The 101748-nt window shown below is 43.5% G+C and carries 86 protein-coding genes and 1 pseudogene; 44 read left to right on the top strand and 43 right to left on the bottom strand.

All coding sequences use genetic code 11. From position 1 onward, the window contains the following. Positions 1 to 103: 103 nt before the first annotated feature. On the bottom strand, positions 104 to 673 hold the full coding sequence (locus R8O11_RS10440) for an SPOR domain-containing protein (RefSeq protein ID WP_005390018.1): 570 nt from the start codon (positions 671 to 673) through the stop codon (positions 104 to 106). Between the two features lie 236 nt (positions 674 to 909). On the opposite strand from R8O11_RS10440, the gene R8O11_RS10445 reads away from it, so the two are divergent. Further along, positions 910 to 3543: a bifunctional acetate--CoA ligase family protein/GNAT family N-acetyltransferase gene (locus R8O11_RS10445; protein WP_085569030.1), complete on the top strand. Its 2634-nt coding sequence runs from the start codon at positions 910 to 912 to the stop codon at positions 3541 to 3543. Positions 3544 to 3620: 77 nt separating this feature from the next. On the opposite strand, the gene R8O11_RS10450 is transcribed toward R8O11_RS10445, so the two are convergent. After that, positions 3621 to 4508, bottom strand: a complete 888-nt coding sequence (locus tag R8O11_RS10450; RefSeq protein WP_017634152.1) for a LysR family transcriptional regulator — start codon at positions 4506 to 4508, stop codon at positions 3621 to 3623. 231 nt (positions 4509 to 4739) lie between these two features. On the opposite strand from R8O11_RS10450, the gene R8O11_RS10455 reads away from it, so the two are divergent. After that, entirely contained in the window at positions 4740 to 6878 is a 2139-nt protein-coding gene (locus tag R8O11_RS10455) for a TonB-dependent hemoglobin/transferrin/lactoferrin family receptor (protein WP_053303617.1), read from the top strand. Positions 6879 to 7212: 334 nt separating this feature from the next. Here the strand turns inward: R8O11_RS10455 and galE are convergent, their stop codons facing one another. Then, positions 7213 to 8229: a UDP-glucose 4-epimerase GalE gene (gene galE / locus R8O11_RS10460; RefSeq protein ID WP_005386320.1), complete on the bottom strand. Its 1017-nt coding sequence runs from the start codon at positions 8227 to 8229 to the stop codon at positions 7213 to 7215. A 54-nt stretch (positions 8230 to 8283) separates the two neighbouring features. After that, the gene (locus R8O11_RS10465; RefSeq protein WP_186585309.1) at positions 8284 to 10242 is read right to left on the bottom strand and encodes a diguanylate cyclase domain-containing protein; all 1959 of its coding nucleotides are present in this window, start codon (positions 10240 to 10242) and stop codon (positions 8284 to 8286) included. 319 nt (positions 10243 to 10561) lie between these two features. Here R8O11_RS10465 and R8O11_RS10470 point away from each other — a divergent pair, with 319 nt between their 5' ends. From R8O11_RS10470 to R8O11_RS10480, 3 genes are read left to right on the top strand one after another with little or no spacing between them, the layout of a single operon-like run. Beyond that, entirely contained in the window at positions 10562 to 11317 is a 756-nt protein-coding gene (locus R8O11_RS10470) for a 5-oxoprolinase subunit PxpA (RefSeq protein ID WP_318194131.1), read from the top strand. After that, the gene (locus R8O11_RS10475) at positions 11317 to 12000 is read left to right on the top strand and encodes a 5-oxoprolinase subunit B family protein (protein WP_005386313.1); all 684 of its coding nucleotides are present in this window, start codon (positions 11317 to 11319) and stop codon (positions 11998 to 12000) included. Before R8O11_RS10470 ends, R8O11_RS10475 begins: the two co-directional genes overlap by 1 nt. Further along, the gene (locus R8O11_RS10480) at positions 11997 to 12932 is read left to right on the top strand and encodes a biotin-dependent carboxyltransferase family protein (protein WP_186585311.1); all 936 of its coding nucleotides are present in this window, start codon (positions 11997 to 11999) and stop codon (positions 12930 to 12932) included. The genes R8O11_RS10475 and R8O11_RS10480 overlap by 4 nt, the downstream gene beginning before the upstream one ends. Before the next feature lie 28 nt (positions 12933 to 12960). Here R8O11_RS10480 and R8O11_RS10485 read toward each other — a convergent pair whose 3' ends face one another. The 3 genes from R8O11_RS10485 to R8O11_RS10495 all read right to left on the bottom strand — a co-directional run bounded on the left by R8O11_RS10485 (position 12961) and on the right by R8O11_RS10495 (position 17901). Then, positions 12961 to 14400, bottom strand: a complete 1440-nt coding sequence (locus tag R8O11_RS10485) for an FAD-dependent oxidoreductase (RefSeq protein WP_186585312.1) — start codon at positions 14398 to 14400, stop codon at positions 12961 to 12963. A 352-nt stretch (positions 14401 to 14752) separates the two neighbouring features. Next, positions 14753 to 17209 (bottom strand): ABC transporter permease, encoded by a 2457-nt coding sequence (locus R8O11_RS10490; protein WP_186585313.1) that lies wholly within the window; start codon positions 17207 to 17209, stop codon positions 14753 to 14755. Then, complete coding sequence (locus R8O11_RS10495; RefSeq protein WP_005376323.1) at positions 17209 to 17901, bottom strand: ABC transporter ATP-binding protein; 693 nt, start codon at positions 17899 to 17901, stop codon at positions 17209 to 17211. Before R8O11_RS10495 ends, R8O11_RS10490 begins: the two co-directional genes overlap by 1 nt. Here R8O11_RS10495 and tesA point away from each other — a divergent pair. From tesA to R8O11_RS10515, 4 genes are all read left to right on the top strand, one after another. Next, on the top strand, positions 17900 to 18502 hold the full coding sequence (gene tesA, locus R8O11_RS10500) for a multifunctional acyl-CoA thioesterase I/protease I/lysophospholipase L1 (protein ID WP_005376324.1): 603 nt from the start codon (positions 17900 to 17902) through the stop codon (positions 18500 to 18502). The genes R8O11_RS10495 and tesA overlap by 2 nt on opposite strands. An 82-nt stretch (positions 18503 to 18584) precedes the next feature. Beyond that, complete coding sequence (gene fabV, locus R8O11_RS10505) at positions 18585 to 19784, top strand: enoyl-ACP reductase FabV (protein ID WP_186585314.1); 1200 nt, start codon at positions 18585 to 18587, stop codon at positions 19782 to 19784. Positions 19785 to 19965: 181 nt separating this feature from the next. Continuing rightward, positions 19966 to 21879 (top strand): sensor domain-containing phosphodiesterase, encoded by a 1914-nt coding sequence (locus R8O11_RS10510; RefSeq protein WP_017821934.1) that lies wholly within the window; start codon positions 19966 to 19968, stop codon positions 21877 to 21879. Between the two features lie 71 nt (positions 21880 to 21950). Then, on the top strand, positions 21951 to 23606 hold the full coding sequence (locus tag R8O11_RS10515; protein WP_017821933.1) for an ABC-ATPase domain-containing protein: 1656 nt from the start codon (positions 21951 to 21953) through the stop codon (positions 23604 to 23606). A 79-nt stretch (positions 23607 to 23685) separates the two neighbouring features. Here R8O11_RS10515 and R8O11_RS10520 read toward each other — a convergent pair whose 3' ends face one another. Together R8O11_RS10520 and R8O11_RS10525 are read right to left on the bottom strand one after the other, a co-directional pair. Continuing rightward, the gene (locus tag R8O11_RS10520; protein WP_005376328.1) at positions 23686 to 24306 is read right to left on the bottom strand and encodes a DNA-J related domain-containing protein; all 621 of its coding nucleotides are present in this window, start codon (positions 24304 to 24306) and stop codon (positions 23686 to 23688) included. 128 nt (positions 24307 to 24434) lie between these two features. Further along, positions 24435 to 25274 (bottom strand): isopenicillin N synthase family dioxygenase, encoded by an 840-nt coding sequence (locus R8O11_RS10525; RefSeq protein WP_005386285.1) that lies wholly within the window; start codon positions 25272 to 25274, stop codon positions 24435 to 24437. A 242-nt stretch (positions 25275 to 25516) separates the two neighbouring features. On the opposite strand from R8O11_RS10525, the gene R8O11_RS10530 reads away from it, so the two are divergent. Beyond that, positions 25517 to 26113: a DUF2238 domain-containing protein gene (locus tag R8O11_RS10530; protein WP_005376330.1), complete on the top strand. Its 597-nt coding sequence runs from the start codon at positions 25517 to 25519 to the stop codon at positions 26111 to 26113. Here R8O11_RS10530 and cutA read toward each other — a convergent pair. The 5 genes from cutA to R8O11_RS10555 form a co-directional block, all read right to left on the bottom strand. Then, a complete protein-coding gene (cutA, locus tag R8O11_RS10535) occupies positions 26075 to 26407 on the bottom strand; it encodes a divalent-cation tolerance protein CutA (RefSeq protein WP_005376332.1) in 333 nt (110 codons plus the stop codon). The genes R8O11_RS10530 and cutA overlap by 39 nt on opposite strands. A gap of 14 nt (positions 26408 to 26421) precedes the next feature. Continuing rightward, positions 26422 to 26673 (bottom strand): hypothetical protein, encoded by a 252-nt coding sequence (locus R8O11_RS10540; RefSeq protein ID WP_005376334.1) that lies wholly within the window; start codon positions 26671 to 26673, stop codon positions 26422 to 26424. After that, complete coding sequence (locus R8O11_RS10545) at positions 26657 to 28366, bottom strand: SgrR family transcriptional regulator (protein ID WP_053307684.1); 1710 nt, start codon at positions 28364 to 28366, stop codon at positions 26657 to 26659. Before R8O11_RS10545 ends, R8O11_RS10540 begins: the two co-directional genes overlap by 17 nt. A gap of 79 nt (positions 28367 to 28445) precedes the next feature. Further along, on the bottom strand, positions 28446 to 28679 hold the full coding sequence (locus tag R8O11_RS10550; protein ID WP_005376338.1) for a DUF3389 domain-containing protein: 234 nt from the start codon (positions 28677 to 28679) through the stop codon (positions 28446 to 28448). Positions 28680 to 28685: 6 nt separating this feature from the next. Next, positions 28686 to 29120: a hotdog fold thioesterase gene (locus R8O11_RS10555; protein WP_005376340.1), complete on the bottom strand. Its 435-nt coding sequence runs from the start codon at positions 29118 to 29120 to the stop codon at positions 28686 to 28688. A 201-nt stretch (positions 29121 to 29321) separates the two neighbouring features. Between R8O11_RS10555 and R8O11_RS10560 the strand changes: the two genes are divergently transcribed. Further along, positions 29322 to 30110 carry a M48 family metallopeptidase gene (locus R8O11_RS10560; RefSeq protein ID WP_017634168.1) on the top strand — a complete coding sequence of 263 codons (789 nt, stop codon included), beginning with the start codon at positions 29322 to 29324 and terminating at the stop codon, positions 30108 to 30110. Positions 30111 to 30184: 74 nt separating this feature from the next. On the opposite strand, the gene R8O11_RS10565 is transcribed toward R8O11_RS10560, so the two are convergent. Beyond that, entirely contained in the window at positions 30185 to 31213 is a 1029-nt protein-coding gene (locus tag R8O11_RS10565) for a site-2 protease family protein (RefSeq protein ID WP_225477855.1), read from the bottom strand. A 422-nt stretch (positions 31214 to 31635) separates the two neighbouring features. Here R8O11_RS10565 and R8O11_RS10570 point away from each other — a divergent pair, with 422 nt between their 5' ends. The 4 genes from R8O11_RS10570 (at position 31636) to R8O11_RS10585 (ending at position 36493) form a co-directional block, all read left to right on the top strand. Beyond that, positions 31636 to 32871: an outer membrane protein transport protein gene (locus R8O11_RS10570; protein ID WP_005376347.1), complete on the top strand. Its 1236-nt coding sequence runs from the start codon at positions 31636 to 31638 to the stop codon at positions 32869 to 32871. Positions 32872 to 32891: 20 nt separating this feature from the next. Further along, positions 32892 to 35300, top strand: coding sequence for a VolA/Pla-1 family phospholipase (locus tag R8O11_RS10575; RefSeq protein ID WP_213869806.1), 2409 nt, complete (start codon positions 32892 to 32894; stop codon positions 35298 to 35300). 136 nt (positions 35301 to 35436) lie between these two features. Then, a complete protein-coding gene (locus tag R8O11_RS10580) occupies positions 35437 to 35646 on the top strand; it encodes a YgdI/YgdR family lipoprotein (protein WP_017634171.1) in 210 nt (69 codons plus the stop codon). Positions 35647 to 35935: 289 nt separating this feature from the next. Next, on the top strand, positions 35936 to 36493 hold the full coding sequence (locus R8O11_RS10585) for a PhnA domain-containing protein (RefSeq protein ID WP_005376350.1): 558 nt from the start codon (positions 35936 to 35938) through the stop codon (positions 36491 to 36493). Between the two features lie 185 nt (positions 36494 to 36678). On the opposite strand, the gene R8O11_RS10590 is transcribed toward R8O11_RS10585, so the two are convergent. The 3 genes from R8O11_RS10590 to R8O11_RS10600 all read right to left on the bottom strand — a co-directional run bounded on the left by R8O11_RS10590 (position 36679) and on the right by R8O11_RS10600 (position 40534). After that, complete coding sequence (locus R8O11_RS10590) at positions 36679 to 36870, bottom strand: hypothetical protein (protein WP_005376351.1); 192 nt, start codon at positions 36868 to 36870, stop codon at positions 36679 to 36681. Positions 36871 to 37149: 279 nt separating this feature from the next. Next, positions 37150 to 38169: a TerC/Alx family metal homeostasis membrane protein gene (locus R8O11_RS10595; RefSeq protein ID WP_033907086.1), complete on the bottom strand. Its 1020-nt coding sequence runs from the start codon at positions 38167 to 38169 to the stop codon at positions 37150 to 37152. Positions 38170 to 38791: 622 nt separating this feature from the next. Next, positions 38792 to 40534, bottom strand: a complete 1743-nt coding sequence (locus R8O11_RS10600) for a bifunctional metallophosphatase/5'-nucleotidase (RefSeq protein ID WP_005376363.1) — start codon at positions 40532 to 40534, stop codon at positions 38792 to 38794. Positions 40535 to 40802: 268 nt separating this feature from the next. Here R8O11_RS10600 and R8O11_RS10605 point away from each other — a divergent pair, with 268 nt between their 5' ends. Continuing rightward, complete coding sequence (locus R8O11_RS10605; protein WP_047103581.1) at positions 40803 to 42437, top strand: ATP-dependent endonuclease; 1635 nt, start codon at positions 40803 to 40805, stop codon at positions 42435 to 42437. 153 nt (positions 42438 to 42590) lie between these two features. Here R8O11_RS10605 and R8O11_RS10610 read toward each other — a convergent pair whose 3' ends face one another. Continuing rightward, complete coding sequence (locus R8O11_RS10610; RefSeq protein ID WP_171344619.1) at positions 42591 to 43076, bottom strand: DUF1097 domain-containing protein; 486 nt, start codon at positions 43074 to 43076, stop codon at positions 42591 to 42593. 228 nt (positions 43077 to 43304) lie between these two features. Then, a complete protein-coding gene (locus R8O11_RS10615; RefSeq protein WP_005376369.1) occupies positions 43305 to 44210 on the bottom strand; it encodes a LysR substrate-binding domain-containing protein in 906 nt (301 codons plus the stop codon). Positions 44211 to 44511: 301 nt separating this feature from the next. On the opposite strand from R8O11_RS10615, the gene focA reads away from it, so the two are divergent. Further along, entirely contained in the window at positions 44512 to 45963 is a 1452-nt protein-coding gene (focA, locus tag R8O11_RS10620; RefSeq protein WP_213869808.1) for a formate transporter FocA, read from the top strand. A 137-nt stretch (positions 45964 to 46100) separates the two neighbouring features. Here the strand turns inward: focA and R8O11_RS10625 are convergent, their stop codons facing one another. From R8O11_RS10625 to R8O11_RS10635, 3 genes are all read right to left on the bottom strand, one after another. Then, positions 46101 to 46670 (bottom strand): YceI family protein, encoded by a 570-nt coding sequence (locus tag R8O11_RS10625; RefSeq protein WP_017634178.1) that lies wholly within the window; start codon positions 46668 to 46670, stop codon positions 46101 to 46103. Continuing rightward, complete coding sequence (locus tag R8O11_RS10630) at positions 46667 to 47206, bottom strand: cytochrome b (protein WP_047103577.1); 540 nt, start codon at positions 47204 to 47206, stop codon at positions 46667 to 46669. The genes R8O11_RS10625 and R8O11_RS10630 overlap by 4 nt, the downstream gene beginning before the upstream one ends. A gap of 174 nt (positions 47207 to 47380) precedes the next feature. Further along, positions 47381 to 47623, bottom strand: a complete 243-nt coding sequence (locus R8O11_RS10635) for a DUF2164 domain-containing protein (protein ID WP_042520836.1) — start codon at positions 47621 to 47623, stop codon at positions 47381 to 47383. A 183-nt stretch (positions 47624 to 47806) separates the two neighbouring features. Here R8O11_RS10635 and R8O11_RS10640 point away from each other — a divergent pair, with 183 nt between their 5' ends. Next, positions 47807 to 48439, top strand: a complete 633-nt coding sequence (locus R8O11_RS10640) for a hypothetical protein (protein WP_047103576.1) — start codon at positions 47807 to 47809, stop codon at positions 48437 to 48439. Positions 48440 to 48626: 187 nt separating this feature from the next. Then, a complete protein-coding gene (locus R8O11_RS10645) occupies positions 48627 to 49415 on the top strand; it encodes an EAL domain-containing protein (protein ID WP_213971517.1) in 789 nt (262 codons plus the stop codon). A gap of 27 nt (positions 49416 to 49442) precedes the next feature. Here R8O11_RS10645 and R8O11_RS10650 read toward each other — a convergent pair whose 3' ends face one another. From R8O11_RS10650 to R8O11_RS10660, 3 genes are all read right to left on the bottom strand, one after another. Next, positions 49443 to 50702, bottom strand: coding sequence for a DEAD/DEAH box helicase (locus R8O11_RS10650; protein WP_005376383.1), 1260 nt, complete (start codon positions 50700 to 50702; stop codon positions 49443 to 49445). Between the two features lie 67 nt (positions 50703 to 50769). Beyond that, positions 50770 to 51372 carry an ACP phosphodiesterase gene (locus R8O11_RS10655; RefSeq protein ID WP_033906543.1) on the bottom strand — a complete coding sequence of 201 codons (603 nt, stop codon included), beginning with the start codon at positions 51370 to 51372 and terminating at the stop codon, positions 50770 to 50772. A gap of 81 nt (positions 51373 to 51453) precedes the next feature. After that, a complete protein-coding gene (locus R8O11_RS10660; RefSeq protein WP_162488831.1) occupies positions 51454 to 51627 on the bottom strand; it encodes a hypothetical protein in 174 nt (57 codons plus the stop codon). Positions 51628 to 51941: 314 nt separating this feature from the next. Between R8O11_RS10660 and R8O11_RS10665 the strand changes: the two genes are divergently transcribed. Beyond that, positions 51942 to 53372, top strand: a complete 1431-nt coding sequence (locus R8O11_RS10665; protein ID WP_005376380.1) for a methyl-accepting chemotaxis protein — start codon at positions 51942 to 51944, stop codon at positions 53370 to 53372. A 430-nt stretch (positions 53373 to 53802) separates the two neighbouring features. Here R8O11_RS10665 and R8O11_RS10670 read toward each other — a convergent pair whose 3' ends face one another. Beyond that, entirely contained in the window at positions 53803 to 54471 is a 669-nt protein-coding gene (locus R8O11_RS10670) for an HAD-IA family hydrolase (RefSeq protein WP_017820949.1), read from the bottom strand. Between the two features lie 195 nt (positions 54472 to 54666). Further along, positions 54667 to 55176, bottom strand: a complete 510-nt coding sequence (locus R8O11_RS10675; protein WP_005376378.1) for a hypothetical protein — start codon at positions 55174 to 55176, stop codon at positions 54667 to 54669. Positions 55177 to 55321: 145 nt separating this feature from the next. On the opposite strand from R8O11_RS10675, the gene R8O11_RS10680 reads away from it, so the two are divergent. The 4 genes from R8O11_RS10680 to glgC all read left to right on the top strand — a co-directional run bounded on the left by R8O11_RS10680 (position 55322) and on the right by glgC (position 61071). Further along, complete coding sequence (locus R8O11_RS10680) at positions 55322 to 55792, top strand: CreA family protein (RefSeq protein ID WP_005397614.1); 471 nt, start codon at positions 55322 to 55324, stop codon at positions 55790 to 55792. 233 nt (positions 55793 to 56025) lie between these two features. Then, a complete protein-coding gene (locus tag R8O11_RS10685; protein ID WP_213971518.1) occupies positions 56026 to 57330 on the top strand; it encodes an inosine/guanosine kinase in 1305 nt (434 codons plus the stop codon). Positions 57331 to 57566: 236 nt separating this feature from the next. After that, positions 57567 to 59315, top strand: coding sequence for a formate--tetrahydrofolate ligase (locus R8O11_RS10690; RefSeq protein WP_213971519.1), 1749 nt, complete (start codon positions 57567 to 57569; stop codon positions 59313 to 59315). 538 nt (positions 59316 to 59853) lie between these two features. Continuing rightward, entirely contained in the window at positions 59854 to 61071 is a 1218-nt protein-coding gene (gene glgC / locus R8O11_RS10695) for a glucose-1-phosphate adenylyltransferase (protein WP_258510412.1), read from the top strand. 97 nt (positions 61072 to 61168) lie between these two features. Here the strand turns inward: glgC and R8O11_RS10700 are convergent, their stop codons facing one another. Then, positions 61169 to 64330, bottom strand: coding sequence for a chitinase C-terminal domain-containing protein (locus R8O11_RS10700; protein ID WP_318194132.1), 3162 nt, complete (start codon positions 64328 to 64330; stop codon positions 61169 to 61171). 277 nt (positions 64331 to 64607) lie between these two features. Continuing rightward, positions 64608 to 65489: an AraC family transcriptional regulator gene (locus tag R8O11_RS10705; protein ID WP_005376392.1), complete on the bottom strand. Its 882-nt coding sequence runs from the start codon at positions 65487 to 65489 to the stop codon at positions 64608 to 64610. A gap of 206 nt (positions 65490 to 65695) precedes the next feature. On the opposite strand from R8O11_RS10705, the gene R8O11_RS10710 reads away from it, so the two are divergent. The 7 genes from R8O11_RS10710 to R8O11_RS10740 all read left to right on the top strand — a co-directional run bounded on the left by R8O11_RS10710 (position 65696) and on the right by R8O11_RS10740 (position 72237). Then, positions 65696 to 66844 carry an iron-containing alcohol dehydrogenase gene (locus R8O11_RS10710; RefSeq protein WP_005376393.1) on the top strand — a complete coding sequence of 383 codons (1149 nt, stop codon included), beginning with the start codon at positions 65696 to 65698 and terminating at the stop codon, positions 66842 to 66844. A 294-nt stretch (positions 66845 to 67138) separates the two neighbouring features. After that, a complete protein-coding gene (locus R8O11_RS10715) occupies positions 67139 to 67795 on the top strand; it encodes a lysoplasmalogenase (protein WP_005376394.1) in 657 nt (218 codons plus the stop codon). A gap of 169 nt (positions 67796 to 67964) precedes the next feature. Beyond that, positions 67965 to 68699, top strand: coding sequence for an amino acid ABC transporter ATP-binding protein (locus R8O11_RS10720; RefSeq protein ID WP_258664798.1), 735 nt, complete (start codon positions 67965 to 67967; stop codon positions 68697 to 68699). Next, a complete protein-coding gene (locus tag R8O11_RS10725; RefSeq protein WP_005376396.1) occupies positions 68699 to 69496 on the top strand; it encodes an amino acid ABC transporter permease in 798 nt (265 codons plus the stop codon). Before R8O11_RS10720 ends, R8O11_RS10725 begins: the two co-directional genes overlap by 1 nt. 9 nt (positions 69497 to 69505) lie before the next feature. After that, positions 69506 to 70324, top strand: coding sequence for a transporter substrate-binding domain-containing protein (locus tag R8O11_RS10730; RefSeq protein WP_318194133.1), 819 nt, complete (start codon positions 69506 to 69508; stop codon positions 70322 to 70324). Between the two features lie 81 nt (positions 70325 to 70405). Continuing rightward, complete coding sequence (locus R8O11_RS10735) at positions 70406 to 71326, top strand: amino acid ABC transporter permease (RefSeq protein WP_318194134.1); 921 nt, start codon at positions 70406 to 70408, stop codon at positions 71324 to 71326. A 92-nt stretch (positions 71327 to 71418) separates the two neighbouring features. Next, positions 71419 to 72237 carry an EAL domain-containing protein gene (locus R8O11_RS10740; protein WP_005386068.1) on the top strand — a complete coding sequence of 273 codons (819 nt, stop codon included), beginning with the start codon at positions 71419 to 71421 and terminating at the stop codon, positions 72235 to 72237. 106 nt (positions 72238 to 72343) lie between these two features. On the opposite strand, the gene R8O11_RS10745 is transcribed toward R8O11_RS10740, so the two are convergent. Next, positions 72344 to 72877, bottom strand: coding sequence for an RNA-binding S4 domain-containing protein (locus R8O11_RS10745; RefSeq protein WP_053303581.1), 534 nt, complete (start codon positions 72875 to 72877; stop codon positions 72344 to 72346). Positions 72878 to 73103: 226 nt separating this feature from the next. On the opposite strand from R8O11_RS10745, the gene R8O11_RS10750 reads away from it, so the two are divergent. Next, entirely contained in the window at positions 73104 to 74057 is a 954-nt protein-coding gene (locus R8O11_RS10750; RefSeq protein WP_053303578.1) for an endonuclease/exonuclease/phosphatase family protein, read from the top strand. A gap of 17 nt (positions 74058 to 74074) precedes the next feature. Here the strand turns inward: R8O11_RS10750 and cra are convergent, their stop codons facing one another. Then, complete coding sequence (cra, locus tag R8O11_RS10755; protein WP_005386066.1) at positions 74075 to 75055, bottom strand: catabolite repressor/activator; 981 nt, start codon at positions 75053 to 75055, stop codon at positions 74075 to 74077. Between the two features lie 373 nt (positions 75056 to 75428). On the opposite strand from cra, the gene fruB reads away from it, so the two are divergent. The 3 genes from fruB to fruA are packed head-to-tail and all read left to right on the top strand — an operon-like array spanning position 75429 to position 79301. Further along, the gene (fruB, locus tag R8O11_RS10760; RefSeq protein ID WP_318084920.1) at positions 75429 to 76562 is read left to right on the top strand and encodes a fused PTS fructose transporter subunit IIA/HPr protein; all 1134 of its coding nucleotides are present in this window, start codon (positions 75429 to 75431) and stop codon (positions 76560 to 76562) included. A gap of 9 nt (positions 76563 to 76571) precedes the next feature. Continuing rightward, positions 76572 to 77543 (top strand): 1-phosphofructokinase, encoded by a 972-nt coding sequence (gene pfkB / locus R8O11_RS10765; protein ID WP_225466253.1) that lies wholly within the window; start codon positions 76572 to 76574, stop codon positions 77541 to 77543. Positions 77544 to 77561: 18 nt separating this feature from the next. Then, on the top strand, positions 77562 to 79301 hold the full coding sequence (fruA, locus tag R8O11_RS10770; protein WP_033906530.1) for a PTS fructose transporter subunit IIBC: 1740 nt from the start codon (positions 77562 to 77564) through the stop codon (positions 79299 to 79301). 82 nt (positions 79302 to 79383) lie between these two features. On the opposite strand, the gene R8O11_RS10775 is transcribed toward fruA, so the two are convergent. The 4 genes from R8O11_RS10775 to R8O11_RS10790 all read right to left on the bottom strand — a co-directional run bounded on the left by R8O11_RS10775 (position 79384) and on the right by R8O11_RS10790 (position 85463). Beyond that, positions 79384 to 80094, bottom strand: a complete 711-nt coding sequence (locus R8O11_RS10775) for a hypothetical protein (RefSeq protein WP_064354754.1) — start codon at positions 80092 to 80094, stop codon at positions 79384 to 79386. A 175-nt stretch (positions 80095 to 80269) separates the two neighbouring features. Next, on the bottom strand, positions 80270 to 83329 hold the full coding sequence (locus R8O11_RS10780; RefSeq protein ID WP_318194135.1) for an efflux RND transporter permease subunit: 3060 nt from the start codon (positions 83327 to 83329) through the stop codon (positions 80270 to 80272). Beyond that, positions 83329 to 84390 (bottom strand): efflux RND transporter periplasmic adaptor subunit, encoded by a 1062-nt coding sequence (locus R8O11_RS10785; protein WP_062730998.1) that lies wholly within the window; start codon positions 84388 to 84390, stop codon positions 83329 to 83331. The genes R8O11_RS10780 and R8O11_RS10785 overlap by 1 nt, the downstream gene beginning before the upstream one ends. Further along, on the bottom strand, positions 84390 to 85463 hold the full coding sequence (locus tag R8O11_RS10790; RefSeq protein ID WP_064377088.1) for an efflux RND transporter periplasmic adaptor subunit: 1074 nt from the start codon (positions 85461 to 85463) through the stop codon (positions 84390 to 84392). The genes R8O11_RS10785 and R8O11_RS10790 overlap by 1 nt, the downstream gene beginning before the upstream one ends. 160 nt (positions 85464 to 85623) lie before the next feature. On the opposite strand from R8O11_RS10790, the gene vdeR reads away from it, so the two are divergent. Next, on the top strand, positions 85624 to 86352 hold the full coding sequence (vdeR, locus tag R8O11_RS10795) for an efflux transporter transcriptional repressor VdeR (protein ID WP_005376423.1): 729 nt from the start codon (positions 85624 to 85626) through the stop codon (positions 86350 to 86352). A gap of 71 nt (positions 86353 to 86423) precedes the next feature. Here vdeR and gcvT read toward each other — a convergent pair whose 3' ends face one another. Together gcvT and R8O11_RS10805 are read right to left on the bottom strand one after the other, a co-directional pair. Then, complete coding sequence (gene gcvT, locus R8O11_RS10800; protein ID WP_017820967.1) at positions 86424 to 87542, bottom strand: glycine cleavage system aminomethyltransferase GcvT; 1119 nt, start codon at positions 87540 to 87542, stop codon at positions 86424 to 86426. 260 nt (positions 87543 to 87802) lie between these two features. Continuing rightward, the gene (locus R8O11_RS10805; protein WP_005376429.1) at positions 87803 to 88426 is read right to left on the bottom strand and encodes a helix-turn-helix domain-containing protein; all 624 of its coding nucleotides are present in this window, start codon (positions 88424 to 88426) and stop codon (positions 87803 to 87805) included. A gap of 379 nt (positions 88427 to 88805) precedes the next feature. On the opposite strand from R8O11_RS10805, the gene R8O11_RS10810 reads away from it, so the two are divergent. From R8O11_RS10810 to gcvP, 3 genes are all read left to right on the top strand, one after another. Then, positions 88806 to 90101, top strand: a complete 1296-nt coding sequence (locus tag R8O11_RS10810; protein ID WP_005376430.1) for a serine hydroxymethyltransferase — start codon at positions 88806 to 88808, stop codon at positions 90099 to 90101. Between the two features lie 53 nt (positions 90102 to 90154). Next, the gene (gene gcvH / locus R8O11_RS10815; RefSeq protein WP_005376432.1) at positions 90155 to 90535 is read left to right on the top strand and encodes a glycine cleavage system protein GcvH; all 381 of its coding nucleotides are present in this window, start codon (positions 90155 to 90157) and stop codon (positions 90533 to 90535) included. 126 nt (positions 90536 to 90661) lie between these two features. Further along, a complete protein-coding gene (gcvP, locus tag R8O11_RS10820) occupies positions 90662 to 93526 on the top strand; it encodes an aminomethyl-transferring glycine dehydrogenase (protein ID WP_042520777.1) in 2865 nt (954 codons plus the stop codon). A gap of 241 nt (positions 93527 to 93767) precedes the next feature. On the opposite strand, the gene R8O11_RS10825 is transcribed toward gcvP, so the two are convergent. The 3 genes from R8O11_RS10825 to R8O11_RS10835 form a co-directional block, all read right to left on the bottom strand. Further along, positions 93768 to 94169, bottom strand: a complete 402-nt coding sequence (locus tag R8O11_RS10825) for a VOC family protein (protein WP_005388788.1) — start codon at positions 94167 to 94169, stop codon at positions 93768 to 93770. 250 nt (positions 94170 to 94419) lie between these two features. Further along, entirely contained in the window at positions 94420 to 95247 is an 828-nt protein-coding gene (locus tag R8O11_RS10830; protein ID WP_225452537.1) for an MBL fold metallo-hydrolase, read from the bottom strand. Positions 95248 to 95513: 266 nt separating this feature from the next. After that, entirely contained in the window at positions 95514 to 96419 is a 906-nt protein-coding gene (locus R8O11_RS10835) for a LysR family transcriptional regulator (RefSeq protein ID WP_033906526.1), read from the bottom strand. A gap of 93 nt (positions 96420 to 96512) precedes the next feature. Between R8O11_RS10835 and R8O11_RS10840 the strand changes: the two genes are divergently transcribed. From R8O11_RS10840 to R8O11_RS10850, 3 genes are all read left to right on the top strand, one after another. After that, positions 96513 to 97424: a DMT family transporter gene (locus R8O11_RS10840; RefSeq protein ID WP_047104114.1), complete on the top strand. Its 912-nt coding sequence runs from the start codon at positions 96513 to 96515 to the stop codon at positions 97422 to 97424. A 196-nt stretch (positions 97425 to 97620) separates the two neighbouring features. Next, the gene (locus R8O11_RS10845; RefSeq protein WP_047104117.1) at positions 97621 to 98082 is read left to right on the top strand and encodes a carboxymuconolactone decarboxylase family protein; all 462 of its coding nucleotides are present in this window, start codon (positions 97621 to 97623) and stop codon (positions 98080 to 98082) included. 104 nt (positions 98083 to 98186) lie between these two features. Next, positions 98187 to 98927, top strand: a complete 741-nt coding sequence (locus R8O11_RS10850) for a helix-turn-helix domain-containing protein (protein ID WP_196363361.1) — start codon at positions 98187 to 98189, stop codon at positions 98925 to 98927. Positions 98928 to 99046: 119 nt separating this feature from the next. Here R8O11_RS10850 and R8O11_RS10855 read toward each other — a convergent pair. Together R8O11_RS10855 and R8O11_RS31805 are read right to left on the bottom strand one after the other, a co-directional pair. Beyond that, positions 99047 to 99199: pseudogene (locus R8O11_RS10855) on the bottom strand (YcxB family protein); the annotation flags it as partial. Between the two features lie 234 nt (positions 99200 to 99433). Continuing rightward, positions 99434 to 99631: a transposase gene (locus R8O11_RS31805; protein WP_033906523.1), complete on the bottom strand. Its 198-nt coding sequence runs from the start codon at positions 99629 to 99631 to the stop codon at positions 99434 to 99436. Positions 99632 to 99983: 352 nt separating this feature from the next. Between R8O11_RS31805 and R8O11_RS10860 the strand changes: the two genes are divergently transcribed. Both R8O11_RS10860 and R8O11_RS10865 read left to right on the top strand, forming a co-directional pair. Further along, complete coding sequence (locus R8O11_RS10860) at positions 99984 to 100532, top strand: DUF6795 domain-containing protein (protein WP_033906564.1); 549 nt, start codon at positions 99984 to 99986, stop codon at positions 100530 to 100532. Next, a complete protein-coding gene (locus R8O11_RS10865; protein ID WP_318194136.1) occupies positions 100532 to 101689 on the top strand; it encodes a lipase family protein in 1158 nt (385 codons plus the stop codon). The genes R8O11_RS10860 and R8O11_RS10865 overlap by 1 nt, the downstream gene beginning before the upstream one ends. The last annotated feature ends 59 nt before the right edge of the window (positions 101690 to 101748 follow it).

Here is a 101748-nt window from a genome sequence, read left to right on the forward strand (position 1 = left end):
AACCTTTGAAGTGTGACGTACAGTAATTTTAATGTGAGGAATGTTGTTCGAATAGGATTTGAGCAAATAAATAAGGGAGCTATTCGCTCCCTTATTTTATGTGTTAATTTAATTTGTTAAGCGTTGGGTAAGCTGAGTTTTTGATTGCATCAATGCTTTTAACAAATGGTCTTAACTGCTGAAATTGAGCTGGCAAAGTCGAAATCGCTTGCTTGGCTTCTGCGCTTGTTGCGTAGTCTCCGTATAAAACTGAGAACCACTTAGTACCGTTTACAACTTTGTAGTTTTCCCAAATTGGCTGACCGTTCTGTGGCAGCTTATTTGCAAACTGATCGACTTTAGCTTGGCTACCCACAGCTGCGACTTGAATGGTATAGCCGAATCGTTGAATGCCAGCTTGCTTTTTACTTGGTGGTACGATCTTAACTGGCTTCGCCTGCTCTTTTGGCGTTAGCTTGACTACTTTCTTTTCTTCAGGCTTTGCCGTCATTTTCACAACAGTTGGTTGTACGTCTTTTTCTACTACAGCGTTTTCAGACGCCATAATTGGTTTAGAGATACGATCTGATTTGTAGTCCTCTCGGTAACTTTCTGAGGTCACATCCGTGATGTAAGTTTCAGATGCACAAGCAGAAAGCAGAACTGACAAGCCGATGATTGCGATTTTTTTCATGAAGTAACAAATGCTCTGGATAAATATTACGATAAATCATGCCGATAGCAGGGCCGTTTATCAAGCATCAAATACAATAATCTGTGATTTTGATGTGATGAATAACACAAACTCCATAAGCATCGTACACATTTTCTGCAATGTCTGGTCTGAAGATGTTTTATCAGTAAATTATTCGTTTATGATTGATATGAAACCGAGAAGCCAACGTGACTTACAAACGGCCAGGAGTCAGCATGAATAAACTACATAAACTCTTTAAACCCAACTCTGTGGCCGTTATTGGGGCATCTCAAAAAGCATTGCGAGCAGGACATGTTGTGATGCGCAACCTTCTACAAAGTGGATTTGGTGGCGCGATTATGCCAGTAACGCCGCGATATAAAGCCGTATCTGGCGTGATCGCTTACCCTGATGTAGCTTCCCTGCCCTATACGCCAGATATTGCAATTTTGTGTACGAACGTTTCACGTAACGAGCAATTGCTTAAAGAGCTAGATGAGAGAGGCACACCGTTTGCGATTGTTATCTCTGATGACCCTAATCCTTTAGATATCTCATCATTGAACATTCGAGTCTTAGGCCCAAACAGCTTAGGTATCATCCTTCCTTGGCACAATTTTAACTGCACGTTTTCCCCTGTTGCAGCTAAACCCGGAAAAATTGCTTTCATCTCACAATCCGCGGCGGTTTGTACCACGGTTTTAGACTGGGCAAATGATAAGAACATTGGCTTTTCTTCGTTCATTTCGATTGGGCGCGGACAAGATATCGATTTTGCAGATTTGCTCGACTATTTGAGTATGGATGGAAACACTGAAGCTATTCTGCTTTATGTTGATAATATCCAAGACGCTCGCCGATTTATGTCTGCTGCGCGCGCCGCTTCACGTAACCGACGTATATTGGTGCTAAAAGCGGGCCGCTCTAAAGAGATGAATACTTTTGAGCAGCAAGACGGAGATACACTTGACGTAATTTACGATTCTGCTATTCGCAGAACTGGTATGTTACGAGTCAGCAATACGCATGAGCTTTTTGCCGCGGTAGAAACACTCACGCATTCTGTGCCACTTCGTGGAGAGCGTTTAGCGATCATCACCAATGGCGGCGGCCCTGCTGTTATGTCCGTTGATACTTTGATTGAACGTGGTGGCCAACTCGCAACACTTGATGACGCTTCCATTGAGCAATTACAAGCAGTACTTCCATCCAACTGGCGTGCTCGAAATCCAATTGATCTGTCTGGTGACGCAACCCAAAAACGCTATATTGATACCATTAACGCACTGATGAATAACGACTGTGCAGATGCGATATTGATTATGCATAGTCCTTCTGCTGTTTCTGATCCTCTTGAAACTGCTCAAGTCGTTATTAATGCCATCAAATCTCACCCTCGGCATAAGCATTTTAATATCTTGACCAACTGGTCAGGAGAACAAACGTCGAGAGAAGCGCGACTGGCCTTTACTCAAGCAGGCATTCCAACCTATAGAACACCTGAAAGTGCGGTTGTAGCATACATGCACTTGGTCGAATACAGACGAAACCAGAAACAACTAATGGAAACGCCAACGACGGCAGAGCCATTACATTCTGGAAGTGTGAGTTCAGCAAAAGAATGGGTAAACGAACGACTACTGGATAAAAACACAGTCACCTTGGATACGCATCAAACCAGCCCATTATTTAAGCTGTTCGGGTTTAACGTTTTGCCTACGTGGATTGCATCTGACGACATTGAAGCCGTTCATATGGCAGAAAATATTGGATATCCTGTTGCGGTTAAATTGCGTTCTCCAGACATTCCTCATAAATCGGATGTTCACGGTGTCGCTCTAAATTTAAGAAACAGTCGAGAAGTTTCCAACGCAGCGCTATCCATTTTAGATACCGTAAAGCTCAGCTACCCTTCCGCCAATGTACATGGGCTGTTGGTACAAGGGATGGCAAAGCTCGGCAGCGCTGAAGAGCTACGGATTAGTATTGCAGTAGATAAAGTCTTTGGACCAGTGATCTTGCTTGGTCAAGGCGGCTCTGAGTGGAATATCGCCCAAGATGCCGTCGCTGCACTTCCTCCTTTGAACATGACGCTTGCGCGCTACCTTGTCGTTGTTGCCCTAAAGTCTGGAAAGATTCGCCTGCAGAAACACAAAGATGCGCTCGATATTACTGAGTTGTCGAAGTTCTTGGTTCGTATCTCCCAAATGGCAGTTGAGTTACCAGAAATACAAAAACTGGATATCCATCCAGTACTGGTGTCCGGAAGCGATTTAACTATCCTTGATGCAGATGTCACACTGTGCAAGTACGAAGGAGACGCCCAAAAACGGCTAGCGATTCGCCCTTTCCCGGCAGAGTTTGTCGAAACTGTAACGCTTCGAGATGGCCAACCTATCCTGCTTCGCCCTATCTTGCCTGAGGATGAGCCGCTGCATGCTCAATTCATTAATAGCGTATCGAAAGAAGATCTCTATAAGCGATTCTTTTCTGAAGTTGGAGAGTTCAACCATGAGGCTTTGGCAAACTTTACTCAAATAGACTACGACCGCGAAATGGCGTTTGTTGCGGTAGCGTTTAATACTGACGGACCGTCTATCATAGGGGTAGCCCGCGCATTGATTACACCAGACAATAGTGACGCTGAGTTTGCTATTTTGGTTCGTTCAGATTTGAAAGGAAAAGGTTTAGGCAAAGTGCTGATGCAGAAAATAATCAGCTATTGCAAAATTAAAGGCACAAAGCAAATGTCTGGAATGACCATGCCAACAAACAGAGGAATGTTGATGTTGGCTCAGAACTTGGGGTTTGAGATCGATGTCCAGTTTGCAGACGGTACGGCAGATATGGTGCTCCCTTTAAATTGAAAAGCGCAGCATTAGCGATGACTTTTACTTCTTACATTCGATAATCAATGGGAATCTAAGAAGTAAAAGTTACGTTGTTACTTTAGTTTCCAATTCTTTTTTAAGTACTGAATACACCAGGATTTTGCCTCACCCATAGTGTTCCGGCGCCATGCCAAAATAATATCCATCGGCTGTTCTTCAGTGCCTTCGATTCGTTTCAATACACCACTATCAATAAGAGGTTGTGCAATTTGGCTTGGTAATGTACCAATGCCTAAACCTGCAGTTAGCGCTTCTACTTTTGCCGTAAAGTTGGTGACGGTCAAGCGAGGCTGTTTTTGAATGATATTAATTGAGAGCGCTGGTTGCTCACGTGCGGTATCTGCAATAGCAATAATCCGATACTTTTCTCGCGCTGCTTCATCAAACTTACCACTACGCTTGTGAACATAGTGATCAGCGGAAGCTACCCAATACATACTCATTTTACCAATTTTTTCTGACTTAACTTCTTGAGGAAGCGTATCCAGTGATGGGCAAATCAGTAAATCAGCTCTCCCCGTATTCAACGACTCCCAGCTACCAGCCAGAATCTCCTCTTGCAGCCTGACTCGAGTTGAGCTGACCTCGGCCAGCGCATCAACCATCGGGAAAAAGTTGGATATAGGAATAATGCCATCGAAGGCAATGGTAATATCCAGTTCCCAGCCATTCGCCAATAACGTTGCATCGTTCACTAACTTTTCACTGGCTTGTAAAATGGCTCTTCCTCTTTCAAGAATAAGCTTACCTGCTTCAGTAAAATGGGCTTTGTGACCAGAGCGATCGAAGATAATAATGTCTAAGTCTTGCTCGAGTTTCTGGATTTGATAGCTCAGCGATGACGGGGCTCTGTCTAACTCATTCGCAGCAGCAGCAAAACTCCCTCTTCGATCAATAGCATCTAGAATATGGAGTGCTTCTAACGTAATTGGACTCTGCACATGGCCTCTCTTAATGTGATATCCATCACATTCGTTGTATTTGGATGAACTTATCAAGAACTAACGACAAATAATATAACATATTGATAACTAAAGACTAGGAATGCTCATAGCCTAAGAAGAAGATTCAATACAAATCAATAAATGACAATGGTAATGATAGTAATTACCATTTAGATCCATTAATATCCGCGTGTTGTTACCTATTATGGATCTAAGGTATTGAAGCCAATGTATAAAAAATCAATTTTGTCAGCCTCCATTTTAGTTGCCCTTTCCCATACTGCTTATGCGGAAGAAGCTTCTAAGTTTGAAGAAGTCGTTGTGTCGGCCACCCGTACCAACCAAACCATAAACACTGTTGCTGCTTCTGTTGCTGTTGTATCAGAGAAAGACATCGAAGAAAACATGGTAAAGGACTTGAATGATCTATTCGAGTATACGCCAGGTGTTACTGTTAATGGCACTCAACGCCAAGGCGTCCAAAGTATTAACATTCGCGGGATGGAAGGTAAACGAGTTAAAATCTTAGTAGACGGTGCATCTCAACCAGGTGTATTCAGCGGTGGACCATATTCGTTTATCAATTCTAGTGCCGTTACTGTCGACCCCGATATGCTAAAGAGTGTCGAAATTGTTAAAGGAGCAGCTTCTAGCCTACATGGTAGTGATGCAATTGGCGGTGTTGTCGCATTCGAAACAAAAGATCCGAAGGATTTCCTCAAAGATGGTAAAGACTTTGGTGGTCAAGCTAAACTCTCTTATTCATCGGAAGATAACTCTTTTAGTGAGCATGTAGCTTTAGCAAAGCGTTTCGGTAATACAGAAGCACTTATAGCCTTTACACGCCGTGATGGTGCAGAGCTACAAAATTTCTCTAAGGCGCCTTACGATAACTATTCTGTGGACAACCAAGATTATTACAAAAACGATCTATTGGTAAAACTTCAATCTCAATTGAATGACGCTCATCGCTTGGAGTTCTTGGGAGAAGTTATTTACAACGAGACTGACTCAGAGATCGCACATAAAAGTTACAAAAACTTCAACGCTGAAGACACAACCAAGCAAAATCGCATTGGGCTCAAGCACATTTGGTTTGCAGATGCAGCTATCTCGGATACGATCACGTCCAAGCTTACATGGATTGGTAAAGAAGAAAACGGCGTGTCTAATCGCTTTATCGAAGCCAGCCCAGGTTACCCACCTTACGTACCGCCTAGTGGTGACAACCAACAGAAAAAAGATTACGAATATACTGAAGACAAATTTGAATTCGAAACTCAGTTAGATAAAGAGATTCAAAATCACTATATTGTTTACGGAATATCGTACAAACATAGTGACATCAGTAATACCAATCGCGAGTTTAATTCCGATCCTGGCACGCCAGATACTGTTTACGTTTACACACCGGATGCAAAAGAAGAAAGCTTTGGTTTATTCTTGCAAGATGAAATTTCGCTTCTTAATGACAAGCTAATTCTGACTCCAGGTGTGCGTTACGATTACTTCTCTACTAATCCTTCAAATACTTCTGAAGAGTCATTCGAGAAGTTTAGCGACTCTGCATTAACTGGTCGTTTAGGAGCAACTTACTCTGTATCGCAACCTGGCACGATCTTCGCGCAAGTGAGCCAAGGGTTCCGAGCGCCATCGTTCGACGAGCTTTACTACACCTACGATAATCCGGCTCATGGCTATACCAACCGCCCTAACCCAAATTTGGGATCTGAAAAGAGTTTGTCTTATGAACTTGGTTACCGTCATAACACTGCAGCGTCTGCAACTGAAGTAGCGTTCTACTACAGTGATTACAGTGACTTTATTGAGCAAACGTCATCAAACAATGGTGGTTTAACTGAATTCACAAATATCAATATTAGTGAAGCAAACATTAAAGGGGTTGAGCTCTCTAACCGTCTTGATTGGCATGCCATTGCTGGTCTTCCATCAGGCGTGACAACTCGCTTTGTTGCAGCATACACAGAAGGTGAAGATGGTGATGGTAATCCTTTGAACAGTGTAAACCCATGGAATGCCGTAGCTGCTGTAAATTACGATTCACCAAATGCACTTTGGGGGACAAGCCTAAAAGTAAACTACACGGCTAAGAAATCGAACAGTGATATCAACTCTGATGGTGATAAAGGCGGAATCAAAGACCAAGTTGCTTTGCCGTCTGCGACAGTCGTTGACTTAACGGCGTACTACAAACCAATGAAAGATATAACCATTCGTGCTGGTGTTATGAATCTAACGAATGAAGAATACCATCTTTGGAACGATGTTCGCGGTAAGACTGAGTTAAGTCGAGACAAAACGCAAGCTGAGCGTAATTACAACATTAGTGTTAAATACGAGTTCTAAACCTTAAAAACACAAAAGCCAGCGTAATGCTGGCTTTTTTATGGCTTTCATTTCAAAAATGTAAAGAAAAGTATGAAAAATGAAAGTTTACTGTTTTGCCATCTCTTTTTTCACCATTACTGCTGCTGCAATGATGAAAGTGATGATCAGACCGAGTTCCATGAACTACCCCAATAGCTACGAGAAAATTTATAACCCAAATTAAGAGTCGGGCATAGTTTAACAGCTCTATATATACTTGCTACCTTTTAACCAGTAATTTACGATTTTTTCCGATTTGGATCAAAAAAGACGCAATTATGCGCCTTTTTGTTACTATTATGTAAATTAAAGATTAGGCATCTGGATAACCTTGAGGGTTAGTAGACTGCCAGCGCCATGTATCGCCAGTCATTTCTTCTAGAGTACGAGTTGCTTTCCAACCTAACTCATTCATCGCTTTTGATGGATCCGCCCAACACTCTGCAATATCACCTGGACGACGCTCAACAAGTTGGTATGGGACATCTTTACCACTTGCGGCTTCAAATGCTTTCACCATGTCCAGTACACTGTAGCCGTTACCAGTACCGAGGTTATAGATATGAAGGCCAGCTTTGCTACCTACTTTTTCTAATGCAGCAACGTGACCATCGGATAAGTCCATTACATGAATATAATCACGTACGCCTGTGCCATCTTTGGTCGGATAATCACTACCAAACACAGAAAGGAACTCTCTGCGCCCTACCGCAACTTGAGAAACAAACGGCATTAAGTTGTTGGGAATACCTTGAGGATCTTCACCTAGCTCGCCTGTTGGATGTGAACCTACCGGGTTAAAGTAACGAAGAAGTGTAATGCTCCAGTCAGGGTTCGCATTTTGGAAGTCGGTTAAACACTCTTCTACCATTAATTTGCTGCGCCCATATGGGTTAGTTGCGCTAGTTGGAAAGTCCTCAGTGATGGGTACAGATGCAGGATCACCGTATACAGTCGCTGATGAACTAAATACCAACGATTTAACTCCGGCTTCACGCATTGCATCAACCAATACTAACGTGCCATTAACGTTGTTGTCGTAATACTCTAGAGGTTTTGCTACAGACTCACCGACGGCCTTTAAACCTGCAAAATGGATAACAGCTTCAATATTGTGCGACTTTAGTGCTTCTACCATCGCTAATTTGTCTCTGATATCGGCTTGAATGAAGGTTGGCTTTACACCACATACCTTTTCAATTCGATCTAATACCGTAGATTTACTGTTGTACAGGTTGTCTAGAATTACTGGCGTCATGCCAGCTTCGATCATTTGAATACACGTATGACTACCGATATAACCCATACCACCCGTAACGAGTACTTTCATTTTATTATTCCTTCTGACGCGAATCGGGTTAGTTTAAAGCTTTGACGTTACGATTTAAACTGTCTCTTGTAATTCGCATCCCATTAATATTGCTTGGCCTTTCCCGGCTTTCTTTGCTTGATACATTGCCGTATCCGCACTTTTTAAAACTCGAGTAGCATCGCGCTCATTTACGCCGACTAATTTTACGCCGATACTAACGCCAACTTTGAGTAAGTGACCTTTGTACTCAATTGGAGCACATATGCTCTCGAGCAACTGTTCTGCTATTCGGGTGACCACTTTTTGATTGGCGGGATTAACCAACATGACAAATTCATCACCAGAAAGTCTTGCGATTAAATCACTATGTCTCGTCGCAGATGTTAGACGCTCGGAAACTTTTTTCAAAACTTCATCACCTGCATCATGACCGTAGGTATCGTTAACTTCTTTAAATCCATCCAGATCGAGGTACAAAACTGCAAATTCGTCACGCAAGTATCCAGAGCGTTGTACTAGTTGTTCCAACTCTAAATGGAACTTAGATCGATTTGCTAACCCCGTTAAAGCATCGTGATGAGCTAAATGCTCCAATCGTTCCATCTCTTTTGCGCCGGAAAGGTCGGTAAGAACAATAACCAGATCATAGAAACCATAGTCTTCACACTTAACGATACGATTGACTCGAGCAAACATCGGTACAAACTGACCAATATGGTTCTTCTCGATAACTTCACCTTGCCAAACGCCATAATTTTCTATCGACTCGATGATACTAGGCATCATTTCCTGTAACTTGCGCCACTTTAGCGTTTGGATGAATGACTTCCCAATAAGCTGATCCACCTCTAAGCCGACTAACTTAGTGACGGCAGGGTTTGCCATCGTAATGACACCGCGATGATTAAGAACAATGAGACCATCTTGGCTGCTTTCAAAAACGCGTCCCGCAACACGTTGCCGGTTTATGGCTTCTTCAATTTCGGTGATATCTTGAATCGAAAACAGTAAGTATTCATGTGTCGAGAGGCGACGACTGGTTAGGCTCAACTGCTGTTCGTTATCTGCATTTTTGAGGTGAATATCATCGCACTCTAGGCCTCGACTCAGGATCTGACTCAGCTCATTCGGTGTTTTGGTTTTAATTAGATCACGAATATTGGCGTATTTAAGCTCATCTAATTTTTTTTGAAATATTTGCTGGGTCGCCGTATTACAATGAATAACACGTCCGGAATTGTCGGTAATAACTAATGCATGCTGAACAGATTCGATAACCTCTTCTGAAAATGCGCGCTTTTGTTCTAGTGTGTCTAGTGAATGTTGCCGCTGCTTCTCACGTACTGTTAACCTGTTCATCATTTGATTGAAAGATCTCGCGAGCTCTCCAATTTCATCGTTGGCGTAATAGCGTGCTTGATTTTCCGTGCTTCGTCCGTGTGTCACATTCTCTATTACGCGGCTAAGCTCCATAACGGGCTTGAGAACAAGCCTCTCGATACTTATGTAAAAAACAGTGCCACCAGCGATCAGAAACAGAAGAAGTAAAGCGCCATCTTGAAGTAAAGATTGTATGGCTTCTACAATTGGGCGATGAGAAAGCGTAACTCTCATGCTACCAATGACATAGCCATCATGGATAATCGGCTCTAGAACATAAAGAAATTTGGTTGATAAGGCATAGCCTAGAGCGTGCAACCTACTTCTTTCGGTTTGACTTGGAACGGGTGCTAGTGCCCCACTTATCTCCATAACAGCGAATGGTTGGTCATCTTGGTCATAAAGTTTGACCCGCGTTACATTTGGCTGGTTTAAAAAGTTGGCGAGAATAGTTTGAGCTTTTTGCTTGTCCTTTGTTGTCAGCGCATCTTTAATTGAGAAAGAAACATTGTTAATCAGCTTTCTTGTCTGCTCGACCAGTTCATGCTTAGACGATTGGTATACAGTATACGAGGTGTAACCTTTTGAGATAACAAAGATAGCCGTTAAAAAGACCAGAAGAGGCCAAATAAGCTTCGCTCGTAATGACATATATATTCCTGTCGCAGACAACCACAAAAATGACAGAAGAACCATTATGCAATCTATCACCCATGAAGGGCGACAAGATTAACACGATGCTAATGCAAAATAACCTTAAATTCTCAAAAATTGGATGGAAAAGAAACGAAATACCTTAAAATTCGGATCAACTCAAATAACGGCAACATCTTTATGGACTAACGTGATCTTTTTCGTCAGCTATCTGCTCAAAAAGCTTCGTTTTCATGATAGAAGAATGAAGTGAGTCACTGAACCTAGATGCATTTTCCTGCATCGTAAACCCCTTGCTTGTGTAGAAATAAAACGTATGACATTGAATAAACAGCAACTTACATTGAACTGTGATATGGGCGAGAGCTTTGGCTCTTGGAGTATGGGCGCAGATGAAGACGTGATGCCCCATGTTGATATGGCGAACATCGCGTGTGGTTTTCATGCCTCCGACCCTAATGTCATGCACGACACTATCACCCTAGCGAATGACAACGATGTTGATATTGGCGCACATCCAGGTTACGCCGACCTACAAGGCTTTGGCAGACGAAGCATAAGCATGACGGGTGATGAAATTACGAACATGGTTATATATCAGGTTGGTGCTTTACAAGCATTATGCCGGGCGCAATACACAAACATCAGTTACATAAAACCTCATGGCGCTCTATACAACGACATGATGAAAAGTGATGCGATATTTAGAGCGGTAGTAAAGGCGGCAGCACTGTTCAAAGTACCGTTAATGATCCTAGCTTCACAGGAAAACGAAAAATACTTAGGAATCGCAGACGATTATGATGTTCCCTTGCTATTTGAAGCATTTGCAGATCGTTTATACCAAGATGACGGCTTACTGACTCCTAGAACACAGCACAATGCCGTGTTAAAAAGCGAGCACGCGATACTTGAGCAAGTCCGGACCTTAGCTGACTCTGGGCGTGTCAAAACCGCTTCAGGCGGTTACATATTATTGGAAGCCGACACAATTTGTGTTCATGGTGACAATGAAGAGTCGATCGCGCTGATCCAAAAGATCCGCCAAAGCCTATACGCTGGAGGAAATTAATGCATAAAGAGAAATTTAATATCTCTTTGATCTCCGAGTGCAGTATTTTCATTAAGTTTGATGAGAGTATTTCTGAAAATGCAGTCGGAGAGCTTGCTCGCAGCATAAGAGAAACTTTCGCTTCAATTGTTATGAACGTTGTCCCCTCCTATCAAACTATTCTCATTGATTACTTACCTTTTCGAATCAACGAAAAGAACTTAGTCAATGAGCTGCAACAAATCGTGAGCCAGTTTGATACTCAATCACTTAAGCTTTCCCAGCCGAATCACATTACTATCCCTGTATATTACTCTGAAGAAACCGCGTTAGATCTATCTCGTTTTCAAAAGCGAGGTCTGTCATTAGACGATCTTATTACCCTGCATACGAAAACCGAGTACGCGGTTTCTGCAATTGGCTTTGCTCCAGGCTTTGCATTTCTCTCTGACGTTGATACTCAATTGCACATGGCAAGGCTTGCCACACCAAGAACTCAAGTGCCGGCCGGAAGTGTAGGAATCGCAGACTCTAAAACGGCCGTCTATCCATCAGATAGTCCTGGCGGATGGAACATTATTGGTAAAAGCCCGCTTGCGCTCTTCTCCGACTCTCCTCCTTTTATACCGTTTGAAGTGGGTGACAAGGTCACCTTTAATGCTATTTCAAAACAAGAGTTTATCGATTTAGGAGGCGTACTATGAGTTACGGTGGATTACTGGTGGAAAAGCCAGGACCGCTCTCTTTAGTTCAAGACTTTGGTCGTTTTGGCTTAGCGCATGTCGGTGTGACTCAAGGTGGCCCGGTCGACGACTATGCTTACAGTTGGGCCAACCATTTGCTTGGTAACGTAGTCAATTGCGTTGCAATTGAAATTACTCTGGGTAACGCTTGTTTTATTGCATTGCATAACTGCCACCTTGCTATATGTGGCGGTGATTTAAATGCAAAAATAGATGGTGAACCTATTTCAAATTGGTCTGACTTTACGTTGAAAAAAGGACAGAAGCTTCAGTTCGGAGTCGCAAGGAATGGACTTCGCTCCTACCTAGCGGTTAAAGGTGGGTTCAATGTTGCTCAGCACTTAGGAAGCGCATCGACCGTCTTGCGAGAATCTCTAGGTGGTTATGATTCAAATGGTGGCGCTTTGAAAGCTGGCGATATTCTTCCCTTTGTCCCTCATAACTTACCGAAACGTAAACCAAGGCAAATGACGTTTCGCTTTAAGCCAGATTACAACTTACCCATTAAGTTGAGAGTGATTGAAGGCTATCAGAACGAGGACTTTGATGAAGACACTCGCCAAGCATTTTACAACAAAGCATTCATCATCTCCCCCAATTCGAATCGCATGGGCTACCGTCTTGAGGGCAATAACATTCATCCACCTTACGAAGGCGTCCTATCAGAGGGAATTGCATTAGGTTCAATTCAAGTACCTAGCGATGGTAACCCTATTGTGCTGCTCAACGATCACCAGACTATTGGCGGGTATCCTAAATTTGGCTGCGTAGCTCGTATTGACTTACCTAGACTGGCACAGGCGAAACCCGGACAAAAAGTCAATTTTGTGAAAGGAGATAGACTAGGCTTGCAAGAAGTATGGTGCCAATGGGCTCAGTTTTTTGGGTATTAATACAACCACTGAGCCCAAACACAGCCGATTATGCAGGCATACCATAACGCACTGCTAAAGCTTGTGGATAGCCTCGCTCTTGAGTGAGTTTAATCGCGTACTGCTCGACCTCTTGTTCAGACCACTTTACAGCGACCGGATGCTGTGTTTCCACATTTTGGTTAGGATCGATGTCAAACCAGAATTGAAGCATTTTTTGCGCTGCGAGTAGTGTCGATGACGCTTTTACCACCTCTATTCTCGCGTAGTGGTTATCTTCAAAAGTCACATCTGCCGCTCTGAGTACTGGATCTGTGCCGGGAATTTGCTGAGCGCCAAATAATGCTTTTCCTCCTTTTACAGCAGAGTGATAGTCGGGAATGAACTGTGCCATGTGTTTGATGGCGTTGTTCGTTCGCTCTTCTAACACTTCTTCTCTCCAGCCGTTACGGATCTTCGAGAGTAAAGGCATAGGCAGTTCAGGTTGAGCAGATGAGTTCGTGCTCTCCACTAAACCATCTTCAAACAGCGTGATTCCTTTTGTCATACCATGAAGTTGAAAGTAACCATCGCCATAAGGCGTCAATTGAGCCATTCCTTTATCGGTTCCACGCGGGCCATGAAAAATAACTTCTGGCCATTGTTGTTGACAGTCTGCCCACCTCGTAACGTAAGCGGCTTTAAACTCCACCAACCTGTCTCGCTTGGCACCAACTGTGTTGTCAATTGAGCCTGTTTCAAAGCCACACGCGTTAACCAAGTAGTCGCATGTCATAAGGTAATCGATACCTTCACGTTCATAGCCAAGTTGCCAGTGTTCCCCCATCCAATCGGCTTGCTTAAACGTTGCTTGTGTGAAGACCGAAGCATTAGGAAGCGTATCTAGTGTTAAGTTGGCAATTGCAGCGAGGCGAAAAACACTCCAACCATATTCTTGAACTGCGACAACAGGATACTTTAGCGCTTCAAGATCAGCATGTTGAGCAAAAGGAATACACCACTCATCGAAGTTTGTAGGATGACTTGGTTGAGTACGTTGCGCGAGAGCTTCTAGCTCCGCTTTTGAATACAGTTTGTAGTATTCGCTTGGTTCGCCGAGCACTTTATTACTCTCATCTTTATCAACGAGCGTTTGATAAGCACTTTTCACAACCTCTAATCGCGGAATTAGTGTGGATGGGTCTCCACCATCGGAATGAGGAACCGCGATGATTGTCGGACGAATATTCAGTGAAAGCGGATACAGGCGAACAGTATCAATAGATTGTGCTAACAAGTCTAAGCATTGTCGCTCGGAAATCTCTCGATATAAATTACCACCAGCATGCAAATGACAAATGGGTGGACCATTTACTAGTGATACGCCCTTCTCTATTACGGAAACTTTAAAACCCAGCTCCGCAAAATGAATTGCTGCTGTTGCACCTGCTACACCGCCACCAACAACAGCGATATGCTTATCTTTATAACTTGGAAACTCAGACTTCATTGCTTCACTAAAAATTTTATAAGGAAAATTCTTTACTAACGGTGAATTCTACTCGTGTTTGGACTTGATTAAAATCACAAAAAGTTCATGGGTTTGCGAAATATCCAACAGCGCCTGTAAAGTGCATTAAAGTAGAAAAAATTTGCGAAAAAGTACTTGACGACATGGTTAAGAAGACACTTTTTTGTGTCTATGTGAATAAGAATTTCACTGTAAGACCCATGGCGCAAAGCCTGCAGAAACACCCCACTTTTTACCCCATTTAGTTATCCCAAAAGTTATCCACTGTTTTTGTGGATAACTAAAATAAAAGTGTCATGGAGTGTTCCAAACTTGATAACACTCGCTGCGATTAAGTGTTTACTGGCGTTAACAATCTTTTCAACAAACTCATCACTACAAGTGCCAACGTAACAAATGTTGCAAGCGGTAAAGCTATCCACAATTCGGGGTGAATTTGTGCATTGAGATCGAATCCATATGTCATGACTGCGGCCACACAAACTTCCGCAGCGAATACCGCAACACCACTAGCAATCAACGCCATAATTCCGTACTCGGCCCACAGGGTTGTGTTGATCCGTTTCTTACTTGAACCTAATGTGCGATACAAACGAATCTCTTGTTGGCGTTGGGACAAGCTTAACCTCAGTAGCGTAAAGATGAGCAGCAGACCAGCAACAACGCCTAAAAGAGCAAGGATGGTGATTGCTGATACGATTTGCTGAATCAAAGCCTGAATTTTCTCGCCCATAGTTCGGATATCTAAAACAGAGACCGTTGGGTGAGCACGTGACATTGACGTCAACAACGCTTCATTTCCTTCTTCAATCCTATAACTGATGAGGTAAGAACCAGGTAAATTAGCCATCACGTCAGATGAGAAAATAAAATAAAAGTTAGGCTTCATGTCACGCCATTCGACATAACGGATGGTATCTACTACTGTATCGTAATTCTGGCTGTTTATTACAAAGCGCAGCGTATCACCGAGTTTTATGCCTAAGTCATTTGCTACATCCGCTTCTACAGATACACTCCCTTTGTTTGTCCATTCACCCGAAAGCACATCATTATATTCTGGTAGGGTATCTCCCCATGTCAGGTTTAGCTCTCGACGTATCGCGTCAGAACCTTCTCCTTCGTAATCAATCTCTTTGACGTTTTGACCGTTAATCTCTGTTAGTCGTCCACGAATTATTGGATAAGCTTGTGACCGCGTAACTCCATTTTTATCTAGGGTTTCTAGGTAGTTATCGAGCTCATAATCACCAATGTTCAAAGCGAACACATTTGGCGCGTCTGCAGGTAAGGTTCTCTCCCAATCCGCGAGAATATCGCTGCGCACAAGCCAAATGATAGACAGCAACATCAAAGATAATGCCAAAGCACCAAACTGTAGGCCGCTGGTTACTGGCGTCCGGTTGATACGACTCAACGCAAGCTTCATTGCAGGATGGGTTGACACACGTGCAAACAGCTTTGTGAGTGTGACGCTAACTGCTGCGAGTACCACAAACAGTACCGCTATACCAGTGAGCACGATCCAAACTAAGGTGTTATCTGCATACAGTAAAAGCAGTGGAACAACGGGAACTAGAACAAGTAAACTTCGCTTCCAAGAACGTTGCGCTTTACCCTGCTGTAGCACTTCTAACGCGGGAGTTTTAATCAAGCCTAACAATGGTATACCGAGAGCAGGCACCGTAATCAAGACTGCTGAGATAAATGCCACCAACAATGGTGTGACGCCGTAACTAGGGAGTGGCTCGGGTAATAAGTCTTTGAGTGGAATGCGTAATAAATATTCCAGCCCGCTCCCTAACAATAGACCGACGACACTGGCACTAATGAGAAGGATTGTGACTTGAATAAATAACCACTTTTCAATCCATCGGCGACTCGCACCAAGACTTTTCAACATCGCGATAGTTTGTGTCCGGCTGTTCACGTAATTTTGACAAGTAAGAACCAATGTTGTCGCTGCCATAATGATGACAATCGCTACGGTCAACGACAGATACTGCGTCGTGCGTTCAAAAACCTCATTACTACGACTGGCAGTATCTTGCGTGCGCCAGCGATCGCTCGGAGAAAGCTGCGTATCATCTTGTAAGCTCTTTAGTGTTTTATCATCGGCTTGTAAAAACAGACGGTATTGAACTCGGCTCCCAACTTGAATTGCTCCTGTTTTATCTACGTCACTTTGATGAATGTATGCAGAAGGCATTTGCTGAAATGGATTAAAGCTCAAGCCTGGTTCCATCAATACTGCGCCTGATACAGTAAACTCGGCATCGCCTATCGTGACACTGTCACCTGACTTTACGCTTAGTTGAGTCATAATCCGCTCATCAAGCCAGAGTTGGTTCTCTTTAACGCGACCGGCTGGATTATTTTCAAGAACGAGCTCTCCCATTAAAGGGTAATTATCATCCACCGCCCTTACAGAAATAAGCTGCATACCATTATCGCTAAATGCCATAGTGGCAAAGCGTGTCATCGTCGAACGTTCAAGGCTTTCAGTCGAGGCTAACAACGTGTCCGGAATGGGATTAGCAGACACAAACACCGCATCTGCCGTTAATGCATCCTTCCCTTGCTTGACGATCACCTGCTCCATTCGTTCTGCTAATGCAGAAAGCGCAAAGATACTCGCAATCACGAGAATAAGAGCAACGCTAATAGGCCAAAGGTTCCCCTGCCTTATTTCGCCGAAACTCCAACGTATCAAACTTTTATTCGGCGAGTGCTGTGTTGTACTGTTTTGCTCTGTGGATGTTGCTTCACTTGATGATACTGCAGACATTATATCTCCTCCTTAAGCTCACCCGCCTCCATACGATAAATACGGTCACATCGGCTTGCTAGATGACCATCGTGTGTTACTAAAATCAGAGTTGTCCCGTGCTGTTCATTAAGATCGAATAGCAGCTCAATCACTTTGTCTGCGGTTTGATGGTCAAGATTGCCGGTAGGCTCGTCTGCGAACAACAGCTCAGGCTGTGTCATAAATGCACGCGCTAGCGCAACTCGCTGTTGTTCACCACCAGATAACTGGCTTGGTAGATGATCGACACGTTTTTCCAATCCAACAGCAGCTAACAATTCCGCTGCTCTTGCTTCATCTTCGGCTTCACCACGTAAAAGACAAGGAAGCGTGACATTACGTAATGCACTCAAACTCGGGATTAACAGGAAACTTTGGAAAACGAAACCTAAAGAGTCAGCCCGAATTTTCGCACGTGCTTCATCGTCCAGTTTTGATAATTCATGACCTAATAAAGTAATTTCGCCTGATGTCGGCGTATCAAGACCAGCTAGCAACGTCATCAATGTTGACTTACCTGCACCGGAAGTTCCGACGATGGCGATTTTTTCTCCTTTTCGGATGTCAACATTTACGTCTTTGAGGATTGTTAATTGTTCTTGATTAGTAGAGACTTGTTTAGAAACCAAATTGGCTTGAACAATAGGTGCATTAAGTACAGGTGTTTGCATGATTCGTATACTTTCCTTAGTTCTATTTTTTTGTTTTTCCGCTACTGCACATGCGAGCGAAAAGCTACTTGTCTTGGGTGATAGCTTGAGTGCAGGCTATCAGATGCCGATCGAAGAGAGTTGGCCTAGCTTACTCCCTGATGCGTTGTCAGAACATGGTCAAGATGTAACAGTTATTAATGCCAGCATTTCTGGCGATACCACTGGCAATGGCTTAGCACGGTTACCTCAGTTGCTAACTCAGCATAGCCCTGACATGGTACTTATTGAGTTAGGTGCCAACGATGGCCTAAGAGGTTTCCCTCCTAAACTTATTACGTCGAATCTTTCAAAAATGATTACCATGATAAAAGATTCTGGTGCGGACGTTGTCATGATGCAAATTCGGGTTCCGCCTAATTATGGTAAGCGCTATAGCGATATGTTTTACGATATCTACCCTAAGCTTGCACAGCATCAACAAGTTGCCTTGATGCCATTCTTCTTAGAGCATGTTGTCACCAAACCAGAATGGATGATGGATGATGGCCTTCACCCAAAACCAGATGCACAACCTTGGATCGCTGATTTCGTTGCTCAAGAATTAATTAAACATCTCTAATTTTAATGGTCTAGCTCAATAAGTTTTACGTAACTTTACGTTAATCTATTTTCAATTCCACTCATCGAGGATAGATAACAACATGCGAATAGAACCGTTAATTCAAGGTGTTGTTGCTCGCTCTGCGCACCCCAAAGGGTGTCATGCATCTATTAAAGAGCAAATTGAATACGTAAAGCACGCCCCACAGATCAAAAAAGGCCCAAAACGGGTTTTGATTATTGGTGCCTCCTCTGGTTTCGGCCTAGCGGCACGAATAGCCCTAACGTTCGGTGGCGCTAACGCCGATACCATTGGCGTCTCATTTGAGCGTGGCCCTTCAGAGAAAGGGGTTGGGAGTGCGGGTTGGTATAACAACGTCTTTTTTAAGCAAGAAGCAAATCAAGCCGGGCGTACCGCAATAAATATTGTTGGCGATGCATTCTCTGGTTCGGTGCGCAATCAAGTGATTGAAGCCATTGAAACGTACTTTGAGGGTGAAGTTGACTTAGTCATCTATAGCTTGGCAACCGGTGTTCGACCTAAACCTGAATCTGATGAGTTTTGGCGCAGTGTCATTAAACCTATTGGTGAACCTGTCACTGGCGCTTCTATCATGCTGGAGAACGATAAGTGGATAGAAACCACCTTAACGCCTGCAACAGAAGAGGAAGCCAATGCCACCATTAAAGTAATGGGCGGCGAAGACTGGGAAAGCTGGATTGACACACTCATCAATAACGACTCTATCGCAAACGGCTGCAAAACCATCGCCTTTTCTTACATGGGCCCTGACATTACGCACCCAATTTATCTCGATGGTACGTTAGGTCGAGCGAAAATCGATTTACACCAAACCAGTCATTCATTAAACCTCAAACTCGCCAACTTTGACGGCGGTGCTTACGCAACCGTGTGTAAGGCGTTGGTGACGAAAGCCAGTGTATTCATCCCTGCTCTAAGCCCTTACCTGTTAGCGCTTTATCGAGTGATGAAGGAAAAAGGTACTCACGAACGCTGTATTGAACAAATGCAGCGGCTGTTTACTACGAAGTTATACGATCAAGAGAAAGTGCCAGTTGATGGCGAACGCTTGATTCGAATAGATGACTTGGAACTTGAACCGCAAGTTCAACAAGAAGTCCACGCTCTTTTAGAACAAATGAATGCTGATAACTTTAAAGAGATTGGTGATTACCAAGGTTTCAAAGATGAATTTATGAAGCTCAATGGCTTTAACTTTAAAGATGTCGACTATTCGCAAGATATTTCTATTGAATCGTTAATGTCGCTTAAGCCTTGATGCTTGTTATCTGTTTCAAGGATGAGATATGTGACAACTATTCCTAGTCCTGAACACTTTTCAGGACTTTTTTTTGTTTCGAGCCCTAGCCACCCTATACTTAATTAAAAAGCGAGAACAAAATAGAGCAGTCTGCATTTTTAAATTCACAGGAAGTGAAACCACGTAAAGGATGACCTATATGGGGAGATTGCAAACATTAGACTACGAAATCCCTGAGTCTATGCGAAGAAGTTGGCAAGAAATCGTCAACTTACTGGCTCAAATAACACACGTACCCACCACATTAATTATGCGTATCCATCCGGATCGCATAGAAGTAAATACATCTAGCGAAACTCTAGGTAATCCTTATCGTACTGGCGATGCAGAGCAGCTTGGTAACGGTTTGTATTGCGAGCAAGTTATAGAACAGAAAGGCGAGCTTGTAATCCCCAATGCGCTTGAAGATGAAGAATGGCAAAATAACCCAGACATCAAACTAGGCATGATTTCTTATTGCGGCTTACCGCTATTCTGGCCAAATGGGGAGTCATTTGGAACAATCTGTATGCTTGACTCTGAGAGAAACGAGTACAACGATAGTTACCGTCAGTTGCTTGAAACTTTCAAAGATTCAATCGAAGCACAGCTTTCAGTTGTGTACCAACAACATAAACTTCAGCGACTTAACACCGAGCTAAAGAGTCGAATTGAAAATCGTACCACGGATTTAGCCCAGTTAAGTTACTCCTTAACACAAGAAATTGATCGCCGTAAAGCCGCGGAAAAACAAGTGAGCTACCAAAAAACACATGATCAGGGAACTGGATTTCTAAATCGTTCTGCACTTGAGAACATTGTCCAATACACCTTACAGTCCCTTGATAGTGATCAGCAATCGCTTGTGGTCATCAACATTGGTTTTAGTAACGCTCGCAGTATTCAGACCAGGCACGGGTTCGAGGTCTTTGACAACATTTTAAAAGAATTTCACTCCAGATTAACCAGACACGGTGCTAGCGGATTTATCACTGGTAGACCAAGTTCGAATGACATGGTTTTATTGATTTGGGGAGAGGATATTGAAGCTCGGTTAAATCAACTATTAGATGATATCACTAAAATTAGCGTAGATGGATTTGTCTTCAACAAAACAGAAATACATTTGCACACGTATATCGGTATAGTTCAAGCTTACAAAGATTGCAGCAATGCTAAGCGTATCCTTCAACATGCATGTTACGCGATGCTTCTATGTAAAGAATCCGGCGAACCTTTTAGTTATTTTAGAGAAAATCATTCGGCGGATCTCAATAGTCACAATGAACTGGAAAGTTACCTTTTACAAGCAGTGCGTAACGACGATTTAGTGTTGTACTTTCAACCTCAAGTAGACTCCAAAACACGTAAATGGATTGGCGCAGAAGCCTTGCTTCGTTGGAGACATCCAATACTTGGCGACGTTTCCAACGAAGCATTGATACATATGGCCGAACAAAACGGGCTTATCTTTGAAGTTGGCTCTTTTGTTCTGCGTACCGCGATAGACAAAGCGAAACAATGGTCTGAGTTAATCGATAACTTCAAAATTGCCGTCAACGTTTCTCCCATTCAATTACAAAACGTAAATTTTGCAGAACAAGTGCAACACCTACTCGACACTTTCCATTTGCCAGCACACTTTCTCGAACTCGAAGTAACCGAGAGCGCTCTAATTGCTGATGAAATAGTAGCACGCACAACGTTAAATAAGTTGCATAAACTAGGTGTGACATTGTCACTTGATGATTTTGGTACAGGATATGCTTCGTTCAGCTATTTAAAGAAATATCCGTTTGATGCCATCAAAATTGATAAAAGCTTCGTCCAGCAAATGGAAAAGTCAGATGATGATCGCGAGATCATTTGTTCAATCATACACATTGCAAAAAAACTGGAACTCCAAGTAGTGATCGAGGGCATTGAATCCCACCAACAAGAGCAGTTTCTTATTGGTGAGGGTTGTGATATCGGACAAGGTTTTCTTTATGGTAAACCTATGCCTTGTAATGAATTTGAGCAAAGTTTGTTTAATCAGCGCCTTTCTGGCGGGCAATACGCCTACTCTTCCTAAGCATTCTCTTTACTATGAGGGCGGTGGTTTCTATAATCGCCGCCCGCTTCTATTAAAAGGCCAATATCTTCATGGATCAGTTGACTGCCACGCTTAAGAAAATTGAAAAGCAGAACTACCGAGCTTATCAGCAAATCAAAGGTCAATACGACTTCACTGATTTCACTTTGTTTATCGATCATGTACAGGGTGACCCTTATGCATCGGCGTCACGTTTTCGTGCGACTCGCGCATGGTCTTTGACTGGTCTTGAGTGGCTAAGAGACGAGTCTCCTGCATTTCAAAGAGCGGCACGTGATTTTATTGCGCGTAGTTTTGAACAGTTTGCTAAACAAGAAAACTCAGTATCAATTTCACTGACAGGCCAAACTGTACTGGATAGCACCGCGGTGTTGTTTACTGAAGAAGGTATTGAACTGCGTTTTCGAGTTAACTTACCAGCCGAAGGTCGTTCAGTATTGGGGAAAAAAGCCAACAACATACTGACTTTCCACCTGCCTAAGTTTATCCGTCGAGCAACTTTAGAGCGTGAACTCGACAAAGCCGCTTTAATTAAGCACTGCCAAGTTGTTGAAGACCAAGATGCCCTACGAGAACAGTTAGAGGCCAATAACTTAGTCGCGTTTGTCGCAAACGGCAGTATTCTTCCTCGAATTGCAGGTAATTGCGACCTTCCAATGAAAGAAGCCGTTGAGTTTAAAGCCCCTGAATCTCTACAAGTCACTTTACATGCGCCAAACAAGGGCCATGTCACAGGATTAGGAATTCCAAAAGGTATCACACTGATTGTAGGTGGTGGCTTCCACGGTAAATCTACCTTATTAAATGCAATAGAGCGTTCAATTTACGATCATATTCCAGGAGATGGTCGCGAATACATTGTTGCCGATAACAAGGCTATGAAGATTCGTGCCGAAGATGGCCGATGCGTACACCACTTGAACCTGTCAAACTACATCAACCATTTACCGATGGGTAAAGATACGGCGGACTTTTCTACTCAAGACGCATCAGGCTCAACGTCGCAAGCCGCTTGGCTTCAAGAGTCTATTGAAGCGGGTGCAAGCACATTATTGATTGATGAAGATACTTCTGCTACCAACTTCATGATTAGAGATGAGCGTATGCAGGCATTGGTGGCAAAAGGTGATGAGCCAATTACTCCTCTCGTCGACCGCATTGGTCAATTACGAGATGATCTTGATATCTCTACCATTATCGTTATGGGTGGGTCGGGCGACTACTTAGACGTTGCCGATACCGTCATTCAAATGCACGACTACCAAGCCGTTGATGTGACTGAAAAAGCGAAAGAAGTTATCGCTCAGCACCCTACTCAACGCCATAACGAGTCAGAAGAACGTTTACAGACCTTCCCACCTCGAGCACTGAACCGCGTTGCGTTGATGAATATTCTGACTGACGGCAAGTTCCGTGTGAATGCGAAAGGCAAAGAGTCACTTCGATTTGGTAAAGAGTTTACTGATCTTAGCGCTTTGGAACAGATAGAGTCAGCCGATGAAGTCAACACAATTGGCTGGTTATGGTTCCAAATTGCTCAACTTCCAGGTTGGTGTAATCATCCGGCGAAGGAGATTGAAGAAATGCTGTCTGGTGAGTGGCATGCCGCTCTTCCTAAACAAGGCGACTTAGCCAAACCACGCACACTAGACGTTATGGCTGCCCTCAACCGCATGCGAAAATCTCAGTTTAAGTCATCATGCTAGTTTTGATACGCTGACAGAGACAGTTCAATCAAAAGGCAGCTATAGTTAGCTGCCTTCCTTTATCTTTATTCTTAGCGAATCATTCGTTTCTCAGTACATTCCACGCTTCACAAAGAACTCTAAATCTTTCTGCATCGCCATTTTCTCGATCAGGATGCCAACGAAGCGCGAGTTTTCGCCATTGTTTTCTAATTTCCGCAGGCGTAGCGTCAGTGTTAAGTTCAAATAGTGACAGTGCCTTTGTCTTATCTACGCTGGCTACTGACGAACCACCGATGAACTTTTGATAAGTTGTCCAAAATTCATTCAACAGTCGACGCACTTCATCTTCGTCCGCTTCGTAATTGCGCCAATCTAAGTAATACTCACGCAAAGGATCATGAATATCGATCTTATGCCTCAAAGCTTCCATCGAAGACATGAGCTGAATATCCATGGCTTCGACTTGAAGCCAACTATCCGGATACAGAGTGTCTTGCAGTTGATATAATGCATTCATGATCAGGAAATTTCTTTTGAATAAATCCTTATCGGGAGAGTCGTCCAGCTTTGAAATATAACCTTGTTCACCCAACGAGCTTGCCAAGGTGTGCACTTTCCAATTAGAGGGCTGTTTTCTCAGGATTTCTAACATTGGCCAAAGCAGCGGATTTTCTATTGCATGAGGCTCAATACTATTGACAGTACGTTGTCCTTCCATTCATCCTCTCTGACACGAGTTTAGGGCCCCATTCACGGCACAAAAAACATAGTTTCCACTTTGTAGCATAAATGCAAAAAGGCCGATAGTCATTCACCATCGGCCTTTGTAAGGAGATCACGTAAAGGTTAAATAACCCCTAGCTCACGTAAACGTTCCATAAGGTAGCTATGTGCAGTGTAGCGCTCAGATAACACCACTTCCGGCTTTGGATGCAGGAACAACGGTAATGAGATACGTGACTTTTCTTGACGGCCACCCGTAGGGTTGATTACACGGTGAGTCGTTGAAGGGAAATAACCACCTGACGCTTCTTGAAGCATATCACCAATGTTGATGATTAAGTTCCCGAAGTCACATGGTACATCGATCCAATCACCCTCTTTACTCTTTACTTGCAGTCCAGGTTCATTAGCAGCAGGCAAAACCGTTAACAGGTTAATGTCTTCATGCGCAGCAGCACGAATAGCGCCTGGCTCTTCTTCGCCTGTCATCGGTGGGTAGTGAAGCACGCGTAGTAATGTTTTGTCACTGTTATTGATCATTTCTGACAACGCGATAGAGAACTTCTCTTGAACGTCCTTAGGTGCGTACGCTTCAACCCAGCCTAATAGCTCTTGAGCAAACGCATTGGCACGCTCGTAGTACTCTAAGATTTCAGCTTTAAGCTGCTCTGGGATCTGACCCCAAGGGTAAACATGAAAGTACTCTTTGATGTCTTTCACTTTGTGCCCTTTCGCCACTTCAGACACAGAAGGTGGGAAGTAGCCATCTTGGGTGTCTACGTTAAAGTGAAAATCATTCTTTTGTTCTGAACAGAAAAACTCATGCCAGTTTTTGTAAATTGACTCTACAAGCTCTTGTGGAATCGGGTGGTTTTTCAACACACCGAACCCCGTTTCGCGTAGAGAGGTAACGAACTGTTGAGCAGCATCGTCAGCAAGATAATCGACAGTTTCCAGTTTCATGGCTTTACTTCTTTTTTATTAGACTGAATCATGGATTCTATGGATGGGCATGTTGTAAATCAAACTTTAATGAAAAGTGCACGCGCAAACGTTTTAATGTTGAGCAGTTTGCCAATAAATCAACATTTTCAGTGATCAAAAAACCCATTAAAATATCAATTGCACAGCGTTCAATTAAGTGCAATCATTAACACAATCTATGGAGTCCCACTGTAAGATAAATTGAAGGATCAAGTAACTCTATGAAAAGCACCTCGACACTCTTAGGATTAACGATTTTTTATGCCATCGTGTTTTTATTTTCTGCGTTGGAACCTAACTCACGAGCAGTTTGGTTTGCGGAGATTATCCCGGCGATTGGTATTCTTGTTGCTATTTGGGCGATTTCGATTCGCTATCAGTTCAGTAATACGGCTTACTTTTTAATGTTCATCTGGCTCTGTTTGCACACTATCGGTGCGAAATATACGTTCTCCGAAGTGCCGTTTGACTGGTTTAACGACATGATTGGTTCAGAGCGAAATAATTTTGATCGCGTTGCGCACTTTTCAATTGGCCTTTACGCATATCCGATCGCTGAATACTTGATAAACAAAAAACGGTTCAACAAAGCGTTCTCTTGCTGGTTTGCTTTGTTTGCTATCATGTCACTTGCTGCTGGCTATGAGATTATCGAATGGTGGTATGCGGAGTTGGCTGGTGGCGATGAGGGAATTGCCTTTCTGGGCTCGCAAGGTGACATATGGGACGCCCAGAAAGATATGTTGTGCGATACCGTTGGTGCAGTGTTGTCGTTATTCTTAATGTCGGCTCAACGTCGATTCTCTCAACCATTCTAAATAAGGGTTAAACCCATCAACAATTGGAACCTGTACGATTTGAGCTACCTCGTATTCGTGCAGGTTTTCTATTTTCTCTTCCACCAATTCATAAAGTTCTCGACGAGTTTTGATCACCAGCAACCATTCGTTGTCAGTACAAATCTCCCCTTTCCACACATAGTGACTTTCAATAGGCATCGTTTGAATACACGCGGCTAATTGAGCATCTAGCAAACCTTTAATGATCTGATCTCGATTTTTTTCATTACTGGTTGTACTTAAAACCATGCAATAGTCATGTTTCATACTCATTTTCTAGCCCTTTATTATTTCATCGTCACTTTGCCGCCAATCATTTTGTAAGCGGGGGTTCCTCTTACTAAAGTGTCTCTTGCAAACTCTTGTCCGCAAGCGGGGCAAATACATGGGGTTTGTGTGAAATCGTCAACAATGCGCTCTTTGAAGCATTTAACCAGTGCGCCTTTCCCGCCTTTACGGTACTTAAATAGTTGAGTTTTACATTTAGAACAAAAGATATCGACGGTTTTCGTCGGTTGTTTTTTATTCGGTTTCGCCATGGTTACTTTCTATATCCGGTTTGACCCATACATTATTAAAATCAAACCAACCTAAGGCATTACACTTTGCATTTTGTAACGCACCGCTGTGGTCTTTATTCACGCCTAGCCAGCAGTGAAACATAGGAATCACCTGACAGCTTTTTACTAATTGTCGTCCTAGCTCACGCGCAGGAAAGTCTGTGTGCATGCCGGCACGCCATTGATCGACAAGTTTAGCCCATTCACTAAAATCGTAACCTGAACTGAACTTCTCAATATCACTGTAATCCAGGAGCCAGCCCGCCAACGCGTCATTTCGGTTCGTTGCAATGCCCATAGCTTTCACCCAGATATCCACTTCCTCCGGTGCGGGCGGTTGAGAATCATAACGAATAAACTCAACCTCTATACCGTGCGGTTTTAAGAGTGTCTTGATGGCCTTGGCAACTACTGGAAACATCGGATGCTTTTTCTGATACGCTACGGAAATTACCTTATTAGCCTGTGGTACGCTGCCCGCTTCCGCTGGCCTGAGATCAATCCAACCGGGCTTAAGGCCAAAGGCTTGCAATACTCCCAGTTCCATCACTTTATCTTGTGGAACATGCGCGTAAATCTGGTGACTGTTGAGGGTTTGCGAGAGGAACTCTGCCCAACGTGGATCTTTTGCAATCCCGGTGTTTTTGTTTAGTAATAGGAATGTACAGCCAGGGTCCAGCTCTACTTCATCGGATGAACCTTGTTTATCCATCTTCGGCTTTGACAGGCTTGGATAAACCATTGAAGAATAGGCTTCATCGATTACCCACACCTCCACTTGGTCAAGTAAAGGGCGAAAACCAAAGTAGCCATCAAAAGCAGTCAAAATAAGACGCTTATCATCATTCATTTTAACTTGGAACGGCCCAGTCCCTATCGGTTGTCTATCGAAGCTTTCAGAACGCAAAGCACTCGGTAGCAAAATTTTTGCTTGCGACTCACTCAGAGCCAGAGGCAGGTAGCGATCAGGACGGACGAGCTCAATATCAACGGTCCACTCTTGTGGCGAAGACACCCGCTTTATGTGAGAAAACAAGTTCAAGCTATTTAACGCAAGCACACTTTCAAGAACACAACTGGTTGTTAACGGTTCACCGTTATGAAAGCGTACTCCACGACGAAGATAAAAACGCCAATGTGTATCAGAAATTGCTTCCCACGTGTGGGCTAAATCTGGTTGAAGTTGTTCATTTTCATCAAGGCGAGTGAGTCCGCTAAAAATTTGTCTGGCGATGTGTTGTTCAGAACGCCGCATCGGTTTCTGCGGGTTTAACATCGACAATGGTCGATAATAAGGCAAACGCACGACCTGCTCGCCCTGTCGATGCTGAAGCCCTAAATAACCTTGGATAACCTGCGTTAATCGTGCCGCATCGTTATCAAGCGCATCTAGAGCCTGACCGATTTTCCCTTCATCGAGATAACGCCTGGCGAGGTTTTCGCTGACGTCGCTTCGATTACGTTTAAAAACGAGTTTCGAAAGTTTTCCTCGACCCGCTGCCGGATGCCACTCAATCCAGCCCTCTTCTTCAAGTTTATTTAGAACAATACGAGCATTACGACGTGTACAAAACAACGCTTCGGTGATGTCTTCGAGCTGAACGTCCGTATCGTGACCGGAAAATTTTTCAAACAGTGTTTCGAACTGAACACGTAAACGAGGGCTACTCATAAAGAGGAAATTCTTATCTTGTTGTCGATAAGCTAAGTTTCCTCATTTTTACCAAAAAGTGCAAACATCACACTATAAATTATTGAATATCGATACCAATTTCTCGCGAAAGTTCGGCCAGTTGTTCCTCGTTGTCCAGCTTGATAGACCATTTGCACTCTGCTCCATGAGATAAAACAACGTTCGCTCCTCTACCCAGCAACTGAATTGCATCGGTTTGCGCTTGCAAGGTTACCATTGCACTACCGGAGAGCTTAATCACTATTTCACGCTGGGTTGCAATGATTTTTCCTAATGAAAACTCAATCACCATCTTAGTTTATACCGACTTTGTTTTGTGTTGTTTCACAGCGATGGTCAAGCGACTGGTACACACTAAACGGCCTCGCTCATCAGTGATATCGATTTGCCACACTTGCGTTGAAATACCCAGATGAAGCGGTTTTGCCGTACCAATCACATGACCACTTCGCATGGCTCGCACATGGTTCGCGTTAATATCTAAACCGACGCAGTAGCTGCCCTCATCGACAGAGAAGTTTGCAGCCAATGAGCCTAATGTTTCTGCGAGCACGACTGATGCACCACCGTGAAGCATTCCTAAAGGTTGATGAGTAAAGCTGCATACGGGCATGGTTGCTGTAAGGGAGTCGTCAGTGAAATCTGTATATTTAATTTGTAGGTGCTCGATCAGGGTATTTTTTGACGTGGCATTCAGAATCTCTATGCTTACGGGCTTTTTCCATATACTCATTGTTTTACTCTTAGTTTCACAAACTGGTTTGTTAGGTTGTAACGACGTGCTAGGAAGCTAGCATAGACGCTACTTGGGCATAACTTCAAGACGTAACATCTCACCCTCTTTATTAATCAGATGAATAACTTGATCCATGCATCATGTTACTATTTGGGTATATACTATTGCTTCAAAACAAAAAATTAAATGGAGCCTGTTATGAAGGTATGGATGAAAGCCTCTGCTCTTTTAACTATCGCGGGTTTAACAGCGTGTAGCGCATCACCGACGGGTCGCAACCAGATCCTGATGTTTTCAGATCAGGAAATGTCATCGCTTGGCGCTAAATCTTTCGAACAAATGAAGAAAGATATCCCAATCAGCAAAGATCGCAAAACGAATGCCTACGTTCAATGCGTTGCCAAACACATCACTGACACCATTCCCGCTCAATCTGGATTTAAAGACTGGGAAGTCGTTGTTTTTGATAGTGAACAAGTCAATGCGTTTGCTCTACCAGGTGGGAAGATCGGCGTGTATACCGGGCTTTTAGATGTCGCGAAAAACCAAGATCAGTTGGCAACAGTTATTGGTCACGAAGTCGCTCACGTCCTCGCTGACCACAGTAATGAACGTCTTTCACAAAGTCAGTTAGCAAATGCCGGGTTGTCTCTAGCAAACGTTGCGATTGGAGCTTCCGAGTACAAACAGTATCAACAAATGACGATGGCGGCACTTGGTGTCGGTGTCCAATACGGTGTTATTTTGCCATACGGTCGTACTCAGGAATCTGAGGCTGATATTGTCGGGCTGGAATTCATGGCAAAAGCAGGTTTCGACCCACGTCAAAGTGTCGATTTATGGAAAAATATGAGTGCTGCATCAGGTGGTTCTCAACCACCTGAATTCTTCTCAACCCACCCATCGCACAGTACGCGCATTAAAGATTTACAAGCAACCATAAATAAGCTGCCTGCGTATAACGCGAAAGCACCAAGATGTGGCTAATTCATTGCTACTATCGTCTACTACTTAAGCTTGCCAAATAAAAAAGCTCCCTAGGGAGCTTTTAATGATTCTAATCAAGTGCCCAATATCTGTAGCGGCAAACTTAACAAACTATCTCCGAGAGTGGCAAAATACCAGATGATAGAAACAAAACCTCCGACAGAGACCAAGTACCAAGCCAGTGAGAATAGCTGCCCATAACGGGTTAATGGCAATAAATGGCTTTGATGTCGAGCTCTCCATTCCATCACCACTTCCAACATTCCCATTAACAATAAAAACCCTAGCAACGTCAGACCGAAATAGTAACTGATAAAAATGCCTAATAAAGCGGTCGCAATACTGCCAACTAACCCGACCCAAGTATTCATTGAAAAGGTAATACTTTTGAGCACATGGCCACCATCTAATGGTAAAATAGGCAGCAGATTAAATAGGTTTAGCAAGGCGTTAAACACAGCAAGCCCAGCGAAGATCACCTCACCAGTCATCCAATAAAGCAAAGTAAAAACAATACTAAGTACTAAACCGAAAAATGGTCCCATGATTGAGATAACCACATCCTGCCAGCGCGTGTTTATCTTTTCGTCACTTAGCGCCAAACCACCTAGGAATGGAATCAAATAGATTCCTTTGGTCTTCATTCCAAAATACTTCATCGCTCTAATGTGACCATATTCATGAAAAACCAAACAAGCGATCAACGCTAGCGCGAACTCGATGGAAAATAGCCAAGAATATGCAGCGAGACTTGCAGACGCTAACGCCACTTTAATAACTTTCGCACTTTTAAGTGCTTTCACCCCAAGAGATACGAGGCCTATTACACTTAAACGCTTTTCGGATGGTGGCGTAACTTCTGGCACTTGGCGCTCGATGTCTTTTTCATTTCGACAACCTTCATTGACGAGCTCACCGTTAATTGTGACCTTGTAACTCATTTCAAACGGTTGCCATGTTAAAGAACACTCTAAATGACAGTTCAGGATTTCCTCACCCGCAGAGAGCCTAAACTGGTGTAGACAAGTCTCTGCGGTATTGTCACTGGCATCGATTTGAGACACCAACGTATTATCCCAATATAACTGCTGCCACCCAGCCATCGATCCTTCGAGCCTTAGCGAACGACCTAAAAATTCAACATTCAGTAATTCCAATGCGGTTCCTATTGCGTCTATTGAATAACTACATAGCGAGCGCGAATTATGCCTGTGAAGTGAAGAAACCGCAAAGCGAGCTATCTCTTGATTTGATCGTTATTTAACTATAAAGCTCGCAAAACAATTCTGGTCGTACCATTCTCTTCAAAAATATAAAGATAATACATGCCCTTACAAGCCATCGTTTGACCTATGCATCATATTTAAAACGCAAAATACGCTCAAACTTTGACAAGTTATTAAACATACAATTAACATTACATTTACATCATCGTTGTATTTCGCGTATTAACAATTGGTGTAAGTACCACACAACAATTACAAGGACTTCGGTCCAGCATTATGACACCCTAGGAGGGTCAAGGATGAACAAGAAGCACTGCTCTCTGCTTACAATTTCAATATTGTTTGCGTGTAATGCCCACTCAGCGGGCTTCCAGGTAGCTGAACATTCGGCATCTGGTCTTGGTCGAGCATTTTCAGGTGAAGGGGCTGTCGCAGATAATGCCAGCGTCCTTGCTCGTAACCCTGCAGCAATGACACTTTTCAAAGAAGCTCAATTTTCGGGCGCGTTATCTATCATCGACCCTGAAGTCGATGTGTACGACACTGTAAACAATGAACACGCGAAAGATGTCGCTCCTTTACAGATCGTGCCAGCAGGTTATTACATCAGCCCTATCAATGATAACTGGGCTTGGGGTATCGGTATGTTCACAACATACGGTGTTGCTACCGACTATCCAAATGATATTTCCGCAGGTGATATGGCGGGTGACACTTCCCTACTTTCAGTAAACATCAACCCTAATGTCGCTTACCGTATCAACGAGTCTTTCAGTGTCGGTGGTGGTATCAACCTCGTATACGCTGAAGCAGAGCTGACTCGTCACAAAGGCGCACTCGCCGGTATTTTAGGTGGTAATAAGTCCGATAACCTTGTCGGCATGGAAGGCGAAACTTTCGCTTGGGGTTGGAATGTCGGCGCTTTATTTGAGCTAAATGAAAACAACCGTTTTGGCTTTGGCTACCGCTCTAAGGTTGATCTAGATTTTGATGACGGTGAGTTTAGTAGTTACGACTCTGGTCGAGCTTCATCACCAAAAGTGGATGGCCGTTTAAAAATCTCTCTTCCTTCAATTATCGAATTATCGGCTTTCCATCAATTGAATGAACAATGGGCTGTACATTACGGCTGGCAACAAACCGACTGGAGCACATTTAAAGAACTAAAAGCGACCAGTAACGAATGTAATGACGGAGTATGTTTCTTTAAACCTGAGAAATATGAAGACAACAATCGCTACTCCATTGGTGCAACTTACATACTTAATACAGACTGGACATTCCGTGCAGGCTTTGCGTACGACGAACAAGCAGGTGAAGCGACATTGAGTATCCCTGACAGTGACCGTTTTTGGTACAGCGCGGGCCTAACTTACGCAATGAGTGAGAATTTAACTTTCGATGCAGGCTTTGCACTTGTTAAGAGTAAATCAGGCTCTTTCACTGAGACAAATGCTCTGGGTGAAGAGATTAAGTTTGACTCAGAAGGTACTGCTTACATCAGCGCGGTACAGATGAACTACACCTTCAAATAATGGGATTACGGAGTAAACCAATGAAACACACGTTTAAATTATCAATGCTTTGTTCTGCAATCCTTCTTGCTGGTTGTGGTGATGATACCTCCAGCTCTGGTACTTCCGACAAAGTTCAATTTGAAGATGAAGTCCAAGCATTGCTTGATCGCGAAACATCCATCAGTTTTACGCTTCAAGGAGCGAACGCAGATGTACCGGCACCGTCTTACTTATTAATGGACACAAGCGATGGTACGCTTGGTCTGCCAACTGATGGCGATGATGCTTTAACCAACCCTAGAGCCTCGATGAATACGATGGATGGATGGTCAACGTCTATGCCAATCGTTCTGAACTTTAAAGGCGATGGTTTTGCAACGGGCATGTTGCCGTCTGGTGTTAAAGTCATCAAGATTAACCAACGCTTAACCGAGTGGGACGGTAAATCTAACCCAATCGAAGAGGTACTCGTTCAGAATCAGGACTACGTAGTTCAAGCAAAAGGTAACTCTCTATACGTCCAGTTCTTGGCTGCACTTGATGAGTCAAGCGAGTACATTTTTGCGGTTACACAAGATGTTACTGACGTGAATGGTGAGCCAATTGGTACATCAGCAAGTTATGCGACTGGTAAATCGAAAGAAATCGTTTATGAAACTGGCGACCTTGCTTCTGTTCAAGCAGTCACTCAGGCGGTTGAAGGCATTTTTGGTATCGCCAAAGTAAACCCTAACGACATCGTTTACTCCTCATGGTTCAGTACCCAGTCTGTAGGTGATACGTTAGCGGCAGTCAAAGGAGTAACCGCTACTGGTTTTTCTACCGGCGCAAACACACTAAATACCGTTTACAAAAATGACTCAAACGAAGGTTCAGTTGACTTATCAACGGCCTACACAATAACGCTCGGTGAAACCCAAGACTTTAGCACTGCGCTAGACTCTGACGATGACTTTAGTAAATACATTAGCGATCAAGACGCAGCTAAAACGGCAATTAAAGGCCTTTACATGCAATCAGGTGCCGATGTAAGCGTGACACAAGGTGTGGTAAGACTGCCTCATTACCTGGAAAAAGGCGCAAGCTGGAACATGCAACCAATGGTATCTGCGATGCCAAGCCTAGCGAAGCTAAGCGCAGCATTAGCGGATCCGAACGAGCAAGCAAACATGGTTCAGCAGCTATCAACAGGCGTTTTTGCAAATGATCCTGTTGATGTGACAAAGCTTGCTACAGATCCTACAGAGCAGCTAAAACTTGTTGGAGCTAAGCTTACTCTTACCGATGGTACCCAGCTTGATAGTGAGCGTATCATAACTCGCTACTCGCCTGTTCCCGTAGTGAAATCGGTTGAAGATGTCGAAGTACTGGTCTTCACACCTAAATCTGGCGTCGCGACAGACGTTGTGATTTATCAACACGGCATCACCTCAGCGAAAGAGAATGCGTACGCGTTCGCGTTCAATATGGTAAAAGCAGGTGTGGCAGTTATCGCTATTGACTTACCTATTCATGGTACGCGCAGCTTAGATGAACAACGTTCCGCAAATGCGAATGTACTGGCTTATCTAAATCTTTCCAACTTAGCCGTTGCGCGTGACAACCTACGTCAAAGTGTTCTGGATGTGTTAGGTTTGCGCGCTAGCTTGGTAGTATCTGCTCAAGGCGGTCTTTTAGCTGGAGGTCCTCTGCAAGGCTTCAACCCAATGACGGGTTCAAAGGTCAAAATGCTAGGTCATTCACTTGGCGGTATTGTAGCTACATCTGCCGTCGCAGCAGCAAACAATACATTGGGCAGCCCTACTGCCGATGCGCTGTACACCTTTAGTTCTGCATCAGTACAGAACTCTGGTGGACAAATTGGTAATTTGTTACTGGGTTCAGACAATTACGGCCCTCAGATCAAACATAACCTCGCTTATGCAGCATCAAAAGACTATGCGACTTACGCTGATGCATCATGTGCGGATCTAGAAGATAAAACATGTTACGAAGCATTTGAGGCTGCGGCAACGGAAGCTCAAGTAGCAGCGCTAGAAGCAGGTTTCTCACAATTTATCTATGCAGCACAGACTACACTAGACACTGTCGATCCGTTCACAAACGCTTCAGATTTAGTGGCATCTGGTTCGCTAACGACACCATTCTTTATGACAGAAGTGGATGGCGATAGCACAGTACCAAACAGCGTTCCAAATGCACCATTCGCGGGTACTGAACCGCTTGCTAATAAGCTAGGGTTGAAGACTGTGAACAGTACGGACACTGATGTGAATGCAACTGCGAGCTTTGTACAGTTTAATGCTACTGCATCGCACAGTACTTTTGCTTCGCCAAATGGCACTCTGTCTGATATTGATCATCATGTAGAGATGCAGATGGAAAACACTGACTTCTTAATGGATGACACACTAACAGGTGTCACTAACACTTCTGTTTTGAAGTAATCGCAACACCCTTCCTACCAAAGCCCAGTTTCTACTGGGCTTTTTCATTTCAATTCTATTCAAACCCACTCATATTTCCTCTGCTATAGTTAAATCGATGTCTTTGCCTAACTCACTTGTTTAAAAGGAAAACTCTATGCGCGTATTGACTGTTATTGCCACTGTATTACTTCTTTCTGCATGCGGAAGTAGCCAATATCTGATGTCGACAAATGAAGGGAAAATTATTACCTCTTACGGTAAACCAGACCTGAACGAGGAAACGGGTATGTACGAGTATGAAGACATGGATGGTAAAGAAATGAGTATTTCAAAAGAGCAAATTGTCCAGATTGTCGAACGTTAACGACAGGCCCTCTGTAAATTAGAGGGCTATGTTCTAGCCACCCTCTCTCTACATTTACCTCTTTTAGGCTTGTAATCGTTGTAGAAATTGACACAACTAATTCATAAGCCAAAACAATTAATAGTGTCTTTTATACTTCCGTATTATTTATTTAGCGAATATTTTACATCTTCACCTTAATCAGGTTGGAGTATTGTAAAATCTAGTCTTTAATTCGCTAACACCCTTTTATTTCTCAGGATAAAGTGGATAATACCGCCACAAAATAACATTACTAAGGTGAGTCCTTATGTCTATTGAAGCTACTCTGCTTGCGCGCTGCGAGTCAAAATGTGAACTGTGTTCTTCTGAATCTCAACTAACTGCATACGCTGTCCCACCTCACGGTAATGTGACGGTTGATACTGCCATCATGGTTTGTGATAAGTGTCTGGGTGAGATCGATGAGCCAAAAGACATTAACCACTGGCGTTGTCTAAACGAAAGCATGTGGAGCCAGGTTCCTGCTGTACAAGTGACTGCATGGCGCCAACTCACTCGCCTAAACACAGAAAGCTGGGCTCAAGATGCTCTTGACATGATGTACATGGAAGAAGAGCAAATGAACTGGGCAATGAAAGGGATGTCTGCTGACGATAAAACGGTTGACTGTAACGGCACTGAACTTAAGAAAGGTGACGATGTAACAGTAATTAAAGACCTACCAGTAAAAGGCACTAACCAAGTAATCAAACAAGGTACAGTGATTCGTGGTATTAGCCTTGGCGATGATCCAAAGCTAGTTTCGGGTAAGGCAAATGGTGGTCAGTCGATGTACGTGATCGCAGAATACTGCCGCAAGAAGTAATATCGCACTTCAGTCATGTCAAAACGGGGCACCAATGGTGCCCCGTTTTTCTATACAACACTTAATCTACTCTCATGTCTACCTCCTCTAGAGTGTTTCTTTTCTAGGGCGTAGGTTGAGTAGGCATGTTTTACAAATAAAAAAATACCGGCTCATAGGCCGGTATTTCTTACACTATTTCAATATTAACGGTACATACCGATGTCTTTTTGAATATGTGCTGACAAGTCTTCTGCGTAGTAACTGCGTGGCGCAGTGTTATCTACAAATAGAATGTCCAGTAAGTGAGCAATCAGTCCTTTGAAGTTAACCGCGTAGGTTTTCTTATCCATAGAGGTTGGTAAAGCTACATTTGTCATTTGCATTGCTTGTGCCATGATTGCCTCTCTTTAAAAGCAGTAGTCTGTTTAGTTGGTTGTATATTAGTCAGTTTCTTATTGTTTAAGAAATGACAAATTTTACCCATTCAAATTAGAATTTCTAATAAAACAAACTCATTACAAAACTCAAAAATACAAATGAATAATAACGGCATAAATAATCACAATTGCTGTAATTACATTGAATAACTGAACATTACCTGCATAATCGCCCCTTGAGCAACAACATATATTTAACAATATTTTTCGTTATTTCTTTTGATTTTAGTGCTTACTTTATATTTTTTGATTAGTAATATTAACGCTAGTTTGACGCTTCGCTTTATTTTTTAGGAGTGATGCCACCACTGCCGATGTCATCACAACAACTAAAAATGTGAGAGACCATGCTGTCGGAATCTCATATTCTGTTCCAACCAATAGCATTTTCACCCCGATAAACATCATGATTACTGATAATGCTGGTTTTAAGTACACAAACTTATCTAACATTGCTTGAAGAACAAAGTACAGCGATCGCAAACCCAATAATGCAAATACGTTCGCGGCTAAGACTAAAAATGGCTCTCGCGTTACCGCGAATATAGCTGGTATAGAATCCAACGCAAACATAACGTCCATTACTGCAATGACACCAACAACGATCAGCATCGGTGTTGCCACCCACTTACCAGCTTGCTTTAAGATTAAGTGATTTCCTTGGTAGTCATCTGTAACTGGCAATACCTTTCGAATCAACTGCTCCGGATATGGATTAACCTCTTCTGCTTCGCCTTTGTCGCGAGCTAGCTTAACACCCGTCCAAATAAGGAAAGCAGCAAATAAGTACAATACCCAGTGATACTGTGCAAGTAACTGAGCACCAACCGCAATCATGACAGCGCGTAAAACTAGCGCACCTATCACCCCCCAAAGCAATGCTCTCGGGCGCAAGTGCTCCGGCACACTGTATTGTGCAAAGATGATGGCAAACACAAACAAGTTATCAACGCTTAACGACTTCTCTAGTAAGTAACCAGTTAAGAATGAAATCGTTGCTTTGTCGTTCGTATAAGCGCTATGTGGCGCGTAAAAGTCCCAGAATAAATAAATAGAACCAGCAAAAACAAAGGCAAGCAAGAACCAAAAAACACTCCAAACGATGGCTTTTTTCATCGTGATAACGCCACCACGTGTTTGATAGATATCAAGAGTAACAAGAACAAGGGTAAATAAACCAAAAGCACCATACATCGCTAATGATTCTTGAAGAGGCACCGATTGGCTCAATTGGGTGGTATTTTCGATAAGAGACATATTTCCTCCCATGGCGGAAGGACTTCGTTTGGTGACCTTCCGCAGACAATAACAACCAACAGCCACATAACGATTATGTGCTGTTAGTCAATGAATGCGTTGGTCTCGTTGAAGTGTTGACGTGAATGAACCACGTAACACCTTTACTTACCGGATAAGCTGATGCTTAACGAGATGACGATAAGTAAACTTGCGCTAACTACTCCCCAAACGCCGACATAATAACGCCGAGCGTCAGGCTTTCCAACAAAAAAACCTTGTCTTATCGAAATAAAATTCTTATCAAAAATCAGGAAGCACTATAAAAAGAAAGAAATGGATTCAACCACCGCAACTATAGTAAACAGACAAAAAGCAGCAAATGGCTCAAGACAAACTCTTCATTGGTTAGAGGCCTAGCGGGGAAGATAGATACAAAAAAGGAGCATTACTGCTCCCTTTTGTAGCATCCACATTCTTAGCAATTCAAAAGCCGCTTAGAGGCACAAAGTAGACCAGTGTTGACCAAATTGCGATCCAGGCAACCACGACTACCGTATCTGCCCAATCTTTATTCCACATACTGCCATCCTCATCAACCCATGTAGTAAGTGGAGAGCAGCAAAATGAATACCAGTATCTATTATCGACGTCGCTTTGTGTAAAGTTTGTGACTTTGATTCAAACAGTTTGGCTCATCGGTCAGGAGTTCAATAAAACAATCAGCCATGGACAAACTGGTCACACGCCCTTCTCCTTTCATCTCCTGCAATGCGTCGTACCCCTCTTTCCCTTTCATCGTATAGGCAGAAGAAGTCCCTCGATACCAAACATCATCTTGAACACCTACCCATTGTTTACCATCAAAAATCACTAATGATTGAACTCTTTCGCCTTTTGGGGCATCTGCGTGGTACTCGAAGTTTAAATTGTAAGTGTACGGATAACTGCCAGATCCAGTGCCTTCTACGCCATTGTTGAGTGCATTATTTATCGCGCCTTCAAGTGCACGGCGAATAGCGCTGCCTTTTACATCGTAAAAGCCGATAGGAACGGCAAAAGGCAACAGCCGTCCGGCAATGTCTGCCACTGTAATGTTGCCAGGGTTCAAAGAGGTTCGCACGCCACCCGCATTATGAATTGCAAATTGAACGTCATATCCACGTTTGTTTAAACAGTGCAGAAATGATCGGGCAACGGAGGAAGCCAACTCACTCTCACCAAATTCATCGGGAATTCTCACATGACGCTTTTTGGTGTCAACACTAGCAATGACTTGTGACTGTAACTGCCTGACCTGAGGAATATATTTATCGCTCAGGATCGCTTGAGTTTCCGGGTGTTTCTTACAAACCACGACATTCGGTTGACCATGGATGAAGTCGCACGCGGTTTCGAATACACCTTGGTCGAGCTGTTGGTTTAGCGTCGAGTCCCAAAAAATACGTCGACCAAGCAACAGTTCATTTTGTCCACTCAACATCGTTGCTTTACCGTGTTCATCAAACTCAATGACGCAGTGCCCCATTGTCAAAGCATGGAAACCCGCTTGCACCACATAGGTATCATTAATTTTGATACCGTAGGGATCGTCTTGTCCTAACCCTATTGATGAAAAATCACCTTGCAACCGGTGGCTGTGTCCACCAACAATTATACCAATACCTGCGACTTGCTCAGCTAACTCTAAATCACCTTCATAACCTAAGTGGCTCAGAAGAATAATATTTTTTATACCTGATGAATGGATTTGTTTTACGGTCGCCTTGGCGGTTTCAATTGCTGAGTGAAAAGGCGTGTCTGCATCAGGGTTTGCGATGTCGCTCATTTTATCTATGGATAATCCGAAAATCGCGACCCGCTCACCATGGAATTCTTTAACAATGTATTGAGCGCTCTGTGTATCCGGTTGGTAACTATATACATCCTTGCAATCACTGATACGGTGAGGTTTTTTAAGTGATTCATTGGATAAATCCCAGTTGCCAGCAAGCAATGGGAACTGAGTACGTTGGCAAAACAATGCAACTGGCTCATTCCCCATATCTAATTCATGGTTACCTAACGCCATTGCATCAATCTTTAATGCGTTCAATAAGTCGGCATTGGCTTTGCCTTTAAATAATGAGAAATACAGCGTACCTTGGAAGCAATCTCCGGCATGGAGGAACAACATCCCATGACCTTGGCGCTGAGCATCATCTCTTAACTGCTCGACTCGGGTTGCGATACGAGAAAAGCCGCCAGCACTGACATAGGGCTCTAGCGTGAGTTCATTGTTTATCTTAAGCTTTAACTGTAATGACGTTGGTTCAAAGTAGGAATGTGTGTCATTGATGTGTGCCAGTTTGATTCTCACTGGCTTATGATTGTTATTCATCTTCATCTTCTCTTTTTTCATTCCTTATAATAATAAGAAGTGAATCATGACAGAATCATGAATTTTATGAAACTGCGATTTAGGATTTCATGTTTAAGTGATCACGATGCTGTCCCCCGGCTTTGAAAGCAAGCCTCGCTTGTAACGGTCTCTATTCAGTAAGAGGCTCTCGTAATTTTGTGAACTGAGCTTAACTCAAAAATTTCGAATTCATATATGCTTAGGAGTAGCAAAATAACTCTCGATAATTCAAATAATTGCAAGGAGGATTGAGATGAGACTAGAACGCATCGAAATCTCCGGGTTTAGAGGCATCAAACGCCTTTCACTCTCTTTTGACGAACTCACCACGCTTATCGGTGAAAACACGTGGGGCAAATCATCATTACTCGATGCCCTTTCCATCGCATTACCTGCCAATGGCTCATTGTATCAATTCAAACTGAAAGATTTTCACGTTGACTACTCAATTTCTCATCCACAAACACAACACTTACAGATCATTGTTTGTTTTAAAGCACAGGATAAAAACGAAGTAAAAGCGGGACGCTACAGACGCATAAAGCCTACATGGTGCACCAACGAAGATGGTGAGCAAGTCATTTACTATCGTATTAGTGCGTCTCGCGATGAGCACGGCATTAATACAGAGTACGCGTTTTTGGATCATAACGGCAAACCCAAAAAACTTCACCACTCAGAGAAACTCGCTATTGAGTTAATGACACTTCACCCTGTAATCCGACTACGTGACTCCCGACGCTTCCCAGATTTAAACCATGTCAACGGCGATGGTAAAAATGCTCGGATTGAAAAACGAATCAACAACACCTGTCGACGCTTATTGGCTATGCCTGGCCATGTGAATAAAGGTGAGATTCGTAGTAGCCTCGACTCAATGCAAACGCTTGTTGAACACTATTTTGCATTCAGAAGTGTCAGTAAAGGTAACCCACGCAAACCTCGTGATGGTCTTTTCTATACAAGCCCTTCCTCTGATAAAGGTTTGAGTCAGTTCTTGAAAGAAACCAATGACAAACAAAGCCGCTTGCTCTTAATGGGGTTACTCAATGCCTATCTTCAAGCTAAAGGCCCCACCGATTTAAGGCGCTGTGCGAGACCAATACTGATCATTGAAGATCCAGAAGGTCGACTGCATCCAACTCATCTAGCGAGAGCGTGGTCCTTATTGCAATTGTTGCCAATGCAAAAGATATTAACCACCAACAGTGGCACGTTACTCGGTTCTGTTCCACTGTATTCAATTCGACGTTTAATTCGGCTATCAGACAGAACCATCGCTAAGAGTTTAAACTCAACAAAGTTTGGTCGAGACGAGTTGCGCCGAATTGGTTTCCATATTCGTTTTCATCGTTCAGGAGCATTATTTGCGCGGTGCTGGTTACTTGTTGAAGGCGAAACCGAAGTTTGGCTTTTTCATGAACTGGCTCGTCAATGCGGGTATGACTTGGCTGCCGAAGGGGTTCAAATCGTTGAGTTTGCTCAATCAGGTCTAAAATCACTCATCAAAGTAGCAAAAGAGTTTGGTATTGATTGGCATGTCGTTACCGATGGCGACCCAGCAGGGAAAAAGTACGCGCATGCAGTACGAGCACAGCTCGACCATGATCAGGAAAGGCATCGACTTACGGAATTACCCGACCGAGACATCGAGCACTTTCTGTACAATAATGGGTTTGAACTTTTCTTTAAGGACATCATCAAAGTTCCTCATGACCACCCTATCCCTGCTAAAAAAGTCGTAAATCGTGTTTTGAAAAAACATGCAAAACCGGACTTAGCTTTGGCCATTGTTTCTCATTGTGAAGAGAAAGGCATGGAGTGTATTCCTGTACTTCTGCGCTGGACACTTAAACGCGTTGTTACCATGGCCAACGGCAATACATGAGTTAGGCGTATTTTGCACTCAGCGTATTGTCTTGTAATACAAAAAAAGCACACCAATTTGGTGTGCTTGTATCAAACATCATTAATTTTGATTAAGGGTATTGAGAGGGATAAAACTCAATACACAGTGGATACCAATAAGATCGGGGGTTCACTACTGTTGTGCTTGCTCAGCAAGCGAAGATGAAGTAGCGGTTGATTTCGTATGCAACCATAGCCCTGTCGCTTTCATTAGATAGCCAAACACACCACCTAGCAACAACGATGGAATAACAAGTTGCCAGTTTCCATCAGCCGCAAATGTTGCGCATGAACCAATAAAAGTACCAGGGATGTACGCGAGCCAAGCCTGTTTAGCTTGAATACACATGAAGAATGCCACAATAGCGGTAATCACATAGCCAATAATTTCCAACCCAACGTAAGTGGAACCGTGAATAATTACCATTGCCCAGAATACGCCTGTCATATTGGTGATTAAGCTGATGCCTAGTCCTTTCAATCCGCTCGTTGGCGCTGCAAAGTAGCTCGTGCAACCTAAAAAACCAGCCCAAGAAAGCAAACCTAAAGAGATGGCGATCCAACCCCATACGCCAGATAAAATTCCAGTAGTGATAGAAATAGCTAAAAGTGTCGTCATGGTAGTCATACCTACTCGGCTATTATCGTACCTATATGGTTCAATAACTGCCTTCATACATTGAAATCAAGGACACATGTTAGATACATCAGCTCAGCTTATCGGTGATATTGATCACAATAAGATATTATTATTTTCACAATTTACATTAAAAGTTTGACGCAACCGATAAATCAACAGATTTAGGGAATAAACCCAACTCATCTCGTAGGCATGTTTAATCAACCTTTAAAGAACTGAAGGCTTCCCTTTCATCATTCGCAGCCCCTCTCTTTTAATGCAGTCGACTAATGGGTTTTCTGCCATATCTGAGCGCCATATAAATGAAAGCGTCCTTTCCATTTTTAACTCAGGTACATTTAATGCCACAAGATGACCTGCTTCTATATATCGCTCTACATCTAAATACGGTAAGCAAGTAAGGTACTGACCATTAGCAACTAAACTACGTAACACCGGAACGTGTTCGTACTCGCGCCACACATCCAAATCTTCAATAAGGTGGTGAATAGAACTATCAAATGTTTTTCGTGTGCCAGAGCCATGCTCTCTTAGTACCCACTTCGCTTGCTCTAACTGCGCAAGGCTAACAGACTGATTACGCGCAAAAGGATGATGAGAAGCTGCGACAACAGTAAGATGATCACGACACCATACTTCTTGGTGTAAACGGTTATCATCACAGCGCCCTTCAATAATCCCTAAGTCATACTTGTAATCTAATACCCCATCAATCACCCCTTTTGTACTTTGTACACCGAGGGAAATACGCATTTCTGGAAAGTCATTATCAATGATACTGATAAGGTCGGGAACTAAGTGCTCTGCTGGGGTTTGACTCGCTCCCATACGAATCTCACCACTCAATAAATGTTGCTCATAGAAGCCCATTTCAATCTGCAATGCATCTTGTAGCAAGCGTTTTGCTTTTGGTCGTAACCACATCCCCCAATGGGTTAACGCCATTTGCTTGCCTTGTCTCTCAAACAACGGCCTGCCAAGCATCTTCTCTAATTGCGCAAGCGACATACTCGTCGCTGATTGTGTTAAAGCCAATTTTTCTGCGGCTTGGCTTACACTGCCGGTATCTGCAACTGCGTCGAAAACCGCTAATTGCTTAAGTGAGTAGCGCAAAGTGTCCTCCATTATTAGTGGGTATTTCCCAATTCCCACAATTGTTAAAGCATGCCCCAATAAGCAATAGAGTTCATTTTACCTAGCCCCGTAAAGTTATCAATTAATTTGATGAGGTTTCTAAATATTATCAATTTTACCTTACTAACCGTTCTCCCTATTCTGAGTACGCGGTTCGGGAACACCGCAAGCCTCAATGGTTTTGAAACCGAAGTCATTGAGGCTCTTAATAAAAACAACAATTTCATTTTTGAGTTAATAACCAAGGATTTTTTATGCGATTACAAATTAAGGAGTCAATATGGCGGTGACCAGTTCTCAAAATCACCAGTATTTTTCTCCAAAAGAGATGATGGTTGAAGCGGAAAAATTTGCGTTAAGTAAGGCAAACAAAACCAGCAGTATGACATTAAGCCTCGCGATTATGGCCGGCGCGTTCATCGGGTTAGCATTCTTGTTTTACATCACGGTGACCACCGGCAGTACGGGCGCTGGTTGGGGCTTGAGCCGCCTAGCTGGTGGACTCTCATTTAGCATGGGATTGATCCTCATAGTGATCTGCGGTGGTGAATTATTTACCAGCTCCGTCCTATCCAGTATTTCTTGGGCCAATAAACAAATCTCGTTCGGTAAGATGCTTTCGATCTGGGGCAAAGTTTACGTTGGTAACTTTATTGGTGCGATGTTCCTACTTGCGCTGGTTACTGCTGCTGGTCTTTATCAGATGGATGGCGGTCAATGGGGATTAAATGCGCTTAACATCGCACAACACAAACTTCACCACACTCTCATTCAAGCGTTTGCACTCGGTATTCTCTGTAACCTGTTGGTCTGCCTAGCGATTTGGCTGACATTTAGTTCTGCAAATGCAATGACAAAAGCAGCAATGACAATTTTGCCTGTGGCAATGTTTGTCAGCAGCGGTTTTGAGCACTGTGTTGCGAACATGTTTATGGTTCCACTTGGTATTGTTATCGCGAATTTTGCACCTGAATCTTTTTGGGCATCTGTCGGTGTGCCCGCGTCACAATACACAGACCTAAACATTAGCCACTTTATTACCGCTAACTTAATTCCTGTCACGCTTGGCAACATCGTCGGCGGAGCGGTATTAGTTGGCCTTTCAAACTGGTGTATTTTTCGCCGACCAGAACTAAAAGCAGCGAATATTTCTTCTATCACTACAACTACAACACTGTCGTCAGTTAAGGGTTTCACCATGAAAAATGCTTCTTTTGTTAAAGACATTATGAACCAAAAACCAGTCACTATTCGTGCAGAAACGCCAATTGCAGCCGCGCTGGATGTGTTACTTGATAACAACGTAACTAGCGCACCTGTTGTAGACGTACAAAATCGATTAGTTGGCTTCTTCTCTGCTCACGATGTGATGGTAGAACTATGGTGTGAGGACTACATTCCGGTGAAAGACCAAAAAGTCGTCGACATCATGAGCCGAGATGTGGTCGCAATTGACGCTGGTGATCGCCTCGTTGATGTTGTGGAATTCCTATGTATCGATAAAGAGCAGTTGTACCCAGCGAGCAGTATGGGTATTGCCACTCGCTTGACGTCTTTGTCTCTCGAAGAACGCGCTAAAAGTATCAAAGTAAGTAAGCCACAAGTGCTTCCTGTGCTTGAAAATGGGCAGATGGTCGGGGTGGTTACTCGTACTGAAGTATTAAAAGCACTACGCCCGATTTTTGGTGAGCGTTTAAACCTAGTGGAAAAAAGCGAGTTAGAAACAGCGTAATTCGCTAAACATTTACAACGTCTATTGGCTTTCAATCGCTATCACTGACGGGTTTATCGATGTTAGTGATGTGATTAAGATAATAAAAAAGCGCTCTTCAAGTGAAGAGCGCTTTTAGTGTATCTAAAAGGAACTAATTACTTCTTAATACCTTCGATATGAAGTTCCATATCGACGTAGCTTGAAGCACCCATTACTGGGATGTCAAAGTCAGCAAGCTCTAGGCGAGTGTTGCCAACAAAGCCAGCGCGCTCGCCGCCCCATGGGTCACTGCCAGCACCAACGAATTCAGCCTCAATAGTAATAGGCTTAGTAACACCGTGTAGCGTTAGATCACCAGTTACATCTAGTTTGCCATTGCCTTTATCAACCACTTTTGTGCTCGTAAAGGTTGCTTCACTGTATTTACCAGCATCGATGAAGTCACCACTACGAATGTGTTTGTCACGTTCAGCATGGTTTGAATCTAGGCTGGTTGTATCAACAACAACATTTACTTTTGAGTCAGCAATGTTGTTTTCATCAAAAGAAAAGTCACCAGAAAATGTATTGAAACGACCTTTGATGAAACTGTAACCCAAGTGGCTAACTTTAAAGTTGATTGAAGCGTGAGCACCTTTGGTATCGATGACATAATCTGCAGCTTGCGCACCAAATGGCAGTGCCATAGCGATAGCTAATCCTGTAGCGAAAAGTGACTTTTTCATTTTGAAGCTCCTAACATTTTTCTTAATGTGTTGTCTTTATCGATAAAGTGGTGTTTTAGTGCAGCAATAGCATGTAAACCTGCAATCAGGATGACTGCCCAAGCTGCATAGAAGTGAATCTCACCTGCAATATCTGATTGGCCTGGGAATAACTCTCCCGCTCCTGGCACGGTGAACCAATTAAACACTTCGATGCCGCGTCCATCAGACGTTGAAATGAGGTAACCTGAAACAAAGATGGTGACCAATAGTAGGTACATGACACCATGCGCTGCTTTAGCAGCAAGCACTTCGTAACGTTTGCCTTCTATCTTTGGTGACGCCGTCACATGTTTCCATACGATGCGTGCCAAAGTTAAAATAGCGAGTAAAATACCGACAGAGCGATGGTAATGCGGCGCAGTTCGATACCATTCGCTGTAATAGCTAAGGTCGACCATCCACAAACCCACTGCAAATAGACCAATAATGCACAGCGCTGATAACCAATGCATCACGCGTGCAGTAAGGTTGTAATTCTTTACCAGTGTATCCATCTCAAGTTCCTAGATATATTCCTAAGTTAATGCTGAGCAAGAAACACTACATTAACCTATTTACGTCATATGAAACAGATTATTTACCATCATTTACATCTAGCCAATGGTACCGTATCTATCAAGTTGTTCGAATTTTTTGAAGGAACTTTAAATCGTTTGTAAAACTGAAACTTACAGCTTAATTTCTTGTTCTATCTCATACAGCTCTTCGGAAACTTCTAACATTCTGCGTTCAACCAGTAACTTAGCATCTTCAACACCCTTGTTATAATAAATTGGCCCTAGTTTTTCTGTAATAAAATCAATTAGAAACTCACTATCGAACTGGCCAATTTCAACATCTAGCTCGTCTTGCATGTAATCTTGAATGGCGGTGGCCAGCGCCTCTTTTTGTGCGCGTTCTAGCTTTATCATTTTTTCCCTTTCAAATTTTTGTTCAACTTCTGCTTCTTTCATGTTGTTCTATGAAAGATTAGACACGGTCATTTGTGAGAAATTTGGTGTTTAGATCAAGAAGTTGCCGAAGTAAATTAGTCTATTCTCAAAAGACTATGCTAACCTTTTGCAGTTCGTTTTGTAATTATTAAGGGATATTCTTTGCTACTCGACCTAGTTATTCAAAGTGTTAATGATTTTCAAGACGACTGTCTTAAGCTGTGTGAAAAGCATTACCCTGCGGTGCATAACCAAGGCATGAGTGAGCATCATCTTGGTCTCGCGTTTTCAAGAAGGATGGAACATACTTTTCGTCACTTTGGATACAACTGCGTGATAAAGCCAATCGAAGTGTTGGATTATCCAGACCTTCCCCATCACTATCGAATTTCATCCGACATTGGCACTGTCTGGGTTCTGAGTCACCATATGGTCAGTGCCGGAAAATCTTGCCGGGAAAACTTACTCTCATCAATTACGGAATGGCAGAGTGAATATGGCTATGCCTTACAGCCTAATGACCTACTCTTTTTGGTTTGCGATCATTGGATAAGTCGCAGCAAAACGAGCCGAGAATTACTTCATTGGTGGATGGGTGAACTACCCGATCAGATCAACGAATACACAGAACAAGGAATCACACTGTACACCAGCGAGTCGCAACTCACGCAATCTTTGGACACTCGATTCGGTATTAGCCCTTGTTACATTAAGTTTGGGCATCCTTTACGGCGTTCGAACAAACAGCAGTTAGTCAGAAAATATTTGCAGTTGTATGCCGTACTGCAATGGTAGCATCAAATTGAAGTGCTGAGATTATCAATTATTTCATCAATTTGTTTGATATCACTCGACAAACCTACCCATCCATTACCATCGTTCTTGCTTGAGTTAATGAGCACACTTAGATTCATTGCCAATGAAATAGAAAAATTAGCGCGATAACGCTGATGTTGAGACATTGATTTAGGTTGTGGTAACAATGATGAGCATCTCGCAACTACTTAGTTGCATCCGGAAAGAAGCCGACGGGCAGTACATTGCGAAATACGCGAACTTCACTCTCCGCAGTGTCTTTCAACCCATATATAAGAACGATATTTCCATCGTTGGCCTTGAAGCACTGGTAAGAATTAGCAATGCCAATGGCACCATGGTTAGGCCAGATCAGTTTTTCCAATCCAAAGCGACTCCCACTCAAGATTTGCTCAATGTTGAACGCTTAAGTCGCCTAATCCATATCAAAAATTTCTCTCAGTCTCGCTTTCACACAAAACAATTGTTTCTCAATGTATTACCGGTAGCGGCAGAGATACTAGTCAAAGACATCACTTATAACCGACTGCTAAAACAAACCATTTATGAATCGCATTTGATGAATGAACAAATCGTCATGGAGTTACTTGAATTGAAGGTGGAGGATGAAGTCTCTTTGTCTCAAGCTGCTCGGGAGTTAAGTCTTGAAGGATTTAAATTAGCGATTGACGATTATGGCGTCAATGCATCGACAACTGAGCGAGTGAGAAGCGTTTGCCCAGATATAATCAAGATGGATCGCTCTTTATTGCTAAGGTATGAAAACGGTGATTTTAAAGCGCTTAACGATGCATTATCACTCGCAAAAGCGTTATGCTCTAAAACCGTTATCGAAGGAATTGAAACCGAGCATCAACTTCGCTTAATGAAAAAGCTCGGTTTCGATATGTACCAAGGGTACCTACTTGCTATCCCCCAAACGTTAGACGCCTATGAAGAGGCAAAAACAGCCTGACTATGTAAGAGCAAAAGTTTGCGCGGTTTAGCGAGAGCTACGTGATTTACCACGATTCTTATGAATCGCCAATTTTGCTTTTAGCTTACGCTTCTCAGATGAACGACTACGACGACGCCCACCCCCATTTTGTTCAGGCTCAACTTCTTCTACAAGACTTGGTTCGAAACCTGCCAGCCATTCTTGGGGTAAGCGTTGATCAAGCAGATTCTCGATAGCTTGCAACAAGTACTCCTCATCTCTACTCATCAGAGAAACCGCCAAACCTGACTTTCCTGCTCTTCCAGTGCGGCCAATTCGATGGACATAATCTTCTGCTTTGAATGGCATATCAAAGTTCACGACTTGTTCTAGCTCTTGAATGTCTAACCCTCGTGCTGCCACATCGGTTGCAATCAAAGCACGTACCTTACCTTGTTTAAATTCATCCAAAGCTCTTTGGCGGGCACCTTGTGATTTATCGCCGTTGATAGAAACCGCTTTGATGCCATCTAACTTGAGCTCTTTCGCTAACTCATCACTGCCTTGCTTCGTTTTTGTAAATACAAGCACTTGCTGCCAATTCCGCGAGCCAATTAAGTACGCTAGCAATTCACGTTTCCGTTTTTTATCCACTGGATAAACCATTTGTGTTACCGTTTCAGCAGTCGTATTTGCTGGTGAAACTTCGACTTCAACTGGCGATTCCATGAGTTTATACGCTATAGTTTTGATTCGCTTCTCAAATGTCGCAGAGAACAATAGGATCTGTTTCTCAGCAGGCAAACGTCGGAAGATGCGCTGCAAGTCAGGCCAAAATCCCATATCTAACATACGGTCGGCTTCGTCTAACACGAGCATACCGGTTTTAGAGATGTTTACGTTACCATTAAACAGGTGATCCAAAAGGCGGCCTGGCGTGGCAATCAAAATATCAGCGCCCTCTTCTAACTTTCTCTTTTGTACGCCAATGCTTGTACCACCATAAACACACACGATGCGAAGTTCTGTTTCTGCCGAGTACTGATTCAAATTATCAAATACCTGCTGTGCAAGCTCGCGTGTTGGAACCAAAATCAATGCTTGAGGTGTGCCGTTAAGTTTCTTTTGCTGAACGGTTTGTATGATAGGTAAACCAAACGCAGCCGTTTTTCCCGTACCAGTTTGTGCAGCAGCAAGTAAGTTTTTTCCTGCAAGGACGTGTGGAATTGACTTTTCTTGCACTGGTGTTGGCGTCACGATATTTAGATTGCCTAGCGTCTCGATTAGCTTTTGTTCGATGCCTAAATCAGCAAAATTAACAGACATGTGTAACCTCATTATTTTTGGAGCGCAGAGTTTACCAGAGCCCCTAAAGCCATACTACTTTTCTATCTCATTGAGTTGAGTCATTAAGCTGTTGCTGAAAATCATACGACTGGCGCAAAACATCTCGATAAAGTGACGAGAACTTCTCTTCTAATTCGGTGTAATCACTTTCAATCACTTTAAATGTTGTGGTTAAGTCTGCCATTCTAGGACTTCTTTGCGACATCCGATGTAGTGCAAATTCTATATTGTCTAGATCTTGATAGGATTGAAGCCATCGGCCATGCCACATCCTACTGTGGAGCACCAAAAAACGTGGCGGCAAATGTTCATGAACCTCTCGGTTTACTCTCTCGTATGCCGTTTGTACAAAGTGTTCGAGAGGCACGGAATGAAAGTCGTTCCAGTGTTTTGCGAGGCAATGATCCCAAAACATATCCAAAGCGATAGGTGCAAAACGTCGCGCAACACCAGTGAAATGAGGCTTACATTCGTTGACGATTGGATGATGGTCAGTAATACGGTCAACAAATCTATGTAATCTGATGCCATTTGAGATATCGCGATCATACAGCTTGCTTGGATCTCCTTTTACGAAGTCTCCAAGCAAGTTTCCCAATAAATGGCTGTTACTGTGATCTGCGATATGCAGGTGGGCTAGAAAGTTCATTCGACGCCAGTTTTGGCCTCTAGGGCTTGGTGTGACATGAACCTAGTATAACGTCAATTACGACGAGATGAGAGTGTTCCGCTATTCGGCTTCGTTGTCTGAGCCAACGTATTCCGACAAGATAATGCCAATTTCAAGCGCATCTAGCAGCTCTAGGCTCTCATCGTTTTGGTATTGGTCGCTCATTGTGACCTCCTTTATTTTAAGCTCTCTTGCTTTTACTTGCTGACGGGCTGGCTCTTGCCATATCCACATCAGCAACTCCTTTTTATAGTCTTTATATGACACATTCATGACAGCGAGAAGTAAAGATTTAAAAACCTATGAGCATAATCAAAAGTAAACGATTGCAATTAGGTTTCATATCCACTTAACACTTTAGAGAAATGACTCTTTTATCAACATTCATGTCAATTTAAAGATATAACATACTGTTATAGGCGTCCTTAGATCTCATTTCTTAAACTAAATTTAGTGTTCGTTACATATTTTGCTGATTAACTTCGCATATTTTGTTTCGATATAGCAATAGATTTGGTCAATATCTTTTATCTCTAATGGAGCTTTAAATGAGAGAAGTTGAGTTTAGAACGATAGACAGGCTGTTTATCAAGATGTCTATCAACGACAAAATGTGGGTTATATTCCTACTATTTTTAGTAGCCCTCACTTCAGTGGCTGGAAGCCGCTACTTCAATGAAATACAACAATTTGAGCAGCAAGCCATCTCGGCGAGCGAAGCGAAACTTTCTGGTATCGTTGATGCTCAATCAAACCGCGCTACAGAAATTGACGGCGTATCGAAATCGAACCGCGTAAGCGAGAGTTCTTTTGTCGATGGGTCTGTGACCGCTTATGCCAAGTTGCATTCTGGAGAAGTGATTAAGCTGACTCAAAATGTGTCCACACAATACGAATCGTTAAAATCATCAGCTCTATCGTCACTATTACTCAGCTTCTTATGGGTTATTCCTTTTGCCCTATTCTCTTACTGGGTGGCAACGTTTATCGGAGGAGCTCTGTGGGTTTTATATACAACAACCGAAAAAATTGGTGACGGTGACTTAACCTCTCGTCTTGGTTTCCATCCAGGTCGAGATGAATTCGGTACCATCGGCTGTGCGCTAGACAAGTCTATGGATACCTTAAGTGAACTGGTTAATAGTGTTAAAAATAATGCAACGATGTTGAGCGAGACATCTTCTGCATTCGAAAAAGATATGCAGTTGAGTGAAACCCAGATATCTCATCAATATCAAACGCTTGATTCAGTCGCGACGGCAATGGAAGAAATGACAGCCTCTGCAAAGGAGGTATCAAGTATTTCTCAACAAGCAACGACGCAGTCAGACCAAGATGCCCAGAAGATCGAACTAAGCAGAAGCCGTGTACAAAACGTGATTGGCGAGATAGAGACGTTATCTAGCTATATTGAACAAGCCTCTACGTCAGTAACCAATTTAAACGAGAATACGACGCAGATTAATGACGTGATCACAACGATTAACGCCATTTCAGAACAAACTAATCTGTTGGCACTAAACGCAGCAATCGAAGCAGCCCGTGCTGGTGAACAAGGTCGTGGATTTGCAGTGGTTGCCGATGAAGTACGTACATTAGCAAGCAGAACTCAACAGGCAACAGTAGAGATCCAAGCCATGATTGAGAAGCTTCAAATTGAGAGCCAGAACATTGCTTCAATCACCAACCGAACCGTTCAGCAAGCTCAAACCAGCAGCCAGCTTATTGATGAAATCGGCCATGATGTTACCTCTATTGCCGAGTCAGCACGCTCATTAATGGACATGAGCATTCAGATTTCCACATCTGCTGAAGAACAAAGCGCAGTGGCTAACGATATTGCATCGGAACTTTCAGAAATTCGTAGTCAATCAAGCACAATCAGAGAAGTGGCGGAGCAATCTACCGCTGGCGTCGCTAATCTCACGCAAGCCTCCGTTTCTCTTGGTGAGATATTACAACGCTACCGCACCGCATAACATTGTGGAACTTATGATCAACAAGGGCTCCTTAAGGAGCCCTTTTCTTTAAACCGTGTTCAACTATTACCTTCGATATTTTCTACGACATCCAAGTGGATATTTGAAGTGAATCTCAAGTTCTCGCTGTACCGGATGAAATAATGTTCTTAAACAAAGCGTTCCGCTATGCTTGATCTTGCCAATTCCAATTTGCTGCTGGAAAACAATATGAATAATTACAAAGACACAAAAGACATAGAGAACCTGAATTGCCCACTCTGCCAAGGAGATGAATATCTCATTTCATCGGATGGCGAGAAATTCACATGCGCTGCTTGCGGATTTCATACAAAAAACTTCTCATCTATCCAATGTCTACATCAAACGCCTTACCTACAGTCTAAACTTAAGCACATCCACAGCTTGAGTCCGGTTTGCCATTAGTAGGTCAAACAGAGCAGCCACACAGCTGCTCTTTTAATTCATCTAAATGATGGATGCGAATTACACGCTCGTCATCAACAAGATTGATAGCTTCACCATTAAATAACTGTATCGTTTTTATACCGGCGTTTAGTCCCGCCTCAACTCCTTTAGGCGTGTCATCAATATAAAGACAGTCACTTGGTAAAAAGCCCATGCTCATAGCACTGTACATGATTAAATCGGGCTCAGGCTTCCAACTATTCGCATCGAATGCCGAGAACACTTTCCCTCGGAAAGCATCGAGTAAACCGGTTAACTCCAAAGCGTATTCAATTTTATCTTTAGGTCCATTAGACGCCACACAATATTCGATATTATGCGAATCCAAAAACTGAATTAATCGTTTTGCGCCATCCATCGGCTGTAAGTGACGCACAAAAAGAGACTGGACTTCTTCTCGGTATTGCGGCTCTAAAACATCAATTGGGACTTTGATATCTTTCAATTCTTTAGTATCTAAAAGGATGTCAGCGAGCTTTCCTCCTTTAAAGTGAGAAACGCACTCTTCCATCGTTAACTCAGCCCCATGCTGGTTAAATACATTGACGAGCGCTTGGCAACACAGTCTTTCGCTGTCGACCAACGTACCATCACAGTCAAATATCACGCACTTAATATTGGTAATTGCCATAGCCATCTCCAGACGTCTTAAAGGCTCAAGCCCAAGCTGATTTTAAGAATGTTTGGATTAATCTTATTTGAGTTTGGGATTGTTGAAACGACGAGCTTGGCATTTCATGGAAATAGAAGGGAGCAATTACAGTTTTTCTAAGCAAGATCACCCAACGTCATCTTGCTTTACTTTTTATGCACATTGATGTGTAAGTTAGTTTTCGATAACCACTGAGTCTAACAGTTTTTGCTCGGTGCTTAGTCTTTTAGCCAGATCAGCCACAAACGAGCTTTTGTATTTTGATTCAGAAACAGCAACATCAGAGATGAGTGTATTTCCTTCGAGATGGCTAACAATAGCAGCACCAATTGGGACTCCAGATTTAAAACCAACATATAATTCAAAATCTGGCGTGAGGATAATCTGTGTCAGATATTCAATGATCATATCTTTATCATACTGCTGTTCCCAGCGCTGAGATTGCAAGATAGAGAACATAATGGTCAGTCGATGAAAATCGACCAGAAAAATATCGTCGGGGTTAAATTCAGAGTCACTTTCCAGTAGTGTGTCTTTGTCGACTACTTGATACGTTGCTTTTTCTAGCGTTTTGAAATAGACATCGCGCCCTTTCAAACTCTCTGGTGTCGGAAATTCAACTTCGACCAGATCATACAGCCATGTATTTTTACGCTCGATACTGGCTAACTGTTGTTCATTCATCTTGATACCTTCGTTTAGAGCAGTACATTAGCATGAAGCCCGCAACAAACCTAGCGCACATAGACCTTTCCGTGGCTAAATTTTGTTTTAGGTGCAAACCTCTGATAGATTTCATCAATATCTTTCCTAGTTAAGGACAAAAATAATGAAAAAGATGCTGTTAAGTGCATTGCTTGCTACTACTCTAGTTGGTTGTTCAGATAACGATGTTGCTGACGTGGGGCTCGGTTGGTTTACTTTGAAAGACATCAAAGTCGGTGAGTTGAAAGACGAGGTGGTAACAGGTGTCACATGTCACATCGCCTCTATCGAAGCGGATTTCAGCTTAGCAGATCCAAGTGATAGCTCAATATCATGTCGTCAGACTGGCGAAATCACACCGGAAATGATTGCAAAAATAGATAAGAGTAAGTCCGGTGAAATTGTATTTAAGAAGTCAAAAAGCATTTTCTTCAAAACAATGAAGGTTCGCCGTATTTATGATGCCGATAACCAAACCTTACTCTACTTGTCTTATACAACAAAAGAGACCGATGGTAGTTTTAAGCATAGCCTTTCGACAGTCCCACTTTGGGGTACCAAGGCTTACGTTGAGCCAACTGAAGTGAAAAAGTAACGCGGGTAAATTTAGTTAGCGCGGAGCAGGCTCTTTCCGGGCGCTGCTGAGCAACAAGTTTAAAAAACAACCCATTGCAATACGACAAGCGTCATAAATTGCAGCTGCTTTGGTTGCTATTTACTCAGCTCGCTGATTTTTTCAGCGAGCAGACTTCTTTGTAATAAATCGCCACGATTTTCATTTTTTTGTGATACAATCCCGCCTCTTTTTTTTCTCACTCAAGAACAAGCATGAAGTTTCCTGGTCAGCGTAAATCTAAACACTACTTCCCAACTCACGCTCGAGATCCATTAGTAAACCAAATCCGACAGGCACCTAAGCTATATCGCCCAACTATTGTTGGTGTCGGTCAAACCATTGTAGATATCGAAGCACGTGTAGATGACGCGTTTTTAGAGAAATACAACCTGAGTAAAGGACATTCGCTCGTTCTTGAAGAAAGCAAAGCAGATGCACTTTACGAAGAACTGGTTGAGCAAGGCCTGATCACACACCAATACCCAGGTGACACGATTGGCAATACTCTTCACAACTACTCAGTTTTAGCCGATAGCAAATCCGTTTTGCTCGGTGTGATGTCTAAGAACATTCAAGTCGGTTCTTTTGCTTATCGCTACCTTTGCCGTACGTCTTCACGCATGAACCTTAACCATTTACAAACGGTAGATGGCCCTATTGGTCGCTGCTACACCCTAATTTCTCAAGACGGTGAGCGTACATTTGCTATCAACGAAGGTCATATGAATCAACTGCTTCCGGGAAGCATTCCTGAAGAGATCTTTGAGAAAGCATCAGCCCTGGTTGTTTCTTCTTACCTAATGCGTGGTAAAGAAGAAGATCCAATGCCTAAAGCGGTACAAAGAGCGATCGACTTTGCTAAGAAGCACGATGTCCCTGTTGTACTTACGTTAGGGACAAAGTACGTTATCGAAGGTAACGCACAGTGGTGGCAAGAATACATTCGCGAAAACATTTCTGTTGTCGCTATGAATGAAGAAGAAGGTGCGGCGCTAACAGGTGAAACAGAGCCGCTAGCAGCTGCAGATAAAGCGCTTGAGTGGGTTGATCTCGTACTTTGTACAGCAGGACCAAATGGTCTGTACATGGCTGGTTACACCGATGAGAAAGTAAAACGAGAAACCACACACGACATCCTTGAAAGCTCCCTCGAAGCCTTTAACCAGTACGAGTTTAGTCGTGCGATGCGTAAAGAAGACTGTCAAAACCCAATGAAGGTCTACTCTCACATCGGCCCTTACCTTGGTGGACCACTAGAGATTAAGAACACTAACGGTGCAGGTGATGCAGCCCTTTCAGCCTTACTGCATGACATGGCAGCAAACTCTTTCCACCAAAAAGAAGTGCCTAACTCAGAAAAGCACGAAGTACGATGCTTAACCTACTCCTCGCTTTCTCAGATCTGTAAATACGCAAACCGAGTAAGCTATGAAGTGTTGACGCAGCACTCTCCTCGCCTATCGCGAGCGCTTCCTGAACGAGAAGATAGCTTAGAAGAAACTTATTGGGATCGTTAAAACGACAGCGTTAGAGCTAAAAATATATCAAGGTCACCATTTGGTGGCCTTTTTGTTTTTATCTAGCACTATAACGAGTAGATTTCGTTAGTATGTCGCACAATACGAAGCAGTAAACTCTTTACAAGCCTAACCGAAACAGTACCATCACCAAGCAGACCTTTGCCTCACAATAATACTCGTTATAACTCAGGTAGTTTTTCAACGCTACCTGTGTGCCACTTTGGGGATTCTCCATGCAGTCAGATATCGAAATTTGCCGAAACACACCACTTTCTTCTATTGATGTTATCGCGGAAAAAGTAGGACTATTGCCCGAAGAGTATGACACTCACGGGAAGCACAAAGCCAAAGTCCACCCAAAATGTTTGGAACGACTCAAAGCAAATGATGACGGTAAACTTGTACTCGTCACTGCGATCACGCCGACTCCTCTTGGCGAAGGAAAAACCGTTACGACGATAGGATTGGCGCAAGGTTTAGCAAAGCTTAATCAATCTGTTATTGCATGTATAAGGCAACCTTCGATGGGACCCGTCTTCGGTATTAAAGGTGGCGCAGCGGGCGGTGGTTATTCTCAAGTAGCTCCAATGGAAGAGTTAAACTTACACCTTACTGGTGACATTCACGCAGTGACAGCGGCGCACAACCTTGCTTCAGCCGCTCTTGACGCTCGCTTGTTCCATGAGCAACGCGAAGGTTATGATGCCTTTGAAGCACGTACCGGGTTAAGAGCACTTAAAATCGACACGGCCAGTATTACTTGGAAACGAGTGATGGACCATAATGATCGTGCACTACGTAAAGTCAAAATTGGCCTCAATGATGCAGGAAAAACCATCAATGGTTTCGAGCGTGGCGAAGGGTTCGATATTTCAGCCGCTTCCGAGTTAATGGCTATCATTGCACTAGCCAAAGATTTAAAAGATTTACGCCAACGTATCGGGAAAATTGTCGTAGCGTACGATTTGAACGGAACCCCCGTCACTACGGAAGATCTACAAGTTGCAGGAGCAATGGCAGTAACACTAAAAGAGGCGATTGCACCAACACTGATGCAAACTCTAGAAGGTGTTCCTACGTTGATCCATGCAGGTCCATTTGCAAACATCGCCCATGGAAATTCATCCATTATCGCGGACGATATTGCGCTAAAACTGTCAGGTTACACGGTAACTGAAGCCGGTTTTGGTTCGGATATGGGATTTGAGAAAGCGTGTAACATTAAAGCTGCTGCCGCCAACAAAGCCCCGGACTGTGTAGTGATCGTAGCAACATTACGCGGCCTCAAAGCGAATTCCGGACACTACGATTTACGGCCAGGTATGGCTATTCCAGATTCCATTTTTAATCCGGACCAAGCAGCATTGGAGGCTGGGTTTGAAAATTTAAAATGGCACATAAATAACGTTCATAAATACGGTTTACCTGCTGTCGTTGCCATTAACCAGTTTCCACAAGATTGTGTGAAAGAGCTTAAAGCTCTTGAAGAGCTGATTCACCAATTTAATCCCGAAGTTAAAGTAGCCATCAGCACCGCTTTTTCGCAAGGCGGACAAGGCGCAACGGAACTAGCTCAACATGTTATTGATGCGTGTACCACGCCTGTAGAGTTTTGTCCGTTATACAACAAAGAGCAATCATTACTCGAAAAGCTCATGGCAGTATGTGAAGCGGGCTATGGAGCAACCAATATAGAAATGACTCCTATCGCGACTGAACAGCTCAAACATTTTGAGCAATTAGGCTTTAACAACTTAGCGGTTTGCATCGCGAAGACACCACTATCTATAACCACGGACTCCGCAGTCAAAGGCGCACCAACTGGTTTTACCGTCCCAATCCGCGAGCTGCGCTTGTGTGCGGGCGCAGGATTCATTTATGCATTATCTGGAACCGTGATGACGATGCCAGGCTTACCTGATAAACCCGCATTTATGAATTTAGATCTTGATGATGAAGGAAATATCGTCGGTCTCTCTTAGTGCAGTGATAACGTATCGCTATCAGTGATAGTGAACATATTCATTGAGTGAGTGGTCTACTTACCTATCCACTCACTCTCAACAACTGTGAAAAGAGTTGTCTCAGGCCTTCTACTCTTGAATTGTTGATACAAAGCTCTCTTGCCTTACATCAACGCGCCTGTTTTAGACCTTTAGAGTTAAGACGCTAACCCTAAGCCTTGTTTAGCCATAGTTATTAAGCTAGAAAACCCTATTTATCTTCTTGTTTTGTAGCCACTTTACATTGTAAATCCATACTTGTTGACCTCTCCTTTCTACAATTTTGCGCCAATTTGATGCACGGGCTATTTAGCGCTTCACTAATATGGTGCAGTTGTCTTACAGTGAAATTTTAACCTCCTTGATTTTTAAGGAGATATTCTATGGCTCGATTCTTGTAGTAGACTTTTCACTAATAAGCACATTAGCACATGCTTTTCAAAACCTCTGCGTTGCATACCACCTCCTTCAGGTTAGCACCGTTTTGATGCATGTCAGAAAAGGGAAAGGGAACACTATGGAAGACGCACTCGCCGTAATTTTAGCAGGAGGGATGGGGTCTAGACTCAGCCCACTCACCGATGACAGAACCAAGCCAGCCGTACCTTTTGGCGGAAAATATAGAATTATAGATTTCACACTAACCAATTGTTTACATTCGGGTTTACGCAAGATCCTTGTTTTAACCCAATATAAATCTCATTCACTTCAAAAACACTTACGAGACGGCTGGTCGATATTCAATCCAGAGCTAGGCGAGTACATTACTGCTGTTCCACCACAAATGCGCAAAGGTGGTGCATGGTATGAAGGAACCGCCGATGCGATTTATCACAACATGTGGTTGCTATCGCGAAATGATGCAAAGTATGTGGTTGTGTTATCCGGCGATCATATCTATCGAATGGACTACGCCGCAATGCTTGAAGAGCATAAAGAGAAAGGTGCTAAGCTCACCGTTGCCTGTATGGATGTTCCCGTAGTGGATGCTTCAGCATTCGGTGTAATGGGCACCGCAGAAAACGGGCTCGTTACTTCGTTTATAGAGAAACCTGAAACCCCACCTACCCTTCCAGGAAGCAAAACCAGAAGCCTCGTTTCCATGGGGATCTATATCTTTGATATGGATGTTTTAAAAGAAGCGCTTGAAGAAGACTCAAAACTCGATTCATCAAGCCATGACTTCGGAAAAGACATCATACCTAAGCTGATTGATACCGAATCCGTTTACGCTTATCAATTCTGTGGTAGTAAAGGGCGCGTTGATAAGGATTGCTACTGGCGCGACGTGGGTACCATTGACTCCTTCTATGAAGCGAATATGGATCTGCTAGAACCAGTACCACCAATGAACCTATATCAATCCAATTGGGCGATTCGTACTTACGAGCCGCAGTTTCCACCAGCTCGTACTGTATCGTCGGCTACGGGTAATGAAGGTATTTTTATTAACTCCATCATTGCTACCGGTGTCATCAATTCCGGCGGCTCAGTACAGCACTCCATTATTTCTTCTAATGTACGCATCCAAGACAGTGCAACGGTAGTCGATTCCATCATTTTTGATGACGTAGAAGTCGGTGAAGGAAGTCAGTTGGTCAACTGCATAGTTGATAAACATGTTCGTATTCCGCCACATACTCAAATTGGCATCAACAAACTTGAAGATGCGAAGCGATTTAAAATCTCAGACAAAGGTATTGTCGTCATACCCGAAAGTTACCAATTCGATTAAACGACAAACTATCACAACAAAAAAGCGCACGATAATCATCGTGCGCTTTTGTTTAAGTGCCTGTAAACATTAGGCTATAACAAATAATCCATAATAATTAGATATTACATACCGTTGACCAGCTACCATCTGTACCCGGTTCAGCCGCTGTCCACCAGTTCGCTTGGTAAACCACACCGTTGTGGATGATCTTATCACCTTGGTTAGCGTGGCTTGGATTACCTGCCCAATCCGTTTGTGGCAGAGCTGGGTATGTCACTAAACCTGTCGTATCACACGTACCTGGTTCAGTGGTACCACCACCCGTGCCCGCATTGAGATCACCAAGTGGTAGATCTGGCTGTTCAAACTTGAACGCAAACTCTTTACCACCAGAAATCACTGAGTAGTTAGCCGGACCAGAGATTGGTAGGTAGTAAACCATATCAAGCTCGTAAGTGCCGCCCGCTGGCAAGTCTTTCCATGCTGGTAGAGAGAACGACACACGGTGCATTACGCCATCTAAGCCACCAATGTTGTTTGCTCGAGTATGTCCAGAAGCAATCACTTTCAAACCACCACTTGATTGGTCTTTCGCGTTGTCCGGCGCAGATACTGGGATATCGAATTGGAATTCAGTACCGCCAGGGATCGCTTGACCAGTGTTGTTCGTAAACGTGATTTTCGGGTTAATTGGGTAGTTTTGGTCGCCAACTTTGAAGCCGCCAACACTAACAGTAATGTCTACTGCTTCAGTTGGTGTTGGACCAGTCGCTACTTTGTTGCCGTAAGGCGTCGCAGACTTAAACTTGTCGTAGATAGCTTTGGTCATAGTGTTACCCATGTGGTATTCACCATTACCCGCCGCACAAGCTTGTTCAGTGGCATCTACTGCCGTACGATTACCATTTGCATCCAGTACGTAACAGTTGTAGTCACCGGCTAGTTCCCAGAACATGATACCGCCGATCTCTTTATCGATAACGTAATCGGCTTTCACCTCGATAGAAGCTTTATCTTCCGTAGATAGGAATACGCTCTTCTCTGCGTTCCACAACCAAGGTGCCACAGCAACGCTATCGTAATGACGAGTATAAGTACCAACAAACTTATCTGAAGGATCGTTGACAGGGTCAAGACCGTAAGCAGCTGCGTAAGAGCCCCAAATACCGTTTTCTAGGTTCTTAGCATGCCACATTGGGTTAGAACCAGCGCCCATTTCGTTTCCTTTAGGGTCGGTATCATGCCACATGTTGTCGATACCAATAGCGCCGTGACCACAGTTGTTCTTCTCACCTTCACCTGTGCCCGGTTGGCACTCTGCTTGGTTTGGTAGTGCCGCTCGGCCCCAAAGGCCATTTTCGCCACCAGTAACACCTTGCCAACCACGGGTGTAGTAAGGAACACCAATGTTGATACGACCTGCTGGCATAGAACCACGGAAGTAATGGTAAGCCCAGTCTGTGTTCAAGTAACCGATACCACCGTATGCAGCAGTGCCGTATACGTTCCACTGCGCTAGCTCCGAGTCTTTACCTGTATCGAATAAAGCCGCGTTGTGACCAACGTGATCATTCCAAGCCCCATGCAAGTCGTAAGACATGATGTTTACGTAGTCTAGGTACTTAGTTACATCGAAGGTTTCCATCCCACGTAGCAAGTAACCTGAAGATGGTGCTGCGATAGTCAGCATATAATGAATACCATCTTGCGCGGATGCCGCATCAAGTTTCTCACGCAATACTTTCATCAGCTCTTGGTAAGACGCCCATAAATACTGACGACGTGGTTCCATGAAGTCTTTGTCGTAAGGGTTACCAGCACCAGCCATTGACGTCGGGTATTCATAGTCGATATCCAGGCCATCGAACTTGTACTGACGCATCATTTCAACGGCTGAAGTTGCGAACTTCTCAATACCAGCATGATTAATAGAACCGTCCGCATTCGTCGTCATGGTGTAGAAGCCACCATCAGCTACACGATCGCCGTTCGTATCGAAGTGACCGCCCGTTTCAGCCCAACCACCAATCGAGATTAGCGTTTTAACATCATGTTTTTGCTTGTAAGTTGCTAGTGCACCAAAATGACCTTTAAAACCAAGAGCGGGATCTACCTCAACGCCTGGCCAAGTTTTACCTGTAGCAGGGTTGTTAGGATCATTTACGTCGCCAACGTTTACTTTGCCGTCAGAACCAATGCTCACAAACGCGTAGTTAATGTGAGTAAGTTGTTCCCAAGGAATGTCTTTAACAAGGTAAGTCGATTGTGGGTCGTCACCTGATCGCCAACTGGTGAAGTAGCCGATTACACGACGTGGGTGATCAGCCCCCATTTTCTCACGGCCTTCTTCGTCATAAATAGAACAGTAAGGAACATCTACACCCGTTGTTTGATAAAGACCATCAGGACGACAATTAGATGTCACTGCGCCGCCGTTTACTGTTAACGTCGCAATTGCAGAATCTGCTGTTGCTCCAGCATCATCGGTTGCTCTCGCATAAACACTTAATGAGCCAGCTTGTGAAGGGGTTACATCCAGCGTGTATGGCGCTGTTGTAGCAGTGCCAGCAAGCACACCTGCAACATAAAAATCAACTTTAGCAACGGTACCATCCGCATCCGTAGCATTTGCAGTCAGTGTTACGGAACCACCCAGGTCAATAGAGCTCGCAGAAAGCGCGACATCCACTGTCGGCGCTTCGTTACCAGGTTGCGCTGATGCCACAGTTAACGTCACAACACTTGCCGTACTAACGGCACCTGCATCGTCATAGGCCTTGGTAGAGAACTCGTGCTGTCCTTCAGTTGCTGTCCACGATGCAGCATACGGCGCAGACGTTGCCTGACCAACTAATACACCATCAACAAAGAACTCTACTTTGCTAACAGTCCCATCAGTATCTGCCGCATCTGCAGCTAGGTTAACAACATCACCCGCAGTCACAGAAGCCGACGCAGAAGGCGATGTCAGAGTAACCGTCGGGACTTCATTCTGAGGTGGTTCAACCGGTCCAGTGCCATCACAAGCGCCAAGTGTTTCCCACTCGCCCCACTCACCAGATTGCGCTGGATTGTTGTTTTGCGTCCAGTAACGCGCTTTATAAGCATTACCTTCATGCTGAACTTGGTCGCCACCGTTATAAACTTTTGATGATTGCCAAGTTTCTAGAGGGGCACAGTCAACTGCTGCGTAGCTATTGAAGGCCATAAGACAAGAAGCGGTGAGTGTGCTTAGTGTGAACACGTTTTTCACTGCGTTGCCGTTTTTAAGGTGCATAATCGCTCTTCCTTAAGTTATTGTTAAAACAATACTAAATGCGCTAAACGAAGCGCATCTATACTTTTATTTCGACGTAAAATAACTTAAGTACAAGTTGGTGATTTCACACTATCTATTTACGAGTTTTCCACACCGCCTCGCAACAATCCACTAAATGATTGCAACAACGTACCTATTATTTGGCACCAGTAACTAATTTTATAACTCAAATAAATATGTCACTCGCAAATTAATAAAAAAGGTAAAAAAAGTCGCCATTTTGAAATAAAGATCACTAAGCCTTTGTTGACCTTGGCGTTTCATTAAAATGCCGCTTGTACTCGCGACTAAACTGTGATGGGCTCGTGTACCCGACCATTCTCGCTGCATCATTAACACGTCTCCCCTCTAACTGGATCAATTCGCGCGCTTTGTTAAGTCGAACTTTCTTAATATATTGCAACGGAGATTCAAGCGTGACATTGCGAAATGCTTGATGGAAAGCAGACACACTCATGTTGGCTTCTTCAGCCAATGCTTGTACGTTCAACTGTTCATGATACGCTTGATGTACACGATTTAGTGCTTTAGCTACCCTCGCGTAAGAACCTTCTTGATGTGCTAGGTCAAATAAAACATACCCCTCTTTGCTCACCAAAGTACGATACACAATTTCCTCAAGAAGCAACTCGCCAAGCATGATGACATCAAGCTCGTTACACATTGCTTTCATTAACCGTTTGCACGCATCCAACATACCTTCATTCATACGTACCGACTTAAGGCCGCAACGGGTAGCATCCAGACACTTATTACTGAATTTTTCAGCCTCTAATTTTTTAACGAGTTTATGAAGAAGCGTTGGCGAAATATCTATCGAAATGCCAAGTAAAGGCTCATTGTTTGTCGCAAACGCTTCGCACTCTAGTGGCATGGGAACCCCGACAACAAGGTAATCATCGGGCCCATATTGCACTGGTGTATCACCAATATGAATGTTCTTATGCCCTTGACCCAATACGATGATGCCGGACTGATAGACAAACGGCTGGCGATGATTCCCTTTGCTACTGCGATAAAACCATACGCCATCTATCGCTGTTTTCTTCATACCTTCTAGGTCATGCAGCCCCTGCTTTTCAACATATTGCTGCATGATATTTGCGAGAGTGTGCATTAGAGCGCTCCATCAATGACCAACGAGTTTGGTCTCTATTATCGTTTCGAGCACTATACTTCCTCTCGACTTTAACTTTCTAGCTCAAGAGCATTAATTTTGTAGAAATAGGCAAATTATTTGCAGAAATCGACCTGTTAACCATCATTAATCAGGACTAATATGCATGTATTCAATCTCCTTCACTGGAAGCAAGAGGGCTAATAATGAACTTTTCTTATGTAAACCCAACCAAGATTTTCTTTGGTCAAAAACAAATCGCAGCAATCAAAGAAGCTATCCCATCCGACCAAAAAGTTTTAGTGGTATACGGTGGTGGCTCCATCAAAAAAAATGGCGTGTACGACCAAGTAGCAGAAGCTCTTGAGGGACATGAATGGCTAGAGTTTTCAGGTGTTGAACCAAACCCAACCAAAGAAACACTCGATAAAGCAGTCGCAATGGTAAAAGAGCATGGTGTTGATTTTATTCTAGCGGTAGGTGGTGGTTCAGTCATCGATGGTTCCAAATACGTAGCAGCGGCATCAATGTATGATGGTGATGGTTGGGATATCATGATTGGTAAGCACCAAGTCACTGAAGCGACGCCTCTAGCTGCAATTTTGACATTGCCAGCAACAGGCTCAGAGTCAAACATGGGCGCAGTTATCACTAAAAAAGAAACTCAAGACAAACTTCCGTTCATGTCTCCAGCAGTGCAGCCAAAATTTGCCGTGTTAGACCCAGATGTAATGAAAACACTGCCAGAACGCCAGCTTATCAACGGCATTGTTGACGCATGGGTGCACGTATGTGAGCAATACTTGACGCTTCCTACCGGTGCAATGGTTCAAGATGGTTACGCAGAAACACTGCTGAAAACTTTAAAAACACTCGGAGAACAGTTTGCGGAACGAGACGACGATATGTGGCGCGCAAACTTAATGTGGTCTGCTAACCAAGCATTGAATGGGTTAATTGGTAGTGGCGTTCCACAAGACTGGGCGACACATATGATCGGCCATGAATTAACCGCTCTATGGGGCGTTGATCATGCGCGTTCTCTTGCAATTGTCCAACCATCGTTACTTCGTAACCAAATGCAGTTTAAGCGCCCTAAGTTAGAACAAATGGGTCGCAACGTATTTGCTCTTGAAGCAGGTGAGGATTTAGCAGAGCGCACAATCGAAGCTATCGAAGCGTTTTATCATCAACTTGATGTCGCAACTAAGCTCGAAAACTATGGTGAGAGCCGTGAACAAGCTATCGATGCCATCATTGATCAACTAAACAAACACGGCATGACTGTTTTAGGTGAAAACCAGGCGATCACACTTGAACGTAGCCGAGAAATCTTAGAGTTAGCTGTCTCATAACTGCAACAATTCTTCACTGCCCTTCCTAGGGTTTAACGGTATTGTGACTTAACAGTCACAATACCGTTTTTTTATGCTATTTTGTAAGCCACATCACGTTCAAAACGAGGAGGCTTCTAAAAACAACGATTCCCTCCAGACAAAAAATCGGCCGTGTTGGTTAGTAAAGAGACAACTGTCCAGCTTTACACAAATAAAAATAATTGAGATCAAAGAACGAGTTAACTCGTTAATTAAGTTTTGATTTGTTGTAGTGATGTACTACATAATTTTGTCTGTTCGAGAAAACACTTTATGTGGCTAGTTGTTGTCGTATTAGCATTCATACATATCATCAGTATCCGTAAAGGCTCTAAATGGCTCTTTTACGTTTCTAAACCATTACCAGTGCTCTGTATGCTTGGTATTTTAATTCAGTCCCCGGCTTACCCAATGCCATATGCGCATTGGATTTTGATTGGCTTATCGCTCTCGTTGCTTGGTGACGTGTTATTAATGCTCCCTAGAGACAAGTTCATTACAGGATTAGTGCTCTTTTGCTCTGCCCATCTCTCCTATAGTTATGGTTTTGCCATCATGTCAGCGTGGCATTTTACACCTTGGCTCCCAATTGCCTTGTTCGGACTCGGTATATGCGTCTACTGGTTGTTCCGACCGGATCTCGGTAAAGAAAAACGGCCAGTTGCTAGTTATATATTGGTACTGATGACTATGTGCTGGGCTTCGATCGAGTATTATTTGAGTGGGAAAACACAATCCTCCTCTTTTGCAGTGCTCGGAAGCTTTATCTTTATTATCTCTGGCATCGTATTGGCTTTCGAACGCTTTGGAGGACGGTCAATATTTTCACGACAAGTTGTCATGGTGACCTACTATTCTGCACAGACACTAATGGTTATGTCTGTTGTTGCGATTGTTGTTCGTTATCCGTATCTCGTTGAACTGAGTTAGTCATACTCTAGACTCTAGACTGCACCAACATTAAAGAAACATGGATGTATCTTGTAAGCGATCTGAATAGAGTCTTAAAATCATCGCCTAAACATTAGCTTATTCTTAATGAAATTACGCGCACAACTTGCTATTGTAAAAGGATATTTTTCCGTTATAGCGTGCCCCTTTGAAAGAGAATACTCCCGTCGTTGAGTTTAGCGACGTAAATAAGTGGTATGGCGATTACCACGCTCTAAAAGACATCAACTTCTCCGTGCATTCTGGCGAGATCGTCGTGGTGTGTGGCCCTTCAGGTTCCGGAAAATCAACGCTCATTCGTTGCATCAACCATCTTGAATCGATTCAAGAAGGCCAGCTTCATGTGTTCGACCAGCCTTCTCACGCAAAATCTCTCAAGCCCGGTAAAATCGGCATGGTGTTCCAACACTTTCACCTTTTTCCTCACTTGACTGTACTGGAAAACCTCACCTTAGCGCCGATTCGCACACTCAAATTATCAAAACAAGAAGCTGAAAAACGCGCAAAACATTACCTAAAGCGAGTCAATATTGAAGAGCAAGCGAGTAAGTATCCTATCCAGCTTTCTGGCGGTCAGCAGCAACGCGTCGCGATTGCCCGCTCCTTGTGTATGGAACCGGATTTACTCCTGTTTGACGAGCCAACTTCAGCGCTTGATCCGGAAATGATCAACGAAGTGTTGGATGTCATGGTTGAGCTGACTCAAAGCGGAATGACGATGATTTGCGTCACGCATGAAATGGGATTTGCCAAAAAAGTAGCGAACCGCGTGGTATTTATGGATGAAGGCCAAATCTTGGAAATGAACTCTCCAGTCGCCTTATTTGAGACACCACAGCATCCACGCACCCAAGCATTTTTGAACCAAATTTTAAGTTACTGATGATAGTTCGCGTAATCAAACCTGTCCTTCAAGCTTTACTGCAAATGACGCTCCTCTTCATAGCGATTGTGTGGGTGTTGGACTCTGGTGCCGACGCTATGGGCTATCAATGGCAATGGGAGCGCGTACCTGATTACATCGCTTTTTATGAAGATGGCGAATGGTGGCCGGCAGAACTTATTGATGGGCTATTGGTCACGCTTAACATCTCTGCTATTAGTCTATTTTTTACCTTAGTGTTGGGGTTGGTCACCGCGTTACTAAGGCTTAGCGATTCGAAAGTCGGCAATGTTATTGGTACCACTTATGTCGAAGTAATACGTAACACGCCGTTGTTGGTGCAAATCTATTTACTCTACTTCGTGTTTGGCCCCGTGATTGGTTTGGACCGATTCAGCACCGCCGTTTTGGCATTATCCCTTTTCCAAGGTGCCTACACCGCGGAAATATTCCGTGCAGGTTTAAACAGTATTCCTAAAGGGCAATTCGAAGCAGCACAAACTCTCGGACTATCACCGTTTTACACCTACAAAGACGTGATTTTGCCTCAGGTTTTACAGCGCACATTACCGCCATTAACCAATGAAGTGGTTTCTTTGATCAAAAACTCTTCCATTGTAAGCGTGATGGCGATTTTTGATCTAACGACACAGGCACGCAACATCGTCTCAGAGACGGCGATGCCGTTCGAAATTTGGTTTACCGTGGCAGCAATTTATCTTGCTCTCACTCTGTCACTTTCTGGCTTGTCTGCATGGCTAGAACACAAACTCGGAGCCAGTTGGCGCAAATTATAAGGAGATAACATGAAGTTATTCAAAGCGACCATTACTGCATTATTAGGGCTAGCCATAGCTATGCCTACAATCGCGAAAGAAGATGTCGCCACACCCAATGTAGATCAAATCAAAGAACGAGGCACTTTGCGCGTTGGTATGTCAACATTTGTACCTTGGGCAATGCGTAACAAGCAAGGCGAGTTAATCGGTTTTGAAATCGATGTTGCCAAACGCTTAGCAGAAGATTCAGGTTTGAAAGTGGAATTCGTACCGACTGCGTGGGATGGCATTATTCCCGCACTACTGGCGAAAAAGTTCGACGTGATCATCGGTGGCATGTCGGTTACGCCTGAGCGTTCCAGAAGCGTCTTGTTTACTGAGCCCTACTCGCACTCAGGCGTTCAAGTAGCAGCAAACAAAGAACTCGCCTCTGGTTTTAGCGAATTCTCCGATTTTGACTCACGACGCGTAAAAATAGCGGCTCGTCGCGGTGCATTCACCGTTCAAGTCGCCAGAGAAACCTTCCCGAAAGCGAAGATTCTGCAATTTGATGACGACGCGCAAGCGTTCCAAGAGGTGCTGAATGGTAACGCCCATGCGGTTATTGCTTCTAGCCCAAAACCAGAACATGAGACAGTGAAACACAGCGACAAGCTATTCCTTCCATTCTCTGAGCGACTATCAAAAGGTAACGAAGCCTTTGCGGTTCGCTTAGGGGAGGAAGATAAAAAAGCCTTTTTCAATAAATGGATTGAAGAAAGAACCCAAGATGGATGGTTAAAACAGCGTTATGAATACTGGTTCTCGACATTAGATTGGCAAGAGCAAGTCGCGCAAGGCCAGTAATCTAAATGGCTCGTGGTCTTCGCGAGCCTATACTTTTTAATCATCCATTTTACTTTTCCATCATCTATCGGAGTTAAATTTTTGGGCGAACAAACCACCACTCGCACAGCACCCACCAAGGCCAACACAGGTTCCTTTCTAGTTCGGTTAAACACGCTCGATTGGGTACTGCTTATTATCTGTGGTATTGGTGGTGTTTGGCTGTACCATCGTTCCAACGTTGGTGTGCATTATTTGTGGCAGTGGAAAGAGGCGTTTGAACTACTTTTCACACCAAGATCCGACGGTGGTTTGCCCTACTTCTTCCAAGGTTTGATTTCGACGTTAAGGCTCAGTATTTGGGGCATCAGTTTCGCATTAGTGCTTGGCACTTTGTTAGGCTTAGCCCGCTTCTCTCGCTCCGTCTGGTTGCGCACACCTGCCAACGCGTTTATTCAGTTGGTAAGAAACATCCCACCGTTGGTTTTTGTTTTTATTTTCTACTTTTTCATTTCTAACCAATTGATCCCGTTACTCGGTTTAGAAGATCTTTTACGAAACTACAACGGTGAACCAAACGCGCTACAAAGCTTTCTTTTTGGACCTTCTAACCTTTGGGAAAATCTTGCCTCTGGTGTGTTATGCGTCGGCTTACTCTCTTCTGCCTACATAGCAGAAGTTGTGCGAGCAGGGTTACAAAGCATCGACCAAGGTCAGTGGGAAGCGGCGGATTCATTGGGCTTGTCTCGGTGGGTGAAATACCGATTCGTTATCGCACCACAGGTACTTAAAGCAATAACACCTGCACTTGCTGGTCAAACCATCTCTTTGGTGAAAGACACCTCCATCGTTTCACTGATTTCGATACAAGAAATGACGTTTGTTGGGACAGAGATGGCAAATTCATCAGGGTATATATTTGAAATTTGGTTGATTGTCGGCCTTGCTTACTTCTTAATTTGTTTTGGTCTGTCACTTATTTTTCGCCATATTGAAGCAAAATCGGAAGCCATTTCAAATTAACTCAACCGCATATGTAATTAGGCACATTTGATTCTTCAAATCAGAATTGCACCCTGTTACATTGGCAAGATGCTAAATTTTCGGCGTTTTTCATGGAGTTAAAGAATCAATCCGACTACGAGCGATACATAAAACAAGATAATCTTGGTGAATATTACGTAGTTCTCAATCAATTCACTTTTCACAGTGTTTATCAGCCAATTTTTGATAGACGCCAACGTATTATTGGTATGGAAGCCTTACTGCGTATTCGTGGCATTGATGGTTCCCTAATTCGTCCTGACGTGTTTCTGGCCAATAATGGTCTTGATCCCTACTTTCGCTTATGTGTAGAGTTTTTATCCAGAGCAATGCACATTCGAAATTTTGCACGCTATTTCGCGGGGACGCCGATCAAACTGTTTCTTAACGTCATGCCTCAAACGCTACTCACACTAACCAAAGACATGGGCTTTAAAGATAACGGCCTGCTTTACAAACGCCTTTCCGAACTTGGTATGAGCCCATCAGACGTCGTTTTTGAAGTAGTCGAAGAGTCATGCGGAAATACGGATTTATTAATCAAAGCCGTACAGTTAATGAAAGCAAATGGTTTTATCTTTGCTATCGATGATTTTGGCGCCCAACATTCTGATATCGCACGTGTTCAGCAGCTCTGCCCTGACATCATCAAAATCGATCGTTCCTATTTGCTAGACTACTGCGCCGGAGAAACCTTTTCCATACATAGCGCCGTTGATCTAGCGGATCATATGGGAGCAAAAGTCATTATAGAAGGGGTTGAAGAAGACGTGCAGCTACAAGCTATGTATCAACTTAATTTGGATTATTACCAAGGCTTTTACTTAGGAAAGCCTTGCGCCATTCATCACTGGACAGATAGCCTAAACATCGAGACGACTGTGCATTAACACTGCCCACTTACAGCACAGTGAAACCAAAAAAGCGCCGATATAATATGCTCGGCGCTTTTTAGTTTTACTCAGATGTCACTTATTTAGTTAAGCGTTCATTTCCCTAGAAAAAATCAATAGAATTACGACCGCTCTTCGGATCACGAGTGGCTTGCGGTTTGTCTTCTTTTTTGCCTTTCTTAGCAGACTGAGACAACGCTTCTTTCTGCGCTTTACGTTCTTTATGCGCTGCTTTTCGGCCTGTTGACTTAGGTCCAGAGCCTTTAGCTGGCTTGCTTTGGCGAGATTTCTCTTTACGTGCAGATTGCGCTTCTTTCTTCGCTTTCTTTTCTGCTTTTTGCTCTGCCGTTTCAGGTTCGGTTACTGGCGCATCGCAAACCACAACATAATATTCCTGGTTAAACTCAAAAAAGTCACCATCATACATCTTGCGGCGCTTACGTGTTTCTAGTTCACCATTCACCGCGACGTAGCCTTCCTCGATGATATGTTTTGCTTCGCCGCCACCGCTGACCAAGTTTGCGATTTTAAAAAGCTTGTACAGTTCGATTGGATGCGCATCAACATCGATGCCAATCGCTTCGATCTCAATCTCTTCGCCTTCTAAATACTCTTCGTGGTCGTAATCTTGGGTCATGTTACTTACTCTTACTATTTGATGCCCTGAAGTTTAAACGCAATGCTTAAAAATAGAAACCTCTGGCGATGTTCAATCACCGATTCACCTTGGCATTTGAGCACCTCTTAACCCATTTAGCTTGTCGCTCGTTAGCTTGTATCTCGATGCGTAGCTCAAACGAAGCTGCAATTACGCAACCTGAAGGTATATACTCTCTAAGTTATTGTTGAAAAGAGCGAATACTTTGTCTCAACCAAGTAGAATTACCTTTGTCACTGCGAACTTGTTTAATTTTGTCGCACCGCCTAACGCTTACTATGATTTCGAGAACATATACTCGTTAGAGCAATGGCGAGACAAACTTTCGTGGACGCAACGTCAAGTTGAAAAACTGGAAGGCGACGTGATTGGCTTACAAGAAGTATTCAGTATCGAGAAGACCCAGGCATTCTTTTCAACCATCGGCTACCCCTACTTTGCGACCGTTGACACCCCACATGTTGAGGATGAGTACATTTACTCAAGCCCTGTTGTGGCAATCGCATCTCGGTTTCCAATAGAAAAAGTACAAGCGGTAGAGTTTGACTTAGCAACGCTTGAGCCTTTTGGAGTAAGTGTTGTTCCAGAGTTCAGTCGCAAACCTATCTATGCCCAAGTAATACATCCTGTACTTGGTCATATCGCCGTTTACGTAACGCACCTGAAATCTCAACGCCCAGCCGACTCAGAACAACCAGAAACGTCTAGCACGATTATTGGGCGCTGGTTATCCACCCAGCAAAGAGGCTGGGAAGCAGCGATGTTAAGAGACGCGATGCAAAAGAGGTATCGAAAAGAACCAATGCCGACAGTGTTAATGGGCGATATGAATCAACCTATCACTCCTATCAGCGTTAACAGCTCATTAGTATCCAATACTAGTGACAGCGTCACTGAATTACAACTCAAAGATGGTTGGTTATTGCAAAGTGACCCCCTGAAGGATGAACGCCCAGCCACGCACTATCATTTTTCCACTGGGAATGTACTCGACTATATCTTGCTCTCACAAGAGTTTGACACCTTATCAGATATATCGGTTGCCGAGGTTGTTGACTATCAGGTGTCTAACCAACATCTGATCAACCCGATTTATGACAGAGATAAAAACGCCAGCGACCACGCATTTGTGGCGCTGACGGCTGAAGTAAAGCTTTGAGCAACCTATTTAGTGACTTAGTGACGTTTCACAATTTTACGCGGGATAAGTTCTACGCCAGGCTTGTAACGCTTAGCGGAAGCGTTGAGTGCTAACTCCATTGCGCTGTCCGCGATCAACTCAAACTGTTGAGGCAAAGAGTTGATTTTCACAGGCAAGAAGTCCAGCAGTCGATTATCACCAAATGTCGCTAAACGCACCTTTCCCATCAGTTCTGGTTTTTCTAGCATTACATCCAACACACCTTCTAACAGTGTGTATGACGTTGTAACAATGGCATCTGGCAATGCGTTCTCTGTTAACCATCTCTCTAAGACTTTCTTGCCTTCTTCCCGGGAGAAGTGTTGTCCATAACCCACTGTTGCCGTTTTACCACCTTGTTGAGAAGCAGATAGAAAACCGAGCTCACGCTCTTTTGAGACTTGAAGATCTTGCAATGCACCGATTAAGCCAATGGACTTAATATCCTCTGACAGTACTGACTGAGTGAGTTCAAGTGCGGCATCAAAATCTTCGCTGATGACACAACAAAAGTGCTCATCATCCATTGGACGGTCTAGCGCGATAACTGGCGTACCAGAATTTTGCAACTTAAGATAATACTCGTTTGCAGTGGGCATACCACTTGCCACAAACAACGCATCAATACGACGACTGACTAATGCTTCCGCCACCTTTTGCTCTGTATCAGGATCATCATCAGAGCAGCCAATCAAAATTTGGTACCCCGCTTTCCGAGAGTTCTGCTCTATCAACTTTGCAAGACGCGCATAACTGGTGTTCTCTAAGTCTGGGATGATAAGCCCAAATGAGCGTGAATTACCTGCCCGCAAGGAAGACGCCGCATGATCTGGCTTATAATTGTACTCATCTACAACGGCCATCACCTTTTTCTGAGTCTTCTCGCTGATGCGGTATTTCTGCGCTTTTCCGTTAATCACATAGCTTGCAGTTGTCTTAGAAACACCCGCTAATTTGGCTATTTCATCCAGTGTCATATTCTAAACCTTATTCTGTGCGCGCGATCATATTAATACATCAACGATCTTTCGATAAGTTGAATTATAAGCTGAACCGATTCAGTATAAAAGCTGAAAGGATTCAGCAAAACTTAAAAATTGACGTAAATCACCTGAATACACAACAAACCAATTTGTGAGCTAGGCTATAGGACAGCGGCAAAGGCTCGTTTGTTAACGTCAGTTTTTAAAACAGTTTTTCTGAGTCTTTTAAAAAATTTACCAACAAGCTGAATCGATTTAGCTTGAAATATAAAAGGTTTGAGGAGTGATAAGCGCTCAGAAGAAGCGGCGTTCAACTTCTCACACAGAATACATTTTTAAATTGATACCTTAAGGCTGGAGAAGCACCATGCTTAAGCTAAATAAGAACGACATTACCCTCTCGCAATCAGCGACAGATAAGTTTGAAGCAATAAAGAGTATTGCTCATAGCCTGACTGATAAAGGCCTAGTTGAGCAAGGTTACGTTGAAGGCATGCTAAACCGTGAAAACCAAAACTCTACGTTTTTGGGGAACGGTATTGCAATACCGCACGGTACAACCGACACTCGTGCAATGGTGAAAACAACGGGTGTTGCTGTGCACCACTTCCCACAAGGTGTCGACTGGGGTGATGGCAATACTGTGTTCGTCGCTATCGGTATCGCAGCTAAATCTGATGAGCACCTTGGCATTCTTAAACAACTCACCAAAGTGCTAGGCGCAGATGGCGTAGAAGAACGTCTGCGTAATGCAAAAAATGAAGACGAGATCATCGCCCTACTGCACGGTGATGTTCAGCTTGAAGCAGACTTTGACGCTTCTTTAATTCAACTGATGTTCCCTGCGAGCGACATGCTACAGATGAGTGCTGTTGCTGGTGGTCTGTTGAAAAATACGGGATGTGCTGATAACGAATTCGTTGCAGATCTCGTTACCAAACAACCAACTCACTTAGGTAATGGCCTGTGGTTAATTGGCAGTGACAAACATGTCACTCGCACAGGTGTGTCATTTGTCTCGACGGCAAACGACTGCGAATATGAAGGTCAAAAAGTGCGTGCACTTGTCGCGTTCGCGGCATGTAACAATGCTCACCAACCTATCCTAAAAACGCTTTCTAATATTGTGTTTAACAATGAACACGGCAAGCTTTTAGATGCATCAGTAGAACAGATTCTTGCTTTGTTCAAAGGTGAAGAAGTCACAGCCGCACCTTCAGAAGAAGGCAATACCGCTGTATTTAAAATCAAAAACTCTCACGGCCTACATGCTCGTCCGGGGGCAATGTTAGTCGCAGAAGCGAAAAAGTTTGAATCCACTATACGTGTTTCCAACCTAGACGGAGATGGAAAAGCAGTAAACGCGAAGAGCCTAATGAAAGTCATCGCGCTGGGCGTTAAGCACGGTCACCAACTTCAATTTACAGCAGAAGGCCCTGATGCGCCGCAAGCCTTGGAGTCTATCGGAAATGCAATCGCTTCTGGCCTTGGTGAAGGTTAAGGATCCGATATGACAAACAAAACAAATAAGGTTGTCACTATTACGCTCAACCCAGCATTGGATTTAACAGGTTCAGTAAATGAACTAAACGTTGGTTCCGTGAGCTTAGTACAGCAAAGCAATCTCCACGCTGCTGGTAAAGGTGTCAACGTAGCAAAAGTATTGAGCGATTTAGGCGCAGACGTCACGGTTACCGGCTTTCTCGGTAAAGATAACCCTGAGCTATTTCATCAGCTTTTCAATGACATCAACGTTAAGAATGAATTTGTGGAAGTAAAGGGTGCCACTCGTATCAACGTTAAGCTGGTTGAGGCCAATGGCAACGTCAGTGATATCAACTTCCCTGGCGTTCAAGTAGCGGCCGACGAAATTACTCGCTTTGAGGAGACACTATTTCGTCTAGCGGAGACGCATGATTACTTTGTACTTGCAGGTAGCTTACCTGGAGGCGTAACCGCCGAACAATGCGCTGCATGGATAGAAGCACTGCATCAACAAGGCAAAAAGGTGTTGTTCGACAGTAGCAAAGCCGCATTGAAGTCAGGTATTGAGGCTCACCCATGGTTAATTAAACCTAACGATGAAGAACTTGGTGATTTTGTTGGCGAACATCTAGAAACGCCTGAACAATGCCAAGCTGCTGCGCAAACACTGAGCGACAAGGGCATAGAAAACATCGTGGTTTCTATGGGACCTGACGGTGTTATGTGGCTCAACCAAGGCGAATGGCTTAGTGCAAAGCCGCCTCGAATGAATGTAGTGAGCACCGTTGGCGCAGGCGATACGCTGGTCGCTGGCTTGTGTTGGGGCCACATGCAACTGATGCCTAAAAACGATTTATTGCGCTTCGCTACGGCACTTTCTGCTTTGGCAGTTAGTCAAGTTGGCGTAGGGCTAACCAGTCAGGAAGAACTGGAAAATATCAAGCGACAAACTGAAGTTAGCGCGCTTTACCCTATTACAAACTTAGAACAAAACTAAGGAACAGAAGGTTATCGTATGAATATTGCCATTATTACTGCCTGTCCGAGCGGTGTAGCAAATAGCATCCTTGCGGCAGGATTACTAGAACAAGCCGCTGCAAAATTAAACTGGAATGCCAAAATAGAATGTCAATCAAGTGTGGTTGAACCAACACTATTGACGGAAGCTGACGTTGAACAAGCAGAAGTCATTGTCATTGCGGCAAATACTAGCGTCGACACTTCTCGTTTTGTAGGAAAAAAGGTTTACCAAGCGGAAATTAGCGAAGTAGCAAAAGACGCAACTGCGTTTCTCCAGCAAGCGGTTGAAAACGCCACTTTACTTGAAAAAGCAACCACACTTGCAGCCCCTATCACTACAGATACAACATCAGCATCAAAGAAGATTGTTGCAATCACGGCATGCCCTACTGGCGTTGCGCATACCTTTATGGCGGCAGAAGCTTTAGAAGAAGAAGGCAAGCGTCGTGGCCATCAAATCAAGGTAGAAACTCGTGGTTCAGTTGGCGCTAAAAACCAACTGACTGAGCAAGAAATTGCAGATGCCGATCTGGTGATCATTGCTGCGGATATTGAAGTGCCACTTGATCGCTTTAACGGCAAAAAGATGTACCGCACGAAAACAGGCCCAGCTCTGAAAAAAACAGCCGAAGAGATGGACAAAGCATTCGAGCAAGCCACGATTTACCAACATTCAGGTTCTGCAAATTCTGCTTCGGCAGCAGACGAGAAGAAAGGCGCTTACAAACACTTGATGACAGGGGTATCGCACATGCTGCCTGTGGTTGTCGCTGGTGGTTTGATCATCGCCCTATCGTTCGTGTTTGGTATTGAAGCATTTAAAGAAGAAGGCACACTAGCAGCAGCCTTGATGAACATTGGTGGTGGTTCTGCATTCGCATTGATGATTCCTGTACTTGCTGGCTATATTGCGTTTTCAATCGCTGACCGTCCTGGTCTGGCTCCTGGTCTTGTTGGTGGTATGCTAGCAAGTTCAACGGGTGCTGGTTTCCTAGGTGGTATCGCAGCTGGCTTCATTGCCGGTTACGCAGCGAAACTCCTCGCAGATAAGGTGAAACTGCCACAATCGATGGAGGCGCTTAAACCGATTCTGATCATTCCATTTGTAGCAACATTGTTCACTGGCCTTGTCATGATCTACATCGTAGGCGGCCCAGTTTCAGGCATCATGAACGGCCTGACTGACTTCCTAAACAACATGGGATCTGACAGTGCAGTACTACTGGGTATTATCCTTGGCGCAATGATGTGTTTCGACTTAGGAGGCCCTGTCAACAAAGCCGCTTACGCATTTGGTGTTGGCCTTTTGGCTTCACAAACTTACGCGCCAATGGCGGCAATCATGGCCGCAGGTATGGTTCCTGCGCTAGGTATGGGTTTAGCGACCTTCATTGCGAAGAACAAATTTGAACAAAATGAACGTGAGGCAGGTAAAGCATCATTTGTCTTGGGCCTTTGTTTCATCTCTGAAGGCGCAATTCCATTTGCTGCGAAAGATCCAATGCGCGTGATTCCATCTTGTATGGCAGGTGGCGCACTTACTGGTGCCCTATCGATGCTATTCGGTGCGAAATTAATGGCACCACACGGCGGTCTATTCGTGCTGCTAATTCCTAACGCAATTTCACCAGTATTAATGTATTTAGTGGCTATTGCAGCAGGTACAGCGGTAACTGGCTTTACTTACGCATTCTTAAAAAGCAAAGCAGAAGCGAAACAAGAAGTCGCAGCTTAATTAGAGCGACTCCGGTTAACAATGCCACCCTCGAATTTGGCATTTAGCACCTCCCTTTAATTCCGGTTAAGGGAGGTGTTTTTTATTCCGCAGCCGGAACGGCTACAATGTCTACTTCCCCACTGCTCATATCCACCGTTGCTTGATAAGCGCTATGCGGGTCACCGTAGTGCTTGAAGGTAAAGTGGTAAACGTTAGCTGGCGTCCACAAGGTTTTTGACTCTGCGGGCAGAATGTCATAGCCGTCTTGCTGATAAAGCTCTGTCGCCATTACATTTGCGATTGCCGCCTGCTGGTTAGCGTCTCGATCCACCTTTTGCTCTAGTGACGGGTTACTTGGATAAGACTCACCGTTGTAACTCATGAGTCGATATGAGCCATTACTCCAAACGATAAAGTCCTGCCAACCATTACTGTAACTGTCGGCTAGTACAATAGGCGTGCGAGTTACCGACATTCGATTGATAACGTTTCCCTCATTATCAAACATATATGCAGCACAGCCACCACTACCACAGAAATAGCGATCTTGAAGCAACACTATGTATTCTGCCTTGCCGTCGCTGTTTAGGTCGGCGCTACCCGATAGATAACGTAGATTGTCTTGCTCGAGCGACAGCCCTTCAGGGGCTAAAACCTTACTATCAATCCAACTGGAAATGACTTCAGCACTAACACTGTTGATTTTAGGGAAAGGTTGTTTGGTTTCTGTCGGCATGCTATCCGTCGCGGTGCAGCCAACCAAGGTGAAAGAACCAACGAAGAAGAGTCCGTTTAATATGCGCTTATTCATGTAATCTCAATCTTTGATGTGTCGTTACATGAGTATACGCATGATTTGCATTGTAATCGTAAGAAAATCATTAAAATCAAGCAAATGAATGGTTTGGTATGTATTAGTAAGATCAAAAAAGCCCCGAAGAAAACCTTCAGGGCTAGGCAGGAAGCTGGCAAATAGCCAGGAGTCCCTATGCAGTGGTCGGTTTTACCCTAAACAGAATTGCAAACATCACTGGCACCACTATCAGTGTCAGTACAGTAGCAAAACCAAGACCTGCCATAATCGTTATTGCCATCGAGCCAAAGAAGGCGTCGAAGACCAGTGGAATCATCCCCAAGATAGTTGTTAGGGCAGCCATACTTACCGGACGAACGCGGCTTATCGCACTATCGACAATCGCGAGGTAAGGATCTTTACCTGACTCCAACTCAAGGTTAATTTGGTCAAGCAACACAATACCGTTTTTCAAAATCATGCCACTTAGGCTTAACAAACCAAGGAATGCTGTAAAACTGAACGGCATGTTCGTGGTAAGCAAACCAAAAGCAACGCCAATGATCGCTAACGGAACGGTGAACCAAATGACCAACGGCTTTTTGATTGAGTTAAACAGTAAAATAGTAATGATGAACATCAACAAGTAACCCATCGGCAATGAACCGAATAGGCCTTCTTGTGCATCTTTGGATGATTCGTACTCACCACCCCATGTGATTTCGTATCCTTCTGGAACATGCAATGCCATCACTTTAGGCTGTACACGAGCAAATAAGCTTGCTGCCGTGTCGTCACTCAACACATCATGGTCCGCGAGAACGGTTAACGTACGCTTACGGTCACGACGCTGAATTAGCGGCTCACTCCAATCCAGTTGAACGCCATCAATCACTTGATCAACCGGAATATACGTTTGCAACGAAGGACTCCAAATGGTCACGTTTTGTAGTGATTCAAAATCTACGCGTTCTTCTTCAGGAAGGCGTGTCATAATTGGCAACGTATGTGTACCATCACGCAAGTAACCTAAGGTGCTACCACCAAACGCCATTTGCAGTGTGCTTGAAAGATCTTCTTTCGAAATACCTAAGCGACGAGCTTTAGACTCATTGAAAACGGGTACAAGTTCCTTGGTGAGCTCTCGCCAATCGTGACGAATGTTTCGGGCACCAGGATCGGTATGAAGGATGTCTTCAACTTGCACCGCCAAGTCACGTAAAACTTGTGGATCAGGGCCAGTAATACGCGCTTCGATCTTAGACGCTGGTGATGGACCAAATTCCATCAATTTAAACTGGAACGTAGGCGCATCAAATGTTTTCGCCAGATTCTCATCTAACTTATGCAGTAAACCAAACATTTTCTCACGATCAGTCGCGCGAACTTGGAACTGCGCGTACGCTTCGTAACTTTTTTCTGGTTGATAGGTTAAAGCAAAACGCTGTAGGCCCTGCCCAATCGAAGCAGAAACAAAGTCAATATCATCTTGCTGACGAATGTAGCTTTCGACCTCTTCAGCTTTTTTAATCGTTTCTCGGATGTCAGTACCCTCTGGCATCCACATATCCACGTAGAACATCGGCGTATTCGATGGTGGGAAGAACTGCTGTTTTACATTACCAAATGCCACGACAGCACCCACTAATAGCGCCACCATGCCAGCAACGGTAAGCCAGCGGAATCGCAATGCAAATTTCAGTGATGCCCCAAATACGACAAACAACCAGCCTTTATAAGGATCATCTTCGCTAGTACCCTGCTCTTTGTTTTCCTCTTTCAACAAAAGATCGGCAAGGAAAGGCGTCAGTGTAATAGCGGTAATCCAGCTTAAAAATAGTGAGAAACACAGCACCCAGAATAGAGAGCCCATGAACTCACCTGTCGCATCTTGCGACAAACCGATAGGTGCAAAAGCCGTAATTGCAATAACAGTTGCGCCCAGCAAAGGCCATTGTGTTTGCTTTACAATATCGACAGCCGCTTGAACTTTGGTACGCCCTTTCTTTAGGCCAACCAATATGCCTTCCACGACAACAATCGCGTTATCAACCAGCATACCCAAGGCAATAATTAACGCGCCAAGAGAAATACGATGCAGTTCGATGTTGTTGTAATTCATCAAAATGAAGGTACCAAATACCGTCAATAACAACACAACTCCAATGATGACACCACTGCGTAAACCCATAGTAAACAGCAACACAATGATTACGATCGCCACTGCCTCCGCTAGACTAATTACAAACGCTTTAACAGATTCATCCACCTCATTGGCTTGGTTGTAAAAGTAGTTCATATCGATGCCAGCAGGCTTGATAGACTCTAGGCTCGCGAGCTCCGCATCCAAACGTTCACCAACCTCAACCACGTTCACACCCGACGCAAACGAGATACCGATATTAATCGCTTTTTGACCGTTAAAGAGTACGACGTTGCTTGGCTTCTCTTGAATACCGCGAGAAATCGTTGCTACGTCTTTTAGACGAATTAGATTTCCTGTGTCACGGCCATGAATGATCAGATTTTCTAGTGCTTCTACAGTGTTTAAAGTGCCGCTTGGGCGAATAACAAGGCTTTCGCCATTGACCATCACTTCACCTGCTGAAACCACATTGTTTTGCTGGTTCAACAAGCTCGAAACCACATTCATGTCTAAGTTCAGTGCAGCAAGGCGATCAAGTGAGATCTCAACGAATAGCATTTCTTGCTGATCGCCCGTGATGTCTACCTTACCAACACCATCAACAAGCTCGATTTCACGGGTCAGGTAATCCGCATAACGTTTCAGCTCTACATAGTCGTAATCGTCACCAGTGAGCATTAACATCACGCCATAAACGTCACCGAAATCATCAATGATCTGTAAAGACTGAACACCTTGAGGCAATGATGGTCGTAAATCATTAATTTTACGGCGCATTTCATCCCAAATTTGCGGCAGTTCATCAGGACCATAGTCCATTTCCATGCTCACCGTTATTTGAGACATACCATTAGAAGACGTAGAGGTAATTTTGTCGATATAAGGGAGTTTTCGAATCTCTTTTTCTAGAGGATACGTCAGCTCTTCTTCAACTTCTTTTGACGTCGCGCCAGGGTATGTTGAGATGATCATGGCATCTTTGATCGTAAATGCCGGGTCTTCTAATCGTCCAAGCTCCAAAAATGACGTTAAACCACCAACAGCAAGGATAATAATGAACAACCAGCTGATGACTTTGTTTTTTATTGAATACTCAGCAATGTTCATTATTGGTTATTCTCCACAACATCCACATGTTTACCTTCGCGTAATTTACGCAGATTTGAATTAATCAGAATATCGCCCTGGCTAACACCTGACGACACAATGGCTCCATTGCCATTCACTTGAGAAATCATGACAGGCACTCGTGTGACAATGTCACCTTCTTTTTTCCACACAAAGAACTCATTCCCTTCACTGCCTGCTTGAAGCGCCGTGACAGGAACACTGTAACCATCAATAGAGGTAATGCCCGCCTTCACCATATCGACCAAAACGCTTACGCTGGTTCCCGGCAATATCTCTGTTTTTGGCTGTGGCATCGTCAAGTACATTTCGTAGGTTTGAGTTTCAGCGTTGGGTTCACTTGTGTGCTCTAAATAGTCCAAAGCAAATCTGCCATCGATGCCGGAGAAGGTTGCTCTAGGCTTGTAGCTCATGCTGTCTGAGTTTGGGTCTACCATCGCTAAAACATTGTCGGAAAGCTCAATACGCACGTAAACCAAATCGTTTTGGTATAGGTTTAACACGGGTTCACCAATTGCCACACGCTCAAAACGTTCTTTGAAAACATCGGATACTTTACCGGCGAACGGGGCGAATAAACGGGTGTAATTCAATTGATTGGTCGCGTTATAGAAAGTAGCCTCAGCTAGCTCTTTATTGGCGGTTAGCTCATCAAGTTCCGCTTTTGAAATCATTTGACGTGCATGCAAGTCTTCACCGCGTTTAAGCTGACGAATTGCGAGTGTGTATTGTGCTTCTGCGTCATTCACGGCTTGCTTCTCTTTGCTATCATCTAGCTTTGCGATCATTTGCCCCTGCTTCACAACGTCACCCGCTTTAACCAATACGTGCTGAACTTCCCCAGCGCGGCGAAATGCCATTGGCGTTTGCTCTGCAGGCACTACTATGCCTTTGAACGCGCGATGTTGACTTTGTACTGGTGCATCCACCGAGATAGTCGACACAAAAAGTGACTGCTCGACGATAGCTTGGTTTTCATTTTTGCACCCTGTTAAAACTGCAAGTGCAATCGCAGAGATCGTAAGTAGAGAACGTTTCATTAAATGCCTCCCTCACGAACCCAAGCTTTCACCACTTGTCCTTCAACCAGTCTCTCAACACCAGCAATAACAACGTAATCATTGTTATCAAGCCCGGCTTTCACACCACCTGCTACGTCAAGTGACACAGTGACTTTATTGACCTGCTGCGTGCTTCTGTCCATTACCCAAACTTCACCTTGCGTCCCATTTTTGTTGACCCAAGCAGACTGAGGTAACGTCATCGCATCCGATACATGTTGTTTAGCAATGTGTACCTGCCCTGTCATACCTGTCAGCAAATTGCGATCTTCTGGTCGAGTGATGGTCACGATCGCCTCATAACTATTGGTATCGATGTTTGGCTGCGTCGAAATTTCTTTAAATTGCCCAGGAATACGTTTTCTTGGCTCGCTATCCATCGTCACCCACATATCGGAGTTTTGCAGTGACTCAAGTGATACAGATTCCGCATAACTTACTGGCAAGGTGAACGACACATCCAACGTCGTGTTATCAATGAGATTCAAGATCTCCTGCTTCTCTGCTACTACCTGAAACGGGTTGACATAGGTATATGACACAATGCCATCAAACGGTGCATGAATTTTGGTATAGCTCAAATCGGTTTTAGCTTGTTCGTAGTTCGCCAATGCCGCTTTATATTGAGTTTCTTTCTGATCGTACTCATCAGTACTAATGAGTTTTTTTCCGTAAAGGTTTTTCGCGCGGTCCCATTGTGTTTTCGCTAACGCGTACTGCGCTTGAGCGGCATCTAACGCAAGCTGAAGATCTTTAGGGTCTAACGTTGCGAGCACTTCACCTTTTTGGACCTTTTGACCCATGCGTACACGTAATTCATCTACCTCTCCACCAACCTGAAAAGAAAGCTGCGCGCGATGTGTTGCATCAATACGCGCTAAAAAGGCGTGCGAGTCTTCAAGTTCTAGGTCTTTCACCGCCAGTAATTTTACAGGCTTGATTAAAGGTTCAGACGGCTCAGAAATGGCTTTATTACACCCAGTTAGCATCCCAGAAAGACTTAATGTCACCACTGCGCCAACTAAAGTGCGCCTTAAATATTGTTTTCGCACCCGCTTTCTCCGTAGGTTTTATATATTACACAGCCGTGCAGTATAAGCAGAATTTGAAATTGATCAACATATTTTCCAGGTGGATAGCAAATTAATTAGTCAAAGCGTTCGGTTTCTGGTAAAAGTAAGCGCGTGATTAATATTCGGGAAAATTCGAACTATGAATGAAAGAAAGCAGGGGCGTAGAAGTGCTGAAGCAGCAGAACAAACTAAGTGTCTGATCCTTAAAGTGGCAGCAGATATGTTTTGTGAACTTGGTTACGAGCGTGTCTCGCTGCGCAATATCAGTGAAAAGGCTGGTGTTTCACATAGTTTGATCCGTCACCACTTCGGCAGCAAAGAGAAAATCTGGCAAGCGGTTAGCGATGCAATGGACGAGTTCATGCAGTGCTATATGGCTGAACTCATCAATGAAATGCCGGAGAACACACCTTCGAATAGAAAAATTTATCTGTTTATGGTTCGCATGCTAGCATTTGCTCTCGTCAATCCTCATCCAGTACAGATGATCGCCGATGCCATTCGACAAGGCGATGACGGTGCTCTGCTGCAGTATTTCTTAAAGTCAAAAGATGAGTTCGCTGCGATATTTACCGGAATTTTCGAGCAGTACAACAGCGAAAACCCTAATGCACAATTTGATCAGTGGGAATCAAAGTGGCAAATGTTGATCTTCGCACATGGTGCTGTCAGTCTCGCGCCAATGATGCAAGAAACATGGCCGGATATTGCAGATAATCGCGAAAAATTGCTGATCAAGCATTGGGAGTTGTTTAATACCATTATGGCCTCTCAATTTGGGATCCCAAAAGAAGAGATGATTCATCCGGAAAAGCTTGAAGATATCGTTATTGATATGTGCTGTACTATTGATGAAGCAGTAAACTAAAAGTAAACAAGCGAAAAGAAGACATAAAAAATGCCGAGCTACAAAGCTCGGCATTTTTGTTTCAATTCGTTTTAACCACGGTAGTAGCGTTGTGGTACGAACGGCATTTTTTCAACTGTCATTGGTAGCATTTTACCACGCACTTCAGCGAACACTTCAGTACCAATCGCCGCCAAATCCGCACGAACATAACCCATTGAGACTGGCTTACCTGCATTCGGACCCGCCGTACCGCTGGTTACAACGCCAATTTTAACGCCGTCAGCATCAAACAGTTCAACACCTTCACGCACTGGCGCTTTGGTTTGACCTACTAGACCCACTCGCTTACGCGCCACATCTTTAGTCTCAATCTGCTTAAGAATAATGTCTGCGCCAGGGAAACCACCTTCACGTTCACCACCAATACGACGAACTTTTTGGATACCCCATAGCAAGCTCGCTTCAACAGGTGTTGTTGTTGTGTCTAGGTCATGACCGTATAGACAAAGGCCACACTCAAGACGAAGCGAATCACGAGCACCAAGGCCAATCCATTCAACTTCATCTTCAGCAGTCAGTTTACGTGCTAGCTCTTCCGCTTTGTCAGCAGGAACCGAGATTTCGTAACCGTCTTCGCCTGTATAACCACTACGAGAAACAATGCACTCGGCGCCTAAAATATCGACTTTACGAATATCCATGAACAGCATTTCAGAAACTTCTGGTGCAAAACGCGCCAATACAGCCGCCGCTTTAGGGCCTTGGATTGCAAGTAGAGCTCGGTCTTCGATAATTTCTAGCTCAACACCAGATGGTAAATGCGCTTGTAGGTGTGCGATATCTTGCGCTTTACATGCTGCGTTCACAACCACAAACAGATGATCGCCTAGGTTAGCCACCATCAAGTCGTCCATGATGCCGCCCTCTTCATTAGTGAAAAAAGCGTAACGCTGTTTACCAGACTCAAGATCCACAATATCCACTGGAACTAATGTTTCTAGGAACGCAGCTGCACCGTCACCAATTAGGCGAAGCTGTCCCATGTGAGAAACGTCAAACAGACCTGCCGCATCACGAGTATGTAAGTGTTCCTTCTTTACGCCTAGAGGATACTGAACAGGCATATCGTAACCCGCGAACGGGACCATTTTGGCACCAACTTCAACGTGAAGTGCGTGTAGTGGTGTTTTCAGTAGTTCTTGAGTCATTTTCGTCTCCATTTAGATAGACCCGAGAATGCTATCGGCATTCGATGTGTTTCCAATAATAAACATGGCTCATTCTATTTTGCACGAACAAGACGTAGATCGACTTGCAAAAGTGTGACTCTTAACATTTTAATCACAACAAATCGTACAAAAATAGCGCTTTAATGAGCAAGTTCTCATCAAAAAAGCGCCTTTTCATCATAACGACCACCAACAGCAATCGTTTGCTTTCACTATAGGAAATTTACAAGTATTTATCACTATTTGGCTGTCACCCACAAAATGAGCGCATCTTCCTCGCTAACACTGGTCAACATATGTCCCATATTTGCATCGTAATAAACGCTGTCTCCCTCGCTTAAAACAACAGGTTCGTAAAACTCAGAATAGAACATGACCTCACCAGATAAGATAAGCAGAAATTCTTCGCCATCATGACGAACCCAGTCTTTATATTCATCAAAACTACGAGCTCGAATTTGGCTCTTAAACGGCATCATTTTCTTATTGGAAAGTTGTGTCGCGAGCAGTTCATGTTCATAAGTTTGTGTTGGGTGTGGTTTACCTTCATTCTTCTTGGTAACATCCCTACGCCCTGTCGCTACCTTTTTTCTAGGTGGCTCAAATAGTTGTGGCATGTCAATTTGTAAGCCAAGTGCCAATTTTTGCATCGCTTGAAACGTCGGGGAGATCTGCTCATTTTCTATTTTGCTCAGTGTAGATCGAGCAAGCCCGGTTCGCTGACTGGCCTCTTCTAATGTGATACCGAGTTTCGAGCGGATATCCTTAATACGCTGGCCCAGTTTTAACGGCTCGATATTTTGGTCATGTTGCTCTTTTGCCAACGTCATCGATGGGTATTCATCGTAAATACTTTCTGCCATAAATCCCTCTATAGATATCCATATTTTTTGTCTTACTCGCATTGTGCATGAAGCACATAGTGGATAGAAGTCCACCAAGTGAATTAAACCGTGCTCTTGTTAACAAATTTTGAAATCTTGTTTCCTATAGGAAATTTTTGGTTGATTGTTCCCGTCACAGGCGCTATGTTACCAACTTGTTAGATGTAGAGATGCATATTTCCGTAAGAGATTGGTAAAGGAAACACGCAATCCAACGGAGTTTTTGCCCAAATTTAGGGCCGGATGTTCACTCTGTTCTGCTACGCAGTTCAGCTGTTTTTGAGGACAAATGAACCACAACCGCAAATCATAACTCATCTATTGCGGGTTCATTTTCAGATTTGGAAGGTCAACTACCATGAATAAGAGTTACCCTAACCACAGCTTGGAAAACTTTTTCTCTACCAACCTCTCTGCGACAGATGATGCTGTCTTTGCTGGAATTCAAGCGGAATCCGCTCGCCAAAACGAACAAATCGAACTTATCGCTTCTGAGAACATTGTTTCTAAAGCGGTAATGCAAGCTCAAGGCACATGCCTAACAAACAAATACGCTGAAGGCTACCCAGGTCGTCGTTACTATGGTGGTTGTGAGCACGTAGATACAGTGGAAGCCATTGCTATCGAACGCGCAAAAAAACTTTTCAATTGTGAATACGCAAACGTTCAACCACACTCAGGCGCACAAGCAAACGGCGCAGTAAAACTAGCACTGCTTCAACCTGGTGACACCATTCTTGGTATGTCTTTAGACGCAGGTGGTCACCTGACGCACGGTGCACGCCCTGCACTTTCTGGTAAATGGTTTAATGCAGTTCAATACGGTGTTGATCGCGAAACACTGGAAATCAACTACGAAGATGTTCGTGAGCTAGCACTTGAGCACCAACCTAAAATGATCATCGCAGGTGGTAGCGCTATTCCACGTACTATCGACTTTGCAAAATTCCGTGAAATCGCAGACGAAGTAAATGCAATTCTTATGGTCGACATGGCACACATCGCCGGTCTTATCGCAACAGGCGCGCACCCTAGCCCACTGCCACACGCACACGTTGTTACGACTACAACACACAAAACATTGCGTGGCCCTCGCGGCGGTATGATTCTTACTAACCACGAAGACATCATTAAGAAAATCAACTCAGCCGTATTCCCTGGCCTACAAGGTGGCCCACTGATGCACGTTATCGCAGCCAAAGCGGTCGCATTTGGTGAAGCGCTTGGCCCTGAATTTAAAACTTATATTGATTCGGTGATCAATAACGCAAAAGTCCTAGCGGAAGTATTGCAAACTCGCGGTTGCGACATCGTAACTGGTGGCACAGACACGCACCTAATGCTGGTTGACCTTCGTCCGAAAGGGTTGAAAGGCAATAAAGCAGAAGAAGCTCTAGAGCGTGCTGGGATCACATGTAACAAAAATGGCATCCCATTCGATACAGAGAAGCCTATGATTACATCGGGCATCCGTTTAGGAACGCCTGCGGGTACAAGCCGCGGCTTTGGCGCTGAAGAATTCAAACTCATCGGTAATTGGATTGGTGACGTACTGGACGGTTTAGTGAACAACCCTGAAGGTGACGCAGAAGTTGAAAAACGCGTTCGCAAAGAAGTAAAAGAACTTTGCAGTCGCTTTCCTCTATACCAGTAAACGATTTTTTTAAAATCATAATAATTCCTGACAAGTTATTCGGAGATTAAGCAATGGACAAAACACTGAAGTTTGCAGATAGCCACGAGTGGGTACGTGACAACGGTGACGGCACAGTAACAATTGGTATTTCTGAGCATGCACAAGAAATGCTAGGTGACGTGGTATTCGTTGACCTACCAGACGTAGAAGACGAAGTTGAAGCAGGTGAAAGCTTCTCTCTCGTTGAATCTGTAAAAGCAGCGTCAGACATCTACGCACCAATCACTGGTGAAATCGTAGAAATCAATGAAGAACTAGAAGACAGCCCAGAGCTAATTAACGAAGAGCCGTACGAAGGTGGCTGGATCGTAAAAGTGAAGATGTCTGATGTATCTGAACTAGATAACCTGAAAGACGCAGACGAATACCTAAACTCTATCGAAGAAGAGTAATTAGGATGTGACGAAAGCTGTTCCCTAGCCTGTTTAGAGAACAGCTTTTTTTCTAGGTTCGGACGTATAATTTAATTTATCAGTAACGCAAATCCGTTACCCGAACCAAGGAGTAGGTAAAGGACAATGACTGAATTACTTCAAAGCCTCAGCACACAAAACGAGTTCGTTGCTCGCCACAATGGACCAAACAAATCTGACCAACAGAAAATGTTGGAAGCGATCAACGCAGTTAGCCTAGATTCGCTTATCGACGAAACCGTACCAGCACAAATTCGCCTAGAGCAACCAATGAGCTTGGCAGAAGCGAAAAGCGAAGCAGACATGCTGGCAGCAATGCGTAAGTTCGCCGATCAGAACCAAGTTAAACGTACATTCATTGGTCAGGGTTACTACAACACCTTCACGCCGAACGTGATTCTACGCAACGTGATGGAAAACCCGGGCTGGTACACTGCTTACACCCCTTACCAACCAGAAATCTCACAAGGTCGTTTAGAAGCACTTCTAAACTACCAACAAATGGTGATGGATCTTACTGGTATGGAAATCGCGAACGCGTCATTGCTCGATGAAGCAACGGCAGCAGCAGAAGCGATGACACTTTGTAAGCGTGCGGGTAAAAGCAAGAGCAACGTATTCTTCGTTGCTGACGACGTTCACCCACAAACCATCGAAGTGGTAAAAACTCGTGCGAAATTCATCGGCTTTGAAGTCTTGGTTGGTTCTTTAGAATCACTACCAGAGCAAGACGTGTTCGGCGCACTAGTTCAATACCCAAGTACAACAGGTGAAGTTCGTGACCTAACGGACATCATCGCTAAAGCGCAAGCAAACAAAACACTAGTGACTGTAGCAACGGACCTTCTTGCTTCTACCCTACTTAAACCTGCTGGTGAAATGGGCGCAGACGTAGCAATCGGTTCAGCACAACGTTTTGGCGTGCCGATGGGTTACGGCGGTCCACACGCTGCCTTCATGGCAACACGTGACAAGCACAAGCGTACTATGCCAGGTCGTGTTATCGGTGTTTCTATCGATACTAACGGCAACCAAGCACTGCGCATGGCAATGCAAACGCGTGAACAGCACATCCGTCGTGAAAAAGCGACATCAAACATCTGTACTGCTCAAGCACTGCTAGCGAACATGGCGTCTTTCTACGCGGTTTACCACGGCGCAGAAGGTCTACGCACGATTGCTCGTCGTACGCACCACATGACAGCCATCCTAGCCGCTGGCCTAACTAAAGGCGGCTTCGAGCTTGCTCACAACAGCTTCTTCGACACCATCACTATCAACACAGGTGCACAAACTGAAGACCTATACGCGAAAGCACTAGCCGCAGACATCAACCTACGTAAGTTGGGTACTCAGCTAGGTGTGAGCTTCGACGAAACCACAACCGTGGCAGATGTAGAAGCCCTATTCGCTGTATTCGGTGTGAAAGAAGAAGTCGCAGCACTATCAACTGAAATCGCAGGCAACGAGTTTGCAGCCATTCCAGAAGCATTGCGCCGCACAACAGAATATCTAACACACCCTGTGTTTAACACGCACCACAGCGAAACACAGATGATGCGTTACCTAAAACAGCTAGAGAACAAAGACTTCTCACTCACGCACGGCATGATCCCACTGGGCAGCTGTACGATGAAGCTGAACGCAGCAGCAGAGATGATCCCAGTTACTTGGCCTGAGTTTGGTTCGATCCACCCGTTCGCACCAGCAGAACAAGCAGCTGGTTACGCAGCACTCGCAAAAGACCTTAAAGAAAAGCTATGTGAAATCACTGGCTATGACGCATTCTCACTACAACCAAACTCTGGTGCATCGGGTGAGTACGCAGGCCTTATCGCGATTCAACGCTACCACGAAAGCCGTGGCGAAGGTCACCGCAACGTATGTTTGATCCCAAGCTCTGCGCACGGTACTAACCCTGCGACAGCATCTATGGTGTCAATGAAAGTGGTTGTGGTTAAGTGTGATGAAGAAGGCAACATCGACATCGACGACCTAGCAGCGAAAATCGAGAAACACAAAGACAACCTATCAAGCATTATGATCACTTACCCTTCTACGCACGGCGTTTACGAAGAGAAAGTGAAAGAAGTGTGTGAAATGGTTCATGCCGCTGGCGGTCAGGTTTACCTAGACGGCGCTAACATGAACGCGCAGGTTGGTCTAACATCACCAGGCTTCATCGGTTCAGACGTTTCTCACCTAAACCTACACAAAACCTTCTGCATCCCGCACGGTGGTGGCGGTCCGGGTATGGGTCCTATCGGTGTGAAATCTCACCTAGCTCCTTTCTTACCAGGGCATATTGAAGACGGTGTAGAAGGCGCAGATTTCGCAGTATCAGCAGCAGATATGGGTAGCGCTTCTATCCTACCTATCTCTTGGGCTTACATCGCAATGATGGGCGAACCTGGCCTAACAGATGCAACAAAAGTAGCAATTCTGAACGCAAACTACGTGATGGAAACACTTCGCCAACACTACCCTGTTCTTTACCGTGGCAAAAATGGCCGCGTAGCGCACGAATGTATTATCGACATTCGTCCGCTGAAAGAAGAAACAGGTATCAGCGAAGAAGACATCGCGAAGCGTCTAATGGACTACGGTTTCCACGCGCCAACTATGTCGTTCCCTGTAGCGGGCACGCTAATGGTTGAGCCAACGGAATCGGAAGATCTAGAAGAGCTGGACCGCTTCTGTGATGCGATGATCGCTATCCGCGAAGAAATGGAGAAAGTGAAAAACGGTGAATGGCCACTGGATAACAACCCACTTGTTAACGCGCCACACACACAAGTTGATCTTTCAGCTGAAGATTGGGACCGCCCTTACTCTCGCGAGATTGGCTGCTTCCCGTCTAAAGCGACCAAATCTTGGAAGTACTGGCCAACGGTAAACCGCGTAGATAACGTATACGGCGACCGTAACCTAATCTGTTCATGCCCAAGCATCGATAACTACGAAGATTAATTTTTGTAGTCTCTAAATCGACAAAGGCGAACCGTTTGGTTCGCCTTTTTGTTTTTGGTGTGCCGCCCTAACACTTGTTGATACATCGAGAAGGAATGATGGCTAGTTATTGTTTGCACAAAAGTGATTTAGAAATACAGTAACTTCTGAGAACCTTTGAATTAGCACTAATATCTCAGAGCCTTAAAGGCTTGTTGGAAACTCCTCATGAACACTATGCTATGCAGGTGCTATGTAGTTTCTAGTTCAGTTGCAGTAAGTCCCATTTATTACCATAGAGATCTTGGAACACCACCACTGTCCCGTATTCTTCTACACGAGGCTCTTCATTAAATACAACACCATTTTTCTTCATCAACTCGTAGTCACGCCAAAAATCATTAGTTTGCAGAAACAGGAAAACACGACCACCTGTTTGATTTCCTACTGCATGCGTTTGCTCCGGTGTACTCGCTTGAGCTAAAAGTAGGTTTGTACCATTGGAGTTTGGAGGAGAAACTTGAACCCAGCGTTTACCACCACCTAGGTTGGTATCTTCAACCAGAGTGAATTGAAGTTTTTGAGTATAGAATTCGATAGCATCGTCGTAATTTTCAACGACTAGAGCAATGTTTCCGATTTGCTGCTGAACAGTTTTGGCCATGATGATTTCCGCTGTGTCAAAACGCTAATTGTACTCTATTTTGAGACTTTTCTAGAAAGCACATAACGCCTTGCAAATGTGTAAGGCACACAATACGAATGCTTACGCACGGCGCCTTTGCCACTAGAACCTACAAACAATATAGCTGCCACCAGTGTCGAATCTTGATTGAGCAACTTATTAAAGCCTTAGCTATAACTCAAGAGCAAATCTCTAACCTAATAAAGAAGGCTGCTCGTATACCACGGTATTATAGTTCTTCTAGTTTTCCCTTAGCTAAATCTTCTTGTTGCTTAAGGAACATGAAGAAGTTTGCCTCACTGATAAACGGGTTACCGCTTGTGCCGAGCTTCTTCCTATTTTCAAAAAGGAAATTTTTATGTGGATGGTTCGAAAGGTTAACGTTCACAATAGGTGCCTGTAGTGAAATTTTTCTAATTTTCTCCATGCTAGTCAGGAACTGGCCAATAACTTCTGGATCATTGCTACTTACGCTATGCCCACCAACGATAAAAGCACGATATTGTTCGCCATTATCTTCAACAGTGAAGTCTAAGGAATAATCACCTTCCGTGTGGCCAGGTGTGAGATAGAACTTAAACTCATGTCCACCAATAGCCATAGAGCTATCGCTTTTTATCTCTATGTCTAAATTTGGAGGAAGGAACTTGTTCTCACCTTCGCTTTTGTTTGATTGCTGTATAGATAGTTCATGAGCGCTTTTGGTCATCACGACTTTGGAACCATACTTCTCTTGAAGTAACTGGGCGCCTCCAACGTGGTCAGAATGCCCATGAGTTACCAATATGTGCGTTATTGGCTTATCTTTTAGCCCTAGCTTCTCTAGGTTGATAGGTATCCACTCAGAGTAAGGGAAGTCAAGCGTATCAATGATAACAAGTCCGTCGTCTGTAGCAATGGCATATGATGAGACCCACTTGTCTCCTACATAATAGACATTATCAAACATCTGAAATGGTTCTACATAACCGTTCTTATCATTCATTGCTGGAACATATTGACTTAAGGAAGCAAAAGACGAAGCACTGAAAAGTAAACCTACAATAATTTTTTTCACGAAATCACACACAAATATATCCTTAATAATTTCTTATAGAACCTCGCGGATGAGAAAGCTCTAAACGATTTTCAGACGCAAATACAACTGCAAATACTTTCTACTTAGCTTTAGTTTTAGCTGACCGAATCACTTGTAAACTCGAATCCCATTAACTGCCTATGTATTCATGATTCTTTTAGAGGTTAAATAAATGAACTCAATTGAAGCAGAGTCATGAAGCTTCAATTGAGGTTACCGGCACAGCACAATGTGATAAACCTCTTTCAAGCAAACATTTGAATGCGATTTTTCCAATTTAAGACATGTTCAATAAATGCATCAACTCTTGCAGGCCTTTTATCGCGGTCTCGATACATAATGAATACTTCTTTACCCGAGCATTGCCATTCTGGCAACAAAGGCAGCAGGTTATGTTGATCATGATTTAGCTCATGAAAGTAATAGGTTGGAATCCACGCAATTCCTAAACCATGGATGACGGCGTCTCTAACTAGCAGTACATCATTTGAAGTGAATTGAAACTTTAGCGGATGATCAAATGTTTCATTGGTGATTTGATTAACTAATTTCCATTGGCTGTCGTTGTTTACCGTAATTAGGCGATGATGAACAAGTTGTTCTGGATGGGTAATCGGTTGGTGTTGTTCTAAATAGCTTCGTGATGCACAAAGCGCAAATGGAATCGACCATAATTTCTGAGCAATCCAGTCTTGTTCAATAAGATCACCAAGACGAAAACTAACATCGACACGGTTAGATACAAGATTGATTTTTTCATTCTGTACATCTAAATCGATACATATCTTCGGATGTTGCTCTGCAAATTCATAAACGCACCGCTTTAACCACATCTGTGTCATGTTAATTGGCGCTGATATTTTGATCGTTCCGCTTAAAGACTGACGCTCAGTCGCAATTCTCGATGTCACATTATTTAAGCTAAGAAGTAACGGCTCACAGAGTTGATAATATTTTTCGCCATCAGTTGTTAACGCAAAGTGGTGTGCACTGCGGTTAAATAGTCTGCAATTTAAGTTTATTTCCAGCCTTTTTAACTTCCGGCTTAGCGTGGCTAACGGGACATTAAGACGCTCAGATGCTTGTGTTAGGCTTTGATAGCGAGCAACAGAAACGAATAACAAAAGGTCATCCAAAGAGTGACGTTCCATATTTGGGATTAACCCTCTTAAATTTGGCTATTAAAAATCAAATATGAAATATATAGCATTATCGCGTCAAGTTAATTTTTATCAGGAAGATCTATGTCTAAGCATTTATCAATTTGGTGCGGTGTTGTTGTCGCTATCTTTTTTTGGTCTAGTAACTTTAACGTAATAAAGGCTATTAATAGCGATGTCTCTCCTTTGGATTCAGCGACGTTACGATTTTCCGTTGCAGCTTTAATACTCTTACTGATAAGAGGAACTAAACGCTCTCCATATGGAGCCAAACTCACACGAAAAAGTATGTTGTCGTTGTTTGTTATAGCAACCGTGGGTGTAACTATCCAAAACTTCTCTATTTTCTCTGCAATGAGCTTTACTACCCCAGTTAACGCAGCGGTTGTTCAGGCAAATCTACCACTTGTCACTATCTTGTTGTCGGGCTTTATTCTCAAAACTTCCATTTCGGTTAAAACTATTTTAGGTGCACTAATCAGTTTTTGTGGAGTGGTAATCGTCATTACAGGGGGAAATATTCATTCTATTAGCAGCAATAGTAATATTGGTGATCTATACATGTTATTTGCTTTAATTAGTGGGTGTTTATACACAATTCTAGCGAAGCGTTTAACATCTCATATCCCAGTAACTCAGCAGTTACGTTGGGTGTTAAGTATTGGTGCCATTCAAATGGTCGCTATAGCGATGTACCACGGCGACTTTAGCCGTAGCTTAAATGCCATAACATTTAAAGACCTATCACTAATAGCGTACATGAGCCTGTTTGGCACTTTGATCGCTTATTACTTTTGGATGAAAGGTGCTATCGTTCTTGGTCCAGATAAAATGTCTCCATTATTTAATATTATGCCGGTATTCACTCTACTGATTTCGTTCATTTCTGGTGAGCAGGCTCAATGGGAAAATGTTTTAGGCGTCTTTATCGTTGCGGCTGGCGTGTATATAGGTAACTCAGCACCTTTTGCTCGTTTACGGAAGGTGGTGGAGTAAAAATAGACGCCAACCTTAAGTCGCATTATTTAGAGCAATACTTTGTTAATTGGCATAAGTTTTCTTGGTTTCCAATAGGTACACTTTTCGCTTTCGTCGTTCACTCTTTTATCTAACTTTATTGAGTGCATGTCGAAAATCTTCAATCTTTTGCTAAGAGCGTTTTTTACTATGTAAAAAACAGAGGAGAATGACCATGAAAAAACGACTCAACTATATTGAAGTAGCGCCAAAAGCAATAGAAATCCTATACGCTCAGGAAGCTTACTTCCATGAACAATTTAGCCAATCAGAAACTATGAACATGATCATATGGGAACTGGTTAAGTTACGCATATCGCAAATCAATCAATGTGCATTTTGTATCGACATGCATAGTAAAGATGCGCTTAAGTTAGGTGAAAAGCCGGAACGCATATGGGGGCTTAGTGCATGGAAAGATATGCCATTCTACAGCGATGCAGAACACGTTGCACTAGGTTGGGCTGAATTACTAACTGCTGGCCTACCAGTAGATGATGATAGCTATCAGCTGACCTTGAATACCTTTGGAGAAGAAGCTATGGTCAACCTAACAATTGCGATCAACGCGATCAATAGTTGGAACCGAATAGTTAAGGCATTTAAGCCAAAGGTTGGAGTCTATAAACCTCGATAATTCTATTTGACGGTTCTTACTTGTAAGCCACTGCTTATACCTCAACTTAATAGGATGAAAAGTACATGTGTATCACTTTCTCATTTAAGTTGAGGTTAAATAGGATGATTCATTTGAACTTAGAATTTGATATTTTAAAACCTCAAAAGGCTTTAGCTGGCTATGTTCAAGCCATTTGGTCAGCATCCGTCAAACCTGATACGACGCAAACCGTACGTAAACAATTACTCAGTGATGCTGGTACAGGTGTGGTATTCATTTTACAGAATGAAGTACAAATAGATGGTGAGTGGCAGACGCCGGGGGTTGTCCTACTGCCTATAAGCATTCTGGCACATCAGGTCTGCCTACCGCCAGGCGCGGTGATGACTGGCGTACGCTTTCATCCTGCTGTTGGTTATCAACTATTTGGTAAACGTCTAGAACAGCTATTGCGGATTCAAGACGACCACCCTTTGGCTTCTTCTGCACTAGCAACATTTGAGTCTCTGCAAACAGCTCGTTCGCCATATGCAAGGATTTCTACGTTATATCGCTGGGTTCAAACACTGATTGAGGAATATGAACCGCAGTATGTCGGCCACATTATTGAACAACCTACAGGGACCATCAGTCAGCGCCAGAGAGAGCGCAATTTTCAGAAATGGTTGGGGATTACTCCTAAACATTACCAACGCATTAAACGAGTGAAGCACACTTTAGAGCAACTCCGAGCGCAACCCGATCTTACTTTATCGGAATTGGCGCTGGAGCAAGGCTTTTCCGATCAAGCACACATGACTAGAGAGTGTAAGCAGATTGCGCGCATGACACCGAAGCAGTATGTCCGAAAGAGAAACCTCTAAGCCTTATTAGCTTTCTACATCAAACCCAATTGATTCAGAATCGACGATATACTTGCTACAATGTTCGATCATATATCACCTACTTTTTAGAACGCTCATTCCAGCTTGATATGAGCTGGTTAGCTCGCTTTTGATGCCGCGTGCTGCTCTACCATAAACGCGATCACTTCTTCGTTTAAGCAAGATTTGCTGATGTATTGGCGTTGTTTACCAAGGTGAAGGATAAAGCCCAAATCAGTTTGTTCGAATTGGTCGATATCATTGATAGCTAGGTAGAGTTGGTAATCATGCTGTTCAACACGGCCACAGTATTCAGTGCCTCGGTCAGTCAAATTCTCGGTATTAGCATAGGTCGAGCTCCAACGTTGAAGTATTCTCTCTGGGTGCTTTTCTAAGGTTGTTAGGACTTTTCTTACTGGCTCTAGTCAACTAAAGCTTGTACTTGCCTATCTGTCATCGGACTCTCAGCATCCTTTAACACCGCCCAACGAAGAGCTTTTTGCATGTCATTGTTTTTCGAGCGTCATCAACAGCCAGTGTAATAACTGCACAATATGGAACCAGTCGAGAGTAACATTCGCTTTCGGAAGCTCATCTTTGACACCACTCCAACCTGCCCAGGCACATCGATGAGCTTTATAGTGAACTCGAGGTATTTTCGCTGTGATATAGCAATGGTGCTGAAAAAGTTGAGATGGCGCCATGTTTTATCGGTTATAAAAAAACAACCATTTTCGCGGTAGCTATTGTTAACTGGTCTTCATGATAAGAATTCAGAATGAGACAATGAGTATGCAAGCTTACGAAATGGACGTGGATAGGTACTTTAACGAATAGCTCGGTATTTTTTTGCCAGAGGGAGTCTACTTATGTTTACCCCATGAAAGTAATAGACATGTCATTTACATTATTTTTTAAAGTATGCCTAGATATAAGCTTTGACATGACTTATTTTTGAGAATTGGGGCGGTCCTAGGCTAGCACTTGAGAGCATTAGGACATAGTATCGTCTCACGCGTGGATATGGGTTGACCTATGTACAATATTGGTAAACAAATGACTAAAATACTGGTTTCCCTTATGAGTGCCACAATATTATTGCTCTCAACAGGTTGTAACGCAGATATGTTTAATTTCTTCAAATTAAAAAAGTTTCAATACATACTTAGCTCAGAGATCACTGGTCGCTTATACTTAGACGGGAAAGCGTTTACTAGCGAGGTAGTTTATCTACACACGGCTTTTTCTAAAAACCGTTATATCACCGAGACAATTACGTCAGAAAATGGTTATTTTCATTTCCAACCTACATATCACTATCAGACGTTTAAAGAACCTGCCCTTCATGAATCCTCTAGCTACATTGGTATTTACATTTTTGTAGATGGCAAAAAATACTACTTACTAGAGGCTCGCTTTTCTGACGTGAAACCCTATGAATTTATTTCAGATAATCTTCTTGATTTAAGTTGTGAGATTAATTCGGACGAATATCGTTACTTTTTTAAAAATAAATTTGTTGAGAATGGCCTCGATCTTGAAATTATTAGTAGGTGTGATTTGAAAGGATTTTCTGAAAAAATATTACTAAATAAGGACACGTAATGGCAAAGTTAACACCAAAAATGGCTTCAGAAATAGCGGATATTCCTTACAAAGCTTATGAAAATAATGGCCGTTTTATCATGCCGGGCAAAAACAGTTTTTCAAATCACTTTTCTTTTTCTGAAGATGATGTATTTGATGGTTTTACAGGCGGTGTAGCGGGTTTATCCAATGTACCGGTATTGCGTAAAGTTATCCCTGGCTTGATGAGAACTTCAGAGGCGTTTGCAGTGGTTGGCACTGGTAAAGGTTCTACATTTGAGAATGAAATTGTCATTTCAATTCGAGGAACACAAAATGCTAATGACTGGATCACAAATGCGAATATAGGGGTGAAAGGATCACCAAACGGTTCGCCCGCTCATGCTGGTTTCAACAATTGTTTTCAAAGTCTTAGCCCCAAGTTGAAGCAGTATATTATGCAGATGAATCCTAAACCAAAACGTATACATTGCGTTGGGCACAGCTTAGGTGGAGCACTCGCATCACTTTGCGCTGATTGGGTGCGTAATGAGATGAAGGTCAGAACCACCTTATACACCTTTGGCGCTCCTAGAGTTGGTCTGGAAGCATACGCACGCTCATCGGAAAAGCTAAACGATGGTGTTTATCGATGTACGCATGGTGCTGATCCTGTACCCAAAATACCGCTTTGGCCATTTATTCATGCTCCAATCTCAACAGGCGAGTACCGCTTGGACTCTGGCACTGGGTTAAGCATATCAGCCCATTTGATGGCAAGAAACAAAAATCCGGGTTACTTAAACACTGCTTCCTCGGATTCTTGGGGAGCGTTGAAGAGGAAATCGAATGACCACTTATTTACCCCTATCCGTCTAAAGTATGAGCAACGAAATCAAGCTTCTTTTTCGGAGTATTGGGCCGATAGAATACAGGGCGCACTTATCACCTATTTGAAAGATGTGGCTCTTTTGTCAACGGTAACGATTCAAGCAGGCGTGATTGCTGGCTTGACCTTTTATGATTGGCTTTCAAGAAAGCTAGAAGCCGTTGCTAAATCATCTAAGCGCAATGAAGAGCAACTAAAAGGCTTATTAGGCCATATGCTTGTTTTTGCCGGTCACTATGGGACCATCGTTGAGGATCTATCCGCCCGATTCATTAGATGGGTTTTCGAAAGGCTATGTTCCCTTTAATTGTTGCTGAAGACTTAACATCCTGTTTTCATTAAGTTCTTCAGTAACTTCCATGTAAC

Source organism: Vibrio sp. 1288 (assembly GCF_033344475.1).

Coding starts and splice junctions, on each gene's coding strand:
- gcvT (WP_017820967.1), bottom strand. CDS start 87,542: ATGACTCAAGAACTACTGAAAACACCACTACACGCACTTCACGTTGAA.
- R8O11_RS10445 (WP_085569030.1), top strand. CDS start 910: ATGAATAAACTACATAAACTCTTTAAACCCAACTCTGTGGCCGTTATT.
- R8O11_RS10520 (WP_005376328.1), bottom strand. CDS start 24,306: ATGGAAGGACAACGTACTGTCAATAGTATTGAGCCTCATGCAATAGAA.
- R8O11_RS10600 (WP_005376363.1), bottom strand. CDS start 40,534: ATGAAGATGAATAACAATCATAAGCCAGTGAGAATCAAACTGGCACAC.
- R8O11_RS10565 (WP_225477855.1), bottom strand. CDS start 31,213: ATGGCTGGGTGGCAGCAGTTATATTGGGATAATACGTTGGTGTCTCAA.
- R8O11_RS10525 (WP_005386285.1), bottom strand. CDS start 25,274: ATGAAACTGGAAACTGTCGATTATCTTGCTGACGATGCTGCTCAACAG.
- R8O11_RS10630 (WP_047103577.1), bottom strand. CDS start 47,206: ATGGATACACTGGTAAAGAATTACAACCTTACTGCACGCGTGATGCAT.
- R8O11_RS10545 (WP_053307684.1), bottom strand. CDS start 28,366: ATGAGTAGCCCTCGTTTACGTGTTCAGTTCGAAACACTGTTTGAAAAA.
- R8O11_RS31805 (WP_033906523.1), bottom strand. CDS start 99,631: ATGGCGCCATCTCAACTTTTTCAGCACCATTGCTATATCACAGCGAAA.
- R8O11_RS10605 (WP_047103581.1), top strand. CDS start 40,803: ATGAGACTAGAACGCATCGAAATCTCCGGGTTTAGAGGCATCAAACGC.
- R8O11_RS10540 (WP_005376334.1), bottom strand. CDS start 26,673: ATGGCGAAACCGAATAAAAAACAACCGACGAAAACCGTCGATATCTTT.
- R8O11_RS10685 (WP_213971518.1), top strand. CDS start 56,026: ATGAAGTTTCCTGGTCAGCGTAAATCTAAACACTACTTCCCAACTCAC.
- R8O11_RS10585 (WP_005376350.1), top strand. CDS start 35,936: ATGTCTATTGAAGCTACTCTGCTTGCGCGCTGCGAGTCAAAATGTGAA.
- R8O11_RS10530 (WP_005376330.1), top strand. CDS start 25,517: ATGAAAAGCACCTCGACACTCTTAGGATTAACGATTTTTTATGCCATC.
- R8O11_RS10480 (WP_186585311.1), top strand. CDS start 11,997: ATGAGTTACGGTGGATTACTGGTGGAAAAGCCAGGACCGCTCTCTTTA.
- vdeR (WP_005376423.1), top strand. CDS start 85,624: ATGAATGAAAGAAAGCAGGGGCGTAGAAGTGCTGAAGCAGCAGAACAA.
- R8O11_RS10665 (WP_005376380.1), top strand. CDS start 51,942: ATGAGAGAAGTTGAGTTTAGAACGATAGACAGGCTGTTTATCAAGATG.
- R8O11_RS10715 (WP_005376394.1), top strand. CDS start 67,139: ATGTGGCTAGTTGTTGTCGTATTAGCATTCATACATATCATCAGTATC.
- R8O11_RS10740 (WP_005386068.1), top strand. CDS start 71,419: ATGGAGTTAAAGAATCAATCCGACTACGAGCGATACATAAAACAAGAT.
- pfkB (WP_225466253.1), top strand. CDS start 76,572: ATGACAAACAAAACAAATAAGGTTGTCACTATTACGCTCAACCCAGCA.
- cra (WP_005386066.1), bottom strand. CDS start 75,055: ATGACACTGGATGAAATAGCCAAATTAGCGGGTGTTTCTAAGACAACT.
- gcvH (WP_005376432.1), top strand. CDS start 90,155: ATGGACAAAACACTGAAGTTTGCAGATAGCCACGAGTGGGTACGTGAC.
- R8O11_RS10470 (WP_318194131.1), top strand. CDS start 10,562: ATGACATTGAATAAACAGCAACTTACATTGAACTGTGATATGGGCGAG.
- R8O11_RS10675 (WP_005376378.1), bottom strand. CDS start 55,176: ATGAATGAACAACAGTTAGCCAGTATCGAGCGTAAAAATACATGGCTG.
- R8O11_RS10840 (WP_047104114.1), top strand. CDS start 96,513: ATGTCTAAGCATTTATCAATTTGGTGCGGTGTTGTTGTCGCTATCTTT.
- fruB (WP_318084920.1), top strand. CDS start 75,429: ATGCTTAAGCTAAATAAGAACGACATTACCCTCTCGCAATCAGCGACA.
- R8O11_RS10515 (WP_017821933.1), top strand. CDS start 21,951: ATGGATCAGTTGACTGCCACGCTTAAGAAAATTGAAAAGCAGAACTAC.
- fabV (WP_186585314.1), top strand. CDS start 18,585: ATGCGAATAGAACCGTTAATTCAAGGTGTTGTTGCTCGCTCTGCGCAC.
- R8O11_RS10495 (WP_005376323.1), bottom strand. CDS start 17,901: ATGCAAACACCTGTACTTAATGCACCTATTGTTCAAGCCAATTTGGTT.
- R8O11_RS10690 (WP_213971519.1), top strand. CDS start 57,567: ATGCAGTCAGATATCGAAATTTGCCGAAACACACCACTTTCTTCTATT.
- R8O11_RS10860 (WP_033906564.1), top strand. CDS start 99,984: ATGACTAAAATACTGGTTTCCCTTATGAGTGCCACAATATTATTGCTC.
- R8O11_RS10825 (WP_005388788.1), bottom strand. CDS start 94,169: ATGGCCAAAACTGTTCAGCAGCAAATCGGAAACATTGCTCTAGTCGTT.
- galE (WP_005386320.1), bottom strand. CDS start 8,229: ATGAAAGTACTCGTTACGGGTGGTATGGGTTATATCGGTAGTCATACG.
- R8O11_RS10865 (WP_318194136.1), top strand. CDS start 100,532: ATGGCAAAGTTAACACCAAAAATGGCTTCAGAAATAGCGGATATTCCT.
- R8O11_RS10670 (WP_017820949.1), bottom strand. CDS start 54,471: ATGGCAATTACCAATATTAAGTGCGTGATATTTGACTGTGATGGTACG.
- R8O11_RS10560 (WP_017634168.1), top strand. CDS start 29,322: ATGAAGGTATGGATGAAAGCCTCTGCTCTTTTAACTATCGCGGGTTTA.
- R8O11_RS10575 (WP_213869806.1), top strand. CDS start 32,892: ATGAAACACACGTTTAAATTATCAATGCTTTGTTCTGCAATCCTTCTT.
- R8O11_RS10590 (WP_005376351.1), bottom strand. CDS start 36,870: ATGGCACAAGCAATGCAAATGACAAATGTAGCTTTACCAACCTCTATG.
- R8O11_RS10490 (WP_186585313.1), bottom strand. CDS start 17,209: ATGTCTGCAGTATCATCAAGTGAAGCAACATCCACAGAGCAAAACAGT.
- fruA (WP_033906530.1), top strand. CDS start 77,562: ATGAATATTGCCATTATTACTGCCTGTCCGAGCGGTGTAGCAAATAGC.
- R8O11_RS10485 (WP_186585312.1), bottom strand. CDS start 14,400: ATGAAGTCTGAGTTTCCAAGTTATAAAGATAAGCATATCGCTGTTGTT.
- R8O11_RS10650 (WP_005376383.1), bottom strand. CDS start 50,702: ATGTCTGTTAATTTTGCTGATTTAGGCATCGAACAAAAGCTAATCGAG.
- R8O11_RS10645 (WP_213971517.1), top strand. CDS start 48,627: ATGATGAGCATCTCGCAACTACTTAGTTGCATCCGGAAAGAAGCCGAC.
- R8O11_RS10625 (WP_017634178.1), bottom strand. CDS start 46,670: ATGAAAAAGTCACTTTTCGCTACAGGATTAGCTATCGCTATGGCACTG.
- R8O11_RS10455 (WP_053303617.1), top strand. CDS start 4,740: ATGTATAAAAAATCAATTTTGTCAGCCTCCATTTTAGTTGCCCTTTCC.
- R8O11_RS10555 (WP_005376340.1), bottom strand. CDS start 29,120: ATGAGTATATGGAAAAAGCCCGTAAGCATAGAGATTCTGAATGCCACG.
- R8O11_RS10595 (WP_033907086.1), bottom strand. CDS start 38,169: ATGTCTCTTATCGAAAATACCACCCAATTGAGCCAATCGGTGCCTCTT.
- cutA (WP_005376332.1), bottom strand. CDS start 26,407: ATGAGTATGAAACATGACTATTGCATGGTTTTAAGTACAACCAGTAAT.
- R8O11_RS10710 (WP_005376393.1), top strand. CDS start 65,696: ATGAACTTTTCTTATGTAAACCCAACCAAGATTTTCTTTGGTCAAAAA.
- R8O11_RS10785 (WP_062730998.1), bottom strand. CDS start 84,390: ATGAAACGTTCTCTACTTACGATCTCTGCGATTGCACTTGCAGTTTTA.
- R8O11_RS10725 (WP_005376396.1), top strand. CDS start 68,699: ATGATAGTTCGCGTAATCAAACCTGTCCTTCAAGCTTTACTGCAAATG.
- R8O11_RS10705 (WP_005376392.1), bottom strand. CDS start 65,489: ATGCACACTCTCGCAAATATCATGCAGCAATATGTTGAAAAGCAGGGG.
- R8O11_RS10550 (WP_005376338.1), bottom strand. CDS start 28,679: ATGGTGATTGAGTTTTCATTAGGAAAAATCATTGCAACCCAGCGTGAA.
- R8O11_RS10810 (WP_005376430.1), top strand. CDS start 88,806: ATGAATAAGAGTTACCCTAACCACAGCTTGGAAAACTTTTTCTCTACC.
- R8O11_RS10805 (WP_005376429.1), bottom strand. CDS start 88,426: ATGGCAGAAAGTATTTACGATGAATACCCATCGATGACGTTGGCAAAA.
- R8O11_RS10635 (WP_042520836.1), bottom strand. CDS start 47,623: ATGATAAAGCTAGAACGCGCACAAAAAGAGGCGCTGGCCACCGCCATT.
- glgC (WP_258510412.1), top strand. CDS start 59,854: ATGGAAGACGCACTCGCCGTAATTTTAGCAGGAGGGATGGGGTCTAGA.
- R8O11_RS10780 (WP_318194135.1), bottom strand. CDS start 83,329: ATGAACATTGCTGAGTATTCAATAAAAAACAAAGTCATCAGCTGGTTG.
- R8O11_RS10700 (WP_318194132.1), bottom strand. CDS start 64,330: ATGCACCTTAAAAACGGCAACGCAGTGAAAAACGTGTTCACACTAAGC.
- gcvP (WP_042520777.1), top strand. CDS start 90,662: ATGACTGAATTACTTCAAAGCCTCAGCACACAAAACGAGTTCGTTGCT.
- tesA (WP_005376324.1), top strand. CDS start 17,900: ATGATTCGTATACTTTCCTTAGTTCTATTTTTTTGTTTTTCCGCTACT.
- R8O11_RS10655 (WP_033906543.1), bottom strand. CDS start 51,372: ATGAACTTTCTAGCCCACCTGCATATCGCAGATCACAGTAACAGCCAT.
- R8O11_RS10845 (WP_047104117.1), top strand. CDS start 97,621: ATGAAAAAACGACTCAACTATATTGAAGTAGCGCCAAAAGCAATAGAA.
- R8O11_RS10680 (WP_005397614.1), top strand. CDS start 55,322: ATGAAAAAGATGCTGTTAAGTGCATTGCTTGCTACTACTCTAGTTGGT.
- focA (WP_213869808.1), top strand. CDS start 44,512: ATGGCGGTGACCAGTTCTCAAAATCACCAGTATTTTTCTCCAAAAGAG.
- R8O11_RS10570 (WP_005376347.1), top strand. CDS start 31,636: ATGAACAAGAAGCACTGCTCTCTGCTTACAATTTCAATATTGTTTGCG.
- R8O11_RS10510 (WP_017821934.1), top strand. CDS start 19,966: ATGGGGAGATTGCAAACATTAGACTACGAAATCCCTGAGTCTATGCGA.
- R8O11_RS10850 (WP_196363361.1), top strand. CDS start 98,187: ATGATTCATTTGAACTTAGAATTTGATATTTTAAAACCTCAAAAGGCT.
- R8O11_RS10775 (WP_064354754.1), bottom strand. CDS start 80,094: ATGAATAAGCGCATATTAAACGGACTCTTCTTCGTTGGTTCTTTCACC.
- R8O11_RS10580 (WP_017634171.1), top strand. CDS start 35,437: ATGCGCGTATTGACTGTTATTGCCACTGTATTACTTCTTTCTGCATGC.
- R8O11_RS10465 (WP_186585309.1), bottom strand. CDS start 10,242: ATGTCATTACGAGCGAAGCTTATTTGGCCTCTTCTGGTCTTTTTAACG.
- R8O11_RS10730 (WP_318194133.1), top strand. CDS start 69,506: ATGAAGTTATTCAAAGCGACCATTACTGCATTATTAGGGCTAGCCATA.
- R8O11_RS10745 (WP_053303581.1), bottom strand. CDS start 72,877: ATGACCCAAGATTACGACCACGAAGAGTATTTAGAAGGCGAAGAGATT.
- R8O11_RS10475 (WP_005386313.1), top strand. CDS start 11,317: ATGCATAAAGAGAAATTTAATATCTCTTTGATCTCCGAGTGCAGTATT.
- R8O11_RS10610 (WP_171344619.1), bottom strand. CDS start 43,076: ATGACGACACTTTTAGCTATTTCTATCACTACTGGAATTTTATCTGGC.
- R8O11_RS10660 (WP_162488831.1), bottom strand. CDS start 51,627: ATGTGGATATGGCAAGAGCCAGCCCGTCAGCAAGTAAAAGCAAGAGAG.
- R8O11_RS10835 (WP_033906526.1), bottom strand. CDS start 96,419: ATGGAACGTCACTCTTTGGATGACCTTTTGTTATTCGTTTCTGTTGCT.
- R8O11_RS10440 (WP_005390018.1), bottom strand. CDS start 673: ATGAAAAAAATCGCAATCATCGGCTTGTCAGTTCTGCTTTCTGCTTGT.